95 protein-coding genes, 2 tRNA genes and 3 pseudogenes (1 of these 100 cut by a window edge) are annotated in these 104,243 nt (G+C 60.6%); 39 read left to right on the top strand and 61 right to left on the bottom strand.

The features are described 5' to 3' along the window. Window positions 1-64 precede the first annotated feature (64 nt). The 5 genes from S4A8_RS14490 to S4A8_RS14470 all read right to left on the bottom strand — a co-directional run bounded on the left by S4A8_RS14490 (window position 65) and on the right by S4A8_RS14470 (window position 5,667). A complete protein-coding gene (locus S4A8_RS14490) occupies window positions 65-1,435 on the bottom strand; it encodes a GntP family permease (protein ID WP_353220663.1) in 1,371 nt (456 codons plus the stop codon). 120 nt (window positions 1,436-1,555) lie between these two features. Then, window positions 1,556-3,523, bottom strand: a complete 1,968-nt coding sequence (locus tag S4A8_RS14485) for an EAL domain-containing protein (RefSeq protein ID WP_353220662.1) — start codon at window positions 3,521-3,523, stop codon at window positions 1,556-1,558. 148 nt (window positions 3,524-3,671) lie between these two features. Beyond that, window positions 3,672-4,232, bottom strand: coding sequence for a GNAT family N-acetyltransferase (locus tag S4A8_RS14480; protein WP_353220661.1), 561 nt, complete (start codon window positions 4,230-4,232; stop codon window positions 3,672-3,674). 113 nt (window positions 4,233-4,345) lie between these two features. After that, a complete protein-coding gene (locus S4A8_RS14475; protein WP_353220660.1) occupies window positions 4,346-5,104 on the bottom strand; it encodes an anti-sigma factor in 759 nt (252 codons plus the stop codon). Further along, complete coding sequence (locus tag S4A8_RS14470; RefSeq protein ID WP_353220659.1) at window positions 5,101-5,667, bottom strand: sigma-70 family RNA polymerase sigma factor; 567 nt, start codon at window positions 5,665-5,667, stop codon at window positions 5,101-5,103. Before S4A8_RS14470 ends, S4A8_RS14475 begins: the two co-directional genes overlap by 4 nt. A gap of 505 nt (window positions 5,668-6,172) precedes the next feature. Between S4A8_RS14470 and S4A8_RS14465 the strand changes: the two genes are divergently transcribed. Continuing rightward, the gene (locus S4A8_RS14465; protein ID WP_353220658.1) at window positions 6,173-6,373 is read left to right on the top strand and encodes a hypothetical protein; all 201 of its coding nucleotides are present in this window, start codon (window positions 6,173-6,175) and stop codon (window positions 6,371-6,373) included. Between the two features lie 44 nt (window positions 6,374-6,417). After that, a pseudogene (locus S4A8_RS14460) lies at window positions 6,418-7,508 on the top strand (IS3 family transposase). A 298-nt stretch (window positions 7,509-7,806) separates the two neighbouring features. On the opposite strand, the gene S4A8_RS14455 reads toward S4A8_RS14460, so the two are convergent. From S4A8_RS14455 to S4A8_RS14390, 14 genes are all read right to left on the bottom strand, one after another. Next, the gene (locus S4A8_RS14455) at window positions 7,807-8,289 is read right to left on the bottom strand and encodes a hypothetical protein (RefSeq protein ID WP_353220657.1); all 483 of its coding nucleotides are present in this window, start codon (window positions 8,287-8,289) and stop codon (window positions 7,807-7,809) included. Between the two features lie 106 nt (window positions 8,290-8,395). Continuing rightward, on the bottom strand, window positions 8,396-8,938 hold the full coding sequence (locus S4A8_RS14450; RefSeq protein ID WP_353220656.1) for an NYN domain-containing protein: 543 nt from the start codon (window positions 8,936-8,938) through the stop codon (window positions 8,396-8,398). A gap of 236 nt (window positions 8,939-9,174) precedes the next feature. Further along, a complete protein-coding gene (locus S4A8_RS14445; protein WP_353220655.1) occupies window positions 9,175-9,441 on the bottom strand; it encodes a hypothetical protein in 267 nt (88 codons plus the stop codon). A 433-nt stretch (window positions 9,442-9,874) separates the two neighbouring features. Next, window positions 9,875-10,381, bottom strand: coding sequence for a hypothetical protein (locus S4A8_RS14440; protein WP_353220654.1), 507 nt, complete (start codon window positions 10,379-10,381; stop codon window positions 9,875-9,877). Between the two features lie 111 nt (window positions 10,382-10,492). After that, complete coding sequence (locus S4A8_RS14435) at window positions 10,493-11,362, bottom strand: zinc ribbon domain-containing protein (protein WP_353220653.1); 870 nt, start codon at window positions 11,360-11,362, stop codon at window positions 10,493-10,495. Between the two features lie 92 nt (window positions 11,363-11,454). Then, window positions 11,455-11,748: a hypothetical protein gene (locus tag S4A8_RS14430; protein ID WP_353220652.1), complete on the bottom strand. Its 294-nt coding sequence runs from the start codon at window positions 11,746-11,748 to the stop codon at window positions 11,455-11,457. Between the two features lie 164 nt (window positions 11,749-11,912). After that, a complete protein-coding gene (locus S4A8_RS14425) occupies window positions 11,913-12,398 on the bottom strand; it encodes a hypothetical protein (RefSeq protein ID WP_353220651.1) in 486 nt (161 codons plus the stop codon). A 92-nt stretch (window positions 12,399-12,490) separates the two neighbouring features. Next, entirely contained in the window at window positions 12,491-12,796 is a 306-nt protein-coding gene (locus tag S4A8_RS14420) for a hypothetical protein (RefSeq protein WP_353220650.1), read from the bottom strand. A 144-nt stretch (window positions 12,797-12,940) separates the two neighbouring features. Beyond that, window positions 12,941-14,707, bottom strand: a complete 1,767-nt coding sequence (locus tag S4A8_RS14415) for a hypothetical protein (protein WP_353220649.1) — start codon at window positions 14,705-14,707, stop codon at window positions 12,941-12,943. 131 nt (window positions 14,708-14,838) lie between these two features. Then, window positions 14,839-15,747: a restriction endonuclease gene (locus S4A8_RS14410; RefSeq protein WP_353220648.1), complete on the bottom strand. Its 909-nt coding sequence runs from the start codon at window positions 15,745-15,747 to the stop codon at window positions 14,839-14,841. Between the two features lie 124 nt (window positions 15,748-15,871). Beyond that, on the bottom strand, window positions 15,872-16,456 hold the full coding sequence (locus S4A8_RS14405) for a hypothetical protein (protein WP_353220647.1): 585 nt from the start codon (window positions 16,454-16,456) through the stop codon (window positions 15,872-15,874). A 151-nt stretch (window positions 16,457-16,607) separates the two neighbouring features. Continuing rightward, window positions 16,608-17,345, bottom strand: coding sequence for a hypothetical protein (locus tag S4A8_RS14400; RefSeq protein ID WP_353220646.1), 738 nt, complete (start codon window positions 17,343-17,345; stop codon window positions 16,608-16,610). A 141-nt stretch (window positions 17,346-17,486) separates the two neighbouring features. Beyond that, a complete protein-coding gene (locus tag S4A8_RS14395; protein ID WP_353220645.1) occupies window positions 17,487-17,924 on the bottom strand; it encodes a hypothetical protein in 438 nt (145 codons plus the stop codon). Window positions 17,925-18,052: 128 nt separating this feature from the next. After that, the gene (locus tag S4A8_RS14390) at window positions 18,053-18,394 is read right to left on the bottom strand and encodes a hypothetical protein (RefSeq protein ID WP_353220644.1); all 342 of its coding nucleotides are present in this window, start codon (window positions 18,392-18,394) and stop codon (window positions 18,053-18,055) included. 147 nt (window positions 18,395-18,541) lie between these two features. Between S4A8_RS14390 and S4A8_RS14385 the strand changes: the two genes are divergently transcribed. After that, window positions 18,542-19,516 carry an integron integrase gene (locus S4A8_RS14385; RefSeq protein ID WP_353220643.1) on the top strand — a complete coding sequence of 325 codons (975 nt, stop codon included), beginning with the start codon at window positions 18,542-18,544 and terminating at the stop codon, window positions 19,514-19,516. Window positions 19,517-19,657: 141 nt separating this feature from the next. Here S4A8_RS14385 and S4A8_RS14380 read toward each other — a convergent pair whose 3' ends face one another. Continuing rightward, window positions 19,658-20,161, bottom strand: a complete 504-nt coding sequence (locus S4A8_RS14380) for a hypothetical protein (protein ID WP_353220642.1) — start codon at window positions 20,159-20,161, stop codon at window positions 19,658-19,660. A gap of 278 nt (window positions 20,162-20,439) precedes the next feature. After that, window positions 20,440-21,831, bottom strand: a complete 1,392-nt coding sequence (locus tag S4A8_RS14375) for a class II fumarate hydratase (RefSeq protein ID WP_353220641.1) — start codon at window positions 21,829-21,831, stop codon at window positions 20,440-20,442. A 268-nt stretch (window positions 21,832-22,099) separates the two neighbouring features. On the opposite strand from S4A8_RS14375, the gene purB reads away from it, so the two are divergent. Further along, window positions 22,100-23,482: an adenylosuccinate lyase gene (purB, locus tag S4A8_RS14370; protein WP_353220667.1), complete on the top strand. Its 1,383-nt coding sequence runs from the start codon at window positions 22,100-22,102 to the stop codon at window positions 23,480-23,482. A 6-nt stretch (window positions 23,483-23,488) separates the two neighbouring features. After that, a complete protein-coding gene (locus S4A8_RS14365) occupies window positions 23,489-24,115 on the top strand; it encodes a nitroreductase family protein (RefSeq protein ID WP_353220640.1) in 627 nt (208 codons plus the stop codon). A 59-nt stretch (window positions 24,116-24,174) separates the two neighbouring features. Here S4A8_RS14365 and S4A8_RS14360 read toward each other — a convergent pair whose 3' ends face one another. Together S4A8_RS14360 and S4A8_RS14355 are read right to left on the bottom strand one after the other, a co-directional pair. Next, on the bottom strand, window positions 24,175-24,618 hold the full coding sequence (locus S4A8_RS14360) for a hypothetical protein (RefSeq protein ID WP_353220639.1): 444 nt from the start codon (window positions 24,616-24,618) through the stop codon (window positions 24,175-24,177). Window positions 24,619-24,660: 42 nt separating this feature from the next. Continuing rightward, complete coding sequence (locus tag S4A8_RS14355; protein ID WP_353220638.1) at window positions 24,661-25,101, bottom strand: acyl-CoA thioesterase; 441 nt, start codon at window positions 25,099-25,101, stop codon at window positions 24,661-24,663. Between the two features lie 276 nt (window positions 25,102-25,377). Here S4A8_RS14355 and S4A8_RS14350 point away from each other — a divergent pair, with 276 nt between their 5' ends. The 3 genes from S4A8_RS14350 (at window position 25,378) to S4A8_RS14340 (ending at window position 28,994) form a co-directional block, all read left to right on the top strand. Then, complete coding sequence (locus tag S4A8_RS14350) at window positions 25,378-26,028, top strand: TetR/AcrR family transcriptional regulator (RefSeq protein ID WP_353220637.1); 651 nt, start codon at window positions 25,378-25,380, stop codon at window positions 26,026-26,028. A 13-nt stretch (window positions 26,029-26,041) separates the two neighbouring features. After that, on the top strand, window positions 26,042-28,507 hold the full coding sequence (locus S4A8_RS14345; protein ID WP_353220636.1) for an acyl-CoA dehydrogenase: 2,466 nt from the start codon (window positions 26,042-26,044) through the stop codon (window positions 28,505-28,507). Window positions 28,508-28,574: 67 nt separating this feature from the next. Beyond that, window positions 28,575-28,994: a DUF3293 domain-containing protein gene (locus tag S4A8_RS14340; RefSeq protein ID WP_353180938.1), complete on the top strand. Its 420-nt coding sequence runs from the start codon at window positions 28,575-28,577 to the stop codon at window positions 28,992-28,994. Window positions 28,995-29,152: 158 nt separating this feature from the next. Here the strand turns inward: S4A8_RS14340 and S4A8_RS14335 are convergent, their stop codons facing one another. The 5 genes from S4A8_RS14335 to S4A8_RS14315 form a co-directional block, all read right to left on the bottom strand. Then, complete coding sequence (locus tag S4A8_RS14335) at window positions 29,153-29,992, bottom strand: hypothetical protein (protein ID WP_353180328.1); 840 nt, start codon at window positions 29,990-29,992, stop codon at window positions 29,153-29,155. 233 nt (window positions 29,993-30,225) lie between these two features. Next, entirely contained in the window at window positions 30,226-31,362 is a 1,137-nt protein-coding gene (locus S4A8_RS14330) for a helix-turn-helix transcriptional regulator (protein WP_353220635.1), read from the bottom strand. 268 nt (window positions 31,363-31,630) lie between these two features. Beyond that, the gene (locus tag S4A8_RS14325; RefSeq protein WP_353180331.1) at window positions 31,631-31,906 is read right to left on the bottom strand and encodes an Rdx family protein; all 276 of its coding nucleotides are present in this window, start codon (window positions 31,904-31,906) and stop codon (window positions 31,631-31,633) included. A gap of 2 nt (window positions 31,907-31,908) precedes the next feature. After that, window positions 31,909-32,352 (bottom strand): acyl-CoA thioesterase, encoded by a 444-nt coding sequence (locus S4A8_RS14320; RefSeq protein WP_353220634.1) that lies wholly within the window; start codon window positions 32,350-32,352, stop codon window positions 31,909-31,911. A gap of 122 nt (window positions 32,353-32,474) precedes the next feature. After that, the gene (locus S4A8_RS14315; RefSeq protein WP_353180334.1) at window positions 32,475-32,915 is read right to left on the bottom strand and encodes a DUF3015 family protein; all 441 of its coding nucleotides are present in this window, start codon (window positions 32,913-32,915) and stop codon (window positions 32,475-32,477) included. A 209-nt stretch (window positions 32,916-33,124) separates the two neighbouring features. Between S4A8_RS14315 and sufB the strand changes: the two genes are divergently transcribed. From sufB to S4A8_RS14285, 6 genes are all read left to right on the top strand, one after another. Beyond that, the gene (sufB, locus tag S4A8_RS14310) at window positions 33,125-34,612 is read left to right on the top strand and encodes a Fe-S cluster assembly protein SufB (RefSeq protein ID WP_353180336.1); all 1,488 of its coding nucleotides are present in this window, start codon (window positions 33,125-33,127) and stop codon (window positions 34,610-34,612) included. A gap of 83 nt (window positions 34,613-34,695) precedes the next feature. Further along, window positions 34,696-35,457, top strand: a complete 762-nt coding sequence (sufC, locus tag S4A8_RS14305; protein WP_353180338.1) for a Fe-S cluster assembly ATPase SufC — start codon at window positions 34,696-34,698, stop codon at window positions 35,455-35,457. Next, entirely contained in the window at window positions 35,454-36,782 is a 1,329-nt protein-coding gene (gene sufD, locus S4A8_RS14300; RefSeq protein ID WP_353220633.1) for a Fe-S cluster assembly protein SufD, read from the top strand. Before sufC ends, sufD begins: the two co-directional genes overlap by 4 nt. A gap of 25 nt (window positions 36,783-36,807) precedes the next feature. Further along, window positions 36,808-38,058, top strand: coding sequence for a SufS family cysteine desulfurase (locus tag S4A8_RS14295; RefSeq protein WP_353220632.1), 1,251 nt, complete (start codon window positions 36,808-36,810; stop codon window positions 38,056-38,058). Between the two features lie 137 nt (window positions 38,059-38,195). Further along, window positions 38,196-38,516 carry a non-heme iron oxygenase ferredoxin subunit gene (locus S4A8_RS14290; RefSeq protein ID WP_353180344.1) on the top strand — a complete coding sequence of 107 codons (321 nt, stop codon included), beginning with the start codon at window positions 38,196-38,198 and terminating at the stop codon, window positions 38,514-38,516. A gap of 52 nt (window positions 38,517-38,568) precedes the next feature. Continuing rightward, window positions 38,569-38,865 carry a hypothetical protein gene (locus tag S4A8_RS14285; protein WP_353220631.1) on the top strand — a complete coding sequence of 99 codons (297 nt, stop codon included), beginning with the start codon at window positions 38,569-38,571 and terminating at the stop codon, window positions 38,863-38,865. Window positions 38,866-38,902: 37 nt separating this feature from the next. Here the strand turns inward: S4A8_RS14285 and recJ are convergent, their stop codons facing one another. The 8 genes from recJ to surE all read right to left on the bottom strand — a co-directional run bounded on the left by recJ (window position 38,903) and on the right by surE (window position 47,842). Further along, window positions 38,903-40,627: a single-stranded-DNA-specific exonuclease RecJ gene (gene recJ, locus S4A8_RS14280; RefSeq protein ID WP_353220630.1), complete on the bottom strand. Its 1,725-nt coding sequence runs from the start codon at window positions 40,625-40,627 to the stop codon at window positions 38,903-38,905. Between the two features lie 59 nt (window positions 40,628-40,686). Beyond that, window positions 40,687-42,075, bottom strand: a complete 1,389-nt coding sequence (gene thrC, locus S4A8_RS14275) for a threonine synthase (protein WP_353220629.1) — start codon at window positions 42,073-42,075, stop codon at window positions 40,687-40,689. Between the two features lie 16 nt (window positions 42,076-42,091). Further along, complete coding sequence (locus S4A8_RS14270; RefSeq protein WP_353220628.1) at window positions 42,092-43,405, bottom strand: homoserine dehydrogenase; 1,314 nt, start codon at window positions 43,403-43,405, stop codon at window positions 42,092-42,094. Between the two features lie 34 nt (window positions 43,406-43,439). Continuing rightward, window positions 43,440-44,651: an alanine transaminase gene (alaC, locus tag S4A8_RS14265; protein ID WP_353180353.1), complete on the bottom strand. Its 1,212-nt coding sequence runs from the start codon at window positions 44,649-44,651 to the stop codon at window positions 43,440-43,442. Window positions 44,652-44,856: 205 nt separating this feature from the next. Beyond that, window positions 44,857-45,768 carry a peptidoglycan DD-metalloendopeptidase family protein gene (locus S4A8_RS14260; protein WP_353180354.1) on the bottom strand — a complete coding sequence of 304 codons (912 nt, stop codon included), beginning with the start codon at window positions 45,766-45,768 and terminating at the stop codon, window positions 44,857-44,859. Then, on the bottom strand, window positions 45,765-46,340 hold the full coding sequence (locus S4A8_RS14255) for a YqaA family protein (RefSeq protein ID WP_353180355.1): 576 nt from the start codon (window positions 46,338-46,340) through the stop codon (window positions 45,765-45,767). Before S4A8_RS14255 ends, S4A8_RS14260 begins: the two co-directional genes overlap by 4 nt. A 63-nt stretch (window positions 46,341-46,403) precedes the next feature. Beyond that, window positions 46,404-47,090, bottom strand: a complete 687-nt coding sequence (locus S4A8_RS14250; protein WP_353220627.1) for a protein-L-isoaspartate(D-aspartate) O-methyltransferase — start codon at window positions 47,088-47,090, stop codon at window positions 46,404-46,406. A gap of 2 nt (window positions 47,091-47,092) precedes the next feature. After that, on the bottom strand, window positions 47,093-47,842 hold the full coding sequence (gene surE, locus S4A8_RS14245) for a 5'/3'-nucleotidase SurE (protein WP_353180359.1): 750 nt from the start codon (window positions 47,840-47,842) through the stop codon (window positions 47,093-47,095). 85 nt (window positions 47,843-47,927) lie between these two features. On the opposite strand from surE, the gene S4A8_RS14240 reads away from it, so the two are divergent. Then, window positions 47,928-48,524, top strand: coding sequence for a Smr/MutS family protein (locus S4A8_RS14240; protein ID WP_502950743.1), 597 nt, complete (start codon window positions 47,928-47,930; stop codon window positions 48,522-48,524). Window positions 48,525-48,603: 79 nt separating this feature from the next. Here the strand turns inward: S4A8_RS14240 and truD are convergent, their stop codons facing one another. From truD to rpsB, 22 genes are all read right to left on the bottom strand, one after another. After that, a complete protein-coding gene (gene truD / locus S4A8_RS14235; protein WP_353220626.1) occupies window positions 48,604-49,665 on the bottom strand; it encodes a tRNA pseudouridine(13) synthase TruD in 1,062 nt (353 codons plus the stop codon). Continuing rightward, window positions 49,662-50,090 (bottom strand): septum formation initiator family protein, encoded by a 429-nt coding sequence (locus S4A8_RS14230; protein WP_353220625.1) that lies wholly within the window; start codon window positions 50,088-50,090, stop codon window positions 49,662-49,664. The genes truD and S4A8_RS14230 overlap by 4 nt, the downstream gene beginning before the upstream one ends. Window positions 50,091-50,138: 48 nt before the next feature. After that, window positions 50,139-51,422, bottom strand: coding sequence for a phosphopyruvate hydratase (gene eno, locus S4A8_RS14225; protein WP_353220624.1), 1,284 nt, complete (start codon window positions 51,420-51,422; stop codon window positions 50,139-50,141). A gap of 23 nt (window positions 51,423-51,445) precedes the next feature. Further along, window positions 51,446-52,288, bottom strand: coding sequence for a 3-deoxy-8-phosphooctulonate synthase (gene kdsA, locus S4A8_RS14220; protein ID WP_353220665.1), 843 nt, complete (start codon window positions 52,286-52,288; stop codon window positions 51,446-51,448). 5 nt (window positions 52,289-52,293) lie between these two features. After that, entirely contained in the window at window positions 52,294-53,949 is a 1,656-nt protein-coding gene (gene pyrG, locus S4A8_RS14215; RefSeq protein WP_353220623.1) for a CTP synthase, read from the bottom strand. 81 nt (window positions 53,950-54,030) lie between these two features. Continuing rightward, entirely contained in the window at window positions 54,031-55,326 is a 1,296-nt protein-coding gene (tilS, locus tag S4A8_RS14210; protein WP_353220622.1) for a tRNA lysidine(34) synthetase TilS, read from the bottom strand. Further along, window positions 55,323-56,294: an acetyl-CoA carboxylase carboxyltransferase subunit alpha gene (locus tag S4A8_RS14205; RefSeq protein ID WP_353220621.1), complete on the bottom strand. Its 972-nt coding sequence runs from the start codon at window positions 56,292-56,294 to the stop codon at window positions 55,323-55,325. The genes tilS and S4A8_RS14205 overlap by 4 nt, the downstream gene beginning before the upstream one ends. A gap of 30 nt (window positions 56,295-56,324) precedes the next feature. Next, window positions 56,325-59,825 carry a DNA polymerase III subunit alpha gene (dnaE, locus tag S4A8_RS14200; protein WP_353220620.1) on the bottom strand — a complete coding sequence of 1,167 codons (3,501 nt, stop codon included), beginning with the start codon at window positions 59,823-59,825 and terminating at the stop codon, window positions 56,325-56,327. A 177-nt stretch (window positions 59,826-60,002) separates the two neighbouring features. Continuing rightward, window positions 60,003-60,617 (bottom strand): ribonuclease HII, encoded by a 615-nt coding sequence (gene rnhB, locus S4A8_RS14195; protein ID WP_353220619.1) that lies wholly within the window; start codon window positions 60,615-60,617, stop codon window positions 60,003-60,005. Continuing rightward, window positions 60,614-61,774 (bottom strand): lipid-A-disaccharide synthase, encoded by a 1,161-nt coding sequence (gene lpxB, locus S4A8_RS14190; protein ID WP_353220618.1) that lies wholly within the window; start codon window positions 61,772-61,774, stop codon window positions 60,614-60,616. Before lpxB ends, rnhB begins: the two co-directional genes overlap by 4 nt. 1 nt (window position 61,775) lies before the next feature. Then, complete coding sequence (lpxA, locus tag S4A8_RS14185) at window positions 61,776-62,549, bottom strand: acyl-ACP--UDP-N-acetylglucosamine O-acyltransferase (RefSeq protein ID WP_353180380.1); 774 nt, start codon at window positions 62,547-62,549, stop codon at window positions 61,776-61,778. Then, window positions 62,539-62,988: a 3-hydroxyacyl-ACP dehydratase FabZ gene (fabZ, locus tag S4A8_RS14180; protein WP_353220617.1), complete on the bottom strand. Its 450-nt coding sequence runs from the start codon at window positions 62,986-62,988 to the stop codon at window positions 62,539-62,541. The genes lpxA and fabZ overlap by 11 nt, the downstream gene beginning before the upstream one ends. Continuing rightward, a complete protein-coding gene (gene lpxD, locus S4A8_RS14175; protein WP_353220616.1) occupies window positions 62,985-64,034 on the bottom strand; it encodes a UDP-3-O-(3-hydroxymyristoyl)glucosamine N-acyltransferase in 1,050 nt (349 codons plus the stop codon). Before lpxD ends, fabZ begins: the two co-directional genes overlap by 4 nt. Window positions 64,035-64,036: 2 nt before the next feature. Further along, window positions 64,037-64,576 (bottom strand): OmpH/Skp family outer membrane protein, encoded by a 540-nt coding sequence (locus S4A8_RS14170; protein WP_353220615.1) that lies wholly within the window; start codon window positions 64,574-64,576, stop codon window positions 64,037-64,039. 34 nt (window positions 64,577-64,610) lie between these two features. Then, the gene (bamA, locus tag S4A8_RS14165; protein WP_353220614.1) at window positions 64,611-66,974 is read right to left on the bottom strand and encodes an outer membrane protein assembly factor BamA; all 2,364 of its coding nucleotides are present in this window, start codon (window positions 66,972-66,974) and stop codon (window positions 64,611-64,613) included. A gap of 16 nt (window positions 66,975-66,990) precedes the next feature. Continuing rightward, on the bottom strand, window positions 66,991-68,352 hold the full coding sequence (rseP, locus tag S4A8_RS14160) for an RIP metalloprotease RseP (protein WP_353220613.1): 1,362 nt from the start codon (window positions 68,350-68,352) through the stop codon (window positions 66,991-66,993). Between the two features lie 132 nt (window positions 68,353-68,484). Next, window positions 68,485-69,315, bottom strand: coding sequence for a phosphatidate cytidylyltransferase (locus S4A8_RS14155; RefSeq protein WP_353220612.1), 831 nt, complete (start codon window positions 69,313-69,315; stop codon window positions 68,485-68,487). 3 nt (window positions 69,316-69,318) lie between these two features. Next, on the bottom strand, window positions 69,319-70,041 hold the full coding sequence (uppS, locus tag S4A8_RS14150; RefSeq protein WP_353220611.1) for a polyprenyl diphosphate synthase: 723 nt from the start codon (window positions 70,039-70,041) through the stop codon (window positions 69,319-69,321). Between the two features lie 37 nt (window positions 70,042-70,078). Further along, the gene (gene frr, locus S4A8_RS14145) at window positions 70,079-70,636 is read right to left on the bottom strand and encodes a ribosome recycling factor (RefSeq protein ID WP_353220610.1); all 558 of its coding nucleotides are present in this window, start codon (window positions 70,634-70,636) and stop codon (window positions 70,079-70,081) included. Continuing rightward, complete coding sequence (gene pyrH, locus S4A8_RS14140; protein WP_353180394.1) at window positions 70,633-71,376, bottom strand: UMP kinase; 744 nt, start codon at window positions 71,374-71,376, stop codon at window positions 70,633-70,635. The genes frr and pyrH overlap by 4 nt, the downstream gene beginning before the upstream one ends. Before the next feature lie 127 nt (window positions 71,377-71,503). Then, window positions 71,504-72,385: a translation elongation factor Ts gene (tsf, locus tag S4A8_RS14135; RefSeq protein ID WP_353220609.1), complete on the bottom strand. Its 882-nt coding sequence runs from the start codon at window positions 72,383-72,385 to the stop codon at window positions 71,504-71,506. A gap of 68 nt (window positions 72,386-72,453) precedes the next feature. After that, complete coding sequence (rpsB, locus tag S4A8_RS14130; protein WP_353220608.1) at window positions 72,454-73,368, bottom strand: 30S ribosomal protein S2; 915 nt, start codon at window positions 73,366-73,368, stop codon at window positions 72,454-72,456. Window positions 73,369-73,628: 260 nt separating this feature from the next. Between rpsB and map the strand changes: the two genes are divergently transcribed. The 6 genes from map to dapE all read left to right on the top strand — a co-directional run bounded on the left by map (window position 73,629) and on the right by dapE (window position 80,758). Beyond that, window positions 73,629-74,393 (top strand): type I methionyl aminopeptidase, encoded by a 765-nt coding sequence (gene map, locus S4A8_RS14125; protein ID WP_353220607.1) that lies wholly within the window; start codon window positions 73,629-73,631, stop codon window positions 74,391-74,393. After that, window positions 74,394-77,066 carry a [protein-PII] uridylyltransferase gene (gene glnD / locus S4A8_RS14120; protein ID WP_353220606.1) on the top strand — a complete coding sequence of 891 codons (2,673 nt, stop codon included), beginning with the start codon at window positions 74,394-74,396 and terminating at the stop codon, window positions 77,064-77,066. After that, on the top strand, window positions 77,063-78,268 hold the full coding sequence (gene dapC / locus S4A8_RS14115) for a succinyldiaminopimelate transaminase (protein ID WP_353220605.1): 1,206 nt from the start codon (window positions 77,063-77,065) through the stop codon (window positions 78,266-78,268). Before glnD ends, dapC begins: the two co-directional genes overlap by 4 nt. Window positions 78,269-78,446: 178 nt before the next feature. Beyond that, entirely contained in the window at window positions 78,447-79,268 is an 822-nt protein-coding gene (gene dapD / locus S4A8_RS14110) for a 2,3,4,5-tetrahydropyridine-2,6-dicarboxylate N-succinyltransferase (RefSeq protein ID WP_353220604.1), read from the top strand. A gap of 6 nt (window positions 79,269-79,274) precedes the next feature. Beyond that, on the top strand, window positions 79,275-79,625 hold the full coding sequence (locus tag S4A8_RS14105) for an arsenate reductase family protein (protein WP_353220603.1): 351 nt from the start codon (window positions 79,275-79,277) through the stop codon (window positions 79,623-79,625). Continuing rightward, window positions 79,625-80,758: a succinyl-diaminopimelate desuccinylase gene (dapE, locus tag S4A8_RS14100; RefSeq protein ID WP_353220602.1), complete on the top strand. Its 1,134-nt coding sequence runs from the start codon at window positions 79,625-79,627 to the stop codon at window positions 80,756-80,758. Before S4A8_RS14105 ends, dapE begins: the two co-directional genes overlap by 1 nt. Window positions 80,759-81,130: 372 nt before the next feature. Here dapE and S4A8_RS14095 read toward each other — a convergent pair whose 3' ends face one another. The 3 genes from S4A8_RS14095 to S4A8_RS14085 form a co-directional block, all read right to left on the bottom strand. Beyond that, window positions 81,131-82,951: a patatin-like phospholipase family protein gene (locus S4A8_RS14095; protein ID WP_353220601.1), complete on the bottom strand. Its 1,821-nt coding sequence runs from the start codon at window positions 82,949-82,951 to the stop codon at window positions 81,131-81,133. Between the two features lie 79 nt (window positions 82,952-83,030). Further along, window positions 83,031-84,050, bottom strand: coding sequence for a class I fructose-bisphosphate aldolase (locus tag S4A8_RS14090; protein WP_353220600.1), 1,020 nt, complete (start codon window positions 84,048-84,050; stop codon window positions 83,031-83,033). Between the two features lie 120 nt (window positions 84,051-84,170). Then, window positions 84,171-84,260 (bottom strand) — tRNA-Ser (locus tag S4A8_RS14085). A gap of 209 nt (window positions 84,261-84,469) precedes the next feature. Here S4A8_RS14085 and S4A8_RS14080 point away from each other — a divergent pair. The 18 genes and pseudogenes from S4A8_RS14080 to S4A8_RS13995 all read left to right on the top strand — a co-directional run. Beyond that, window positions 84,470-86,236, top strand: coding sequence for an amidase family protein (locus tag S4A8_RS14080; protein ID WP_353220599.1), 1,767 nt, complete (start codon window positions 84,470-84,472; stop codon window positions 86,234-86,236). 146 nt (window positions 86,237-86,382) lie between these two features. Next, window positions 86,383-86,458: transfer RNA gene (locus S4A8_RS14075), tRNA-Thr, on the top strand. Window positions 86,459-87,202: 744 nt separating this feature from the next. Then, window positions 87,203-90,418 (top strand): helicase-related protein, encoded by a 3,216-nt coding sequence (locus S4A8_RS14070; RefSeq protein ID WP_353220598.1) that lies wholly within the window; start codon window positions 87,203-87,205, stop codon window positions 90,416-90,418. Beyond that, on the top strand, window positions 90,418-91,170 hold the full coding sequence (locus S4A8_RS14065) for a DUF4391 domain-containing protein (protein ID WP_353220597.1): 753 nt from the start codon (window positions 90,418-90,420) through the stop codon (window positions 91,168-91,170). Before S4A8_RS14070 ends, S4A8_RS14065 begins: the two co-directional genes overlap by 1 nt. Window positions 91,171-91,188: 18 nt before the next feature. Then, on the top strand, window positions 91,189-93,057 hold the full coding sequence (locus S4A8_RS14060; protein WP_353220596.1) for a site-specific DNA-methyltransferase: 1,869 nt from the start codon (window positions 91,189-91,191) through the stop codon (window positions 93,055-93,057). 15 nt (window positions 93,058-93,072) lie between these two features. Then, the gene (locus tag S4A8_RS14055) at window positions 93,073-94,164 is read left to right on the top strand and encodes a virulence RhuM family protein (RefSeq protein WP_353220595.1); all 1,092 of its coding nucleotides are present in this window, start codon (window positions 93,073-93,075) and stop codon (window positions 94,162-94,164) included. After that, window positions 94,161-97,172: a type III restriction-modification system endonuclease gene (locus S4A8_RS14050; protein WP_353220594.1), complete on the top strand. Its 3,012-nt coding sequence runs from the start codon at window positions 94,161-94,163 to the stop codon at window positions 97,170-97,172. Before S4A8_RS14055 ends, S4A8_RS14050 begins: the two co-directional genes overlap by 4 nt. A gap of 42 nt (window positions 97,173-97,214) precedes the next feature. Further along, window positions 97,215-97,616, top strand: a pseudogene (locus S4A8_RS14045) (DUF6361 family protein). Between the two features lie 181 nt (window positions 97,617-97,797). Continuing rightward, entirely contained in the window at window positions 97,798-98,106 is a 309-nt protein-coding gene (locus S4A8_RS14040) for a TA system antitoxin ParD family protein (protein ID WP_353220593.1), read from the top strand. A 357-nt stretch (window positions 98,107-98,463) separates the two neighbouring features. Next, window positions 98,464-99,593, top strand: a protein-coding gene (locus tag S4A8_RS14035; protein WP_502950742.1) for an IS3 family transposase whose coding sequence is annotated in 2 segments (ribosomal slippage) — window positions 98,464-98,725 and window positions 98,725-99,593 — 1,131 coding nt in all. Because the reading frame shifts where the segments join, the coding sequence is not laid out codon by codon here. 58 nt (window positions 99,594-99,651) lie between these two features. Continuing rightward, window positions 99,652-100,932 (top strand): annotated as a pseudogene (locus S4A8_RS14030) (heavy metal translocating P-type ATPase); the annotation flags it as partial. Between the two features lie 18 nt (window positions 100,933-100,950). Continuing rightward, the gene (locus S4A8_RS14025; RefSeq protein ID WP_123592639.1) at window positions 100,951-101,565 is read left to right on the top strand and encodes a class I SAM-dependent methyltransferase; all 615 of its coding nucleotides are present in this window, start codon (window positions 100,951-100,953) and stop codon (window positions 101,563-101,565) included. Window positions 101,566-101,642: 77 nt separating this feature from the next. Further along, window positions 101,643-101,990, top strand: coding sequence for a hypothetical protein (locus S4A8_RS14020; RefSeq protein ID WP_353220591.1), 348 nt, complete (start codon window positions 101,643-101,645; stop codon window positions 101,988-101,990). A gap of 156 nt (window positions 101,991-102,146) precedes the next feature. Next, on the top strand, window positions 102,147-102,587 hold the full coding sequence (locus tag S4A8_RS14015; RefSeq protein ID WP_353220590.1) for a DUF411 domain-containing protein: 441 nt from the start codon (window positions 102,147-102,149) through the stop codon (window positions 102,585-102,587). Window positions 102,588-102,618: 31 nt separating this feature from the next. After that, complete coding sequence (locus S4A8_RS14010) at window positions 102,619-102,951, top strand: hypothetical protein (protein ID WP_353180769.1); 333 nt, start codon at window positions 102,619-102,621, stop codon at window positions 102,949-102,951. Between the two features lie 3 nt (window positions 102,952-102,954). Next, window positions 102,955-103,245: a hypothetical protein gene (locus tag S4A8_RS14005; protein ID WP_353180770.1), complete on the top strand. Its 291-nt coding sequence runs from the start codon at window positions 102,955-102,957 to the stop codon at window positions 103,243-103,245. A gap of 69 nt (window positions 103,246-103,314) precedes the next feature. Beyond that, window positions 103,315-103,950, top strand: a complete 636-nt coding sequence (locus S4A8_RS14000) for a peroxiredoxin (RefSeq protein WP_353220589.1) — start codon at window positions 103,315-103,317, stop codon at window positions 103,948-103,950. A 147-nt stretch (window positions 103,951-104,097) separates the two neighbouring features. Beyond that, window positions 104,098-104,243, top strand: partial view of a class I SAM-dependent methyltransferase gene (locus S4A8_RS13995; protein WP_006911940.1) — the 5' portion only. It continues 490 nt past the right edge of the window; the window shows 146 of its 636 coding nt (coding positions 1-146); it begins with the start codon at window positions 104,098-104,100; its stop codon lies off the right edge, out of view.

Genomic DNA, 104,243 nt, shown 5'->3' with positions numbered 1-104,243 from the left:
GGATTCGACACCCATCAGCTTCAAGGTCAGTGGCCCGGATGAACAACCTACTGAAAGATCACAACTAGAGCAATACCAGCGACATAAGCCACACCACGAGAATACCCACGACACCCTGAATCAGCGTGGCTACCGTCTGTGCCCGATAGGCCAGCGCCACGGGCATGCGGCTGAACTGGGATACGACCCAGAAGAAGCTGTCGTTGGCGTGGGAGACGGTCATCGCACCCGCGCCGATGGCGAGCACACATAGCGCACGCCCCATTTCGCTATCCAGGCCGATATCGCCCAGCAAAGGAGCGACGAGAGCGGAGGTCGCAACGAGTGCCACCGTGGACGAGCCCTGGGCGGTCTTGAGCGCGGCGGCCACCACGAAGGGCATGAAGATGCCGATACCCAGCGTGGACAGCGTATCGCCGATGAAATCCGCCAGCGGCGTGGCCTTGAGCACCTGGCCGAAGGCACCGCCCGCGCCGGTGATCATGAGAATGGGCGCGGCCGCGGCAATACCGGCGCTCACGCGTTGCTCCAGCGCTTCGCGGCGCTTGACCTTGGGCAGCAACGGACAGGCCGCCACCAGACCCAACGTCAGTGCGACCAACGGATTGCCAAGCAACCTCAGTACGGCGGCGACAGCGCCCTCGCCCAGCGGCGCGGACGGAAAGGCGGCAACCGACCCCAGGCAAATCAGTACGATCGGCAACAGAATCGGCACGAAGGAGGCGAATACGCCCGGCAGTACGCCCTGTTTTTCCCGGAACGCGGCGAAAGCATCCTCGGCGTTGAGCGCGTCGGCCTCTTCGGTCAACAAGCCGGCATCGGCGTCGTCGCGCCCCAGATAGCGATTCGCCCAAAGCATGCCCGCGAGCGCGGTAATCAGCGCAACGATCGCACCCAGGACGATGACCAGCCCGAGGTTATTGCCAATGCCCAGATTACCGGCGGCCGCGATCGGCCCGGGCGTAGGCGGCACAAACGTATGCGTGGCATACAGCCCGGTGGCCAGTGCCACGCTCATGGCGGTGACCGACACGTTCATACGGGCGGCGACCGCGTTCTTTAGCGAATTCAGAATCACGTACCCGGAATCGCAGAATACCGGAATCGACACCAGATAGCCGATCAGCGACATCGTGAGCGTGGGAAAGCGTTGGCCCAGCGCGCGGATGATCGTTTCGGCCATGGTCAGCGCGGCGCCGCTTTTCTCCAGAATTACGCCGATGATGGTGCCAAACACGATCACCAGGCCAATACTGCCGAGAATGCCGCCAAAGCCCTTGCCGATGGCATCGACGACATCCAGCGCCGGCACGCCGTAGGCCAGCCCGCCGAAAAAGGCGGTGACCAGCAATACCAGAAACGGGTGCAGCTTGAGCCCCGAGGTCGCGACAACGATGAACGCAATCAGGGCAACGAGAATCAGGGCATAGAGCATGGGGCAAACACAGCGCGGACACGGTCGACGAGCGCGTAGTTTGGACTATATGCAGACTACAGGGAATGTTTCAGCGCATGGGCGCCGCGATCGGCCTATCACGGCGCAGGCCGCATGGCGTTACTCATCCGGCTGCTGGGCGCCATCGCCGGGATCGTCGGCTTTGGCCGAGTTCGCCCGATGCCGATCAACGCGTTCGCACAACTCGGATTCGGGCCCCGGCCGGCCGAGCAGGTAGCCCTGAACGTATTCGCAGCCCATGGCGCGAATGGTGTCCCATTGCTTTTGAGTTTCGACCCCTTCGGCCACCACGGCCAGATCCTGGCCATGGGCAAGCGCGACGATACCGCGCGCCAATTCGTATGCCGGGCCTTCGTGATCGACTTGCTGGACGACCCGCTTGTCGAGTTTGACGAGCGCCACCGGCAGCCGCGTGAGGTAGGCAATCGATGAATAACCGCTGCCGAAATCGTCGATGGCAACGCGTGCGCCGGTTTCGGTCAGCCGCCGTAGCGCGCGTGCCATGCGTTCGAAGTCGCGTATGACGCTGCGCTCGGTCAGCTCGAACACCAGATAGCGGCCATCGACCCCGTATTGCGCAAGTGTCGCGTCCACCAGATCATGGAAATCGCGCTGAAACACTTCCGCGCCGGGCACGTTGATCGTGACGTAGGGCACAAACCGCGAATCCGCCTGCCAGGTGGATAGATACCGGCAGGCCGTTTCCAGCGCGTGGGCGACCAGCGCGCGACGCGGCCCTTTTTCGGCATCGATCACCGGGACGAACTCCGTCGGCGATACCTCGCCGAGCTCCGGGTCCTGCCAGCGGGCGAGCAATTCCACGCCCATCAATGACTGGTCCGCAGTCGCAAATATCGGCTGGGCGTGAAACGTCACCGCGCCCGAGCGCACGGCCGGTTCGAAACGGGTGCGTATCGCGGACTCGCGCCGAAAACGCTTGGCGATCGACGCATTGAACAAGGCCGTATCGCCGGCCCAGCTCTGATTCTCGTGCGCCAGCTGGGCACGGCCGATCAGCGCTACGCCGGAGTCGCCATGATCGGGGTGTACACACAACCCGCAGCTCGCCTCGAATGCAAAGCGTACGTCCTCGTGTTCGATCTCGCGCTCGGCGTGGGCACGCAGCTGTTCGCAATGACGGCGGGCGGCCTGCACCGACCCATTGAACTCGAAGGCGCCAACGAAGCCCCGCTCGGTCAGGCGGGCGATATAAATCAGGGTGTCGCCGTGACCGCGCAGATCGTCCATCCAGCGATTGATCATCGCCTGAATACGCCCCGGGCCATAGGCGAGCGACATGTCGTAGAGGTTATCGACACTCAGATAGAAGATACCCAGCTTGCGCCCTGCCTCGCGGGCCTGTTCGACCAGCAGTTCGATTTTTTCATAGGCGATGATATGGGTGGGCGATGGCAAGGCGGCATCACGATCCAGCAGCTCGGCCATACCGGCACGCGTGGATGCCAGGGCCTCGTTGAGACTGAACTCCTCTTCCACCAAAAGCGCGATCTCGTTGAGCGTTTGTCGTGCGTTGTCATCAAAGCCGCGCGGCTTGAAATCCAGCACGGCCACACAGCCAACGACCTCGCCGGCCTGCGTACGCAACGCACGCGCGGCGAAAAAACGCATATTGCGGGTGGAATCGTCCTTGACGTCTTTGCGGGCAACGTCGATGTCTTTGATGACGAACACATCACGCTGCCCGGCGGCCTCGCGACACAAGCGAATTTGTTCGGTGGCCGTGCCAAGTTGAAAGCCAAAGCGGGATTTGAACGAATACTGGCCATCATCGAACAACGCGATCAGCGCTTCGGGGGCGTCGAATATGCGGCCGAGCAGTCGGGTAAAACGATCGTATCGCTCGGCATGCGAATCTGCCCACAATTCCGAGCGCAGTAATTCGCCGACGCGTGCGTCGAGCGATTTCAGCTCGGGTGGATCCGACGTCCCGTCGCGATCGGCCCCGTCACTGGCGCGCTGCGTTTGTGCCCTACGGCGTTGCTGTGCGGTCTTGGCCGCTCCGCCTTGCGCAACGTCGCCCGCGCGCGTGTCGTTATCGTTTGTCACCCCTGCCCCGGTTGATCTGACCTGCAGCCAAACGGCCGCTGACCGTTTCGGCAATGCGTGGCCGTTGTGACCAGTTATGAGCCAGTTCGCTACGCCAACGCAACCCGGCGCGCCTGTGGCTACGGTTATATACGTCGACTTTATGCAGTCACGGGTCTGTTATCGGCATGTCCGTGTAATTGCCTAGTGCCGACCGTTGCTCGGTCCACTCGACTCGATCGAGCCGATACAGCCGCACCGGCCGGCCGTGAAACGTCATCATCTCGAAGCGCGCAAAGCCGACCTTTTCGGCCACCCGTAGCGAGGCATAATGTGACGGTTCGATAATCGCCACGATCGAGGCCACGTCTTGAACGCCAAACGCATGCGCGAGAACCGCGGTCGCCGCTTCGGCGGCCAGCCCCTTGTTCCAGTAACGCGTGGCCAGCCGGTAGCCCAGGCTCATCTGTTCGATCGCGCCGACCGCTTCCGGCGCGACGCCGCAAAAACCGATCAGCGATGCGTCGCGCTTGTCGATGAGCGCCCAAGGTCCTAAGCCGTGGGTCGCGTAACAATCACGACACCATGCAATGAAATCCCGCGTGGCGGCTTCGTCGCAGACACCGCGTAGCGAATACGACATCACGGCTGGGTCACTCAGAATCGCGGTCAATGCGGGCACGTCATCCAGCGTTAACGCCCGCATGGTCAATCGCTGCGTTTCAAGCATGGTTTGAAGCATCTACTTCACGTGCTCGCACCGCGCTAAGGGATGGTGCCACGATGTAACGTACGGCTACTCGCGCTCTTTTGCGAAGGGTCGTTAACCTTGTCGTCGGGCGTTTAGCCCGTGCGCCGGAGTATGGGCGCACTCCACAAGACCTTGCCGGCGGGCGCGGCGTGTGCCTGCTGCGTAGCGCCGGCATCTTCCATGGATACCATCAGCTTCGCCGGCGGTGTCATGCGCTGGACGGTCGCTTTACCGAGCTCCATGGTGTAGCCACCCTTTTTGTGCGGCCATTCGCCCAGCGGTATGGGATCCCCCGTCTCCGGCTTGAGCCAGGCACGCAGTATCTTGCCTTGGGGCACCTGATAGTCACCCAGGGCGACCACCTGCATTTCGTCGTCATTCGCCCAGGCGGTCACCAGCCAGCCGGTACCGGTCGGGTCGTCATAGACAATACTCGTATAGGCATGCGGCGGATTGGGTTCGCCGATGCCATGGTGATACGACGGCTGGGACAGCAGCATGCCACCCAACACCAGCGCCACCACCGACGCGGCAATCGCGACGGCCCGCCAGAACCGTGAATCATTGGCCGCCGGGGCGTTGGCAGAAGTCGCCGCGGGGGCGGCTTTACCGGACTCGTTGAGCGACAGCGCCTTCGACACGCGCGCCCATACCGAGGCCGGCGGCTGTACGGGGGCAAGGCCTAGCCCGAGACTTGCGAGTCGATGCTCCCAATAGACGAGCTCGCGATGTGCTCGCGCATCGTTTTCAAGACGCTGTTCGAAGGCTTCGCGCTGATCGGGCTCCGCCGTGCCCAGCACGTATTCACCCGCAGCAATCACCAGCTCGTCATCACGCTCTTGGGATGTCATGACGCACGCTCCCCAAGGCATTCACGCAAGCGCATCAAGCCGCGACGAATCCAGCTCTTGACCGTCCCCAACGGCGCGTCCAGGCGCTGCGAGAGTTCCTGGTGCGTCAGGCCTTCATAGTAGGCAAGCAGCACACTGTCGCGCTGCTGCGGCTGCAGCGTCTTCAGACAGGCCTGAATAGCATCAAGCGACTGCTGGTTCTCGTTCTCTTCCAGCGGTGAGAGCGCCTGCTCATCCTCGAGCAGTGTAGCCATCATGTCCGGTTCCTCCGGCATCGCCACTTCAGGGCGCTTGCGTCTGAGTACGTCCAGTGCGCGGTAGCGGGCAATCGACAACAGCCACGTCAGAGGCGCCCCCCGTTCCGGAGTGTAGGTGTCGGCCTTCTGCCAGACCCTGACATAGGCGTCCTGCAAGGCATCCTGCGCCCGCTCCGGATTACGCAGGATACGCAGCAACAACGCATAGAGTTGCGCCGACGTTGCGGCATAAAGCTGCTGAAAGGCGCGCTCGTCACCTTGGGCCGTGTCCGCCAACCACGCAGCCAGCTGCTCTCGATCAGCCACGATCTAGACGCCCGCCCCGGCGATTACACAGGGCGGCACGTTTGGTAAACGGCGTGGCGTTGGCAAGGTTGTTCTGTCGCGCAAACGCGGGTGTCGCATAGCCATTATGCGCGAATACGTCATCCATGATCCGGATAGTGTGGCGCCAAAGCGCTGGCGACACAATCGTTTTGCGCTCGCCATACGCGGTAGCGCGGTTTGCATGGCCCGCGCGCGAGCGCGATCAACCCTGTGCCGCGATCGTGCGCGTCCGCCCGATTGACGGCATTCAAAACCCGCGCGGCCGGCCCACCGCTGCAGCAAACCTATTCGCTGCGGCGAGCCCAACAGCATGCGCGCGTCCAGCCGTACGCCTGGCATGGCGCGACAATGCCAAGGCGTGGCTCCGACGGCGCTAGAGCTACGCTCATTTCTGGTGTATGAGCGATTGAAGGAGGCGGCACCCACCTGCTGAAATTAGTAAGACCAATCCCTGATTTCAGACGACAGAAGAGGTGCCACCACCATGCGAGACGATACGACGATTGCATTTACTGATCCAGCCTTTGCGGACGCGCTGTCCGATCTGGTTCGCGATGGCGCACAACGCATCATCAAACAGGCCGTTCAGGCCGAGCTCAATGCGTTTCTGCAGACGCATGCCGACCGAGACGCCGACGGGCGGCGGGCTGTGGTGCGCAACCGACCATCCCCCGCTATTGAGTAGCAGCCCGATCTGGAGTCCAATCACCCAAAGCCTGGAGATTGGACATGAAGAAGCGCTATACCGAAGAGCATATCATCGGTTTTTTGAAGGAGGCCGAGGCCGGTACGCCCGTTAAAGAGCTGTGCCGCCGGCACGGCTTTTCCGAGGCGAGCTATTACACCTGGCGGAATAAGTTCGGCGGCATGGACGTCTCGGATGCCAAGCGTCTGAAAGCGCTTGAGGCCGAGAACAGTCGCTTGAAGCGGCTGTTAGCCGAGTCGATGCTCGAAAACGAAGTCACGCGCGAGGCCTTGCGAAAAAAATGGTAACCGCAGCAGCCAAGCGCGACCTGGTGCGGTTTATGGGTCAGCGCGGCTTGGGCGAACGGCGTTCGCTGGCCGTGGTGGCGATGAGTGCTAGCGCATTCCGGTATCAGCCGGCACCCGATCGCAACGCGTGTTTACGCGTCGAAATTCTGCGCCTGGCACAGCGTTATCGACGCTATGGCGCGCCGATGATCTATCTCAAGCTTCGCCAGGCCGGCTGGTCCGTGAACCACAAGCGCGTCGAACGACTCTATGCCGAGCAAGGCCTGCAGGTTCGACGAAGACGACGAAAGAAGGTGCCGATCTCCGACCGGCAGCCATTGATACGTCCCGCTCGAGCGAACGAAGTCTGGTCGATGGATTTTGTGTTCGATCGGGTCGCCGATGGCCGTGCCATCAAGTGTTTGGGCATCGTCGACGACGCCACGCACGAGTGCGTGGCACTCGTGCCCGGTCGATCGATGAGCGGCACGCAAGTCGCCCGTGTACTCGATGAGTTGGCACTGACCCGCGGCCTGCCGACGGTCATACGATCAGACAATGGGCCCGAGTTCATTGGCAAGGCCATGCTGAACTGGGCTCACCACAATGGTGTTCAGCTCAAGCAGATCGAGCCCGGCAAACCGAACCAGAACGCCTATATCGAGTCCTTCAACGGCCGCTTCCGAGATGAATGCCTGAACGAGCACTGGTTTGTAAGCCTCGCCCATGCCACCACGATCATCCGAGGCTGGCATCGCGAATACAACGAAGAACGACCGAAGAAAGAACTCAGCGGGCTGACGCCCGCTGACTACACTGCGCAAATGGCCGCAGAGGCGGCCATTTAAACCTTGGGACTCTGTATCGAAACGCTACTAAAACCGGGGTATGGTCGGTAGCTGTCGCTATACTCATCGGCCGGTATCCGTCCATCACACTGCGGGTCAGTTCCATCCGCGCAAGGAAGATCTATTGTTCTTACTTAAAAATCCTTATTTTACTAATTCCGGACTTTAAATTGCTCAGTAGGCTCTCAATCCACATTCGCATAACGCCTAAGCTCAGTTGCCGACCGAAGCGCGGCAGCGCTTTGGGCGGTCAACTGCAGCTCATTGTTAGCTTTCGATCCTGCGCTAAAACTTCGATTCACTGCTTTAATACCGCTACTAACCCGGTAAGCACACCAATCCCGCCAGAGAGTGCAGTCAGCCAAGGAATCCAGTGCGCGCGAGCTTCGGCCCTCGCCATTTGTTCTTTACGAATTGATTCCCTAACAACCTCTATGCCGAGCCTCGTCAAATACCAGCCCCCAGTGTTCTTCCCTTCATAGAAATATCCGGTATCTGAGCCATCTTGATCGTATCGACTCGGGACTGGAACGCGGCATCGCCGGGCTTTGGTTAATAGTCGTTTCGTGAGATAAGAATCTTCTTCTTCGTCATGCATCCTTAATTCGAAATGTTGATCAGCCCGAAGCCTATCAGCCAGCTTATAATCTGATGATCGCTGGGCCTCCTCAATATCTTTCGAAAAGGATCGCTCAAGGAGTGAGCGCTGCCACGATAACTTAGTGCGCTTTGGTAACGGTAGTTTTGAAATAACTTTGAGATTTAGCATCGTTTTACGCATTAGAGCTAACGCCGAAGCTCAGTTGCCGCCGGAGCAGCCGAAGGCTGCGCAGGGAACCCAATGCGCGGCAGCGTTTTGGGCGGTCAACTGCAGCGCCTTGTTAGCATCAATAAGCGAGATGATTCAGAATCGGATTTAATTCCACAAATTTGGAACAAGCGTCTTTAAGATCAGAAGAAGCGTGATTCCAAAATACAACTTCCACTCGATAGCCGTCGCCAACTAATTGCTCTACGCACGGTATGAAGTCTCCATCGCCAGCTACAAGCGTGATGGTGTCTTCTTTTTTATCTGCCATGGTATAGGCGTCTTTTGTCATTGCCGCGACAATGCCGGTATCGATTCGTTTCTCTTTGTTTGCAACATTCCTGTCTTCAACGATTACTTCAAACCCGGCCTTTCTTGCTATTTGCCATAACGTATCGTTCGGAGGCGGTCTACTTCCGAACAAGACACAACGCTTAATAACATTGTCGTTTTCACCAGCGATGAAATGGTGAAGTCGGCCGAAATCAATCTTATAACTGTTATCTAATATCTTATTTTCCATGGCTTCATAAATATTCATCGCCATACCGGATTCGACCGCACTTACTCTTTTACCTTCGATGAAGATATTAGAGTTATCTACGTATACAAACTCAGACATTTTTCCTCCTCACGTTTTACTGCTAACGCCAAAGCTCAGTTGACGGCCGAAGCGCGCCAGCGCTTTGGGCGGTCAACTGCAGCGACTTGTTGGGCCCTACAGTTGCCATGGTTTCAAAGCCTGGAAAAGCGCGCCGCTCGGCCGAACAGAACTATATGCTCCGTTTTCAATCCAGGAGTACGACTCCAGCCAAGCCGTCTTTTCGCGCACCAAGCTTACGAGCTGATCATGTTCGATCAAATACCAATACTCGTCGGCGGGAAAAGCAAGATACAAATTCTTGCCGACATATTTCTTAGCGATAAATAGACGCGACTTAAGCTGTACTTTAAGAGTATTGGTACCGTCTTTGTGGTAGGCGAGAAAGTCAGCGCCTTGCCAGTCATCAGCGAGCTTGATGCAGTTGAATCCGTAATCCGCCAGCTCTCCAGCAATTTTTGGAAGTTGAATACTTCTTTCTGCTTCGCGTTCAACTCTGAATATTGAATCTTTTCGAGCTTCATTGTTTTAGGCCCAACGCCTTAGCTCAGCCGCCGCCGGAGCGGCCGAAGGCCGCGGAGGGAACCCGAAACGCGCCAGCGTTTTGGGCGGTCGGCTGCAGCGCCTCGTTGTACGTGAACTGCCTCACTTGACGCTCCTCGAAAGCCGGCCCGCGGACCGCCAAAGCCGACGTGCCAAAAGAAAGAAATCTCCGAACTCGAACTTACCGCGGATAGCTGCCGACGGGAAGACGCCGAGCCTAGCGAAGCCGAGAAAGTGCCCAGGATTCGATGACTATTGAGCGAAGGGGCCGAAGCCAAGCTACTTCGCCGAATCACCTACCGAACACCGAAGCCCAACCCGCATACAAATCCAACCGCCGTACAACGCCGAAGCTCAGTTGCCGTCCGAAGCGCGGCAGCGCTTTGGGCGGTCAACTGCAGCGACCAGTTAGCTCTATTTCTCCCATATCGGTTTCCGCTCAGCTTGAGTGAGTAGGTTATGCAACCCAATCATAGCTACATGGATATCGGCTGAAGCCGACCTAAGCTCGGCGATGCTGACCTGTTTGACTTCGGGCTTCAGTTTTCCTCTAGCGCTAAGCGCCGAGGTGGCCACAGTGCCGGTCTCCGGATCCATGCTTAAAGCTTGATGCATAAAGCGATTTCTCTTCTTCTGCACCTGTTTTATCTTATTCACAACCTGGCGATAGCCAGCTAGGTGCGGAAACTCGTCGTGAAGCTCGTGTAGCAACGTTTCCAATATATCAATTCGTTGCTTGAAATTAGCATGTGCGGTGACAATCGCGGATCGCCAATCAAGCATCTCGTCGTAGCCCGTCAGCTTGCTAATAGCGACGTTGACACTAGACTCTAGCGATCCGAATAAAACCGATATTCGCCCGACCTCTTTTAGGTAATCGGGAGGCAAAGGCCAATCTTGAGGAAACTGGTAGTTTTTCATTTGGAGCTAACGCCTAAGCTCAGTTGCCGCCGGAGCAGCCGTAGGCTGCGGAGGGAACACAAAGCGCGCCAGCGCTTTGGGCGGTCAACTGCAGCGCCACGTTAGGCTCGGCTATTGGATATAGTAATAATCAACTTGAATAATTGGATCCTCCTTCTCCTGCCCTAAGACCGTCTCATATTTTTGTGTCCCGTTGTATCGACCAAAGACCTTTACAACATCGTCTGTTATGATTTTTGATCTTTTCGAAAACGTTAAAAGTACCGGCTGGCCCATGTAGCCCAAAAACTCGACCCGTTCGGTTTGAATCATGGCCATGTCGTCCCCGATAATCTGATTAACAGAACCGACGAATTTAAGCTTCTGGCCTTCGTCATATTCGTTAAGCGTCGCTTTGCGATAATCGAGCTGAAGCGCATCGTTCTCGTAAGATGCTTCGGTTGGCTTCGGTGCGGTTATGCTAGCAACGCTTCGGGCTTTGTAATCCTCGTATGAAACGGCAAAAAACCCAAAAACGAAAATGAAACCTACTATCAGTGCCAGAGCTGTGAATATTGGTTTAGCCCAAGGACGGTGGTTATAGTTCGAACCATATTTTTCTTTAACGAACTTAGCCTGTTTTCGCCCCGCCGCAAAATACCAAATAATGAGATATAGAAAGCCGAGTCCTGCAGCGCCGGAAGGAATAAATATTCCAAATATGACAATCAGTATGCTTGCCCAGAACCATATATTTGATGAGCGAGCACGGCTGTTCTCGCCAAGCTCTCGCCAGTTTTTTGTAACTAGATAAGACCCGAAAATGGGACTGAAGAGCAAACTCCAATTAGCTGCGGCATTTGGATTCCACAAAAATGGCTTGGATGATTCAGCCGACTGCGGCTTGTCTGATGAACCACCTTCCGTTTGAAGTGGTTTCCCACACGCTGAACAAAATTTCCCCGCATCGTTATTTTCTTTTCCACATTCAGAACAGAACATCAACTTCTCCCTTTTGGTTTTCGGCCTAACGCCCAAGCTCAGTTGCCGGCCGAAGCGCGGCAGCGCTTTGGGCGGTCAACTGCAGCGATTTGTTAGGTAGACTCATCGCGGATTAATTGTTTTTTGTAGCGATAATCGATTAATAGCCAAACCAAAATACTCCAGAGCAAGCCTGCAACCGGAAGCATTACTATATAAGCAAAGAGCAACAGTAAACCGAGCTTAGTAGACCATATACAGTTGATTATTGCTGCTACAAGAACGAATAGGAAAAACCGTTTGCCAAAACGTAATGCCCAACCGCGTATTCCATACTCTATCGCGAATTTCCAGAAGCCTTGCTCTCGTATTTCAGGCCACCTTCCAAATCCGTCAGCATATTGCAATCTTTTCTCTCCCAGAGCTCGATCAGATTAGCCTTTATCGGCGCAAACAGAACTCGTTACCTAACGCCGAAGCTCAGTTGCCGCCGGAGCAGGCGTAGCCTGTGGAGGGAACCCGAAGCGCGGCAGCGCTTTGGGCGGTCCACTGCAGCGCCATGTTAGGGAACTTACTTCTCAAACCCATCAGCCGCCCGTAGGCCCCAGGAAAAGTCGCCTGTTTTATCGCCGGGAAAAACACCAACGCTGAAACTCGCCGTTTGAAGCGGTGGAATCTTTACATCAACTTCGTAATCTCGCGGAGTTTCCTTTCCATCCTCTTTATCTGAAAGTCGTATCGTAACGGAGGTGACAACGATATTTTCGTTGCCATTGTACAAGGTCCCAGTAAAGCTGTTTCCGTAAGTCGACATGCCGCCCTTACCCGATAGAAAACCAAGCTCTATAGGATTTAGCGCTCGCTCTTTGTAACGGTATTCAGTCCCTTCAGGGAATTTTTTTCGACACGAGGAGCGTATTTCAGAAGCGCCTAGATCGCTTTGCACGTTCTTCATGTTTTTTAATATACATTCACTATAGTTCTTTGGCTGCGAGAAACTGTCGCAACCCGAAACCATTAGTAATAACATCAACAAAACTAAAGAGCCTGATTTCATTTTATTCCCCAGTTCCCCAATTCCCCTAACGCCCGAGCTCAGTTGCCGACCGAAGCGCGCCAGCGCTTTGGGCGGTCAACTGCGGCGATTCGTTATGTATCGGCTAGCGCTTTTTCTAGGGTGCTTATTTGATCATCCAGTTCACTATGCCTTGCATTCATGCGCTCAATATCCGCCGAAGTATCGTACTCAGAAGTATGATCTTCAATTTGGTTCTGCTCATTGACGAGCTTACCCAAAATATCTTCTATTTCTTCTCGATGATTTTCGACTACGCGATCTTTAATTGCTCTATCTAGCTCTTTGTACCCTTTTACGCCGCCCTCTTCGTCAATTTCGGCTTCAGCTTCGCCCTGCCATCTTTGCAAGAGCTCAAGAGGATTTTCTTCAACAGCCATAGCGTTTCCTCGTATCTATAATGCAAATAGTTCAGACATAACGCCTGAGCTCAGGTGCGTTTGATGCGACGCCTGCTTTTGCGACAGCAAAAGCGGGTGGCGGGTCAAACGTCACCTGCAGCGGTTTGTTATGCGGCATTCTGCTCAACTTCCGGCGCTGTCTGGCTCTGCGAACATTAACCTTCCGATCAGCCAAACTGACCTGCCAAAATTATGAATCAGCTGTTCGCCCTGCCTTAAGTACGACAATTCGGTATCGATCCGAGCGAGCTCCAGCGCTTCTCCAATTTTTGAACTTGTGGGATGAGCATCACCAAGGCGCATATCATAAGCACCAACGATCGGGCCGAAGACCTCCCGAGCCTTTTCTAGGCCAATTCTTTGGGAAAGGACGTCCTGCAGAAGCTTGTTTGAACCCAACTTTTCCTTTTCCGCGTGCGTGGAAATTTTTCGTAACTCTCGAGCGTTGAGCCTATCTGAAAAAACGCGAACGATTTCTTTAGCCAACCTCAACAAGGAAGTCTGGTCGGTACTTGCGAACCTCGAAATCTGCTGCATTGAAGCGTGGTCGTCTATATCGTGATTAAATAAAGCTACGCCCAGTGTTTGCTGGAATCCGGCCTCTAGCATGCGCATTACCCCAAACAGTTTTTCTTCAGCCGCATGGGTTGATGCAGGCTGAACCTTCACCTGCGACGCTAAGAGTTCGCTGGAAACTTTTCCTTCAGGGACAACATTATGAGCCGCCCAGATGTGCTGCTCCCAAGCGGCGAGCCGAGCAACATCGTAGGCATAAACCGTAATTAGATCAGAAGTATTGATGCCAAAGTGTATCGAGTATCCTGACGTTGAATCTATGCCGCCAGTTTCTGCGGTATACCATTTATACGAAAAGCCACGGTGACTCAGCAGGTCGCCGACAACACTCGAGCGAAACCATAGCCAGCGACCAATATCTTCGTTATTGAGGTCAACAGATGCCAACCTTGCACCGTCAGTTTCGACGATAAATTGTGGAAGCGCATCGTCGGTATCCCCACGAACCCGAGTGCTTCTATTTTGATGCTCGATCCATTCGTCTCGCCAGAACTCGCCTTCTACGCGAATGCCATCGTACCCGGAGCGATCTCCCTTCGAGCTTTCAAAATCCGTATTCTCGTTAGTTTCCGGCCCCATCACCGGAGCATCTTCGTCTTCATCGACATCTGTCCTCCAAGCACGAAAGGATGCCCAACTCCCTCCAAAGATGTCATTCAGACTATTAATGCGCAGTTCGAACCTGCCGTCATCTCTTTGCTCTTGATGAGGCTCAAGGTCTGAGTAATCAGTCCCCTCAATAGAAGCGACATGCTCGACTCTTTGCCTGTAGGAGGAAATGCGAAGCAAAAGGCCCCGTGCCGCCAGATAGTCCATCAAGAATTCACGTTTGATTTCTATGAGGCTGTGACATCCATCTTCTCCAAGCACCTCGCGGGCCACGACTACAAAGTTCTCCTCGGGCCTAACCCAATTTTCGCCCTCTTTGATAAGGCGAAGCGCGACGACAAGATCGGGATTCAAAATCCATTTCTTCCCACCTACTACAGGTTGGGGATGCTCGAAAACGAGCTCTACTCCGATTGGTTCCTTGTCGTTGTACTGGTATTGGTCAATCGATGCGTAATAACCATCGTCATACGCATACGGTTGGACGCTGTGCCCAATGCCAATGTCACTCCAACCCAATTGATCTGCTCGTTCACGATGCTCCGGCGGGAACGCAACTGATCCGCATGCAAAGCAATCGCAGATATAGCCGGGCTGAGTCGTTGGGCCATTTTCATCATTACAAAATGCTCGCAATGGGACCCAGGTGGCCTTCGAAAAGGTTCGACGAGTTTCTTTTGCAAGCAGTATCCAATCTTTGCTCATTACCACGGCTCTATTTCGCGGTTGGGCCTGCAACACCGTTTCAATGCCGCATAACGCCTAAGCTCAGTTGCCGGCCGAAGCGCGGCAGCGCTTTGGGCGGTCAACTGCAGCGATTTGTTGTACGACATTCGCTATTCTTCGAAATAGTCGGAATCAACGCGGTTAATTTCATACGTGGCGATTTTCGATACACCCACACCGAAATCCACCATGAGGTCGGCTAATTCTGTCCCGCCGATGAGAATAACTCGGCTGTCGATCATTCCTGCGTATTCGTGAGCTTCTTTGCTAAAGCTAGACGTCGTAAGAAATACGCCCTTTTTTGCCCGGCGTCCTTGTAACGCGCCCGCGAATTTCTGAACCTCGGGTCGACCAACGACGCCTTCCCAGCGCTTTGCCTGAATATAGATTGCGTCGAGGCCAAGGCGGTCCTCTTTTATAACGCCGTCGATGCCGCCGTCGCCACTTTTACCGAGTGTTTCGCCGGCTGACTTGCGGGAACCACCATAGCCCATACCTACCAATAACTCGACGACCAGACGTTCAAAAAACGCGGGCGAGGCCTCCATTACTTTGGCGAGTATTTCGCTTTCCAATTCCTCTCGGATTTTCTGATATCCATGCTCGATATATTCGGATGGCGTTAGCGATTCAAGAACTGTCGGCGGCTTTTGATTTTCTTCTTCGTTATTCTTATTAGGTTTTCGGAAGCTTTGATACTCCTCGAATTTCTTTAGGTACGTTAAATTTATTTTCTGGTTTTTCTCGGCCAGCGCATCAAGCCCGCGTTGAACAATACGATACTGACCGCGGCCGGGAGACTCGATTAAACCGGCGCCCTTCAAATGCGCTTTCGCCCACGCGACCCGGTTAGTAAATACAGGCTGCTGACCGCTGGGCAGTAGCTCCGCTTGTTCTTCGTCGGACAGGGCGAAACGCTCGATAAGCGCCCCCATCGTTTCCCGGTTATTTTTTACTTCGCCGTCTGCGAGGTGCTCCAGTAGCGGGCGCATTATGGTTTGAAAATCAGGAATCGCCACCGAGTTTTAAACTCCTTTTGTCGTACAACGCCAAAGCTCAGTTGCTGGCCGAAGCGCGGCAGCGCTTTGGACGGTCAACTGCAGCGACTTGTTGTGCATCTCCCCGCCCAGCGCCATATTCAAGCTATTTACGCGTGCCAACAGGCGTCGGAAACCAACTAAGCAGCACCATCAATTTCCGGAGGACGACATCGGTTGTTCGGTCGTACGACGAATTCCGCGCTGTTAAGCAAAAACCATAAACAGCTTGAACCTGTTCACATGCTTCTTCCGCCCGGTCAAATAGATGTTGCCAAACTCTGCTATTAGAATCTTTACCTTCTACCCAGCGATCAAGAATGAAACGCGAATAAGAGATAACTAGATATGCGGTATCTCTGGCATCGAGTACTGCCTCAAGCTCCGTTTGAGCGACGTCTTCAACGGCAGAGGTCCTGCGCCAATTTATAGTCCCTGGATAAAAACCGAAGTCTAAAGCTAAATTTCCTGCGTGCACTAGCTGGCTGGGGTCGTAATCGGCTGCTGCATCTCGCGCTTGCTCTACAATTAATTTAAGCTCTCCAAACTCATGCAGAAGGCTTATTTTCCAAGCATGAGCTTTTCTGTTTTCGCTCGCCTCTTCGCGGCAACTTTGCAACCAGAGCAAAATTATAGGCAAACCGATGGAAAAAACGGCTTGCGTCCATGCGGCCCACCCGTTAGCAGTCAATGTCACTCCGATTTTGAAGAGTACTTTTTAAATCTACACCAGCAGGCGTTTTTGGCAATCGAGATACTGTATGCATAACGCCTAAGCTCAGTTGCCGGCCGAAGCGCGCCAGCGCTTTGGGCGGTCAACTGCAGCAATTCGTTATATTTGTTTACGTAATGTCGACTTCGCAAACATAGATCGGTACCGTCTTGTCTGCGAACCCGTATTTTCCAACGACATAATCGTCCTTTATCCTTATCGAAGCCCGAACGCTAAGGTTCGCATGAGATGCGATTAAGACTTCTTTTTCGTTTCCCATTTTTGCACCTCGTTGGCGAAAAACAAAAACGGGAGTAGACGATCGAACAACGCGCAGAACTAGTAAATTGATCTGACCAGCGTCATAAGCTTTTCCTCTCCACTCCGCATTTCGCAGGGCGACTTGTGGGCAAAAGCTCATTGAAAAAGGTTTGGCCAAACTGATGTCAGCTGAGTCAGCGCCTGGCCAGACACCGCCGTGAAATAGTTGCTGTCCCTCGCTAAGGGTATGACCTATTCGAGAAATTTCATAATCAACATCACAGACCGAGTAGTTTGGGTAACGCTGTTGAAACCGCGACAAAGCCGGAGGTGTTCTCGAGGGCATCATAGCCCTCATGGATTTGTAGCTCTCACACCTTTGAAGTTGGCGATCGATAAATCCTTCGAGTGCGTTGTCTGCGCCGACGCTTGCTATGTAGCACGCGGCTTCGTAATGCGTGTTTATGCGTTCCTGCAATCTGTCTCGTACCCACCCGAGTATGTGTCCGCTCTCCCGCAACTGTTGTCGCATCTCCGATTCGGTTGCACCGCGCATTGACCAAGCTTCATAGGGCGATTTAAAAACATCGACGAGGGGAAGCCGCATAGAAATTTACTCGCTGAAAAACTCAGATTTTCAGATATAACGCCTAAGCTCAGTTGCCGCCGGAACAGCCGGAGGCTGTGGAGGGAACCCAAAGCGCGGCAGCGCTTTGGGCGGTCAACTGCAGCGCTTCGTTATACGGCTCTACGACCCATGCAGCGCACCCATGAATTTATCTACAACTGCCGATTCACAGCCGCTACCGCTCACGGTGATTACCTCTGCACCTGTTTGGTTGTTGATGAACGAAACATCATAATTAATACGAGGACTTAGATTAAAGCAAATATCATATTGATTAGCTGATACTGCCAATCGGTATTTCGTATTAAACGTGTCGTAATTTGAAAGCCTTGTACTTTCACCGAACTTTCCCTCTGTAATTGAAGGCCCTCTATCGACAACCAATCGCCATCCCTCGTTAGAAAGCGCCTGCTTTAACGCCCCGTTTAGACCTCTTCCTCCAGGTTGCACTGTCACTGTCTTGTTGGTTTGGTCGACCGAGCCGTAACGCTGAACGTCGTATGCAGCGCATCCGGCAAGCATCACCGCAGCTATCAAAATTGCCAGTTTTTTGCACATAAAATCCCCTCTCGTACCAATCGTATAACGCCCAAGCTCAGTTGCCGCCGGAGCGGCCGAAGGCCGCGGAGGGAACCCAAAGCGCGCCAGCGCTTTGGGCGGTCAACTGCAGCGATCTGTTGGGTGGCTTAGCTGCGGAAGTTTTCGACTTCAACAAGCTCCACCCACCACTGATACCGCCCGTCTTCTGACCAACTGCCGTAGAGCATGTCGCCTCTGGTACCGCGATATAGAGTTGCGCGCGCGGTGCCACTGCTCTCTACCCCGTTGTCAAGACAGAACCAATTGCCGATGTATTCTTGGACGGATTTTTCCTTAAGCGCGACCGAATACACATAACCTTGCGTAGTTAGATCGAGAACGAGCTCGCCGTTCGGTCGGAGTATTGCTCTTGTTACGTCGCCTTCCTCCGCGTCGCCAAAAGCACACCAAGAAACTGCACCTTCGTATTTCTTCGAGCTACTGCCCATAACATTCCCTTCTCACCCAACGCCAATTCGACGACATCTGTAGGTATATCATACCGTTTATCGTCTACCTAATTCCGACTAGAACTCGCGCCATTTCGGTGTTGACGCGCTACCATGAGCGTTAGGTAGACACGAACAGGTGGCCAAATGCCGACACCCGCACCACAACAGCCGAAGCTCCTTGAACAGGTTCGCCAGCGTTTGCGTGTGGGTCATTACAGTCTCAGAACGGAGCAAACCTATCTCCCCTGGATAAAACGCTACATCCTTTTCCACGGCAAGCGCCACCCGCGCGAGATGGGCAAGGCAGAAATAGAAGCATTTCTTACGCATCTGGCGGTGGAGCGACACGTATCTGCGGCAACCCAGAATCAGGCGCTTAACGCGATTCTGTTCCTTTATCGCTCGGTGCTCGAAATTGATATGCCGTGGATGACCGATGTCGTTCGCGCGAAGCACAATCGTCGTATTCCGGTGGTGCTGAGCGTGCAGGAGGTCAAACGGGTACTCGCGCACTTGTCGGGCATCAACGAACTGATGGCGTCCCTGCTCTATGGCTCTGGCCTGCGTTTGATGGAAGCGGTACGGCTTCGCGTCAAAGACGTAGATTTCGACTATCGGCAGATCGTGGTTCGCGACGGTAAAGGTGCGAAGGATCGGGTTACGCCACTGCCGGAGCGTACAGTGGCGCCCCTCAAGGCGCAGATAGAACATGTCAAAACGCTGCACGAGCAGGACCTCGAGGCCGGATATGGTGAGGTCTATCTACCAAACGCCCTGGCCACGAAATATCCGAACGCGGCACGCGAACTCGCTTGGCAGTATGTTTTCGCGTCCGAACAGTTATCGCGCGACCCGCGCGCCGATACGACACGACGACACCACATCAATGAGAAGGGCCTGCAAAGAGCTGTAAAGGATGCCGTGCGCGCAGCCCAGGTCCATAAGAAGGCCAGCTGCCATACCTTTCGTCATTCATTTGCCACCCACCTTCTGGAGCGTGGCACCGATATCCGTACGGTGCAGGCATTACTGGGCCACAAGGATGTACGTACGACGATGATTTACACCCACGTATTGAAACGTGGCGGACACGGCGTCGTTAGCCCGTTGGACGCGTAAGGGCGATACGCGACGTTAACCGAAGGCTTGGTGCTGCGCGCCTATTGGCACAAGCGTGTGATTCGCCGTACGGCGTTGAACATATCAAGCCTGTTCCCAGGCTGACCGACACACTCGTGCGAGCCGGTGGCGCAGCGTATCTCAGCTTGAGCCGCCATGGCGCGCCACGACGTCCATGCGATCGAGCACCGCATGGGCCTGGCGTACGTGGCCGACCCGCCAGCAGTCGCTGGTGCGTGCCTGGGCGTCTGTCATGGGCCCGGCGACGTCGTGGCGGGCCGCACGGGCCTTGAGCGCACTGACGCGCTCGGGGGTGGCCGGGCAGCAGTCGAGGTACTGCACCAGGCGTTTGCTGACCAGGTTCACGATCGCCAGCAGCGCCAGCACGATGCCGGGCATGAGGGTCCAGACGTCAACGGCGGCGCTGGTATCACTCAGCCCGGCCATCACGCAGATCACGCTATAGCCGAAGCCGGCCATGAACACGCCGAGCGACGGCAGCCGCCGCAGGGCGACCAGCAGCACCAGCGCGCCGCGGGGTTCGTGGTTTTCCAGAACGAAGGGGGCCTGGTCGGGCCAGTCTTCCATGTTCCCGCTGGTGAGTGGCGGCGACAGGTCGCCCACGAGCATACGTTCGTTATACATGTTCTATTCCTCTCGCCCGCGCGGCGCCGTGGCCGCTGCGGTTTGGGTGTTCGTTTGAAGCCGGCATGGGAGCGGGCCGCGGTTACGCGGGGCTGGCCGGCTGTTGGCAAGCCGCGGGCCGCGGCTTTGCTGAAGCGAGTGCGCAGGGTGAAGCCCGAATCGCTGTGATTCCATCCGTACAAGGCGGGATATTTGCGCGCAATTCGAGCAAACGGAAAATGTCGCACGCATAAAAAAGGCCCGCCGAAGCGGGCCTTCCAATACGAGCGTGAACCGCCCTATTTCTTGATGCCGCCCTTGGTCAGGTCCGCCGGGTCGAGCAGGCGATCGATCTCTTCTTCGCTGAGATCGGTCTGCTCGAGGGTGAGTTCCTTGATGGGCTTGCCTTCCTTGTATGCCTGCTTGGCGATGGCCGCGCCCTTGTCGTAGCCGATCACCGAGTTGAGTGCGGTCACGAGGATCGGGTTCTTCGACAGCGCATCGTCCAGATTGTCCTGGTTGACGGTGAAGCTGGCAATGGCCTTGTCGGCCATGACCTGGCTGGTGTTGGCCAGCAGTTCGATGCTCTGCAGCAGGTTGTAGGCAATCACCGGCAGCATGACGTTGAGCTGGAAGTTGCCGGACTGGCCGGCGACGGTAATCGTGCTGTCGTTGCCGATGACTTGGGCGGAGACCATGGCGGCGGCTTCCGGAATCACCGGGTTGACCTTGCCGGGCATGATGCTGGAACCGGGCTGCAGCGCTTCCAGCTGGATTTCGCCCAGACCGGCGAGCGGGCCGGAGTTCATCCAGCGCAGATCGTTGGCGATCTTCATCATGGACACGGCAATGGTCTTGAGCTGGCCGGAGAGCTCCACCGCCGCGTCCTGCGACGACAGGCTTTCGAAATAGTTGCTGCTGGTTTCAAAGCGGCAGCCGCTGGCCTTGCCGATGGCCTTGGCGAAACGCTCGCCAAATTCGGGATGGGCGTTGATGCCGGTGCCCACGGCCGTGCCGCCCTGGGCCAGCCGGCGCATGCGCGGCAGCGCGGCTTCCACGCGGTCGATACCGGAATCGATCTGCGCGGCCCAACCGCCCAGCTCCTGGTCAAAGCGAACCGGCATGGCATCCATGAGATGGGTGCGCCCGGTCTTGACCACTTCCGACAGCTCTTCGCCCTTCTTGCGCAGGGTATCGCGCATGTGAGTCAGCGCGGGCAGCAGCTTGCGTTCGCATTCGATGACGGCTGCGACGTGAATGGAGGTCGGGATCACGTCGTTGGAGGACTGCCCCATGTTGACGTGGTCGTTCGGATGCACGGTCTGGCCGGCGGCTTCGGTGGCCAGATGGGCGACGACCTCGTTGGTGTTCATGTTGGTGGACGTGCCCGAACCGGTCTGAAAGATATCCACCGGGAAATGATCGTCGTACTGGCCTTCGGCCACGGCCGTGGCGCTGTCGATGATGGCCTGGGCGATATCGCCGTCCAGCAGTTCGAGGTCGCGATTGACCTCGGCCGCACTGGCCTTGATCAGGCCGAGGGCGTTGATCATGGCGCGCGGTGCACGCAGATCCGAGATCGGAAAATTGTCGACCGCACGCTGCGACTGGGCGCCCCAGAGCGCATCGGTGGGCACCTTGAGCTCGCCCATGCTGTCTTTTTCGATCCGGTAATCGTTATCTGCGGCCATCGAATGCTCCTTCATTTTCAAGGCTTGGCGGCCGGGCAGCGCCCGCGCCGGGATGAAATCACGTATGCGCAGACAACGCCACGCACGACGCATGAATTCGGTAGAATCCGCGATTCTATCACCGACTATTGCAACCTCCGATTGCGTTCGGCCTGTCTGGCGAAGCGCGGCGGTCGCCGCGGCGTTTACGCGCTGACGGCCCGCCCAGCCGCGCCAAACGCAGCCGGAGCGATCGACGGTTACACAACGGGAACACCTGCTCATGGCCATGCAACTGACCGCGCTGTCCGCTATTTCGCCGATCGACGGCCGTTATGCGGATAAAACCTGGGATCTGCGCTCGATCTGTAGCGAATATGGCTTGATCCGCTACCGCCTGATCGTCGAGATCCGTTGGCTACAGGCATTGGCTGCCGAACCCGAAGTCGGCGATATCGCGCCCTTTTCGGCCGAGGCGACCGAATTTCTGGACAGTTTGATCCACGAGTTCGATATCAACGAAGGCCAGCAGGTCAAGTCCATCGAGGACACGACCAATCACGACGTCAAGGCGGTCGAGTACTACCTGCGCAACAAGATCAAGAACTTCGAGGAAATCGCGCACGTCAACGAGTTCATCCATTTCGGTTGCACGTCGGAAGACATCAACAATCTCGCCTATGCGCAGATGCTGCGCGACGCGCGCGACGACAATCTGCTGCCCGCCATCGACCGGGTGATCGAGTCCATCGCCGCACTCGCCGAAGCCCATGCCGATACGCCCATGCTGTCGCGCACGCACGGCCAATCCGCCTCGCCCACGACGCTGGGCAAGGAAATGGCGGTGTTCGTACAGCGTTTGACCCGCCAGCGCGCCCTGCTCGCCGAAGTCACCATCTTCGGCAAGATGAACGGCGCGGTGGGCAACTACAACGCTCATCTCGCGGCGTACCCGAATGCCGACTGGCCGGGCATTGCCACGCGCTTCATCCGCGGCATGAATCTGGAAGTCAGCCCCGCGACCACGCAGATCGAGCCGCACGACTTCATCGCCGAGTTCTTCCATGCGCTCATGCGCGTGAACACGGTGCTGCTGGATTTCGCCAAGGATATCTGGGGCTATATTTCGCTGGGCTATTTCAAGCAGGCCACGGTCGAGGGCGAAGTCGGCTCGTCGACCATGCCGCACAAGGTCAACCCCATCGATTTCGAGAACGCCGAGGGCAATCTGGGCCTGGCGAACGCGATCATGGATCATCTGGCGGCCAAACTGCCCATCTCCCGCTGGCAGCGCGACCTGACCGATTCCACCGTGCTGCGCAATCTCGGCGTGGGCCTGGCGCACGGCGGCGTCGCCTATGCGTCGCTGCTCAAGGGCATCAACAAGCTCGAAGCTAACCCGGCGCGCCTGGATGCCGACCTGGAAGACAACTGGATCGTGCTCGCCGAAGCCGTGCAGACGGTTATGCGTATTCGTGGCATCAGCGGCGCCTACGAGCAGCTCAAGGCGCTCACCCGCGGCAAGGTGATCGATGCCAACGCCATGCGCGAGTTCATCGAATCGCTGGATATTCCGGCCGACGACAAGGCCCGCTTGAAGGCCATGCGCCCGCAGGATTATGTCGGCAACGCGCCCGCGCAGGCGCGCGCCATTCGCGGCACGCAAGGCTAAAACCGTATGGATGTATTCGAAGCCATTTCCACGCGCCGTTCGGTGCGCCATTTCGACCCGGACCATCGCATGGCCGAGGACGAAGTGCGCGAGCTCATGGAGCACGTACTGCTCTCGCCCACGGCCTTCAATATCCAGAACTGGCGGTTTGTGGCGGTCGAAAACGACGAGCTGCGCTGCGAAATACGCAAGGCAGCCTGGGATCAGGCCCAGGTGACGGAATGCTCGCTGCTGCTCGTGCTTTGTCTGGACCTGAAAAGCTGGGCCAAGTCACCGGAACGCTACTGGCGCAACGCGCCGACCGCGGTCGCTGAAAGCATGGTGCGCGAGATCAAGCATTTCTATCGCGACGACGAAGGCCTGCAACGCGATGAGGGCATGCGCTCCTGTGGCATGGCAGCCCAGACCGCCATGCTCGTTGCCCGTGCCATGGGCTACGACTCCTGCCCGATGGACGGCTTCGACTTCAAGCGTGTGGGCCATCTGATCAACCTGCCGCCGGACCATCGCATCTGCATGATGATCTGTATCGGCAAGACGTTGCAGGGCGCGCACCCGCGCAGCGGCCAGCTCGCCCTCGATGAGGTGCTCATGCGCGATCGCTTCCCCGACGGCGAGTACGACGCCGGCTAACGCCCGCGGCACGCGCAAAGTCGGATCGCAGCGGAAACTATGTCGCTGTGCCTGCGATTTTATAGCGCATATGCTTCGCCAATGACTTTTTCATAGTTATCAGCACTGAATTCAAACGGACCAAGCCCCGCAATAGGGTCGGGTTCTTCATAACCATTTTCGTACGCAAAATCGCTCCAGACGTAAGTACCGCCGGATTTTGTGATCTTGCAGCCGTACGCCCCGCAACCAATATCGGCGCATTCAGGACAAACATAGATCAGGCTTCTGCCTGATTCTGTTTCAGGGCGTTCTTTCAGCAAGAGCTGTTTCAAACTGTGCTCGTTTAGGTTGGTCCAACCGCGAGCAAAGCAACCCAGGAAATCTTTGTGGTCGCCAGCCGCACGAATGATGGCTTTCAGCAGCGAGTTGCCATCAATCGTGAAATCACAGGAATAGCTTTCCCGAACTTTACATCCACCGCTTTCATTTCCTGGCCGGTAGAGAACTCTGAAATCTAGCATCGCACACCTATCGCGCTATCATCGGCCGGCGCGCGCCGCGCCCTATTCCTCCGGCGGCACCGCTTCGTATTCGCGAATCCGCTCGCGAATGGTTTCGGGCACGCGCATGCTCGTCTGCGCACCGAAATCGAACCACACCACCACGGTGTTGTAGACCGCGATCACGTCGTCGGTTTCGGCAAAGAACAGGCACTGCTCCAGCTCGAAGCTGCTGCGACCGATGCGCTTTACGCGCGTGCCGATTTCCACATCCGCCGGAAAACGCAGCTGCTGGCGAAAGCTGCAGCGCAGATCGGCCAGGATCGGCCCATCGCTGGTTTGTGTGTCGCCGCCGTCGGAAATCATGTGGATATAGTCGATCCGCCCGTCTTCCGAGTAGCGGTAGAACACGGTGTTGTTCACATGGCCGAGGCTGTCCATTTCGCCCCATTTCACGCTGATAGGCACGTAGTGAACATAATCGGAACGGGTCGGTTGACGCATGCAGGCTCCCGAAAGACTTGGTATCGGCTCGACCGGCGCGCAGGCGCCGACGAGGGGCAGATCACGTGGCCACGCGCCGCCCCGTGGGCGCACGACTGCGCTTGACCGCGTGCTGGGGCGCTATCGTCGCCCACCAGGGCCACTGGCGACAACTATTGCTTGTGCACGGCCATTCAATGCTTAGCGCAGGCGTGCATCTGTTTTCCATACGCTGGCGTATTGACACGCCGCGGCATATCCGCAACATTATACGAAAGGCTTATGATGCAGCGCCGCATGACCAAATCGCAGAAAGTGATGCTAAGCGCCCAGGACTGGGCCGAAGCCGCGCTCGACGCCATCGGGCGGCGCGGCGTGGAAGGCGTGGCGGTCGAACCGATCGCGCGTGAACTCGGCGTAACCAAGGGCAGTTTCTACTGGCACTTCCCCAACCGGGAAGCCCTGCTGGTGGCCGCCCTGCAACGCTGGGAGGCGCGTGAAACCGATGAGGTGCTCGACCGCGTACAACAGGAAACCGACCCGCGTGCCCGGGTGAAGCGCTTGATCACCGAAGTGAACACGTCCAAGAAGGCCAGCCGCATCTATAGCGCGCTATCGAGCGCCACCAAACCGGCGTTCGTGCGCGATTACGTCGAGCGGGTATCCAAGCGCCGGCTGGATTTCATCATCGACAGCTATGCCGCGTTGGGGCTGTCGGCCGACAACGCGCGCCGCTGGGCGCTGATGACGTTTTCGGTGTTTCTCGGCTCGCTGCAAATCCGCCGCGATCTGCCCGAGGAATGGCCCAACGCCGATACGCCGGAATTTGCCGAGTACGTGCGCTTTTTGATGGTAAGCCTGATGCCGTCGGAACTCGACGCCGCCAACAATACGCCGGCACCCGAGGTGCCGGAATGGCCCGCCCGCAGCGGCGGCCAGGGATTTTAAACGGGAGGTTGTTATGACAGCTGTAATATCGATATTGGTCGCGATCGCGGCCGTCTGGACGTTGGCCTATGTAGGCGCGTCGCTGGCGGTCTGGAGTGCAGCGGTCGTGGTTTACTTCGTGGCACTGGCCGCGGTCGGCGCCATTGGCTGGCCGGGCGTAATTGCCGCTGCGGTGATCTTCGTACCGATTCTGGCCATCTTCAATACCAAGAGCCTGCGCAAGAAGCTCGTCACCGCACCGGTGTTCAAAGGCTTCAAGGCCGTACTGCCGCCGATGTCGGACACCGAGCGCGAAGCGCTGGAAGCCGGCAGCACCTGGTGGGAAGCCGAGATGTTTCGCGGCAAGCCGGACTGGAAATACCTGCTTGACTTCAAGCGTACCCAGCTGACCGCCGAGGAACAGTCGTTTCTGGACAACGAAACCGAAACGCTGTGCGCGATGCTCGACGAATGGGAAATCATGTCCGAGCTCAAGGACATCCCGGAAGAAGGCTGGAAGTACATTCGCGAGAACAAGTTCTTCGCCATGCTCATTCCCAAGGAGCACGGCGGCCTTGGTTTTTCTGCCGTGGCCCAGTCCACGATCGTGGCCAAGATCGCCTCGAGCTCGCTGACCACGGCCGTGACCGTGATGGTGCCGAACTCGCTCGGCCCGGGCGAACTGCTCGTGCATTACGGCACCAAGGAACAGCAGCAGAAATGGCTGCCCGGCCTGGCCGACGGTAGCGAAATCCCCTGCTTCGGCCTGACCGGCCCGGAAGTCGGCTCGGACGCCGGCGCGCTGCCGGATACCGGCATCGTTTGCCGCGGCGAATACAACGGCGAAGAAGTGCTGGGCATGAAGCTCACCTTCTCCAAGCGCTGGATCACCCTCGCCCCGGTGGCTACGGTCATCGGTCTGGCCTTCAAGCTGTATGACCCGGACGGTCTGCTCGGCGACGAGAACAAGACCGAATACGGCATCACCTGTGCCCTGATCTCGGCCGACGAGCCGGGCGTGGAAATCGGCCGTCGTCATGCCCCGGGCGCGTTCATGAACGGCCCGATCTACGGCAAGGACGTGTTCGTGCCGCTCGACGCCATCATCGGCGGCAAGGAAAAAGCCGGCGGTGGCTGGCGCATGCTGGTGGAATGCCTGTCGGCCGGTCGTGGCATCTCGCTGCCGGCCCTGTCCTCGGCTGCGGCCAAGTCGGCCTATCGCATGACCGGCGCCTTCGGTCGTATCCGTCGCCAGTTCAAGGTGTCGGTCGGCAAGTTCGAAGGCGTACAGGAAGCCACCGCGCGTATCGGCGGGCTCAACTACAAGATGGAAGCCTCGCGTATCTTCACGGCGTCCGGTGTCGATCAGTGCACGCCGAGTGTGGTCACGGCCATGGCCAAGTACCACATGACCGAGTGGATGCGCCAGATCGTCAACGACTCGATGGACGTCCACGGCGGTCGCGGTATCCAGCAGGGCCCGCGCAACTATCTGTTCGGCTCCTATCAGTCGGTGCCGATCGCGATCACGGTCGAGGGTGCGAACATTCTCACCCGTAGTCTGATGATCTTCGGCCAGGGCGCCATCCGCTGCCATCCGTTCGTCTTCCCGGAAATGGAAGCGGCCCGCAAGGACGATCTGGACGAGTTCGACCACCTGCTGTGGTCGCATGTCGGCCATTCGGTCAACCGTGCTGCACGTACGCTGACCTTCGGCCTGTCCGGTTCGATCACCGCCAAGGCACCGGTCGACGGCGTGGCTGCGCCCTACTATCGCAAGCTCGAGCGTTTCTCCTCGGCGCTGGCGATCTGTTCGGACATCACCATGGGCATGCTCGGCGGCGAGCTGAAGAAGAAGGAACTGCTCTCCGCGCGTCTGGGTGATGTGCTCTCCGAGCTGTACTTCGGTTCGGCCACGCTCAAGTTCTTCTACGACGAAGGCAAGAACGAGCCGGAAGACATCGCCCATCTGCAATACGTGATGGAAGATTGCCTGCACAAGATCGAAGAGGCCTTCGATGGCTTCTTCCGCAACTTCCCGAACGCATTCGTGGGTGGCGCGATGCGCGTACTGGTGTTCCCGACCGGCCGCCGTCATAAGGGCCCGAGCGACAAGCTCATCAATGCCCTGGGTGACTGCATTCTGGAACCGTCGGAATTCCGCGATCGCATGACCGCCAACATCTATATCGGCAAGGATTCGCACAGCGCCACCGGCCGTATGGAAAACGCGTTCAACAAGCTCGTGGAAGTCGAGGACGTCTACAACAAGTTCGCCAAGGCCGTCGCCAAGGGCGAGGCCGAAGGCTTCACTGTGGACGCGCAGCTCAAGTCGGCTGTGAGCAACGGCGTACTCACCGACGCCGAGGCACGGCAGGTCAAGGAATACGACGACCTGCGCTACGACGCCATCCTCACCGACGCGTTCAGCAAGGAATACTTGCGGGATCCCGTCAATCACAAGCACGAGGACCAGCGTCTGCAGTCGCGCGTGGCCTAGCCCACGACTGGTAAGCGCACCGCTTTTCGCGGTACAAGGCCCGGGTGTTCTCACCCGGGCCTTTTTTATGTCCGACGACCTGCGCGCTGCCTTCGAGGCCACCGACTATCGCGTCTTCCTCGACGGCGACAGCCACGTGCTTCGAATCGGCGCGCCCTGCCCCGAACCCATTGCCCGCTGGCTAACCCACCGAGCCTTCACGGACTGCGCCTGGCTGGTTACTGCCTATAACCCGGATGCCGAGCAGATCGACGAAGCGAGCAACCGTGCCCGCGATGCGCTGCTACGAGACTGGGCCGACCGCCGCGCCAGCGCCTGGCTGGAAACGGTCAATCAGGACCCAAGCGGCGAGTGGCCTGACGAACCGGGTGTGCTCGTGGCGGGCATCGAGGAAGGCGAGGTGCAGTCACTCGCAAGAAGGCTGGACCAAGCCGCCATAGTCTTGATCTGCGATCGCAAAAGCGCCCGGTTGGTCTGGTCCTATTAGAGCTGGCGCAATTTTGAAAGCCCGCGCTATAGCCACCTCAGCAGGTCGACGCGCCCACGCGCGCCGAGATTTCGTGAACGCGGGCATAGGCATACTAGAGCCTCCGTCCGCAGTAAGTACATTAAAAGGCCGCTAGGCGGCTAACGCGGATAAACGAATTACTCGATAGACGCCTGATAAGTGAGCGTTCGTGTCGCGATGCAGGTCGTGAATGTACGGCACACCTCTTTCGCCCCCTCTTCCTTCGTATCTGACGACGCCAACACGTCAGGGCATTTCGACAGATCTTTCCCGGCCAGTTCTTTGGACGTACGGCATATTTGCGCGAAATCCGGCGTTGCGCTTGGGGGTGTTGGTGTCGGTTTATGGCGTACGATCTCCACGAAAAGCGCTGCATATTTTTCATCATCCCAAGTAGGATTGTTATAGAACGCTTCGTTTAGGCGGTACATCAGATGCCGTTTGACGTCACTTTCGTTGCTTAGGTTGATTTGTTTCGCAACGGCTTCTGCTGCGGCAGTTGCTTTGACGATATCCGATTTATCGGCGTCTTTACCTAGATCAAAGGTAAGGTCTGCGGTAACCGCCACGTCAGGCGGGGGTTCGGCGAGAATTCGTATATTCCCCCAAATTGCGGCGAGTTGAGCGAAGTCGTTCGATAGCTTTTCAACTCTCTTTCGCTCGGTTTCGCACTTGGTTGCAAAACCCTTTGTCAGGCCACTTTCACAAGTCTCCAGTTTGCTCGTTGCTTGCTTAAATTCGCTCCATATTAAAGCTGCATCCTCCCTGACACTTTGAGGCATAGCCGGTGATAGTCGCAGGCTGAGCGTAGACGCCCTCAAGTCGGCGGGATAAGACATACTGAATAGCTTGCCGGGTTCCATTTCGTGATCTGAGAACTTAACCATGCGCTGGGGGAATTGGTACCTCGTGCAGCCGACTAAAATCAGTCCGATCAGTAAAGCCGAAAGACATCGAATCGTTGCAGATGTAGACATGCCTGCTCCCGGTTTCATTATATGTATATGTATTGATTTTTTTTTTGCGAACGAGACTCGACTAGATCCTCAGATAATGGCCCAGGCCACGATCACCACGCAGGTCGGTCGCTCTGCAGAGCGACTTCGCAACTCAGGCAGTTGTTTTGATCGTGCAAAGTATCGGTTATCTTGACGACCCCAATTTTGTAGTTGACAAGCCCCGACAGTCGGCCCGCCGAGCCCGCTAAGGCTCACACCGTGTTATGTACCAACGCCAGTAACTCGGCCTGACTGTTCGTCCCCGTTTTGTTCAGTACGCTATTGAACTGAGTACGCACGGTAGCCAGGCGCTTTTGCGTGTGCTCGGCGATGCGCTGGGGGTTGGCCCCGCGGGCGAACAAGGCCAACACCTCGGTTTCCGCCGGGGTCAATTCGAAGGCACCGGCGACCGTGTCGATATTCGATTCGAGATCCGGTTGCTGATCCGAGACTGCAACCAAGAGGCATGGCCGGATCGGGTGCCCGGGCATGAGCCGATTGAACCGGTCCGGCGCGAGCGGCATTACGGTTAGAAACTGCGGGCGTTCTTCGGCGTCTCGATAGTAGGCGAAGCTGTCTTTTCCGCCGATCATCCCGTTACCACGGCTCCAGCCGTGTAGTCGTTTCTGCAGCCAGCGATCGACCTCCCGGTCACGCGCGGCCAGACGCCCGGCCTGCCGACGCATTTCGCCGCGGCGTTCCAGGCGTTCCGCCTTGGCATTGGCATATTGTGGCTTGCCCTCGGTATCGACCAGCCAACAGGCGGTACGCATGGCACCGAGTAGTTCGTCGTGCATCAGTGTGGTCGCGCGGGCGAACCCGATCTCGCCCTGGATATGGAGTGCACGAAGCAGATGCGGCCGGATGAGTTCCATCAGCTTGATATCGTTCGGCGAGAAATGACCTTCGCGCTCGCTCGAATAGATGAGAAGTCCGCCGAAGGCGTCGCTAATGGGTGTATCGGGCAGTTGCCGGGCGACCATGGCGAACATGTCGAAAGTTTCCATCGACAGGTTCGGTGCAATATCGTTTGCGAAGACGGTTTGACGGCGCTCCGTTTCCGGAAGTATTTGATGGCCGATCAGATAGCCGCCTCGAAAGTCCGGATCGACCTTCGGGGCCCAGGGGTCGTGCTCGATCGTCGACGGATCGGCGAGCGCTGGCGTGATGTCGTAGCCGGTATAGCCAACAATATTCGCCTGCTGGCTACGATAATCGAGCATTTCGAGGCAGCCCTGGCGCCGGCCCGTCAGCGCGGCGATATCGCCGATGACGTCGGACCATAGGTCGGGATCGAGCGCCGCGTCATAGATGCGGCCGATAACGCGACCGAGCTCTGAGTTCTGCATGACACCGTCCCCCGATGGTATCTAGCAATAGTGCAACGAGATCTTTCTCGAATTTCCCCTGAACGTCGCCGTTGGCGGAATACGCTTACGACGGGCTTTTTATAGCCATCGCTGCCGCATATCGCAAATACGGCGCGTAACTAAGCGCGCGCGGTCGAACGGCATGAGTAATTCATTTATCTATTCAGTACGATACAGCTTTGACTATGTGCTGCATGTAACACGCAGATTTAGAACGCGTCCGCGACGTCGCGCATGGGCGGCGTCCCTACCGGTCGCTATGCCCCAATCCGCGCTCGGGATCGATGCGGTCGCGAACCATCTGCTTGACGGGCTTGGTTTCGGGAAAGCCGCCGTCGCGTTTGCGTGAGTGCAGCAGTTCGCCGTCGAGATGGATCTCGAACACCCCGGAAGCCGCCGGCACGATCGCAACTTCGCCGAGGGCGTCGCCGAAGGTGGTGAGCAGTTCCTGGGCCATCCAAGCCGCCCGGGCCTGCCAGCGACAGCCGGGGCAGAAATGGATTTCGACACGTGGCGCGGGCATGACTAGGCGTCGGCGGCCGGTCGGTAGGCGTCGACGAATAGCTGGGGCATGCGGCGTGCGCGGCCGTTGGAGAGTTTGACCGTGACATAGTGCGTGCGGGCACGAAATATCGTGCGACCGTCAGCAACCCGGCGCACCTGAAAGGCACGCCACATGGCCAGTCGCCCGTCGTTTCCGGCAATCCAGGTGGCCACGTCGAGTTCGTCGCCGAGGTGGGCCGGCATCAGGTAGTCGAGCTCGTGACGATGGACCACACAGGCCGCATCGAGGTCGACATAGGTTTGCCAGCCGATACCCAGCGCTTCGGTATGCTGCCAGGCGGCCTGCTCCATGAACGTAAGATAGACCGCGTTGTTCATGTGCTGCAGACGATCGATATGCGTTTCGCCGACAACGAAGCGGGCAATAAACGGTGTTTCGATATCCCAGTCGTCAGTGCGCGCCATCGCGCAACCTCGCGCCAGTGGTATGAATCGGCGGCTAGCCTAGCGTGGCCGCACCGTGCGCGCCAGAGCGGCACAAAAAAGGCCGGCATGTCCTATGCCGGCCCGGATTACTACGAACGGGTTCAGCCCGCAGCGGCAAGCGCCATGTCCGGCGGCGTGCCCACGACGTCGTAGAGACGGCTCAGCCACTGATCAGCGTCGGCGTCGGTGGCGAACAGCGTCTGATAGTTGGCCTGAACCTGCTGTTCGAAGGCCTGGGCATCGTCGGCCTGCATCATGTAGGCCAGCGTTTCCAGGTTTTCGCCCTGGCCGCGTGCGGCTTCACGCTTGATCATGGCCATCTGCGAACCGACGAATTCGCGGCGGGCGGCATGCGTGCGCGCATCCACGTCATTGGCCGTGTCCGTAGTGACGTTGCTGGTAGCCTGAACGGCGTTGGTGGTCGCATCCGCGATACGGGCGGTACCGTCGACGATGGTGTCGGACGTGATGGTGATCTGCGAGCAGCCGGCGACGGCCGTGCCCACCAGGGCCAATGCCCCCAGACGAATCATAGGCCGCATATGGAACTCCCTTGATTATCAGTATGTAAGTGCTGCCATTAAATCGGTAATCCGCCGAGTTGGCAATATGCTTTGGCGCTGGCAATGCCTTGAACGTTTTCAATAGACCCCCACTATCAATGACATCGGTACGGATGCCGCCGGGGCATGCCCGATTCACGTTATACTTGCGTATATAAACGCGTAATTTTTCGAACGATCCAAACGCTATGGCCGCACATCAGGAAGACGTCGAAACACTTGTCGCCGAGCGCGAGTACGAGGCCGGCTTCGTCACCGATCTGGAATCCGATACCGTCGCTCCGGGGCTCAACGAGGATGTCATTCGTTTCATTTCGGCAAAGAAGGACGAGCCGGAATGGATGCTCGAATGGCGCCTGGAAGCGTTCCGCCAGTGGAAACAGATGCGCACGCCCACCTGGCCGCATCTGCACTATCCGGAAATCGACTACCAGAAGATCTCCTACTACTCCGCGCCCAAGAGCGCCAAGGACAAGCCCAAGAGCCTGGACGAGGTCGACCCCAAACTGCTCGAAACCTACGAGAAGCTCGGCATCCCCCTGCACGAGCAGGAAATGCTGGCCGGCGTCGAAGGCGCGCAGTACCCGACCAAGAAGAGCAACGTCGCGGTCGATGCCGTATTCGACAGCGTGTCGGTGGCGACCACGTTCAAGGACAAGCTTGCCGAGGCCGGCGTGATCTTCTGCTCGATCTCGGAGGCCATCCGCGAGTATCCGGAGCTGGTTAAAAAGCATCTGGGTACGGTGGTGCCGCGCGGCGACAACTTCTTCGCCGGCCTGAATGCCGCCGTGTTCACGGACGGTTCCTTCGTCTACATCCCGGAAGGCGTGCGCTGCCCGATGGAGTTGTCGACCTATTTCCGCATTAACGCGGAAAACACGGGCCAGTTCGAGCGCACGCTCATCATTGCGGAAAAAGGCAGCCACGTAAGCTATCTGGAAGGCTGCACCGCGCCGCAGCGTGACGAAAACCAGCTGCACGCGGCCGTGGTCGAATTGGTGGCCCAGGAAGACGCCGAGATCAAGTACTCGACGGTTCAGAACTGGTACCCCGGCGACGAAAACGGCAAGGGCGGCATCTACAACTTCGTGACCAAGCGTGGCGACTGCCGCGGCGATCGCTCCAAGATTTCCTGGACACAGGTCGAAACCGGCTCGGCGATCACCTGGAAGTACCCGAGCTGCGTGCTCACAGGCGATAATTCGGTCGGCGAGTTCTACTCTGTGGCGGTCACCCGCGGCATGCAGCAGGCCGATACCGGCACCAAGATGATCCACGTGGGCAAGAACACCAAGTCCACCATCATTGCCAAGGGTATTTCGGCCGCACGCGGCGAGCAGTCCTATCGTGGCCTGGTCAAGATCCTGCCCAGCGCGGATAACGCCCGCAACTTCACCCAGTGCGACAGTCTGCTGATCGGCGACAAATGCGGGGCCCACACATTCCCGTATGTCGAAACCAAGAACTCCACCGCCAAGCTTGAACACGAGGCCACCACCTCCAAGATTGGTGAGGATCAGATGTTCTATTGCCAGCAGCGTGGCCTGTCGGAAGAAGATGCGGTCAACCTGATCGTCAACGGTTTCTGCAAGGACGTGTTCAAGGAGCTGCCGATGGAGTTTGCCGTCGAAGCCCAGAAACTGCTCAACGTCACGCTCGAGAACGCCGTCGGCTAGTCGTTCGCGACAGCCCGGCCAATGACTATCGGGCCCGTGCCGCGTGCGCGGGCCTTCCACGTTTCATTCGTTAAAAACACTCTATGCTTTCCATCAAGAACCTACAGGCCGAGGTCGAGGGCAAGCCGATCCTGCGCGGCATCGACCTCGAGATCCCCGCCGGCGAAGTGCATGCGATCATGGGCCCGAACGGCTCCGGCAAGTCCACCCTGGCGAGCATTCTTGCCGGGCGCGAGGACTACGACATCACCGGCGGCAGTGTCACCTACAAGGGCAAGGATCTGCTCGAACTCGACGCCGACGAACGCGCCTGCGAAGGCGTCTTCCTGGGCTTTCAGTACCCGGTGGAGATCCCAGGCGTATCGAATCTCTATCTGCTGCGTGCGGCACTGAACGCGCGCCGCAAGTATCGCGGCGAGCCCGAGATCGAAGCCATGGAGTTCATGCAGCTGGTCAACGAAAAGATCGCGCATGTGGGCATGAGCATGGACATGGCCAAGCGCGGCGTGAACGAGGATTTCTCCGGCGGCGAGAAAAAGCGCAACGAAATCTTCCAGATGCTTATGCTCGAGCCGAGCCTGTCGATCCTCGACGAAACCGACTCGGGCCTGGATATCGACGCCTTGAAGATCGTCGCAGACGGCATCAACCGCCTGCGCTCGCCCGAGCATTCGACGGTACTCGTGACTCATTACAAACGCCTGCTCGAGCACGTGGTACCCGATCGCGTTCACGTACTGGCCAATGGCCGTATCGTGCGCTCGGGCGGCCCGGAACTGGCCGACACGCTCGAAGAGCAAGGCTACGCAAACCTGGAAACCGATCGCGAGACAGCTTCGTCATGAGCAATATCGCGCCGCTTATCGACCACTATCTGGCCGAGTACGCCCGCCTCGAGCGTGACCTGCCGGGCAGCGACGCGAACCAGCGGGCGCGTAAGGACGCGCTCAAGGCGTTCGCCGATGCCGGCTTCCCCGATACACGCCAGGAACACTGGAAGTACACCAGCCTGCGTCCGCTGGAAAAACGTCGCTTCGAGGCCAGTTCCGAGGCCGGCGAGGTATCGCGGGACGCCCTCGCCGCGTTCCTGCCGGCCGATCTCGATGCCTATCGCATCGTGATCGTGGACGGTCATTTCAACGCTCGCCTGTCGGCGCTCGACGGCCTGCCCGAGGGCGTGCAGGTGCAGTCGTTCGCGCAATACCTCAACGACAACGACGATGCCCGCGTGCGATCGGCCGCCATCGACACCCAGCCGGGCAGCCTGTCCGACATGAATGCAGCGTTCGCGACCGACGGCGCCTATGTGCATGTCAGCGCCAATGCCGCCGCGGACAAGCCCATTCATGTGATCACGCTCTCCAGCGGTGGTCACGAAGACCGCATGTCGCAGGTACGCCATCGCTATGTAATGGCGCGTGGCAGCCAGGCGACGGTGATCGAACACTACGTAGGCCTGGGCGATAAGCCCTACTTCACCAACGTGGTCACCGAAGCCGAAATGGGCGAGAACGCGCAGCTCACACGCTGTCGCGTACAGCAGGAATCGACACGCGGTTATCATACGGCAAGCTTTTTCGCGCACCAGACGCGCGACAGCCGCGTGTTCAACCATGGCTTCGACCTGGGTGGCCGTCTGGCGCGCACGGATACCAACGCGCGGTTGGTCGACCCGAATGCCGAAGTGCATTTCTACGGCGTCTACGTACCGACCGGCCGTCAGCATATGGATAACCACACCTGTGTGGATCATGACACCGAGCACAGCGTGTCGCGCGAGATGTACAAGGGTGTGCTGGCCGATTACGGCCGCGGTGTCTTCAACGGCAAAATCCTGATCCGCAAGGACGCGCAGAAAACTGACTCGGACCTGAGCAGCGATGCGCTGCTGTTGTCCGACAAGGCCGAGGTGGATGCCAAGCCCGAGCTGGAGATCTATGCCGACGACGTCGTGGCCGCGCACGGTTCCACCGTGGGCCAGCTCGACGAAGACGCGGTCTTCTATCTCAAAAGCCGTGGCGTGGCCGATGACGGCGCCCGTGCGATTCTGACCTACAGCTTTGCCAATGCCCTGGTGCAGAAGGTCGGTATCGCCCCGCTCGAGCGCTTTGTCGAAGCCGCGCTACTGTCCAAGCTGCCCGGCGGCCAGGGTTACGCCGACCTCGCCTGATACAACGGGTCATCCCGGAGGACGCATGGCTATAGCAGACGCTGTTCAACCCACCGCATTCGATGCCGCCCGCTTTCGTGCCGACTTTCCGATTCTGTCGGAGTCGCTCGACAGCGGCATGCGGTTGTCGTATCTCGACAACGCAGCCACCACGCAAAAGCCGCTGAAGGTCATCAAGGCCAGCGACGACTACTATCGCCACGCGAATGCGAACGTGCACCGGGCGATTCACGCCCTGTCGCAACGCGCCACCCGTCAGTACGAAGGCGCGCGCGACCGGCTGATGCGCTTTATCAACGCCGCCAGCCGTGCCGAGGTGGTCTACACCCGCGGCACCACCGACGGCATTAATCTGGTGGCTCAGTGTTATGCCCGCCCACGTTTGACCGCCGGCGACGAAATCCTGCTCACCGAGCTCGAGCACCATTCGAATATCGTGCCCTGGCAGATGGTGGCCGAAGAAACCGGCGCGAAGATCGTGGTCGTACCGGTCGAGGACGACGGCAGCGTCACGCTGGAAGCCTTCAAGCAAAAGCTTTCCGAACGCACGGCCATCGCTGCCTTTGCGCATATATCCAACGCCCTGGGCACGGTATTACCGGTCGCCGACATGGTTGCAGCCGCGCATGCGGTGGATGCCGTGACGGTTATCGACGGCGCCCAGGCCGTGGCGCATATGCCAGTCGATGTGCAGGCCATTGGCACCGATTTCTATGCCTTTTCCGGACACAAGCTGTTCGGGCCGACCGGTATCGGCGTGCTCTACGGCCGCGAAGCCCTGCTCGACGCCATGCCGCCTTATCAGGGCGGCGGCGACATGATCGAAACCGTGTCTTTCGAAGGCACGACCTGGAACGAGCTGCCGTATAAGTTCGAGGCCGGCACGCCCAATATCGCGGGCGCGGCGGCCTTCGGCGCGGCGATCGAATACCTCGAAGGGTTCGACCTGAACGATATCGCGGCCTACGAACACGGCCTGCTCGAACGCGCGACCGCTGGCATGCAAGCCATCGACGGGCTGCGCATCATCGGCACGGCCCCGGGCAAGGCGGCCACGATTTCGTTCGTGATGGACGGCGTACACGCCCACGACATCGGCACCCTGCTCGACGAATCGGGCGTGGCGATCCGTACCGGCCACCACTGCGCCATGCCGTTGATGACACGCTTTGGCGTACCGGCAACCGCACGGGCGTCGTTCGCGGCCTACAACGACAAAGACGACGTCAACGCGCTGATCAAGGGCCTGGAAAGCGTACAGCGCATCTTCGGCTAAACCGTAGACGTCCACACGCCTGAGCCGCCGCATTCTGGCTAAAGGTGGCTACAGACGCCCCGGTGCGTTGGCGCGCTTACCGACTCACATGAAACAATATCTGCCGTTTTCCTTCGCAACCGAATCGAGAGCAAGCAATGACGGACTGGGTTGATGTCGCCAAGGACGGCGAACTCAAGGAAGGCCAATGCCGGGTCGTCGATGTCGACGACGTGATGGTCGCCGTGTTCTACCGTGAAGGCGCCTATTACGCCATCGAGGACATGTGCACCCATGATGGCGGCGAGCTGGCCAGCGGCGAGGTCGAAGGCTATCAGATTATCTGTCCGCGCCACGGTGCGCGTTTCTGTATCAAGAACGGCAAGGCCCTGACCCCGCCCGCCTACGAAGACGTTCACGCCTTTCCGGTGCGCGTCGAAGACGGCATGGTTCAGGTCTGTGACGATCGGTTCGACTGACCACGATCGCTAGCCGCCAAGCGAGCCGCCAGCGGGCTCGGCGAGAACCGATATGGGCGTACTCGTACTGATTTTTCTCGGCTGGCTGGCCAGCCAGTATGGACGGCCGTTACTGTTCGCCGGTCTATGGGCGCTGTTTGCGCTATTCAGCAATCTGGCCATCGAGCAGACGGGCTTGATCGTTGCGTTGATTCAGGGCGTGCTCGCCTTCGCGCTCGCGGGCCTGTATTTCTGGCTGCTCGATCGTTTTTCCGATCAGCTTCTCATCTGGCTCGCCATTCTGATCGGCTTTCCCGCGCTCGCATTCGTGGTGCAGCTGCAATTGCTCGCCAGCCCCACGGCCGGTTGATCTTTCCAGGCGTATTCGTGCGCCGCGTCTGACGCAGTCACGTGCGGCGGACGGTGCTGACGATCAAATTGGCGCGCATGCGTTGGCGAAATACGTTTACGGCCAGGCGATAGACCAGCCGGTATACCGCCCCGGTTTCCAGTAGATCGGCATGATTGAAGACCATCGCTTCGATGGTGGTAGCCGCCTGTGGATGGCGCACTTCAAGCTTCAGATGGCGTTCGCCCACGATGCGTTGCGACACGATTTCGAACACCCCGTGAAACAGCGGCTCTTCGAAGCCATTGCCCCAGGGCCCGCTGGCTTCGAGCAGGCAGGCCGTATCCAGGTCGAGTTCGTGGGCAGCCAGCGAGCCATCGGTGACGATATCCGGGCTGAGCATGGCAGGCGTCAGACGCTCGGCGACGGCCGATTCCAGCACCTGTTCGAAGCTTTCGAGCGCGTCCGCGGATAGCACCAGCCCCGCCGCCTGCGCATGGCCGCCGAACTGGGTGATCAGGCCTGGGTGGCGCGTATCCACCGCGGCCAGTGCGTCGCGAATATGCAGGCCAGCGATCGAACGCGCCGAGCCTTTGAGCAAGCCATGGGCGCCAGGGGCGAAGGCGACGACGGGCCGACCGTGGCGCTCGCGCAGGCGCGAGGCAATCAAGCCCACAATGCCTTCATGCCAATCGTGGCTATGCACCACCAGCGCCGAACGCTCGGCGGGCGTGCGCTCGAGCCTGGCCAATGCATTGTCGGCCTCGCTCTGCATGCGGCGCTGCACGCTCTGGCGCTGGCGATTGATCGCCGCGAGTTCGCTGGCCTTTTGTTGAGCCGTGGCTGGATCGCGGGCCCGCAGACAGGCCACACCGATCGACATATCATCGAGCCGTCCGGCCGCATTCAGCCGTGGACCAACGGCGAAGCCGATATCAGCCGCGTTCAGGCGGGCCGCATCGCGTCCGGCTACCTCGATCAGGGCTGCGATACCGGGCCGCGCCAGGCCACGCCGTATCCGTCGCAAGCCCTGGCTGACCAGCAACCGGTTGAGATGATCCAGGCGCACCACATCGGCCACTGTGCCCACGGCCACCAGATCCAGATAATCGCTCAGGCGCGGCAGCGCACGATCGGCGTCTTTGGCGGCCAGACGCGCACGCACTGCGGCCATCAGATAGAAGGCGACGCCCACCCCGGCCAGCGCCTTGCCCACAAATTCGCAGCCCGGCTGGTTGGGGTTCACGATCGCTTCGGCAGCGGGCAGCGTATCGCCCGGCAGATGGTGATCGCATACGAGCACGCGCCAGCCGGCGTGCTGCGCGGCGGCCACGCCCGTCATGCTGGCAATGCCGTTATCGACAGTGACGATCAGATCGCCGGCCTCGCCCGCGCCCACGGCCTCGACCACCGCTGGCGACAGGCCATAACCGTGACGCGCGCGATGGGGCAGAAAATAGGACACACGCGCCGCACCCATGGCGTCAAGCACATCGCACACCAGGGCGGTGCTGGTCGCCCCATCGGCATCGAAATCACCGACGACCAGAATCCGGTGCCCGCCCTGCATGGCGTGCTCGATCAGATCGCAGGCACTGTCGATGCCGCGCAGGCCGGAAAAATGCGGCAGGCCGCGCAGGCCATAATCGAGTTCGTCGGCCGTTGTGACACCGCGCCCGGCATACAGGCGTTGTAGTAGCGGCGACTGGATACCGCTTAGCCCAGGCACGATCTCTGCGCGGCGCTCGACGATGCGTGCCGGCACGGGTTCGTCGCGGCTCATGGCCCGGTCAGGCATAGCAGTTCAAACACGGCCGGGCGACGCCGATGGGCGTCGTCGCCCTAGTGACGATGTTCGGCGACGTATGCCTGTACCGCTTTAAGTTCGGCGACCAGGACATCGTAGCGTTCTTCACGGCGCATCAGATCGTGCATGTTCTCGGGCAAGGGCGCACCTTCGAAGCCCGCCTTGACCACGGCTTCCTCGAACTTGGCGGGGTGCGCGGTAGCCAGGGTGATCATGGGCGTCGTGGCATCGCTGCGCACACGCTGGGCCGCCCGGTAGCCGGTCGCGGTATGCGGATCAAGCAGCTCGCCCGTGTGTTCGAAGGCTTCGCGAATGACTTCCAGAATCGTGTCGTCGTCCACGCTATGACTGGCAAACAGCTTGCGCAGCTCGGCCAGCGGCGCGTCGTCGAGCGCTGTGGGCGAATCGGCAAAGCGGGCCATCAGATCGGCCACGGCCTGACCATCGCGACCATAGGCTTCGAACAGCAAACGTTCGAAGTTCGACGACACCACGATATCCATGGACGGTGCGAGCGTGGGCTTGAGCTCGGTCTTGGAAAAATCGTTGGCCGCAATCGTACGGTGCAGAATGTCATTCGCGTTGGTTGCGATCACGAACTGCTTGACCGGCAGGCCCATGCGTTTGGCCATATACCCGGCAAACAGATTGCCGAAATTGGCCGACGGCACACAGAAGCTCACCTCGCGATGCGGCGCGCCCAGGGCCACGGCCGAAACCACGTAATAGACGATCTGGGCCATGATGCGCGCCCAGTTGATCGAGTTCACCGCGATCAGACGCGTACCCTGCAAAAATCCCTGGTCGGCAAAACTCGCCTTGACCATGGCCTGGGCGTCGTCGAAATTACCTTCGATCGCGATGTTGTGGACATTGTCGGCCAGCACGGTGGTCATCTGCCGGCGTTGTACCGCGGATACGCGCTCATGCGGATGCAGGATGAATATGTCCAGGTTGTCGCAGTGCCGACAGCCCTCGATTGCGGCCGAGCCGGTATCGCCCGACGTGGCGCCCATGATCACGCCTTTTTCATTGCGCTTGGCCAGGAAATGATCGAGCAGGCGCCCGAGCAGTTGTAGCGCGACATCCTTGAACGCCAGTGTCGGGCCATGAAACAGCTCGAGCAGATGGTGGTTGTGCGACAGTTGCTTGAGTGGCACCACCGCGTCGTGCTTGAAGGTGGCATAGGTTTCGTCGATCAGGCGACGGAAGGTATCGTCGTCGATCTCGCCGCCCACGAACGGCTTCATCACCCGAAAGGCGATCTCGGTATACGGCAGCCCGGCCATGGCCGCGATCTCGTCGTGCGAGAACTCGGGGATATGCTCAGGCACATACAGGCCGCCGTCACTGGCCATGCCGGTGAGCACGACCTCCTCGAAACTCAACGCCGGCGCGTCGCCGCGGGTGCTGATATATCGCATGGTTCGCCTCGCCCCGTTAGTCTTCGAACTGGGCCACGCGCATATGCACGATACCCTCGCGCGCATACGGCAGCGAGCGGATATGATCGAGCACTTTCATCAGCTGGCCTTCGCGGGCCGCCTTGGTCACGATCATCACGCGGGCGTCGTCTTCCTCGGTGGGCGGATCCTTCTGCAGGATGGCCTCGATACCGATCTGCTGGTCGGCCAGCGCACGGGTGATCTCGGCCATCACGCCGATCTGGTCGGCAACCTGCACCCGGAAATAATGGCCGCAGACGAAATCCTCGTGCCCCACGATCGGCTCGTCGGTAATTTCATCCGGCTGGAAGGCCAGATGCGGTACCCGCCCTTTCGGGTCGATGCTCATGATACGCACGGTATCGATCAGGTCCGCGACCACGGACGAGGCCGTCGGGCCCGCACCGGCGCCCGCGCCGTAGTACACGGTCGGGCCCACGGCATCGCCATGGACCATGATGGCGTTCTTCTCGCCTTCGACGTTGGCCAGCAGCGCTTTTTGCGATACCAGCGTGGGGTGCACACGCAATTCCACGCCGTTATCGCCGCGCCGGGCGATGCCGAGATGCTTGATGCGATAGCCCAGTTCCGCGCAGTACTCGATATCGACGCTGTCGATATCGCGAATGCCCTGGGTGAAGATCTTGTCGAACGACAACGGAATGCCGAAGGCGATCGCGCCGATGATGGCCAGTTTGTGGGCCGCATCGATGCCTTCCACGTCGAAGGTCGGGTCGGCTTCGGCAAAGCCCAGGCGCTGGGCATCGGCCAATGCATCCTCGAAGCTCTGATCCTCGAAGACCATCTGGCTGAGAATGAAATTGCCGGTGCCGTTGATGATGCCGGCGACCCATTCGATATGGTTGGCCGCCAGGCTTTCACGCATGGCCTTGATGATCGGAATACCGCCGGCCACGGCGGCCTCGAAGGAAACCACCACACCGGCCTCGTCGGCCGCGGCGAAAATCTCGTTACCGTGCAATGCAATCAGATGCTTGTTGGCGGTGACCACATGCTTGCCGTTGGCAATGGCGGCCATGACCAGATCGTAGGCCTCGGTATCGCCGCCGATCAGCTCCAGCACCACGTCGATATTCGGATCGGTGACCACGGCCTGGCAATCGGTGCCGATTTCGATATCGGCGGTGGCACATTCGCGCGCCTTGTCGGGGTTGCGCACGGCTGCGCGCACCACGCGAATCTCGCGCCCGGCACGACGGGTAATCTCCACGCCGTTGCGTTCGAGCAGATTGACCGCGCCCGCACCCACGGTGCCGAGCCCGAGTAGTCCTACGTTGACCGGTTGCACTCTCGTCTCCTGGTTGTATTCGCGCAGCGCGCGGCTACAGGCTGTCGATCAGCCCGTCGCGCTTGAACATGCGTTTGATGTTGCGCAGCGCCTGGCGCGTGCGTTGTTCGTTCTCGATCAGGCCGAAACGCACATGCGTATCGCCGTACTCGCCAAAGCCCACGCCGGGCGACACGGCCACTTCGGCGTCGGCCAGCAGTTTCTTGGTGAATTCCAGCGACCCCATTTCCAGATACGGCTCGGGGATCGGCGCCCACACGAACATCGTGGCCTTGGGCCGATCGACCCGCCAGCCGATATCGTTGAGGCCGTCGCAGAGCACGTCGCGGCGCTTCTGGTACATGTCCCGAATCTCGGTCACGCAATCCTGCGGGCCGTTGAGCGCGGCGATCGCGGCCACCTGCACGGGCGTGAACATGCCGTAGTCGAGATAGGATTTCATGCGTGCCAGGGCCGCGATCAGTGTCGGGTTGCCACACATGAAGCCCACACGCCAGCCAGGCATGTTGTAGCTCTTGGACAGCGTATAGCACTCCACCGCCACATCCTTGGCGCCCGGCACCTGCAGAATCGACGGCGCTTCGTAGCCGTCGAAACACAGATCCGCATAGGCCAGATCCTGCACGATCCACAGATCGTACTCGCGTGCCATGGCCACGCAGCGCTCGAAAAATTCCAGCTCCACGCACTGGGTGGTCGGGTTGGCCGGGAAATTGAGCAGCATCATCTTCGGGCGCGGCCAGGATTCCTTGATCGCGCGTTCCAGCTCGGCGAAGAAGTCCGAGTCGGGCATCATGCGCACATGGCGCACATCCGCACCGGCGATCACCGCGCCGTAGGGATGGATCGGATACGCCGGGTTGGGCACCAGCACCTGATCGCCGTGCTCGAGAATGGCGAGCATGAGATGCGCCAGGCCCTCTTTCGAGCCCATGGTGACGATCGCTTCGGTCGCCGGGTCCAGATCCACATCGAACTTGCGCTTGTACCAGTCGCAGATGGCCAGGCGCAGGCGCGGCACGCCCTTGGATACCGAATAGCGATGCGTATCCGGGCGCTGGGCGGCGTCCACGAGCTTGTTGACGATATGGTCGGGCGTGGGCTGGTCGGGGTTGCCCATGCCGAAATCGATGATGTCCTCGCCCCGCGCTCGCGCCGCCTGCTTGAGTTCGCCGATGATGCCGAATACATACGGCGGCAAGCGTTTGATACGCGCGAATTCAGATTTGGGCGACGGATTTGACATGGTCGATCGGGTTCATGAGCCACGGCGGGCTCGGTGGGACATACAAACAAGACAAGACGCGGCAGTTTGCCAGAATCGCCCGCAAGCGACTACCGGCGTGCCGGACCGCGTAAAGCCGGCTTGTGGCCGACCTTACCCGGGCCGACCAACCGAGGCGGACCTTGGCGGTCCAGGCACCGGAGACACGGGCCAAGCGCGTACGGGATCAATCGGCGTTGGGCAGTACGCTGGCCGGGTCGATGGGCCGACCGTCGCGCCGAATCTCGAAATGCAGCATCGGCTGGTTCTGCGGGCCCAGACCCATATCGGCGATATGCGTGCCGGCGGCCACGTCCTGGCCCTGCGAGACGCGAGTATTGCGGGTGAAGCCGTAGGCCGAGAGATATTTTTCGTCGTGCTTGATGATGATCAACTTGCCGTAGCCCTTGAGCCCGGTGCCGTTATAGACCACGCGGCCACTCGACGCCGCATAGACCGGCGAGCCCTCGCGCCCGCCGATATCGATGCCCTGGCGCGTGCGCTGGGCTGCATAGCTGCGAATGATCGAACCGCTGGCCGGCCATTGCCAGCCGTCCGCGCTTGGCCCGCCGGTGCGCGTTGGCTGGGTCGGCGCCTGGCGGCTGGCCTGGGTTATCTGCGCATCGGTGGCCGCATCCGCGTCGTCCGAGGCCGTGGGGGCCGTGGTCGGCGCGGCCGGGCGACTCGCGGTATTCGGGCGCGCCGGCGGCGCGTGCTCGATGGTGCGCTTGAGTTCGGGTGTGGATGCCTGAATGGCGGCTTCCTGGGCGGCACGCGAATCCTGCGGCGCACGCGCAACCCGGGGCTGGCGTGGTGCCGGCGGCGCCGCCACGGGCCGGTCGCGTTGCGTCGTATTGCGGCGCGGATAATCCAGCGGCGGGTACGGATCCAGCGATATGCGCTGACCCACTTCAATGATGTAGGGCGCGCGAATGTTGTTCCAGCGAGCCAGATCGCGCCAGTCCATGCCGTAGGTCGCCGCGATCTTCGACAGCGTATCGCCACGGCGCACGGTATAGGTATCCGGACGCATCGCGCCGCGGATCGAGCAACCGGCAAGCGCGACTACCACGAGCAGCACCAGCGCCAGGCGCTTCATCGCAGCTGCAGTACGGCGATGACGACAACGATGACGGCGACGATAGCCCATCCGATCCAATCGATATATTTGAGCAGGCGTTGCTCGAAAACCGGTCCCAGAAAGCGTACCAGCCCCGCCACCAGAAAAAAGCGAACGCCGCGGCCCACGATGGAACCCGCCACGAACGGCAAAAACGGCATGGCTACGGCGCCCGCGGCGATCGTGAACACCTTGTACGGAATCGGCGATACGCCCGCCAGCAATACCGCCCAGAAGCCATAGGTCTCAAACCAGTCCCGGGCGGTGGCATAGGCCGAATAATAGCCCAGCTCCTTGAGCCACGGCAGCAGCGCTTCCAGAAACAGCGCGCCGATCCAATAGCCGAGCATGCCGCCCACCACCGACGCGACCGTGGTGATCGCGGCGAACTGCCAGGCCCGGCTCGGGCGCGCCAGTGTCATCGGCGCCAGCATGACATCCGGCGGAATCGGGAAGAACGAGGACTCCGCAAACGCCAGCAATGCCAGTAACGACGGCGCGCGGCGGTGGCCGGATGCCCGGACCATCCAGTCGTAGAGACGCCGGAACATCAGTTGCCGTGCCCTGCCCGTGTCGTAACCCGGGCTATGCCGTGCGTACGCCTTTCTGCGTGTTCAATGACTGGGTTCATCGCTACGCTGCTCGATCAGGGGAACGAAACTCACCGCGTCGAGCACGACCTGCTCGAAATAGCCGCCGTCGCGGCGTACCACGATCAGCCGTTGATCGCCGCTGGGGCCCACCGGCACGATCATGCGCCCGCCATCGGCGAGCTGTTCGTAGAGCGAGGTAGGCAGCGTTTCCGCGCCCGCGGTCACCAGAATGGCCTCGAACGGGCCATAATCGGGCAGACCCAGCACCCCGTCGCGCGCCAGGCGCGAGCGGATATTGCGATAGCCCAGTTCGGCAAACCGGCGGCGGGCGCGCTCGTAGAGCGGCTCGATACGTTCGACGGTATAGATCGACGGCACGATCTCGGCTAGCACCGCGGCCTGATAACCACTGCCGGTGCCGATTTCGAGCACATTGTCCGGCACGCCGTCGGCGATCAGCAGAGCGGTCATCTGGGCGACGATATAAGGCTGGGAAATAGTCTGGCCGTAGCCAATCGGCAGCGCGGTATCGTCGTAGGCACGGCTGGTCATGGCTTCGTCGACGAACTGATGCCGCGGCACCTTTTCCATGACCTCGAGCACGGTTTCGTTGTCGATACCCAGCCCGCGCAGCCGTTCGACCAGGCGCGCCCGGCTGCGTGCCGAGGCCATGCCGAAGCCACGCACATGCGGATGTTTGTCCTGCATGTTCAAAGCCGGCGTACCCAGTCGCCAAGCGCACCGACCGCATCGTGCTGGGTGAGATCGATCTGGATCGGCGTGATCGACACCTGCCCCTGGGCGATGGCATGAAAGTCGGTACCGGGGCCGGCATCGGCCTCGCCGCCGGCACGTCCGATCCAGAAGATCGGCCGCCCGCGCGGATCGCTGTCTTCGACCAGCTGTTCTGCCCGATGGCGGTTGCCCAGCCGCGTGGCGACAAAACCGCCGAGCTCTTCGTAGGACAGATCCGGCACGTTGACATTGAGAATGGTGTCACGCGGCAGCGGATGCGCGATGAGCAGTTTCACGACCGCAACCGCAACCCGAGCCGCGGTATCAAAATGGCGCGGGTTCTCGCCCACCAGCGAAATCGCCACCGCGGGCAGGCCCAGCGAGCGACCTTCGGTGGCGGCGGCCACGGTACCCGAATACAGCACGTCGTCGCCGAGATTGGCGCCGTGGTTGATACCGGAGACGACCATATCCGCCTCCTGTTCGAACAGACCGGTGGTGGCCAGATGCACACAGTCGGTGGGCGTGCCGTCGACCGAATACAGCCCTTCGGCGACCTGGTTGACGCGTAGCGGGCGTTCCAGGGTGAGCGAGTTGCTCGCGCCGCTGCGGTTACGATCGGGGGCGACCGTGACCAGCTCGTCACATATCCTGACCAGCGCGCCACGCAGCGCGGTCAGGCCGGGCGCGTGACAGCCGTCATCGTTACTCAGCAGTAATCGCATGCAAGGGTTCGATAGATAGCGAGAATATCGGCGCGTGCAAGCACGCCGCAGGCTCGCTAGCATAGCTAAATCGACGCTTTTCTGCTTGAGTGAATCGCCCGGCATGGCCCACCGTCGCAATCGACCCGACCCCACACGCGCCGATCGCGATACCCCGGTCAGCGACGACGACAGCGCGCTGTTTCGCGAGGCCGTGGGCCCGGTCGCCGAAATCGCCAAAGGCCAACGCCGACGGCCGTGGCGTGATATGCCCTCCGCGCGGCCTGCCATGCGTGAGGCCGACGAACAGGCAGTGATCGGCGAACTGCTGGATTTCTCGCCCGGCGACGATATAGAAACCGGTGACGACCTGTTCCACCGCCGCGAAGGCGTCCAACTGTCGGTGATGCGCAAGCTACGCCGTGGCCAGTATCGCTGTCAGGCCGAAATCGACCTGCACGGCATGATCGTGGACGTGGCACGGCATTGTCTGGCGGTGTTCCTGCGCGAAGCACTCGATCGCGGCTATCGCTGCGTGCGCGTGGTCCACGGCAAGGGCCTGCGCTCGGGCCACCGCGGGCCGGTCCTCAAGGTCAAGGTCGCGCACTGGCTGCGTCAGCGCGACGAGGTGCTCGCCTATTGCTCGGCGCGCGAAAACGACGGTGGTACCGGCGCGGTATACGTGCTACTTCGACGGGGCTGACGGCTTAGCAGCCCGGGTCTGGCCTTGCGTTGACGCCGCTGCCGACAGACAGCTTCCGGCCCTGGGCCAAACCGCGCGGTCAGCCCGCCTCGTCGGTATCCACGATTTCGCGCAGCACGCTGGTCGCGAACGCACCGGGCGGCAACCAGAACGACAGCACCAATGTGGCATCGTCCTCGAACTGCCACTCCAGTGACGGCACTGCGAGGCGCAGCGCGCGGCGGCCGGCATCCACGTCGCAGCGCTCGAGCCCGGCCACCAGATCGCCGTATTCAGCCAGCACCGCCTGTTCGAGTGCCTGCGCACGGCCGCTGATCACGTCTTGGCCGCCACGGCCGGCCATCGGCCCGCTGGGGTGAATATCGAAACGCGCCAGCCGCTGTTCCAGTTCGTCGGTGCGCTGATCGGTGTCGGCCAGCGAAAAGACGCTATGGCTGCCGTCGAGCATCACGGCTTCGCCGTCGACCAAGCTATTCCAGCTGCCATCGCGTACGCGGGCATCGACAACCGCATTGAACAACAGCGAACGCGCCGCCGATAGCGCGAAGCCGCGCCGGTTGCGCGACAGCCGCTTGCCGGCGAACAGTGCCCGCGACAGGCCGAGATTGCGACCGCCGTGACCGAAGCGCTGCGCCCCGAAATAATTGGGCACGCCCATCGCGCGCACGCGCTCCAGATCGGCTTCAAGTGTTTGCCGATCTGCCACCAGTGCGCGCAGGCGTAGAACGAACCGATTGCCGCGATGCGCCCCGCGCTTGAGCTTGCGTTCGTGGCGGCGCATTTCGAGCACTTCGATACCGTCGATTCCGCCGAGATCCGGCAGTTCACGCGCAATAGGCCAGGCGATCGACAACCACTGGCGGGTGACCGCGTGACGATCTTTCATACCCGCGAAGCCGATCTGGCGCGGATGCACGCCGGTCGCACGCGAAAGCGCCTGAACCGCATCCTGTGTGTTCAGCCCGGTTTTTTCGATCCGGCACCACAGATGTTCGCCGCTGCCGGACAAGGCGATATCGCAATCTTCATCGACAAAGAAATCGGCCGGCTGCTGGCGCAGCACGGCGCGCGCCGCGGGCGCTGGGCCACGCGCATAGGCCAATGCGGCCATATCGACCGCATCGCCGTCGACAAGCGTCATTGGTCGTGCGCTGCGTCGTCGTCGGCCTTGGGCTTGGACGGTGTCGATCCGGGCGGCGCGATGGTCAGAAAGAACTCCTCGTCGCGCTTGATCATGCCCATATCCGAACGCGCGCGCCCTTCCGTGGCACTCTCGCCGGATTTGAGGTCGTCGACCTCGGCCTGCAACGCATCGTTGCGGGCCTCGTTGCGCTCGTTGGCGGCGCGCAGGTCCTGCTTCATCTCGCTCAGACGATGCACTTCCGCCCAGCCACCATCAGCAATCCAGAGCCGATACTGCAACGCGGCAAGCACGACCAGAAGCACGATGATGACGGCGCGATACATGCGGCGATTGTAGCGCGGCGGCCTAGGCTGTCTAGCGCCGGACAGATCCGCGCTCAGCCGCGACAGCCGGTGGCCGATCTCGGCACGCGTCGTACTCATATCGCGACGTCGCTCAGGCATGGCCGGGTTGGGCGCGCCAAAACCCGATCAAAAGCCGACGTTGAACGCGCCGCGACCCGGGTAGACCGCCCGTGTACCCAGCTCGGCTTCGATCATGAGCAGGCGGTTGTACTTGGCGATGCGATCCGAGCGCGACAGCGAGCCGGTCTTGATCTGGGTCGCCGAGGTGGCCACGGCCAGATCCGCGATCGTGGAATCCTCGGTTTCGCCGGAGCGATGCGAGACCACCGCCGTGTATTCGGCGCGCGTGGCCACGTCGATGGCACGCAGGGTTTCGGTAAGCGTGCCGATCTGGTTGGGCTTGATCAGAATCGAGTTGGCGATGCCTTCCTCGATGCCTTTCTGGAGGATGCGCGTGTTGGTCACGAACAGGTCGTCGCCCACCAGCTGCACGCGATCGCCCAGGCGCTCGGTGAGCAGCGCCCAGCCATCCCAGTCGTCTTCGGCCATGCCGTCTTCGATGGTGATGATCGGGTACTGGTCGACCAGCCCGGTGAGATAATCCACGAAGCCGGCTGCGTCGTAGTCGACGTTTTCGGACGACAGCTTGTAGCGCCCGTTTTCGCAGAACTCGGTGCTGGCGGCATCGAGGCCGAGCCAGACATCGCCACCGGGCTTGTAGCCCGCGCGTTCGATGGCCTCGACCAGGGTATCCAGCGCAGCGGCGTTCGACGGCAGATTCGGCGCGAAGCCGCCCTCGTCGCCCACCGCCGTGGCCAGCCCGCGTTCGCCCAGCAGTTTCTTGAGATGCTGGAAGATCTCAGCACCACAGCGCATGGCTTCCGAAAAACTCGGCGCGCCCGCGGGCACGATCATGAACTCCTGCATGTCGACGTTGTTGTCGGCATGGGCGCCGCCGTTGATGACGTTCATCATCGGCACCGGCAGGTTCACGGCATCGTCGTGGCCGAGAAAATCATACAAGCCCTGCTTGTTATCGTTGGCCGCGGCGTGGGCCACCGCCAGCGACACACCCAGCAGCGCATTCGCGCCCAGCCGGCCCTTGTTGTCGGTACCGTCGAGTTCGATGAGCGTCTTGTCGAGACCGGCCTGGTCGTCGGCTTCGAAGCCCTTGAGCTTCTTGGCGATTTCGCCGTTGATATTGGCCACGGCCCGGGTCACGCCCTTGCCGAGAAAACGATCGGCATCGCCATCACGCAATTCCACGGCTTCGAGGCTGCCGGTGGACGCACCCGAGGGCACCATGGCCGTGCCAACGGCACCGGTTTCCAGCGTTACGCGGGCCGCCACCGTGGGGTTGCCGCGCGAATCGATGACCTGGTATCCACGAATTTGCTTGATCTTCGACATAGGAATACTGCTTTCGCGTTTATTTAAGGTTGGACGAGCGTCGATTCGATCGTGCCGCGGCGTTTGACCACGCCATCGAGCTCGACCAGCGTTTCCAGCAGCTCGCGCATATGCGCAAGCGGCCATGAGTTGGGCCCATCGCACAGGGCGTTGTCGGGGTCCGGATGGGTTTCCATGAACAAACCGGAAATACCGGCGGCCACGGCCGCACGCGACAATACCGGAATCTGCTCGCGCGCGCCGCCCGAGCGTGTGCCCTGCCCGCCCGGCAGCTGTACCGAATGGGTGGCATCGAACACCACCGGGCAATCGGTGTCGCGCATGATTGCCAGACTGCGCATATCCGCCACGAGATTGTTGTAGCCAAAGGCATAGCCGCGCTCGCAGACCATGATCTGCTCGCCGCCCGCGGCCCGGGCCTTGGCGACGACGCCGTTCATCTCGGCCGGGGACAGGAACTGGCCTTTCTTGATGTTCACCGGCGTGCCGCTGGCCGCGACCGCCTGGATGAAATCGGTCTGGCGGCATAAAAACGCCGGCGTCTGCAACAGATCCACCACCTCGGCGACCGGCGCGATCTGATCTTCGACATGCACATCGGTGGTCACGGGCACGCCGATGTCGCGCTTGACCGCAGCCAGCATATCCAGCCCGGCTTCGATGCCGGGGCCACGATAACTATCGCCGGAACTGCGGTTGGCCTTGTCGAACGAGCCCTTGAAGATATAGCCGATGCCCAGCTCGCGACAGAGCTCGGCCAGATGCCCGGCCACGTCCATGATCATGCCGGGCGATTCCAGGCTGTCCGGCCCGGCGATGAGAAACAACGGCCGGTCGATGCCGACCTCGAAATCGCACAGTCGCATGGCCATCAGCCGGTCGCGCCCGCCGTACAGTGGGCGCGCGCCGCGGCAATGAAGCCGATGAACAGCGGATGCCCGGAACGCGGCGTGGAGGTGAATTCCGGATGGAACTGGCAGCCCAGAAACCAGGGATGATCCGGCAGCTCGACAATCTCGACCAGGTTGTCTTCTGCCGAGATGCCGGAAAACACCAGGCCCTTGTCGGCCAGCACGTCGCGATAGTGGTTGTTGAATTCGTAACGATGGCGATGGCGTTCGAACACCTCGGTGGCGTTGTAACAACGCGCAGCCAGCGTATCGGGCACCAGATCGCAGCGCTGCTCGCCCAGGCGCATGGTCCCACCCAGATCCACGTCGGCGTGGCGTTTTTGCACCTCGCCGGCCAGATCGTGCCATTCCGTGACCAGGGCGATCACCGGATGCGCAGGATTGGCCACGAACTCCGTGCTGTGGGCGCCTTCCAGGCCCGCGATATCGCGCGCGAATTCGATACAGGCGACCTGCATGCCCAGACAAATGCCGAAATACGGGATCTTGTGGGTGCGGGCATAGCGCGCCGCGGTGATCTTGCCTTCGATACCGCGTTCGCCGAAGCCGCCGGGCACGAGAATCGCATCCATGCCGGCCAGGCACTCGCCGCCATCGCGCTCGACCGTCTCGGAATCCAGATAATGAATATCGACCCGGGTGCCGGTATGCAGCCCGGCATGCGAGAGTGCTTCGTTGACCGATTTGTAGGCATCGGCCAGATCCACATACTTGCCCACCATGGCCACCTTGACGGTGACATCCTGGGTACGCCGGGCTTCCACGAGCTCTGCCCAGTTGGACAGATCCGCGCTGGGCGCAGAAATATTGAAATGCTCGAGCACCAGCGCATCCAGCGACTGGGCCTGCAACAGCCCCGGCATCTTGTAGATGTCGTCGACGTCGATACAGGCAATCACCGCGCGCTCGGACACGTTGGTGAACAGCGCGATCTTGCGGCGCTCGTTCTCCGGCAACGGCCGATCCACGCGACACAGCAGAATATCCGGCTGGATACCGATCGAGCGCAGTTCCTTGGCCGAATGCTGGGTGGGTTTGGTCTTCATCTCGCCGCTGGAAGCGATATAAGGCACCAGCGTCAGATGCATGAACAGCACCCGGTGATGGCCGAGCTCGACCGCGAACTGACGGATCGCCTCGAGAAACGGCAGCGATTCGATATCGCCCACCGTGCCACCGATCTCCACCAGGCAGATGTCCGCGCCCTCGCCGCCTTCGAGAATGCAGCGCTTGATCTCGTCGGTGATATGCGGGATGACCTGCACCGTGCCACCCAGGTAGTCGCCGCGGCGCTCCTTGTTGATGACGTTGTTGTAGATCTGACCGGTGGTGAAATTCGACAGCCGGGACGTGCGCGTTTTCAGAAAGCGCTCGTAATGGCCCAGATCGAGGTCGGTTTCCGCGCCGTCGCGGGTCACATAGACCTCGCCGTGCTGAAACGGGCTCATGGTGCCCGCATCCACGTTCAGATACGGGTCGAGCTTGATCACCGAGACGCGTTGGCCCCGTGCTTCAAGCAGTGCGCCGAGCGACGCTGCCGCGATGCCTTTGCCGAGCGAGGACACCACCCCGCCGGTCACGAAAATATAGCGGGTACCCGCCGCGTCGCCTGCCATGCGCGATCCAAGACTCATACCGGGGAATAACAGCGCGCATGCTAGCCGAAAGGTCGGTCACCGACAACGCGCAATCGCGCATCATGCCGGTCGATCGCGCCAGATGAAGCGACCGATATCGCAGTGCAACAGCTGTGCGACATGCGGATGCCGCCAGATATCGCCAATCGCAATCAACGTATCCGCGTGGTAGACCAGCGGCACACGCGCGCGCAGCCACGGCGCAAGGCGCGCTTCGCGCAGAATATCCTTCACCCGTCGATGCCCGCCCTGCGCATCGCTGACCCGCTCCCCGCCGCGGCGCAGCCGGACTTCCAGATCCAGATCGCGCGGCGGCGCCGGCGCCAGCGCAATCTCGCCACAGCCGGCAGGCAACGTCGCAGGCGCGCGCCCGTGCCAGACACAGGCGAATCGCTCGGGCACCGGCGCAAGTCGGGCCATGGCATATAGCCGCCCGTCGAACAGGCGCACCTCGGTATCGGCGAACGCAACACAGGGGCTGGCCGCCAGGCGCGACGCGCCAAGCGCCACGATCGCCGCGACATGGCGATGATCCGGGCGATCGTGTCCGCCCTGGTCGAGCCAGCGTCGCACGACCTGCTTCGCCCGGGGCCAGTCCAGCGTTGCCAGCGCGCTGGCGTCGAGCGTCGCATCGTTGCGCCACATCTGTGCGAGATCGATATCGGCCAGCGCGTCGATAGCGGCCGCCGCTTCGCCGGCATGGGCGGCACTGCGCGATAGCAGTCGATCGGCTTGCGGCCAGCGCTTTCTGAGTTCCGGCATGACCGTTTCGCGCAGAAAACTGCGGGCCACATTCGGATCGTGATTGCTGGGATCGTCGATCCAGTCGAGCTGGTGCGCGCGCGCATAGGCAACGATCGTATCGTGGTCGATATGCAGCCAGGGCCGCCAGTGGCAATGGGCGCCGAGGGCAGCCACCCGTGGCATGGCCGCCAGCCCTTGGGGCCCGGCGCCGCGCAGCGCCTGCAACACAAAAGTCTCGGCCTGATCGCGGGCATGATGGGCAGTGATCAGCGTCTCGCCGCGTGCCAGTTCGGCTTCGAGCGCGGCATAGCGCGCCTTGCGTGCCGCGTCTTCCAGGCCGCGCCCGCGGGTTTCGACGGCGACGTCGAGCCGCGTGAAAGCCACGCCCGAGGCCTCGGCCTGGCGTGCACAGGCGAGCGCCCAGGATTGCGCCTCGGGCTGCAGGTGATGACAGACATGAATCGCGCGTACAGGCCACGTCGGCGCGCTGTCGATAAGCGCATGCAACAAGGCCGTGGAGTCCAGACCGCCGCTGAATGCGACAGCCAGTCGCTTTGTACCGGTGGGGACCTGCGCAAACGCCGCAGGCAGGGCCGCGAAGGCGTCGTTCACCCCACGAGCTTGAAATCGCCGAAGGCCATCCAGCGGTTATAGCGCGCTTCCAGCAGTTCATCCACGCCCATGCGCTTGAGCCGGGTCATGTTTGCCAGCAGCCGTTCGCGCATCTGGCTCATCAGCTGCTTGGGGTCGCGATGCGCGCCGCCAAGCGGCTCTTCCAGCACTTCGTCGACCAGCTTGAGTCGGTGCAGGTCTTCCGAACCCACTTTCATCGCTTCAGCCGCTTCTTCGGCACGTTCGGCCGATTTCCACAGAATCGAGGCACAGCCTTCCGGCGAGATGACCGAATAGATGCTGTACTGGAGCATCATCAGATGATCGCCCACGCCCACGGCCAGCGCGCCGCCCGAGCCGCCCTCGCCCACGACCGTGCACAGAATCGGCACACGCAGGCGTGCCATTTCGAACAGATTGCGCGCGATCGCTTCGGACTGATTGCGTTCTTCCGCGCCAATGCCCGGATAGGCGCCAGGCGTATCGATGAAGGTCAGCACCGGCATGTTGAAACGCTCGGCGAGCTTCATCAGCCGCAGCGCCTTGCGATAGCCCTCGGGCCGCGGCATGCCGAAGTTGCGATGAATCTTTTCCTTGGTATCGCGGCCTTTCTGGTGGCCGATCACCATCACCGACTGCCCCCCCAGGCGTGCCGTACCGCCGATGATCGCGGCATCGTCGGCATAGGCGCGATCGCCATGCAGCTCGACGAAATCGGTGAACATGCCGTCGATATAGTCCTGGGTATAGGGTCGCAGCGGATGGCGCGCCATCTGCGCGACCTGCCAGGTCGACAGCTTGGAAAAGATCTGCTCGGTCAGGTTACGGCGCTTGCCCTCGAGCTTGGTGATCTCTTCACTGAGATTGACTTCGCTGCCGTCGGCGACGAAGCGCAGCTCCTCGATCTTTTCCTGCAACTCCGCAATCGGCTGTTCGAAATCGAGATAGTCGAGGTTTTTCTGCGCCATCGTGTATTGCTGCTGCGACCGCTGCGCGGCTTACTGGGTAAGAGACTGCCCGCGACGATAACGTACTTGCACGTGATCCGCACCCACGAGATGCTTGAGATCGGCCAGCAATTCGTCGCACAGGCGTACTCGAGTCTCGCCGAGGGTGAGCACGGCCCGGGCCTGATCGTTGCTGTAGCGCACGACGACATCGCAGCCGGCTTCCTCGGCACGGTGGCGATCCACACAGCCGACCAGCGCCTCGACATCGACCTTGGGCGTGGCCCGCAGCAACACCCGATGGGCAAATCGCGCCTGCGCAGTGTCGAAATCCATCACCGTTTCCGCATTCAGGCGAAAGCCGTCGGTAAAGTCGTCGAACTGCAACTTGCCTTCGACCACCACGAGCTTGTCCGCGGCGAGTAGATGGCCGTATTCGGCGGCCTTGTCCTCGAACAGCGGGCATTCGATACGCGCACTGCCATCGTCGAGCACCACGATGATGCGTCGGCCTTTTTTCATGCGCCGGACTTCCACCACCAGACCCGCGACCACCGCACTACGCTTGTTGCCACCGCGCCGACCGCGCCCGCCTTCTTCCGGACGTGGCATGGCCGCGACCTGTTCGGCGATCTTGCCATTGGTCATCAGCGCCAGTTCGTCTTCCCAGGCCTTGATGGGATGGCCGGTCAGATACAGGCCCAGCGTGTCGCGCTCGGCCTTGAGGCGTTCGTCCTCCGGCCATTCCGGGCGCTCTTCCAGCGGCGGGCCCATGTTGTCGGCAGCGTCTTCGGCGAGCCCGAACATGTCGTTCTGGCCGGCACTGGCGGCATTGCGATCCTGTTCGGCGGCAGCCAGCGCACGCGTGAGCCCCTGCATGAGACTGGCCCGGTTCGGGCCCAGCTGATCCAGCGCGCCAGCGTTGATCAGTGCTTCCAGCGCGCGTCGGTTGGCCTTGGAGGTATCGATACGCCGACAGAAATCGTAGAGATTGGCGTAGGCACCGTTTGCACGGCGTTCCTCCATCACGGTTTCGATCGCGCCGCGGCCCAGGCCCTTGATCGCGCCGAGGCCGTAGCGGATGGCGTTATCGTCGACCACGGAAAAGTTGTATTCCGAGGAATTCACGTCCGGCGGCAGCACATCGATATTCAACCGATGACATTCGTCGATCATGATCACGACCTTGTCGGTGTGATCCATATCCGCAGAAAGCACCGCCGACATGAAATCGGCCGGGTAATAAGCCTTGAGCCAGGCCGTCTGGTACGACACCAGCGCATAGGCGGCCGAATGCGACTTGTTGAAGCCGTAGCCGGCGAATTTCTCGACCAGATCGAAGATATAGGCCGCGGTATCCTCTTCGATGCCATTGGCCACCGCGCCCTTGACGAAGCCGTCGCGCTGTTTGGCCATTTCCTCGGGCTTTTTCTTGCCCATGGCACGACGCAGCAGATCGGCGTTGCCCAGGCTGTAGCCGGCCAGCACCTGGGCGATCTGCATCACCTGCTCCTGATACAGGATCACGCCATAGGTGGGCTCGAGCACCTCGGCCAGGCTGTCGTGCGGATACACCACGCGCGCCTTGCCGTGCTTGCGGTCGATGAAGTCCTCGACCATGCCGGATTCCAGCGGGCCCGGGCGGTAGAGCGCGACCAGCGCCACGATATCCTCGAGTTCATCGGGCTTGAGCTGCTTGACCAGCCGCCGCATGCCCGAGGATTCGAGCTGGAACACGGCCGTGGTGTCGCCGGCCTTGAGCAGCTCGTAGGGTTTCTTGTCGTCGAGCGGAATAGCGCGGATATCGATCGGGTCCTTGCCCGATTTCGCCAGGCGCGCATTGGCGACCTGTACCGCGCGGTCGATGATGGTGAGCGTACGCAGGCCCAGAAAGTCGAACTTCACCAGGCCGACGGCTTCGACATCGTCCTTGTCGAACTGGGTGACGCGATTGCCACCGCCGGCTTCGCAATAGAGTGGCGTGAAGTCGATGAGGTTCGACGGCGCGATGACCACGCCGCCCGCATGCTTGCCCGGGTTGCGCGACAGGCCTTCCAGGGCGAGTGCGAGATCGAGCAGATAGCCGATCTCTTCGTCCTCGCGTGATTGGCGCAGCTCTTCGGATTCCTCGAGCGCGCGCGTAAGCGTCATGTCCGGGGCGAACGGCACCTGCTTGGCGATACGGTCGACCATGCCGTAGGGATGGCCCAGCACACGGCCGACGTCGCGCACCACCGCCTTGGCGGCCATGGTGCCGTAGGTGATGATCTGGCTGACCTTTTCCTGACCGTAACGCTGGGCGACGTATTCGATCACGCGGTCGCGCCCGTCCATGCAGAAGTCGACATCGAAGTCGGGCATGGAGACACGTTCGGGGTTAAGAAACCGCTCGAACAGCAGGTCGTAAGCCAATGGATCCAGATCGGTAATGCCGAGCACATAGGCCACGAGCGAGCCGGCACCGGAACCACGCCCCGGGCCCACCGGCACGCCGTTTTCACGGGCCCAGCGGATGAAGTCGGCAACGATGAGAAAGTAGCCGGGAAAGCCCATCGTCTTGATCACGTCGAGTTCGTGATCCAGACGCGCGTCGTACTCGGGCTTGCGCCGTTCGCGCTCGTCTTCGTCCGGGTATAGCAGCTCGAGGCGTTCTGCCAGCCCGGATTCGGATTCCGCGCGCAAAAACGAGGCCGCGTCGTGGCCCTCCGGTACCGGGAATTCCGGCAGCACATTCTCGCCGAGCGTGAGCTCCAGATTGCAACGGCGCGCGATTTCCACGCTGTTTTCCAGCGCTTCCGGCAGATCCGCGAACAGCTCGGCCATCTGTTCGGGCGTTTTCAGATACTGCTCGGGCGTGTAGTTCTTCGGGCGCCGCGGGTCGGCCAGCGTATAGCCGCCATGAATGGCCACGCGGGCTTCATGGGCATCGAAATCGTCGGCATGGGGGAAGCGCACGTCGTTGGTGGCCACGATGGGAATATCGCAGCGCAGGGCCAGCCCCACCGTTTCCGACAGCCAGGCCGCCTCGCCGGTGCGCTCGCAGCGCGTGACTTCCAGATAGTAACGATCGCCGAATATCTGCTGCCATTGTTCGGCGCGCGCGGTCGCGATCTCGGGCTTGCCGGCCATGAGTGCAATGCCGGTGTCGCCCACCATGCCGCCCGACAGCGCGATCAGACCCTCGGCTTTTTCGGCCACCCATTCCCGCTCGCAGAGTACCTGACCGCGATGCTGGCCGTGCAGATAGGCCTGGGTGAGCAGATCACAGAGATTGCGGTAGCCGGTTCGATTCTGGGCCAGCAGGGTCAACCGCGAAGGCGTTTCCTGCGGGCCTTCGTCGATATGTAGATCCACGCCCACGATCGGCTTGATGCCGGCGCCCAGCGCGGCCTTGTAGAACTTGACCATGCCGAACAGATTGACGTTGTCGGTAATGGCCACCGCCGGCATGTTTGCCTCGCGCGTCTGCGCCAGCAGCGGCTTGATCCGCACGATGCCGTCGGACAACGAGTATTCGGTATGGACACGCAGATGGACGAATTCGGCAGGCATAGGCTCTTCGGGTCGGTCGGTTTCGTCGGCGCAGAGCGACGGCGGGCCACGGCAGACACGGCCGTGGTCGTGCGCTGTCATTCTAACGAGCAATCCGGGGCGATTGGCAGATCGGTCGCACGCAAGCGAACCGGCTTTCGCGTCAACGCCCGGCCTATGGGCGTTTGCCGGTTTTTCCTAATCGATGAAATCGATCTGGCGTGCCTGCAGTGCCCGCGTGATCGGCGCGAAACTGCGTCGATGAATGGGGGTCACCCCGAAAGCATCGATTGCGTCTCGGTGGGCCCGCGTACCATAGCCCTTGTGCTGGGCGAAACCATAGCCTGGATAGATCACATCCAGTTCGCACATCTGCCGGTCGCGGGCGACCTTGGCGATGATCGAGGCCGCACTGATCGCCGGCACGCTGCCGTCACCGCCCACCACGGTACGCAGGGGCAGATTCAGCGGCGGCGGCTGATTGCCGTCGACCCAGGCGGCGAACGGCGTCAATCGTAGCGCGCTCACCGCCCGCTGCATGGCCAGCAGGCTGGCCTGAAGAATATTCAGGCTGTCGATTTCGGCTGCCGACGCCTCGGCGATGGCATAGGCCAACGCGCGACTGCGGATACGTGCATCCATGCGTTCACGCTCGCGCTCGCCCAGCGCCTTGGAATCGGCAAGCCCTCGCAGCAAGGGTTTGGCCGGCAGGATAACCGCCGCAGCCACGACCGGCCCGGCCAGCGGCCCCCGCCCGACTTCATCGACCCCGGCCACGAACGGGCAGGCAAAACGACGTCCGCCGCGCCTCATGGACGCGCCTCGAGCAGCTCGGCAATCGCCGCGGCCGCGCGTTCGTCGGCATCCAGGGCGAGCTGCGCATGGATCGCGTCAAAGGCGTCGGTTTGTGCGGCGCGTGCCGTCGCTGAATTGAGCAGCCGGTCCACTTGCGGGCCGATGACATCGACCCGGGCATCCTGCTGCAGACATTCGGGCACCAGCGCACGGGCAGCCAGCAGATTGGGCATGCTCACGTGTTCGGTCTTGATCAGGTTGAACACCTTCGCGATGGCATAGTTCATGGGCGACAGCTTATAGGCCACGACCATCGCCGTTTTCGCCAGAAGTGCCTCCAGCGTCGCCGTACCCGAGGCCAGCAACAAGACATCGGCCGCACGCATGACCTCGCGGGAACGCCCGTCGATCAGTCGAATATCCAGATCCGCACCCGCGTTTTCCAGCTGTGCTTCAAAGAGTTCACGCACACCCCGCGAAGCCATGGGCGCCACAAAGGCGACCTCGGAGTGGCGCGCGCGTAACCAGCGCGCCGTGTCGATGAAGATCGGCCCCAGGCGGCTGACCTCGGAACGACGACTGCCCGGCAACAGCCCGACCAGCGGGCGCTGGCTATCCAGACCCAGTGCACGGCGCGCGCTCGCGCTATCCGGATGCAACGGCAGCTCGTTGGCCAGGGGATGACCGACGAAAGTCACCGGAATATCAAAACGGCGAAAAAACGCCTCTTCGAACGGAAAGATCGCGAGCAGCAGGTCCACCGCCTTGCGAATATTCTTCGTGCGGCCCTGGCGCCAGGCCCAGGCGGTCGGGCAGACATAGTGCACCGTGGTCATGCCACGCGCGCGCAGCTGCTTTTCCAGCGTGGTGTTGAAGGCCGGCGCGTCGATACCGATGAATACATCAGGCGCGGTGTCGATCACATGGGCGAACAGTCGGCGCCGCAGACGCAGCAGACGCGGTATCTGGCCGATCACCTCGCTGATACCGAACAGCGATAACGCCTCGATATCGGCCAGCGTTTCGCAACCTGCCTCGCGCATACGCGGGCCGGTCACGCCTTCGAAAACCGCCTGCGGATAGCGTTTTTTCAGTGCACGGATCAGCCCCGCGCCGAGTACGTCGCCGGACTGTTCCCCGGCGACGATGAAAAACCGCCGCTGCGTATTGGCCACCCTAGCGAATGATGCCGCGCTCGGCCTGTTCGAGCGATTCGAGCATCAGGCGCACCGCTTCGCTCGACTGGGCGGGCTCACGCAGCGCCTCGCGGGCCTGTTCCAGACGCAGCTTGGAGCGATAGATGGTGCGATAGGCCCGCTTGGCGGCAGTGACTTCTTCTTCGCTGTAGCCGCGACGGCGCATGCCGACCGAATTGACGCCATGCGGCACGGCCGGGGCGCCGGCACTGCGTACGAACGCCGGCACATCCTGCTGCACGCCGCTGCAATAGGCCAGAAATGCCATCGTGCCTACACGGCGGAACTGATAGACCAGCGCGAAACCGGCCAGAATACAGAAATCGCCGATCCGCACGTGCCCGGCCAGGCTCGCGCCGTTGGCCATGGTAATGCCGTTTCCCAGCACGCAATCGTGTGCGACATGGGTATAGGCCATCAGCAGATTGTCGTCGCCGATGATGGTTTCGCTCTGGTCGATGACCGTACCGCGGTGCACGCTACAGTATTCGCGAAACGTATTGCGATCGCCGATCGTCAGGCGCGTTGGCTCGCCCGCATAAACGCGATGCTGCGGTTCGGCACCGAGCGAGACGAACTGGAAAATCTGGTTCTCGCGCCCGATCGTCGTATGCCCGGAAATAACCACATGCGGGCCAATCCGCGTGCCGGCGCCGATCTTGACATGCGGGCCGATAACACTGAACGGCCCGATATCGACATCGTCGCCGATCTCGGCCTCGGGATGAACTTGTGCGCTGGGATCAATTGGCATCGGGCTTCCCCGGAACAGCCATCATCTGGGCACGGCAGGCCAGCTCGTCACCGACCCAGGCTTCGGCATCGAAGCGCCAGATCCGCTTCTTGGCCGAGCCGACCACCAGCTTGAGCAGCAGTTGATCGCCCGGCACGACGCGGCGCTTGAAACGCGCCTTGTCGATACCGGCGAAGTACACGATCGTGCCCTCTTCCGATTCCACTGTCCGCATGCCCAGAATCAGCCCGGCCTGGGCCAGTGCTTCGAGGATGAGCACGCCGGGCATCACCGGTTCGCTGGGAAAATGCCCGGGAAAGAACGGTTCGTTGATGGTGACGTTCTTGATCGCGGTGATGGACTTGCCCGGTTCGCAGGAGAGCACGCGATCCACCAGCAGAAACGGAAACCGATGCGGTAATTGCCGCATGATGGTCTTGATATCGTCTTGATCGCTCATTCGTTGTTCTCCGATGAAGGTCCGGCGCGCTCCACGCGTCGCAGGCGCCGCTCGAGCTTGTCGAGCTGTCGAAACAGGGCCAGACGCTTGCGCCAGCCCGTGGCCGGCATCGCGCGAAAAGTCGAGGAGTATACGCCGCCTCGGTCGATGTTCTTGGGGACCTGGCTGGCGGCGGTAATGATCACGCCGTCAGCAATATGCACATGATCGCCGATTCCCACACCGCCACCGATCATGCAGTTCGCGCCGATCGTGCAGGAGCCGGCAATACCGGTACAGCCGGCGATCACCGTATGTTCGCCGATACGACAGTTGTGGGCGATATGAACCTGGTTGTCGATCTTCGCCCCGCGCGCAATGATGGTGTCGTCGAGCGCGCCGCGATCGACGGTCGTGCCGGCCCCGATTTCGACATCGTCGCCGAGATGCACGCTTCCCATCTGCGGAATCGCCTCCCAGCCGTGACCGTTGTGCACCAGCCCGAAGCCGCGCCCGCCGATCACCGCATTGGCTTCGATCGACACGCGTTCGCCCATGCGCACGTCGTCGCCGATACTGCAATTACTGGCAATACGCGTATCGGCGCCGATATGCACACCCGCGCCAATGACCGTGTTCGCACCGATGACCGCGCCCGCCGCGATGACGCTATGTTCGCCCACGATCACGTTGGCAGCGATGCTGGCCTGCGTATCGATTTGCGCGGTTTCGGCCACCACTGCGCGCGCGTGGATGCCGGCAGGGGCTGACGGGCGCTCGAACAGCGCGGCCACACGCGCGAACGCCAGCCGGGGCTGTTTCGCAACCAGTACGGGGGTTTCGATTGTCTCGGCTACCGCTGCCGGGCAGATCACGGCAGCGGCCGCGCTGCGATTGATCGATTCGATCTGACCGGCATTTTCGGCAAAGGCGATACAGTCCGGCTTGCCCGGCTCGAGCGCACACACGCCACGGATAGCGGTCTGCGCCGCATTGCCCTGCACGACCAGATCGAAGCGTTCGGCCAGCGTCGCGAGTGTGACCGCGGCCGCCCTGCTCGCGGCCATACCTAGCTATCTCCGAGTTCGGCCAGGATCTCGTCGGTCACGTCGACCGCTTTGCTGCTGTAGATCACGCCATCGCCGAGGATCAGATCGTAGCCGTTGTCCTCGGCGTATTGATCGATGATCTTGAGGATATCGGCGCGCATCTGCTCGAACTCCTTTTGTTCGGCATCCGATACATCGTCGTTGTACTTGCTGCGCTCAAGCTGCAATTCGCGCTGGCGATCCCGAATATCACTTTGCAGCTTGTCGCGATCGGCTTCACTCATCACCGAACCGTCCTGGGCCAGGCGATCCATGTCCTGACGCAGCGCATTCGATTTGGCTTCCAGCTCGTTTTTTCGCTTGGCGAATTGTGTCGCCATGCTCGATTTGGCGCGCGCGGCCTGGGGCGATTCATTGACGACGCGGGCCACGTCGACCACGCCGATACGCAGCACCTCGTTGGCGGCGCCATCGGTGGGCTGTGCCGCCTGCAACGGCGCGGCGCTCGCGAGCGCGAACGCCACCGCGAGCGTGAATGCGAGCCTGCGTATCGATTGCATGTCCGCCATCTTTCCAACCTGTTCCAGTCGCGCCTTACAGCCCGACGCCGAAGGAGAACTGGAAGCGATCGACGTCGTCGTTGTCGGGATCATCCACATAGGCCGCGTAGCTCACGCGCAGCAGCCCGAAGAACGGCGTGAACCAGTAGAACGCGACACCCGCGGACTTGTGCAGATCGGAGGCTTCGAACGCACTGGCGTCTTCGTAGACGTTACCGATGTCGTAGAACGCAGTCAGGCGGGTCGACTTGTTATCCGACTCGAGGAAGGTCGGGATGACCAGCTCGCTCTGCAGAGTCGTCAGAAACTGGCCGCCATACGGATTGTCGAGCGAATCACGCGGACCCAGACCACCGTTGGAGTAACCACGCACCGAACGCGCGCCACCGGCAAAGAAGTTGTCGTAGGGCGGCACATCCTCGCCCTTGCCCCAGACATCGGTCTGGGCGACACGGCCGTCCATCGACAGCACCATCTTGTCGGACAAGCCGGGTACCCAGGCGCCGACACGGAAATAGCGCTCGTGTTCGAGGCTGGTGTCGTAATATTCCAGATCCGACCCCGGGCCCTTGATATTGAACTGGAACTCGGTATTGCTACCGCGGGTGGCAAAGAACGTCCGGTTACGCGTATCGCGCGACCAGCCGGTCTGGAGTTCATAGGTCGTGGCTTCCTTGCCGTTTTCGTCGATGAACTCGGCAAGCTGGTCGGAAAGCTGCTCCTCGCCGCGGCGATTGACCGCCGAGTTGATCTCGTTGCTTTCCACACCCAGACCCGCGCGTAGCTGCGAGTACTCGGTAATGGGCAGGCCGAAGGTCACCGCGCCGCCGATCGAGTTCAGGTCGAAGCCGGAACCGATACGAATGAGCTGATCGGTATTGCGATAGAACGCCGAGATCGTGCGCGACACGCCTTCATCGGTGAAATACGGATCGGTCCAGCTCGCGCCCACGCTCTTGGCGTAGTCGTTGGTTTCCGCGCGCAGGGTCAGGCGGTTGCCGGTCCCGCGGAAGTTGCTGTGCGAGACACTGCCGTTGATCAGAAAGCCCTGGGCATCGGAGAAGCCGACGCCGAACTGCAGAGTGCCGGCCGCACGTTCGGTCACGTCGTAGTCGACATCGACCAGGTCTTCGCTACCGGCGACCTTTTCGGTATTGACCTGCACGTCCTGAATATAGGGCAGCCGCGCCAGACGCGTACGCGAGCGTTCGACGCCGCGACGCGAGAACGGCGCGCCCTCGAACTGGCGCATTTCCCGACGCAGGGTTTCGTCGTTGGTCTTGTCGTTGCCGTTGAAGGTGATCTGGCGTACGTACGCGCGCTTGCCGGGATCGATGAAGAAGGTCAGATCGACGGTCTTGTCTTCGTCATCGATACGGGTCAGCGGATCGACATCGGCAAAGGCATAACCGAAATCGGCCAGTCCCGAGCTGATGCTGTTGGCCGAGGCATCGACCTGGCTACGCGAGAACGTCTCGCCCGGCTCGACGGTGACCAGCCGCTGCAGGCTGGTCTGGGGCACGATCATGTCGCCGGCGAATTTATAGTCGCTGATCTTGTACTGATCGCCTTCGTCGACGTTGATGGTCAGAAAGATGTTGCGGTTGTCCGGCGACAGCGACACCTGGATCGACGAAACATTGAAACGGATATAGCCGCGGTTCTGGTAGAACGAATTCAGCGACTCGAGATCGCCGAGCAGCTTTTCGCGCGAATAGCGATCGCGGCTGCGCCAGAAGGTCAGCGGATGGGTATAAGCCGGTGAACTCGGCTTGAGTTCGAACACATCCAGCAGTTCTTCGTCGCTGAAGTGCTCGTTGCCGATGATGTTGATGTCCTTGATCGAGGCGACTTCACCCTCGGTTACATCGATATCGATGGCGACGCGGTTGTTGTCGAGCTCGGTGACCTTCGTATCGATCGCCACGCTGTAATAACCGTTGGCGTAGTACTGACGCCGCAGCTCCTGTTCGAGCTGATCGACCAGCGAACGCTTGTAGAGCTCGCCCTGAGCCAAACCCTGCTCGGCCAGTGCTTCCTTGAGTTTGTCGCCGCCGATGTTCTTGTTGCCCTCGATGGTGAAGCGCGCGATTTCGGGCCGCTCGGTGACATCCACGATCAGCGTGTTGCCTTCACGTTGCAGGGCGACGTTTTCGAACAGCCCCGTATCGTAAAGCGCACGAATGGACTGCTGGGCCCGAGCTTCGCTCATGCGATCGCCCACCGACAGCGGCAGATAGGTGAGCACGGTACCCGGCTCGAGCCGCTGCACGCCGGTTACGCGCACGTCGTCGACACGGAAGTCGTAGCCGGAATCCGGCGATTGAGCCTGCGCCCAGGCGCTCGCAGCGAAAAGACACAGCAGCACGGCGAACGCGCGCGTCACACATACAGGCATATTTCAAGAACCTTACTTACCCGAGCAAGCGCAGGATATCGTTGTAGAAAGCCAGGGTCATCAGCATCAGCAGAGCGACCATGCCGACCTGCTGCCCTGCGACCTGTACCGCCTCTGAAAGAGGTCGGCCCCTTATCCATTCGATCGAATAATACAGAAGATGCCCCCCGTCTAACACCGGAATCGGCAGCAGGTTGAGCACCGCCAGACTGACGCTGACCAGCGCCAGAAAGCCCACGAACGCTTCCAGGCCAATACTCGCACTCTGGCCGGCATAATTGGCGATCTGGATCGGGCCGCTGACGTTGCGCCAGGAGACCTCGCCGGTGACCATACGCCCCATCAGGCGAACCGTCAGCGCCGAGACTTCCCAGGTTTTGGCGACCGCCGCCGGAATCGCCGCCAGCGGGCCGAGCTGGCGTGTAGTGCGCATGCTCTCCCAGGCCTGGCTGTCGACGCCGATCTGCGCGCCCAGGCGCCCCTCGGACTGGCCTGCATCATTGTCGACCGAATCCAGCGTCACCGGAATTTCGCGGCTCGCGCCATCGCGTTCCACCGTGAGCACGACACGTGCGCCCGGGCTGGACTTGATGCGTTCGACCAGCGCCTGAGGCGTATCTACCGTCTGACCGTCGACCGCCTTGATTTCGTCCCCCTGCTTCACACCCGCGCGACTGGCCGCACTATCAGGCAGAACCTCGGCGATCAGCGGCGTGGCCGGCGGCTGGTACGGCGCCAGTCCAAGGCGATCGAACAGTTTTTCCGGGTCGGCGGGCACATCGGACAAATCAAGGCGTACATCGCGCGTATCGCCATCGCTGCTGCGCACATCCAGATCGATCGCCTGGCCATCGAGCCCGCGCTCGATCAGGCCCAGGCGCAGATCCTCCCAGTTCTCGATCGGGCGATCGTCGATGGCCACGATCTCGTCTCCGGCGCGCAGACCTGCCTGGGCGGCAAGACTGGCATCGGGCGCGGCTGCAATCATCGGCTTGATACCGGCCACGCCAATCATGAACACCAGCCAGTAGGCAGCGATCGCGAACAGGAAATTCACCCCCGGCCCGGCAGCCACGATCGCGATCCGGCGGGCTGGGTGCTGGCGGTTGAAGGCATAGGGCTTGTCGGCCTCGGCCACTTCGCCCTCGCGCTCGTCGAGCATCTTCACGTAGCCGCCCAGGGGAATCGCCGACAGCCAGTACTCGATGCCGCTGCGCCGGCCGGTGAAGCCCCAGATACGATGGCCGAAGCCGATCGAATAGCGCAGCACTTTCACGCCCATCCGGCGGGCAACCCAGAAATGGCCGTATTCGTGCACGGCCACGAGCAGGCCGATCGCCACGATGAACGCTGGAACCGACATCAGCCAGTCAGACATGTAACTTACTTCTCCCGCGCGCCGGCAGTGTCACCGGCGAGGACGAAAAACCTGGATTAAGCGCATGTACCCAAGCCGGGTACTGCATAGTCTACCTGCGCACGCCCACGCTGCGACGAACGCAGCCCGGCGCTAGAGCGTACTCGGCAGCCAGTGCAGGCCGGCCACGAACCAGGGCGCGGCGGCCAGCACGCTATCGAGCCGATCGAGCACCCCGCCATGGCCTGGAAACAATGTCCCGCTATCCTTGATACCGGCATGGCGCTTGAACATGCTAATGGTCAGATCGCCCACGATCGAAATGATCGCGACCCAGGCACCCAACACCACGAACCCCACGAGCCGCTCACCGCCGTAGCCGAGCACCCAGGCGCCGGCGCCGGCAAACACCATGGCGGCAACGATACCGCCGATCGCGCCTTCCCGGGTCTTGCCCGGGCTGACCGCCGGGGCGAGCTTGTGCCGCCCCAGGGTACGCCCGGCAATATAGGCGCCCGTATCCGCCGCCCAGATCAGAAAGAAAAAGGCCAGCAACAGCAACGCACCCTGATCGCTCTGATGCAAGTAGGTCACGGCCGCAACCGCGGCGACGAGGGTGAGCAGACCGGTGGCCACGCCCACATCGATACGCCCCATCACCGCCGCCCAGCCATTCGGATAGCGCACGATCCAGCCGATGGCGATCAACCACCAGATACAGGCCGCGCCGATCAGCAGATTGTCGACCGCTACCAGCCACCACTGGCTACGAATGAGCGCGAACACGAAAATCAGCGCGGCCGTGGCCAGCACCATCGCCACATGGCCGGTGTCGCGCAGACGCAAAAGCCCTGCCCACTCCCAGGCGCCCAGCAACATGAGCACCGAAAAGACCAGCGTAATGGCGAACGTCGGCAGATAGAGCATGCCCAGCACCGCCAGCGGTACCACCACCAGCGCCGTCGCGATGCGTGTGGCCAGCATCCGCTAGAGCCCCGTTGCCGTGGCTTGCGGCAGTCGTCCGAACCGGCGCTGGCGCTGACCGAACCACTCGATCGCACAGGCCAGGCTATGGCCATCGAAATCCGGCCAGAGTTCGTCGGAGAAATACAATTCGCTGTAGGCCAGATCCCAGAGCAGAAAGTTGCTGATCCGACGTTCGCCGCCGGTACGGATGAACAGATCCGGCGCCGGAAAATCGGCCAACGCCATGCGCTCGCCGAGGCTGTGCTCGTCGATATCGTCGGGATCGAGGGCGTTGTCGCGACAATCGCGCGCCAGGCGGCGGGCCGCCTGCACCAGATCCCAACGGCCGCCGTAGTCGATGGCGATCACGAGGTTGAGCGCCTCGTTATCGCGCGTGCGCTGCTCGGCCTGGGCCATTTCCTGTTGCAGGGCTTCCGAGAAATGCGCCCGTTCGCCAATAAAGCTCAGGCGTACGCCCGAGCCGTGCATGGAATCGATTTCGCGCCGGATCGTGCGCCGAAACAGATCCAGCAATACCCGCACCTCGGTTTTGGGTCGCTGCCAGTTCTCGCTCGAAAATGCGAATAAAGTCAACGTCTTAACAGACTGCTCTCTAGCACTTTCAACGATCGAACGCACCGCCTGCGCGCCCGAGCGATGCCCGGCCGCGCGCGGCAGACCACGCCGGCTCGCCCAGCGGCCGTTGCCGTCCATGATAATTGCGACGTGGTCGGGCACAGTCATATTCGCACCTGGCGCTCGAACTCGATCGACGGTTCGTTCAAACCGTCATGATCTCCTTTTCCTTGTCCTCGAGCAGGCTGTCAATCCGGTCGATATGCTGATCGGTGAGTTTCTGGATTCGTGCTTCCCCGCCGTGCTGATCGTCGGCACTGATCTCCTTTTCGTTGACCAGTTCCTTGAGCGTGGAGTTGGCATCGCGACGGATATTGCGGATTGCCACGCGCCCGTCCTCGGCTTCCGCGCGAATGACCTTGACCAGATCCTTGCGGCGGTCTTCCGTCAACGGCGGCAGTACCACGCGAATGACCTGCCCGGCTGTCGACGGGTTGAGACCGAGATCGGCTTTCATGATCGCCTTCTCGACCGGCTGCACCATCGACTTTTCCCACGGCTGGATGGTGATCGTGCGCGCGTCTTCCAGGGCGACGTTGGCTGCCTGGTTGAGCGGCACCTCGGAGCCGTAGTAATCCACGGTCACATGATCGAGCAGGCTGGTGCTCGCACGTCCGGTGCGGATCTTGCTGAAATTCTCGCGCATGACATTGATGGTCTTGTCCATGCGCTGCTGTGCGTCGCTGTATATCTCGTCAATCATCCGTTGCTTCTCGTCGTGTCGTTGTCGACCAGCGTACCCACGTCGTCGCCGGCGACGATGCGGGCGAGATCGCCGGCCCGGTTGATATCGAACACCCGTAGCGGCATGCCGTTATCGCGGCACAGTACGATGGCGGTGGTATCCATCACGCTCAGGCGCTGATCTATGACTTCATCATAGGTCAGGTGCGTATAGCGTTTGGCGCTACTGTCGCGCATCGGGTCCGCGCTGTAGATGCCGTCGACCTTGGTGGCCTTGAGCATGAGATCGGCATTGATCTCGACCGCGCGCAGACTCGCCGCCGAGTCCGTGGTGAAAAACGGGTTGCCAGTGCCGGCCGCGAAGATCACCACGCGCCCCTTTTCCAGATGGCGAATGGCACGACGCCGGATATAGTCTTCACACACCTGGTTGATACGGATTGCCGACATCACGCGCGCGGTCATGCCCGCATGCTCGATGGCGTCCTGCAGGCCCAGTGCGTTGATCACCGTGGCCAGCATGCCCATCTGGTCACCGGTGACGCGATCCATGCCGCGACCGGCCAGACCGACGCCGCGGAAGATGTTGCCACCGCCCACCACGAGCGCGACCTGCACACCCGACTCGATCAGGCCCTTGATTTCAGCAGCCAGTCGCTCGACGACTTCGGCCGAAATACCGTAATCGGCCTGGCCCATGAGGGCCTCACCGCTGAGTTTCAGCAATATGCGTTTACAGGTCGATTTATTCTTGCTCATCGAATGGCGCAGCAGTACGACAACATGGAAGCGGCTCCTGGCCGGCAACGATAACTTAGCTCCCGATCATGCGATACGGGCGCGGTCAAAAAAAAGCCGGCTGCCTCGGCAGCCGGCCATTACGCCCTTAGGCGCTCTTTTCGGCTTGTGCCTTGACCTCTGCAGCGAAGTCTTCCTGTTTCCTCTCGATCCCTTCGCCGACTTCCAGACGGGCATAGTCGGTGATGGTCGCGTTCTGCTGCTTGCACAGCTTTTCGACCGTCATGTCGGGATCCTTGACGAACGGCTGCCCCATGAGCGTGATTTCGCCCAGGAACTTGCGCAGCCGGCCTTCGACCATTTTCTCGATGATCTCTTCCGGCTTGCCGCTGTCGCGCGCCTGCGCCATGAGCAATTCCTTCTCGGAATCGCGACGCTCCTGCGGCACGTCGTCAGCCGACAGATGCGCGGGCGCGCTGGCGGCGACGTGCATGGCCAGATCGCGGGCGAGTTCGGCTTCGCCGCCGACAACCGCCACCGCGCTGCCGATCCGCGCGCCGTGCATATAGACGTCGAGCTTGCCTTCGCCGGCTTCGATACGACGAAAACGACGAATGGTAATGTTTTCGCCAAGCTTGGCGACCAGCGCACGACGCTTGGCATCCAGGCTTTCGCCGTCCACTTCCAGTTCGGCCAGGGCGTCGACATCCGCGGGCGCGTTGTCGAGCGCAGCCTGGGCCGCCAGTTCGGCGAAATTCACGAAGTCGTCGTTCTTGCCGACGAAATCGGTTTCGCAGTTGGCTTCCAGCAGCACCGCGACGGTCTTGTCGTCGGACACCGCCGTGGCGATACGCCCTTCGGCCGCCACACGGCCTGCCTTCTTGTCGGCCTTGGCCAGGCCTTCGCGACGCATGTTGTCGGCTGCGGCATCGATATCGCCGTCCGTAGCCGTGAGTGCCTTCTTGCACTCCATCATGCCGGCGCCGGTGCGTTCCCGCAGCTCCTTAACCAGAGCAGCACTAATTGCCATGATTGTTTCTCCGCAAAGTTGGGGTGCGAGCGCGCCGTCGTGCCGATTGCACGCCGGCGCGCACGTAATTACTTGTCGGCCTGCTTGGGATCGGCCTGTTCGGGGTCTTCCGACGGCACGGAGGCCACATCGCCCAGCGACGCGGTCGCGGTGGGCTCGGCTTCACCCTGCGACTCCTGGATCACGGAGTTCTGGGTGGCTTCGCTGGCGGCCTGCGCCTCGGCGGGCTTGCCCGGTTCGTGGCTGTCGCCCTGTTCCTGGACTTCGACCATGGCGTCGTCCTGACCCGAGAAGTCACCCTTGCTGCCACGGCCGGCCAACACGGCGTCGGCGACCATTTCGGTGTAGATACGAATCGCGCGAATGGCGTCGTCATTACCCGGAATGACCACGTCGATGTTTTCCGGCGAGCAGTTGGTATCAACCACGGCGATCACCGGGATACCGAGCTTGCGCGCTTCGTCGACGGCGATCTTTTCGAAGCCGACGTCGATGATGAACAGCGCATCCGGCAGGCTGGTCATTTCCTTGATGCCGCCGATACTGCGCTCGAGCTTGTCGCGCTCACGATACAGATCGAGGGCTTCACGCTTGTTGAGCTTGCGAATCGAGCCGTCCTCGATCATCTGCTCGAGATCGTGCAGACGCTGAATCGAGTTCTTGACCGTCTTGAAGTTGGTGAGCATGCCACCGAGCCAACGATGGTTGACGAACGGCATGCCGCAACGCCGGGCCTGCTTGCCCACGGCTTCGCGCGCGGCGCGCTTGGTGCCCACGAACATGACGTTGCCGCCGTTGGCGGACAGGCGGCTGATATAGTTGTAGGCATCCTTGAAGAGCGGCAGGGTCTCTTCGAGGTTGATGATATGGATCTTGTTGCGATGGCCAAAGATATAGGGGGCCATCTTGGGGTTCCAGTAACGGGTACGGTGGCCGAAATGAACCCCCGCCTCGAGCAACTGGCGCATGCTGATCTGACTCATGGATTGTCTCCGGGTTGTGGCTTACGCGCATCCCATGAAACAACCGATCTGCATGAGCAGACAGGCACCCCGTTTCATGTGCCGACACGCGTGCGGATTTTCGATATCGAATACGGTCGTTATCGACCGTTCATACAAGCGTTCGGGGCCTTGCATTGCCGCGAACGCGAGCGGTTTATACCATAGCGGCCCTTCGCAGGCTAGCATCGGCCGTAAATCGGCCGCGATTCATCGACGATTTTAGCAAGGACCGATAACGCATGAGCGTGACCATCAAGACCCCCGAAGAACAGGACAAGATGCGCGAGGCCGGCCGTCTGGCCGCGCAGGTTCTGGATATGATCACGCCGCATGTGCAGCCTGGCGTGACGACCGACGAACTCAATACGCTCTGTCACGATTACATGGTCGACGAGCTGGGCACCACGCCCGCGCCGCTGAACTATCACGGCTTCCCGAAATCGATCTGCACATCGATCAATCACGTCGTCTGCCACGGCATCCCGGGCGAAAAGGCACTCAAGAAAGGGGACGCGGTCAATATCGATGTCACCCTGATCAAGGACGGCTATCACGGCGACAGCTCGCGTATGTATTTCGCCGGCGAGCCCTCGATCAAGGCACGACGGCTGTCGGATATCGCCGAAGCCGCGCTCTACAAGGGCATCGAGGTGGTGCGCCCGGGTGCGACGCTGGGTGATATCGGCGCGACCATCCAGGCTTTCGTGGAATCGCAACGCGCTTCGGTCGTGCGCGAGTACTGCGGCCACGGCATCGGCCTGGGTTTCCATGAGGAACCGCAGGTGCTGCACTACGGCAAGGCCGGTCAGGGCCTGCGTCTGGAAGCCGGCATGACGTTCACCATCGAGCCCATGGTCAACGCCGGCAAGCGGCACGTAAAAGTGCTGCCCGACGGCTGGACCGTGGTTACAAAGGATCATTCGCTGTCGGCCCAGTGGGAACACACCGTGCTGGTGACCGAAGACGGCGTGGAAATCCTCACCCCCAGCCAGCTGGGCGGCTAAATGGCTCAAACCGTCGAGACCCGCCGCCGCGCCCAGGCCGAACTCGGCGACTGGGACGATTTCATTGCCCGCGCGGGCAATACCGAAGGTGCGTCGATCGCGCAGGCGCGCGAATATCTCGATACCGGGCGCGAACGTATCGAGCGCGCATTTCGGGCCGGCGCCCATGTGGATGTGCTCGTGGGCGCGCGCAGCGAACTGGTCGATGCCGTGCTCACCAACGCCTGGCAGGCCCTGGCCGACTCATCCGACGCGTGCCTGGTCGCGGTCGGGGGCTACGGGCGCGGCGAACTGCTGCCGCATTCGGATATCGACCTGCTCATACTCTATCGCCAGGGCACGCTCGATACCGTCGGCCCGGCGCTCGAGCGGTTTCTGACCCATCTATGGGATATCGGCCTGGAGGTCGGCCATAGCGTGCGCTCCCCGGCCGAGTGTGCCGAACAGGCCGCAGGCGATATCACCATCATGACCAATCTGATGGAGTCGCGTGCGCTTGCAGGCGATGCAGCCCTGTTCGCCGCCATGCGCGCGGCGACCTCGGTCGAACACATCTGGCCCTCGGCCGAGTTCTTCAAGGCCAAGATCGAGGAACAGCAGGCGCGCCATGCCCGCTACGACGAAACCGCCTACAAGCTCGAACCCAATACCAAGGAATCGCCCGGCGGGCTGCGCGATATCCAGACCATCGCCTGGGTGGCCAAACGTCAGTTCGCCGCCCAGACGCTGGACGGGCTGGTCGACTACGGCTTCCTGAGCGACCGCGAGTTCACTGAGCTCAAACGGGGTCAGGCCTTTCTCTGGCGCGTGCGCTTTGCCCTGCACACCCTTACCGATCGGCCGGAAGACCGACTGCTGTTCGATCACCAGATCCAGATCGCCAAACTGCTGGGCTACGAGGACGAGGAAAACAACCTCGCCGTCGAACAGTTCATGCAGAAATATTACCGCAATATCAAAGCGCTAACCGCGCTTAACGATATTCTGCTGCAACTTTTCTCCGAAGCGATTCTTCATTTCGGCGACGACGAACGCGCACGCCCGATCAACGAACGGTTCCAGTCACGCCACGGTTTCATCGAAGTCACCGCCGACGATGTCTTCGTCAAGCACCCCAGCGCACTGCTCGAGATCTTCTATCTCATGCAGACACGTCCGCGCTTGACCGGCATTCGGGCGCATACCCTGCGCCTGATGCGTCGCGATCGCCACCTCATTGATAAAAACTTCCGCAATTCAATTCATTGCCGGCGACTTTTTACCGAGATACTACGCCAGCGCGGCGGGGTGACTCGGGCACTCAGGCGGATGAACCGTTACGGCATCCTGGGCCGCTACCTGCCGAACTTCGGCAAGATCATCGGGCGCATGCAGTACGACCTGTTTCATACGCTCACGGTCGATGAACACACCCTGTTCGTCATTCGCAATCTGCGCCGGCTGGTACTGCCCCGCTTCCAGCACGAACTGCCCTTTGCAAGCGAACTCATGCAGTCGCTCAACAAACCGCAGATCCTGTATATCGCCGGGCTCATGCACGATATCGCCAAGGGCCGCGGCGGCGACCATTCCGAGCTGGGCGCGGTCGACGCCCGCAAATTCTGCGTAGACCACGGTATTTCGTCGGACGATACCGAGCTGGTGTGCTGGCTCGTGCGCCAGCACCTGCTGATGTCGATGACCGCGCAACGACGCGATATCAACGATGTACAGGTGGTTAATGAGTTCGCACGAGAAGTTGGCAACCGGGAGCGACTGGATCGGCTATTTTTGCTGACGGTGTGCGATATCCGTGCCACGAACCCGAATCTGTGGAACTCCTGGAAGGAAAGCCTGCTCGTCGATCTGTATACCAGTACACGGCGCGCGCTCGAACGCGGTCTGGACGATCCACTCGACGAAGCCGAGGTGATCGCCGAAACCCGTAGTGCAGCCGCTGCCATGCTGACCCGATCGCGGGTAAATACACCGCGATTCAAGGAAGTATGGGCACGTTTTGAACCGGATTATTTCCTCCGGCACAGTCCCGAGGAAATTGCCCGGCAGACGCGGGCCATCGTCACTCATGACGGCGACGGCCCGCTGGTCACCGTTGCCGAGATCTCCGATCAGGGCAGCACCCTGTTCGTCTACAGCCGTGATCGCAACTATCTGTTCGGCGTGGCCACCGGCGTACTCGCCCAGTTGGGGTTATCGATTCTGGATGCGCGTATCAACACCACGCGTGACGACTACACGCTCGACACGTACGTAATCTGCGAAAGCGACGGCCAGCCGATCACCGACGCCTATCGCCGACGGGAAATCGAGGACACCCTGCGCGCAGCGATTGCCAATCCCGAGGTCGAGAGCATTGACGTCACCCGACGTGCCTCGCGGCGGGCGCGTTATTTCAATGTGCCTACCCAGATCTATTTCAGCGAAACACCCGAGCGTGCCTGTACCGTCATGGAAGTGGTCACCGCCGACCGGCCCGGCCTGTTGTCGCTGATCGGCGATACCTTCTACCGCTTCGGCATTCTCCTGGAGACTGCCAAGATCGCGACCATCGGCGAACGGGCCGAAGACGTGTTCTTCATTACCGACCGCGACCACGCGCCCCTACGGGATCGCGAAACCCGCTCGCGGCTACGCCAGACCCTGACCAACGAACTCGACAAGAACGGCCCATGAACCCACGTCTTGATGCGCTGCAGCCGTATCCATTCGAGCGCCTGTCGGCGCTGTTACGCGATACGCAGCCGAACACGGCCCAGCCACCCATTTCCCTGGCGATCGGCGAGCCTAAGCACCCACCGGCAGAAGTAGCCCGCGTCGCACTACTCGGCGCCCTCGACGGCATCGCCCACTATCCGCCAACCCAGGGCAGCGAAGCGTTGCGTGTGGCCATCGGCGACTGGTTGGCATGGCGCTTTAATGTGGCACGCCAAGCGATTGATGATAAACGTCATATCCTGCCCGCAGCGGGCACGCGCGAAGCGCTGTTTTCGTTCGCCCAAGCGGTAATCGACCCATCGCGGCCGGGCGCGGCGGTCGCCATGCCCAACCCGGGCTACCAGATCTATGAAGGCGCGGCGCTGCTGGCCGGGGCCGAGCCGTTGTATCTGCCCTGCCTGCCGGACACCGATTTCCTGGCCGATCTCGACGCGCTGAGCGCGGCCGACTGGGATCGTGTTCAGCTGCTCTATCTATGTTCGCCCGGGAATCCAACCGGCGCGGTGGCCGATCGCGCCTATCTCGAACGTGCGCTCGAACTGGCCGACCGGCACGATTTCATCATTGCCTCGGACGAGTGCTACAGCGAAATCTATGCCGACGAAGACGCGCCGCCGCCGGGCTTGCTGGATATCGCCCATGCCGGCGGTCGCGACGATTTCTCGCGCTGCGTGGTATTTCACAGCCTGTCGAAACGATCCAATCTGCCCGGCCTTCGCTCCGGCTTCGTCGCCGGCGACGGCCGCGTGCTGACCCAGTATCTGCGCTATCGCACCTACCACGGCGCGACCCTGGGTGCGCACGTACAGGCGGCCAGCATCGCGGCCTGGCGCGACGAAACCCATGTGCGGGCCAATCGCGATCGCTATCGCGAGAAATACGCGGCGGTCATGCCGCTGCTCGAACCGTTATGCGAGGTCAGCCGTCCGCCCGGTTCGTTCTATCTGTGGCCGGCCTTCGATACCAGCGACGAAACCTTGACCGTGGCCGCCCTGCGCGACGAAAACCTGCGCGTGGTACCGGGCCGTTATCTCGCGCGCGCTGCGGGCGGCGTCAACCCGGGCGAGAACCGCTTGCGCCTGTCTTTGGTGGCCTCCACGCCCGATTGTGTCGAAGCCGCCACTCGGCTGGCCCGTGTGTGTGCCGCCACTACGACATAAGGATCGCGAACAAAACGAGTGATCCGGTGCGCCGACGCGCGCCCGGATCGCGCAGGCGCATGGTTACACCGCTTCGACAGCCCGCGGGCTACGACCCGGTCGGTTGAATACGTTAAACTCTCGCGCCTTCAATACGAACCCAACCGCGCGTCCAGCGAGCGCGCTGCAAGGAGACGCCATGGCCGACACCCAGCAGATCATCGAACAGGCTTTCGAAAACCGCGCCGATATCTCGCCTGACAATGCCGATGCGAGCGTGCGCGACGCGGTACAGAGCGCGCTGGACCTGCTCGATTCCGGCGCAGCACGGGTAGCCGAACCCACTGCCGACGGCTGGGTTGTCAACGAATGGCTCAAGAAGGCGGTGCTGCTGTCGTTCCGGCTGCGCGACAACACGCCGATCGACGGTGCGCATACGCGCTACTTCGACAAGGTGCCTTCGAAGTATGCCCAGTACGACGCCGACGATTTTCAGAAACAGGGCGCACGTATCGTGCCGCCGGCCATGGTACGACGCGGCGCGCATATCGCGCCCAACGCCGTGATCATGCCCAGCTACGTCAACATCGGCGCCTATGTTGGCAGCGGCGCGATGATCGACACCTGGGCCACGGTCGGCTCCTGTGCGCAGGTCGGAGAGAACGTGCATCTATCCGGCGGTGCGGGCCTCGGCGGCGTGCTCGAGCCCTTGCAGGCCGCGCCCACGATCATCGAGGACAACTGCTTCATCGGCGCCCGCTCCGAGATTGTCGAAGGCGTACGCGTGGGCCGCGGCTCGGTGATTTCCATGGGCGTATTCATTGGCGCCTCGACGCCGATCTACGACCGCGAAGCCGACCAGATCATCCACGGTGAAGTACCGCCCGGTTCGGTCGTCGTCGCCGGCAGCCTGCCGCGCGATAACGGGCGCTACAGCATCAACGCCGCGATCATCGTCAAGAAAGTCGATGAAGGCACGCGTGCGAAAGTCGGTATCAACGAACTGCTGCGCAGCGCCTGATCGGCCATGATCCGGATCTACGGCATCGCCAGCTGTGATACCTGCCGCAAGGCCCGCCAGTGGTTGTCGAGCGCGGGCATCGAGCACGAATGGATCGATGTGCGCGCCGACGGCGTGGCCCGCGAGCGGCTCGAACAGTGGCGCCAGGCCCTGGGCGATGGCGCGCTGCTCAACAAACGCAGCAAGACCTGGCGTGACTTCGATACGCAACAGCGCGAAGCAGCCGAAGCTGACCCGGTGACCGTGCTGATCGAACATCCCACCCTGATCAAGCGCCCGATTCTGGAAACGCCGACCGACACACTGGCCGGCTTTTCCGCAGCACGTTACGAAGCCGCACTCGCGGGCGCCGACTGATGGCCGACGACGCGCTCGATCTCGCCCGTGCGCTGATCGCGCGCGCTTCGGTCACGCCCGACGACGCTGGCTGCCAAAAGCTCATCGGCGAACGTCTGGCCGCGGCGGGTTTTGCCGTCGAGCATCTGCGCTTCGGCGACGTCGATAATCTATGGGCAGTCGCCGGCGACAGTGGGCCCTTGCTGTGTTTCGCCGGCCATACCGATGTGGTGCCCCCTGGCCCGCTTGAGGACTGGTCGCACGATCCGTTCGCAGCCACCCTCGACGACGGCTGGCTGATCGGCCGCGGTGCGGCCGATATGAAATCCAGCGTCGCGGCGATGGTCTGTGCCGCGGAACGTTTTCGTGCACGCCATCCCGAGCATGGCGGGCGGCTGGCGTTCTTGCTGACCAGCGACGAGGAAGGCCCGGCTGTCGATGGCACCCGCGCGGTCATGGATTGGCTCGCCGAACGCGGTGTCGCGATCGATTATTGTCTGGTCGGCGAACCGTCGTCGACCGACACACTCGGCGATACGGTCAAGAACGGCCGCCGCGGCAGTCTCAATGGGCATGCGCGGGTACGGGGGCGCCAGGGCCATGTAGCCTATCCGCACAAGGCCGACAATGCCCTGCACCGCCTGTTAGCGCTGCTGGCGGATCTGGCTGCCCACCACTGGGACGATGGCGACGAGTTCTTTCCGCCAACGTCGTTTCAGGTATCGAATCTGGAAGCCGGCACTGGCGCGGAAAACGTCATTCCCGGTATCGCCGAGGCACGCTTCAACTGGCGCTTCAATCCCAAACAGGATGAAGCCAGCATCCGCCGTCACGTCGAACAGCGCTGCGTGGCCCACGGCATTCCGGCCGAAGCGATCGCATGGCGGCTGTCCGGCGCGCCGTTCATCACCCGCGAGGGCGCACTCATCGACGCCACGCGTGCCGCGATTCGCGAGCACGCCGGGCTGGATACCGTACTTTCTACCGCGGGTGGTACATCGGACGGCCGCTTCATCGCCCCCACCGGCGCCCAGGTTCTGGAACTCGGCCCGCTCAACGACACGATCCACCAGGCCAATGAACGCATCGTGGCCGAAGACGTCGCCCGTTTGAGCGATATCTACGAAGACATCGTCGCGCGACTTCTGAACTAGCTCGGGGCACTAAACCCCCGGCGCTGTTCAAAAGTCTGCCCCATCCGCGTGATCTGTCGTTCCTGCCCTCAAGCAGGCCGGCTGCCCGCTAATGAACGCGAAGACACGCACATAAGCAGATCAACCACGGTCTGGGCACGCTGTCGGCCGGCATCAGGTTTGCGAGGTGGCGGCGCTCGCAACTTTTAATCTGTGTGAATCTGCGTCGATCTGCGGATTGCTTTGAAAACGCGGACCGTGGCGTGAAACCGAGCGCGTCGGGCCGGTCGCCGCCAGGCGATGCGTTCATTCGCAGCCATGCGATCGGAGCGATCGCCGACAGCTGAGTGTCATGCACAATCAAAGAACTACCCGTCCCTATCGACGATCGCCCTAATCCACCCGATTGGCCACCACCCGCGCGCGAAACGCGTCGCGGCGCTTACCTAGCCATTCGTCGAGTTTCTGATCGGCATGGTGATAGGCACGGAACACGATCTCGTCGAGTTCGTCCCAATCGAACATGCTAATACCGCCGACCGGCATATGCAGCACGAGATCGGCACGGGCATCGATATCGCGGCTTTCGCGTTCGCTGGTGAGTGTGGCGGTATGGAACAGAATCTTGAACATGTTCAAATGGCGCGCGCTCGATCCCAGCGACAGCAACGATGCGGTTTCCGCGTCTTCCGCCATTTCCACGCGTAGATCGGTCGCCCGGCTGACATCGGAGACGATCACCTGCCCGCGCCCCATCGCCGCCATCACATCGAACGGGATGGCATTGAGCAGCCCGCCATCCACGAGCAGATCGCCGCGATGAACCAGCGGCGGCGCGATGCCGGGTACGGCCATGCTCGCGCCCACCCAGGTGGCCAGTTCGCCTTGGTCGTGCACCACCGGCACGCCCCGGGTGAGATTGGTGCTCAGACAGTAGAACGGCAGGTCCAGATCTTCGATATGACGCTCGCCGAACAGGGTCTTGAGCTGGCGGCGAAACTTCTCCGCGCTGATCAACGAAATCCGCGATAACGAATAGTCGTTGAGAAAACGCCCGGTGACGAACGTTTCTCGCATGCGCGCCAACATTTGCTGGGCATCCATGCCCATGGCCACCATCGCCGCGACCATCGCGCCCATGCTGGTGCCGCCCACGGCATCGATGGGGATGCCTTTTTCCTGCATCGCACGAATCAGACCGATATGCGCGAATCCGCGCGCCCCGCCGCCGCCCAGCACCAGACACACCGCGCGTCCGGAAATCATGCGCGCCAGTCGGCCCATTTCCGGCCCCGGCAGCGCCTTGGCGACCCGATGCTGGGCGATGGCACCCGCCATATCGCGCCAGGCACGCGCCGAATAACCGCCGCGCTCGGGTACCAGCACCACCATCTCCTGGGGCGCGCGCAGGGCCTGCTCGCGTATCCAGACCAGATTGCGCGATGCGAACGGCCGCTGGTCGCCGTGGGCGATCAGAATCACGCGGTCGGCCTGGCGCAGACAACGGCGTGTCCAGGCGTCCGGCTCGGTACTGGCTTCATAAACGATATAGCGATAGCGATCCTCGAGCTGTGTCAGCCAGGCCGACACGCTGCGGTTGCGTTCGCCAATGCCGAAATCCACGGTCGCGGCCCCCTCGCCGAGCGCCGCATCGACACGGGTGGCATCCAGGCGCAGGGTGGACGCGGCCTGGCCGAGCTCGCAGCTCAACGCACGGGAAAACGCGGCCACGTCGATCCCGGGATGAACCGGCACCACGGCATAGGTACGCGCACTACGTACGCTTTCGCGCTGTGGTGCGGGCTTGACCGCACGCAGGCGTTCGACGATCTGACGCGTCACCCGCAGCATGGCTTTCGGGTAGCGCTCGACCAGACTTTCGAACACCTCGCGGGACACACGAATCAGCGCGGTATCACGCAAGGCGAACGCATCGGAGGAATGCGGCTCCGCCGTGATCAGGGTGATCTCACCCACGGTTTCGCCGGCACTGCTTTCGCCCAGCAACAGGGGCGCACTGCCGGCTTCGGGCTGAACGACACGGATACGCCCGGATACCACCAGATAGAGCGCATCGCTGCTTTCGCCTACGCGAAACAAATACTGCCCGCCGCCGAGTTCGAGCCACTCCGCGCTGGCCGCCACCGAACGCAACGCTCGCCGGTCCAGTTCCCGGAACAGACTGCTCGCTTTGAGTGCAGAAACGATATCCATGAAGTGCGTATTGGTGCGCAGCGCATAAAAAAGCCCGGGGCCTGCCCGGGCTTTTCAACCAGCGCCTACATCGGCCGGATCAGGCAGCCTGTTCCATATCCGCGCTGTATTCACCGCGCGCGGCCGCGCCGTTGTTGCGGGCCCGCTTGAGGTAGGCCTGCTGGGCAGCGGGGATATTGTCGTCCTTGCCGCCCCAGGCCGCCAGCGCCGGCGCCTGCAGCGCACGCCCATAGGAGAAGCTCAGCTTCCACGGATGCGGGCCCTTGCGGTTCATCGCATCCAGATGGGCCGTGGCCAGTTCGTCGCTTTGGCCGCCGGACAGGAAGACGATACCCGGCACGGCCGCGGGCACGCGGCGCTTGAGGCAACGCAGCGTCGCTTCGGCGACCTGCTCCACCCCGGCTTGCTGCGGGCACTGTTTGCCGGCGATGACCATGTTGGGTTTGAGCAACATGCCCTCGAGCATGACGTTCTGGGCCTTGAGCTCGGCGAACACGGCATCGAGCACACGGTCGGTGACTTCTTCGCAGCGCTCGATGGAGTTGGCGCCGTCCATGAGCACTTCCGGCTCCACGATCGGCACGATGCCGGCTTCCTGGCACAGGGCGGCATAGCGCGCCAACGCGTGCGCATTAACATGCACGCAGTAGTCGCTCGGGCGGTGATCGGCGATATCGATCACGCCGCGCCATTTGGCGAAACGCGCCCCGGCCTTGGCATAGTCGGCGAGGCGTTCACGCAGACCGTCCAGACCTTCGGTGACTTTTTCTTCCGGGCTGCCGGCCAGCGGCTTGGCGCCCTTGTCGACCTTGATGCCCGGGATCACGCCCTGATCGGCCAGCAGCTTCGGAAACGGCGTACCGTCATCGGCCTTCTGGAACAGCGTTTCCTCGAACAGAATCACGCCGCTGATGTAGTCCTGCGCGCCTTCCGTGGTGAACAGCAGATTGCGATACGTCTGTCGCGTCTGTTCGGTCGACTCGACGCCGATGCTGTCGAGACGCTTTTTAATGGTGCCGGTCGATTCGTCGGCGGCGAGAATCCCCTTGCCATCGACAACGAGCGCATTCGCCGTATCGATAAGTGCTTGTTCGTGCATGCGCGAGTCCTTGTTTGGGCCAATTTTTCGGAATTTTACCGCAAATCGCGGCCGATGGAGAAACCGCTCACGCCGCCGGCCGCTCGCCCCGAAAACGCCCAGGGGCAGGCGCGGCGACAATGGCGGAGAGGGTGGGATTCGAACCCACGAGGGGCGTGAACCCCTGCCGGTTTTCAAGACCGGTGCATTCAACCGCTCTGCCACCTCTCCGGCGTGTTGCGCGCCGGGCATTGTCCGAGACACAGCCCGTCCAGCGCAAGCCTGCGTGTGCAAACTGCATTGACCATGCAATGGCATCGCTTTTGCTTGAGCGCATCCCGGGCGGGTTGGGGGGCGTGCCGGCGCACCATGCGGATGCATCGTCCCCTAACCGTACCTGCGCTCGATTACGAACGCATCCTTTCACCTTTGGGGACATCATGAAATCACGACTTACGATCAGCCTGCTGTTGCTGGCAGCGCTATTGGCTGGGTGTAACGATTCCGACGACAACGACGTCAACGCGGGCAACGACACCACGCCCGGCGAACCGGCGACCTTCAAGTTCGTCGAAGGCACGATCGCGCAGGCACATGCGGCGATGCGCGCCGGCACACTGACCTGCGAAGCGCTCGTTCAGGGTTATATAGACCGTATCAAAGCCTACGACGATACCGGCCCGACGCTGCACGCGGTCATCAACCTTAACCCGCGCGCGCTTGATCGCGCCCGCATGCTCGATCGTAATTATGCGGTCGACGGGCCCAGCGGGCCGTTGCATTGCGTACCGGTATTGCTCAAGGACAACTTCGACACCGCCGATGTCACGACCACGGCCGGCGGCACCGCCATGCAGTACAACCGCACACCGGACGATGCCTTCTCGGTGGCCGGAATTATCGATGCGGGCGGCATTATCCTGGGCAAAGCGAATCTGGATGAATTCGCCTTCGGCTTCCAGGGCAGCAGCTCGATGGAGGGCCAGGTCAAGAACGCCTACGATCAGAGCAAGGGCCCGGGCGGTTCCTCTTCGGGCACCGGCGCGGCCATTGCCGCGAGCTTTGCCATGGCCGGCACCGGCAGCGATACCGGTGGTTCCATTCGCGTGCCGTCGAGCGTGGAAGGCCTCGTCGGCATCCGGCCGAGCCTGCGTCTGGTCAGTCAGGACGGCATCGTGCCCCTGGCCGCATCGCAAGACACCGGCGGGCCGATGTGTCGCACGGTCGAAGACTGCGCCCTCATGCTCGATGCAATGGTCGGTTTCGACGACAGCGAACACGCCAACCAGCGCAAGGCCTTCGCTTACGACGCTGCGGCCATCGAAAGCGTGGACGAATACGAGGCCATCACCAATGTGCCGTCGACGTATACCGACTACCTCGATCCGAATGGCCTCAACGGCGCACGAATCGCCGCACTTGAGCCGCTTTTCGGCAACGGTAATGGCGAAAACGCACAGGTACAAGCCGAGCTCATGCAGGCCATCGAAGCGATGCGCGCCGCCGGCGCCACAGTGGATATCCTCACTGCGGACGATCTGGCCCAGCGCAATGTCGTACTCGGCGACCTGACCGGCTTCGATAGCAATTCGCGCTACGAGTTTCGCAACGACCTGACGGCCTACCTGATGAGCTGGCCTTCCAACCTCGACGGCCATCTGCGCAGTTTCGACGAAGTGGAAGCCAGTGGCGGCTATGAGGCCCGTAATACAGGGACGTTCGCCTTCTACGGGACCATCGGCCGTGCCGTCGAAAACGCTAGCGACACCAGCGACGAGGCGGTCGCCTACCGCGCGGCCTATCAGCGCAATCTCGAAGAACGCCCGGGCATCGTACGCAACGGCCTGATGCGTATCCTCGACAACCGCGACGGCGACGATATGAACGCGAATGCCCTGGGTGCGCCTTACGATGCCCTGCTCTATCCGTCAGTGCTCGGCCTCGCGCCCGCATTGGGCAGTTCGCCGAGCACCGGTAGCAACAATCGTCTGAGCCCATATTCGGGATTTCCGGCACTCACCATGCCGGCCGGCATGGTCGTACCCACGGGCAACGCCGCCGCGCCCGCGCTACCGGTGGGCATGGAACTGCTCGCCCGCGAGTTCGACGAGCCCACGCTCATCCGTATTGCCTACGGCTATCAGACTGAGGTTCGTCCCCGCAGTGCGCCGACGTTCACGCCCGAGTTGGCGGCGAACGACGACTAACGCCTGCTAACGCTGCAAAAGCACGGCCCGCCCTTGCGGCGGGCCGTACCCAACATCGCTTCGCCCTGCGCCCGCCACGCAAAGGAATCGGTAGCCAATGATTGTTTGCGGCGAAACCTTTCTCTATAATCCGCGCCTTGCCGAGAGCCGGGGTAGCTCAGTCGGTAGAGCAACTGATTCGTAATTAGTAGGTCGGAGGTTCGATTCCTCTCCCCGGCACCACTTGGCATTTATAATCAGGAATTTAGGGGTTAATTGCTGGCTTACCCAACATTTCACCCAACACCCGATTCAGGACCATACCTGGGCGGGTGACGGAGCGATCTGGTCCCGATAGCCGCCTAACTCTCCTCCTTGACCTGCCTAGCCGCGGCCATTGCCGCCCGACGCTGTAGCCTGATGCCGGGATTCAGACGAACCCGCTACAACCTTGTGCGGTAGTCCGAGTCTGCACGAGCAATCCGGAGATATTCTAGCGGGCAAACCGGCGGCGGCGCGCAGAATCGGTCGGATGCGGTCCCTGCGGCCGGGTTACCTAACCTAGCGCGCGCAGATTAACTCATGCACCGAAAAGATAGGTTAGGTTCCTAATATACCGCGCGTCATTGCTGCGCGAGTATCTCGCCAACAGGGTCGGCAAATAGCTCAGTATCGAGGATAGCGATGTCTGCCAATTGCTTTTGCTATCGGACATAGTCCGTTTCGTTTATCGCGAGCGGTACCGGAAAGACTACGATGGCGCATAAATCGCGAGCGAAACCGAAGGGCTTGGACCGGCCATTGAATGGGATGGCCCCTAGCTCGTGCGAACATTGCCCGAGGCTAAGGCTTGAGCGTTAAGCGAGGCCCTAGACCCGCATTCTTTTATCGGCCAGCGAAGAAGACGTGTAAAACCGACGTCGCAAAGTCGCTAGTCCAACGGATTCGTGAAGTGCTAGCGTTACGGCATCGTGATGGGGGCGTCGGATGCTAGTCGATAATCGTAAGCACGGAAATGTCGGGGACCTGATCTCCGACCACCTTAGTGCGGGTTCAAGCTTACTGATGCTTTCGTCGTCCCTTTCAGCGTTTGCGTTCGACGCACTACGCAACTCACTAATACAGATCGAATCAGCGCGCGTCCTTGTCCCTGCGCTTGACGAAGATAGTTCGATGGCCGATACGCTCAAGCTCGCCGGCGACGCCCATGAACGATCGCTGCGAAATCGATTGATCCTGCCTGCCGTGGCTCGCGAGTTCAGCGACTGGATTGAATCGAAGTCTTTAGTTCGATCAATGAAGCGGCCGGCTGGTCATAATCTCTTCGTTACCGAACGAGATGACCGTTCTCTATTTGCCCTGCATGGCAGCTCTTCCTTTGACGCTGTAGGTATCGGTCGTATTCCCGGCGAGGGTTACGACCTGAACAACGCGAGCGACAACGCGGATGAAGCAGCTGCGCTGGCAGAGAGTTTTCAAACGATGTGGGCTGACGCTGGTGCTTCTCGCGACGCGAAATCTGGCGTGCTGCAAGCACTCGAAAACCTTTACGCAGATAAGTCCCCCGAGCAAATCTACTACTTGATCCTGCACGCGTTATTCGAGGACTACCTCGGCGAGCTGGATGAAGAAAACATCATCAAGACCCGCACGGGCATTAAGGACACGGTCGTCTGGAACAAGCTATACCGCTTCCAGCGCGACGGGGTGCTGGGCGCGATCGACAAGATCGAGCGCTTCAACGGCTGCATCCTGGCGGACAGCGTGGGCTTGGGCAAAACATTCGAAGCGCTGGCGGTGATCAAGTATTACGAGCTGCGCAACGACCGCGTACTCGTGCTCGCACCCAAGAAGCTGCGCGAGAACTGGACGCTCTATACCGTCAACGACACGCGCAATCTGCTCGCCGATGACCGCTTCAACTTCGACGTGCTCAACCACACGGATCTGACGCGCGACGGCGGATACTCCGGCGAGATCAACCTCGAGACGGTCAACTGGGGCAATTACGACCTCATCGTCATCGACGAGTCGCACAACTTCCGCAACAACCCGCCCCGCAAGGATGGGCTCACGCGTTACGGCCGGCTCATGCGCGACATTATCCGCGCCGGCGTGAAAACCAAGGTGCTCATGTTGTCGGCCACACCGGTCAATAACCGCATGAACGATCTGAAAAACCAGATCGCCTTCATTACGGAAGGGCGCGACGATGCGCTATACAACGAAGGCGTGGCCAGCATCGACGCAACGCTGCGCGGTGCGCAAAAACGCTTCAACGCCTGGCTGCGCGAGGACGAAGAGACGCGCTCCTCTGCCGGTTTGCTGGACGCGCTCAACTTCGACTACTTCAGCCTGCTCGATCGCCTGACCATCGCGCGCTCGCGCAAGCACGTCGAAAAATACTACGACATGAGCGAGATCGGCAGCTTCCCGCGCCGTCTTTCGCCCCACAATCTCTACCCGGCCATCGACAGCGAAAACCAGTTCCCCGAGCTGCGGGAAATCAACCGCGATATCCGGCGCCTGAACTTGAGCGCCTACGCGCCGCTGAAATACGTGTTGGCCGAGAAATTGCCCGAGTACAGCCGTAAGTACGACATGACCATGGCCAGCGGCTCGGTTTTCAAGCAGATCGACCGCGAGGAAAGCCTGATCCATCTCATGCGCGTGAACCTGCTCAAGCGCATGGAGAGCTCGATCCATGCCTTCGCGCTGACCGTAAACAAGCTGTTGGAGGGCGTGCGCGAACTCAAAGAACGCCTCGACAACCACGACGCCTCCGATATCGAGGAATGGAGCATCGAGGACATCGCCGTCGAAGACAACGGGTTCGATCCTTATCTGGTCGGAAACAAGATCAAGGTGCTCATTCGCGACGTGGACCGAATCCGCTGGCGCCAGGAGCTGGAAGAAGACGAAGCGCTGCTGGTCAAACTCGTCCGCGAGGCACGAGACATCGGCCCCGCCCGCGACGCCAAACTCGCGGCCCTGCGCGCGTTGATTGCGGATAAAGCCAGCAACCCGATCAACGCCGGCAACCGTAAGGCGCTCGTTTTCACGGCCTTTGCCGACACGGCGGAATATCTCTACACCCAGATCGCGGATTGGGCACAGAAAGAACTCGGCCTGCACGTCGGCAAAGTCACCGGCCAGTCCAGCGGCAACCGCAGCACGGTCCCTGGCTTGCGGCGAGATATTCCGTCGATTCTTGCCGCCTTCTCGCCGATATCCAAGGAGCGCGGTGGCAATCCGAATGACGGCGCCATCGATATCCTCATTGCCACCGACTGTATTTCCGAAGGCCAGAACCTGCAAGACTGCGACCTGCTCGTGAACTACGACATCCACTGGAACCCGGTGCGCATCATTCAGCGTTTCGGCCGCATCGACCGGCTGGGCTCAACCAACGACGTCATCCAGCTCGTGAACTTCTGGCCCAATATGGAGCTGGACGAATATATCGACCTCGAGGCGCGCGTCGCCGGGCGCATGGTGCTGCTCGACATCTCGGCCACCGGCGAAGAGAACGTCATCGAAACCGCCGAAGGCGACGCGATGAACGACCTCGAATACCGCCGCCGACAGATGCACCAGCTACAGCACGACGTGCCGACCATCGAAGACCTCTCCGACGGCATCTCGATCACCGATCTCACGCTCAACGACTATCGCATGGACCTGGGCGAATACCTGAAAGAGCATGGCGATACGCTCGCCCAGATGCCGCTTGGCGCCTATGCGGTCACTGCCATCGACGACCTCATCGCCGACGAAGGCCTGGCACCCGGCGTGATCTTTTGCCTGCGCAACATGAATGCGCGCGTCCAGGGCGACCCGACCTATGCGCTCGCACCGCACTATCTCGTCTACGTGGGCGATGACGGCAGCGTGCGGCGCAACTTCACCCATGTGCGGCCCATACTCGACGCATTGAAGCGTCTGTCGCTCGGCCGTGGGCGGCCAGACCGCACAGCCGTCGCCCGCTTTAACGAGGCCACAAACCACGGCTGGGAGATGGCCCGCTATCGCGAGCAGCTGGCGCGAGCGGTTACCGCCGTTACGGGCAAGGCCGAAGAACAAGGCGTGGCCAGCCTGTTCCAGCCCGGCGGCACGGTGATCAGCCGCGACACGTTTCAGGGCGTCGACGATTTCGAAGTGGTGGCCTATCTCATCGTTCAAAACGAACCACAAGCCGCCTGATGGTCTTCAATTACGCCCCGCTCGGCCTGCCCGACGCCGCCTGGCTGGGCAAACGCGTCTACAAGAAGCTGTTTCTGGACAACGCCGACTTGTCGGCCGCCGATCGCCGCGCCCTCACCGAGGACGTCGATACCGTCACCTGGCAATACACGCTCAAACCCAGCACGATCAACGTCAACGCCTACCGCGACGACGAACGCGATTACGGCGAACTCGCCGTTGTACACGCCACGCTCAAGAGCGCGAAGCACGCCGCGCGATTGGCCGAACGGATCCACCGCGCCATTCCGTATCCGCTGCTGCTGGTGCTGACCTACAATGCCCAATGGGCGCTAAGCACCGCGCACAAACGCGCCAGCCGAGCCGAAGCCGGCGTGACGATAGCCGAAGACATCCGCACCACACGCTGGATCGACTCGGACACGCCCATCGAAGTCGAGCACGCGTTTGTCGCCAGCCTGGCGCTTGACGAACTGCCGCAGACCGACTTTTATGCGCTCTACTCGGCCTGGCACCAGCGCCTGATCGCGCTCGCCTGTGCCCGGCTGAGCGGCCGGTTTCATCTACCGATAGAACACGAAACACGCAGCGCGCAACGCGAGCGGCTGGCCGAATGCCACCAGCTCGAGAACGACATCGCGCGGCTGCGAGCCGAGCTCAAGAAAGAAACCCGCTTCAACCGACAGGTGGAGCTCAATACACGCATCAAGGGGCTGGAAGCGACGCTACGCGATACCGCCGCCGCCCTGTAACGCCCAACAAGACACCCCATGGACAAGCTGGACCCCAAAACCGACGGCACTTCGCAAGACATCGTCGCCGACAACATCGACAAGCTCCGCGAACTCTTCCCGGACGCCTTCACCGAAGGCTCGGACGCCGACGGCCCGCGCTGGAAGGTGGACTTCGGCGCGCTCAAGGCCTGTCTCGGCGAGTACGTGGAAGACGAGCGCGAGCGCTATAACTTTACCTGGAACGGCAAGGCCCGCGCCCGGCGCATCGCCCAGACGCCGTCGGCTGGCACGCTACGCCCCTGCCCGGAAGAATCCGTGAACTGGGATACCACACAGAACCTGTTCATCGAAGGCGACAACCTGGAGGTGCTCAAGCTCCTGCAGAAGTCGTATCACAAGCAGGTCAAGATGATTTATATCGACCCGCCCTATAACACCGGCGGCGAATTCATCTATCCGGATCGGTTTCAGGACAATCTGGATACCTACCTGCGTTATACGGGTCAGGTAGACGGCGAAGGCTTCAAGACATCCGCCAACGCAGAATCTGCCGGCCGGTATCACACCAACTGGCTGAACATGATGTATCCGCGTCTGCGGCTCGCGCGGAACCTCCTGAAGGACGACGGCGTGATCTTCGTCTCGATTGACGATCACGAAGTGCAGAACCTTCGGCAAATCATGGATGAGATTTTTGGACCAGAAAACTTTATTACAACAATAATGCGGAAACGAAAAAAGGAGATCTCTAGCGACTCGAAAAATGTAGCAATTCAAGGCGAGTACATAATAGCTTACGGAAAATCCGAGACAACAAAATTTCTATTTGAACCCCTATCGGAAAGCTATATTTCGAAATCGTATCGAGAACCTACGGAACAGTTCCCAGACGGGAAGTGGCGCCCGGTTCCTATTACGGTATCAAAAGGGTTAAGCGGGGGCGGATATCGGTATTTGATCACGACGCCTAGTGGGAAAACTCATGACCGACTGTGGGCATATCCCGAAAAGGGGTACAAAAAATTAGAAGCCAAAAAGCGTTTGTATTTCGGGTCCGACAACAGCGGCATTCCTCAAAGAGTCATATACGCTCATGAAAGCTCCGGTCAGCCCACAACCAACTACTGGGATAATAGCGCGACTAACAAAAAGGGGAAAAAAGAAATACTTTCTTTATTTGAAGAAAATATATACGAAACTCCAAAACCAACAAGTTTAATAACGCGTCTAGCATCACTTTCCTCCAAAAACAACGACATAATATTAGATTTCTTTGCCGGCTCATGCTCTACGGCGCATGCCATTATGAGTCTGAATCTAAGTGATAGTCTTCAACGACGTTTTTTTATGGTCCAGTTGCCGGAAGTATGTTCCGAAACTTCAGTAGCATATAAAACGGGTTTTAATACTATCGCCGACATCGGGAAAGAGCGTATTAGGCGGGCCGCCACTGACCTAAAAGAGAAGGCAACGTCACGCGATTTAGATCTAGGCTTTAAAGTTTACAAGCTAAGCAAGAGCAATATCGTGCCGTGGACGCCAAGCACGGGCGACCTCAAAACATCGCTGTTCGACAGCGTGGACAACATCCGCCACGACCGCAGCGAGGCCGATGTTCTAAGCGAGCTGTTGCTGAAATACGGTCTCGATCTGGCGGTTCCGATCGAGGAACGCGATATCGACGGCAAAAACGTACACATCATCGGCGCCGGCGCACTCGTCGTTTGTCTGGCCGACTCGGTCGATCTCGAACTGGTCAACGGCATCGCCGCACTCAAGGCCGAGCTGGCCCCGGAAGTCATGCGCGTGGTGTTCAAGGACAACGGCTTTGCTGACGACGTGGTCAAGACCAACGCCGTGCAGATTCTTCGCCAGGCCGGCGTGGAAGATGTGAAGAGCCTCTAGCCGTAAGGCGTAGCCATGCAGTCCAACGACGAAAAAGACGACGGTAACGCCGACGACGATATCCGTTCCGCCTCGGGCGAAGTGCTGTTCTACCAAACCGCGGACGGCAAGACGCGTATTGAATGCCGCTTCGAGGACGATACCGTCTGGCTCACGCAGGCGTTGATGGCGGATCTGTACCAGAAAGATGTCAGAACCGTTAACGAGCATCTAAAGAACATCTTCGCCGAAGACGAACTTGCCCCTGATGCAACTATCCGGAAATTCCGGATAGTTCGAACAGAGGGCGAGCGCCAGGTCGCGCGAAGCATCGATCATTACAACCTGGATGCCGTGCTCGCCGTCGGCTATCGCGTGCGCAGCCAGCGCGGCACGCAGTTCCGCCGCTGGGCCACCGAGCGACTGCGCGAGTATTTAATCAAGGGCTTCGTCATGGACGACGAGCGCCTGAAGAACCCGCCGGGCCCCGGCGTACCCGATTATTTCGACGAGCTGCTGGAACGCATCCGCGATATTCGCGCCAGCGAAAGACGGATGTATCTGCGGGTGAAGGAGATTTTTACGCTGGCCGCGGACTACGATACGAGCGATGCCGAAACCACGCGGTTCTTCCAGCATATCCAGAACAAGCTGCACTATGCGGCCACGGGCCACACGGCAGCCGAACTGATCTATCAGCGCGCCGACCATACCCAGGCGAATATGGGGTTAACGAATTGGGAGGGTGAGGCGGTGCGTGCGCGAGACGCGCCGGTCGCCAAGAACTACCTGAGCGCCGGCGAGATCGATGACCTGAACCGTATGGTCGTCATGTGGCTCGATTTTGCCGACAACCAGGCCCGCCGGCGCCAGCAGATATTCATGCAGAACTGGCAGGACAAGCTCGACCAGTTTCTGGCATTCAACGACTGGCCCGTGCTCGAGGGTTACGGCCGTATGCGCAAGCGCACGGCCGACGACAAGGCCAAGCGCGAGTACCGCCAATTCTATTCACGCCGTCGCGCGCTCAAGGAAGCCGAGGGCGAGGCGGACACGCTACGCGCGCTCGAAGACATCGCGCGCCAGGCGTCGCGGCGCGAAGACGATAACAAGGACGACCAAGGATGAAGTTTCAGTTCGACGCCGGGCTCGATTATCAGCGCGAGGCCATAGACGCCGTTGCCGATCTGTTCGAAGGCCAGGAGATCTGCAGCACGAATTTCACCGTCGCACCGCTGAAAGACGATCCGCAGATGGGTTTGAGCCTTGGCCAGTCCAGCGGCGATCTGGGCGTGGGAAACCGACTGCGCTTGCTGGACGAAGACCTGCTCGACAACCTACAAGCTATTCAGCTGCGCAACGGGTTGGCCCCGGCGAGCGAGCTGGCCTCGCGCGATTTCACAGTGGAAATGGAGACGGGCACCGGCAAGACCTATGTCTATCTGCGCACCTTGTTTGAGCTGAACCAGCGTTATGGCTTCACCAAGTTCATCATCGTGGTGCCTTCGGTGGCCATCAAAGAGGGCGTGTACAAATCGCTCCAGATGACCGAGCCGCACTTCAAGGGGCTGTACGACAACACGCCGTTCGATTACTTCGTCTACGACTCGCAAAAGCTCGGGCAGGTGCGCAACTTTGCCACCAGCGACACCATTCAGATCATGGTGATCAATATCGATGCGTTTCGTAAAAGCTTCGATGACCCGGACAAGGCCGACAAGGCCAATATCATCCACCGCCCGCATGATCGGATGACGGGCAACAAGCCCATCGAGTTCATTCAGGCCACACACCCGGTCGTGATCATCGACGAACCCCAGAGCGTGGCAAATACCGAGAAAAGCCGCGAGGCGATCGCACAGCTCAACCCGCTGTGCACGCTGCGCTATTCCGCCACCCATCTCGACAAACATCACATGGTGTACCGGCTCGATTCCATCGACGCCTACGAACGCAAGCTCGTCAAACAGATCGAGGTGACGGGCGTCGAGGTGCGCGACAGCCACAACAAGGCGTACATCAAGCTGCTCCAGACCGATAACCGCAAAGGCCCGATCCGCGCGCAGGTGGAAATCGATGCGCTGCAGAAAGGCCTAGTCAAGCGCAAGAAGAAATGGGTGCGTAGTGGTGAGGATCTGCTCGAAACCACCGGGGGCCGGACGGTCTACGACGGCTACATCATCGACGACATCTACTGCGAACCGGACAACGAATACATCAGCTTCACCAGCAAGCCGGAGGTCATCCGCCGCGGCGAAGTGATCGGCCAGGTGGATGAAGACGAATACAAGCGGCTGCAGATCCGCAAGACCATCGAAGAGCACCTGGACAAGGAGCTTCAGCTCACGCCGATGGGCATCAAGGTCTTGAGCCTGTTCTTCATCGATCGCGTGGCCAATTACCGCGACTACGACGCCGATGGCGAGCCACAGCCCGGCAAGTACGCGCGTATGTTCGAGGAAGAGTATATCCGCGCCGCGCGGTTGCCGAAGTATCAATCGCTTTTCGGCGAAGTGGATATCGAGACCGAGGCACACGCCGTTCATAACGGCTACTTCGCCGCCGACAAGAAGAAAGACGCGCGCGGCAACGTACGCCTGAAGGATTCGAAAGGCGAAGGCAAGACACAGGCCGACGAAAGCGCCTATCAGTTGATCATGCAGGACAAGGAGCGGCTGCTGAGTTTCGAGTCCCGTCTCAAGTTCATCTTCTCGCACTCCGCATTACGCGAAGGCTGGGACAACCCGAACGTATTCCAGATCTGCACGCTCAACGAGACTGCCTCGGTGATGAAAAAGCGCCAGGAGATCGGCCGCGGACTGCGCCTGGCGGTAAACCAGAGCGGCCAGCGTGTTCACGGTTTCGAGGTGAACCGCCTGACGGTGATGGCCAACGAATCCTACGAGGATTTCGCGCGCCAGCTACAGAAAGAGATCGAGCAGGACGAAGGCATCCGCTTCGGCGTGGTGGAGAAACATCTGTTCGCCAGCATTCCGATCACCGATGATAACGGTGAGACGGGGTATTTCGGCACCGAACTATCCGAGACGGTCTGGCAGCATCTGCTCGAACACGACTATATCGATGCCAAGGGCAAGGTGCAGGACGCACTCCGGGCAAATCTCAAGGCCAACACGGTCTCCCTGCCGGACGAAGCCGCCGAACACGCGGGCGCCATCAATGCCGTACTGCGCAAGGTGGCCGGTCGCTTGAACATCCAGAATCGAGACGACCGCCAGGAGGTCAAGCTCAACAAAGCCGTCTACCTGAGCCCGGAGTTCGAAGCGCTCTGGAACCGGATCAAATACAAGACCACTTACCGCGTGGACTTCGATGTGGAGAAACTCATCGAATGCTGTGCGACGGAAATGCGCGATCAGCTGCGGGTGGGCAAGGCCAAGTTCATCACGCGTACCGCGCGGCTGGACGTGAATCGCGGTGGCGTCGAAGCCACCGAAGTCAACGAAACACCGGCCACCTATGACCAACGCGACTTCGCCCTGCCCGACATCCTGAGCTTTCTACAGAACGAGACGAACCTCACTCGCCGCACGCTGGCCCGTATTCTCGTGGACAGCGGCCGGCTCGAGGATTTCAAGAACAACCCGCAAAAGTTCATCGAACAGACGCTGGAGGTCATTCGCCGCCAAATGCGGCTGTTCATAGTCGACGGCATTCAGTACCACCGCATCGGCGACGACAGCTTCTACGCGCAGGAACTGTTCGACTTCGACGGTGAAGACGTGGCACCGCTAGCCGGTTATCTATCGAGCAACATGCTTGAAGCCGAGAAGTCAGTCTACGACTATGTCATCTACGATTCGGATGTCGAAAAAGACTTCGCCCAGGCCTTCGAGCGCAACGACGATATCAAGCTGTACGCCAAGCTCCCGCCGTGGTTCCAGATCGACACGCCGCTCGGCTCATACAACCCGGATTGGGCCGTGCTCGTCGAAACGAACGGCGCCGAGAAACTCTATTTTGTCGTCGAAACCAAGGGCAGTCTTTTTAACGATGCTTTACGCCCAATCGAGAAAGCCAAAATCGATTGTGGCAAAGCCCACTTCGATGCGCTCAGCGAGGACGTTGAATTCCGTGTCGATAACGGATACGCGAGCTTCATGGACGCTTTCTAACGTTTAGACAAACCACTTAAAACCAAGATCCGGCGATCGTCTATGGCTTCCGCGTTGAGTTGGCTCGATTTCGACCATGCCGCACGAGAGCGTAGCCAAGCGCTTCTCGCTTTCTTCAACGAGCCGGGTACACGGGACGAGCTGGGGATCGGCAATATTCGGAACGCGCTAGCTGATCAGCTGTTCCCCGGAACGTCGACGATCTAGACACGGCTGCGATACATGCTGCTTGTACCTTGGGTTTACCAACGGTGCGAAACAGAACGCGTTCCGGCGGCTCGATTTGCCGATTGGGCACGACAAATCGAAATTGAACTCATCGGCATGCTCATCGCCAACGCGCGCCAACAGGATGGATCCGATCACAGCATCATCGGGTCCGAATCGCGGGTGAACCTGCGGCGTTTGCCGAGTTCAGCCTATTTTGCGATGCTCGGACGATGAGGTATCTGCCAGTTCGCCGGCTCCCAGCACGACTATCATCAGGCAATCGATCATATTTATACGGCCCGCCGCACGGTCGGCCGAAAAAATAAGGGCGAGCTGGACGGCCGTGACGCCAAGACATGTCATCCCAAGTTGCCGAAATCTGCTTCCAGGGGTATTACGGAGAAAAGGGTTGGAAATGAAAAGACAAACAACAAGAATCTCGAGCGACCTGGCGTCCCAAGCTCAACATAGTAGTCAGGGGTCCTCGATCTCGAGAAACGATCAACTCGAACGTTGGATCCGAACCGGTCGTGCGATCGAGCGGATACCTGACTTTGGCGCTCACCGAGTGGAATCTACTCTTCGGGGGCAATTGAACCCGTCCGAGCTTGACCGTTTCGAACGTGCAGTTTACGAGGCACAGTTCGAGGCTCTGCTAAACCGGGTAAGCGATGATCAAAAGTTGTACTACCAGCATCTTCGGGAGCATGCTGCGAAACTCTAGAGCGTTTCGAGGCGACGACTACTAAAGCCTGATCTTATCTTTCTGGCTTTTTAAGCCCCGCGCCGACCACAAACGTGCTCGTGGGCCGGGCCTGCCTCTGTCTTAAAGCATTGGTCATACCACTGCGTTAGGCATGATGTAATACGTCACATATATGATCGCGATCGCAATCTATGCACCATAACCAGCATTATGGCGCATAGAGGGTCGCGCGAACTGTACAGGGATAGACGACGGCCGCGTTGTTGCCGGATGGACAGACAACTAAAGTTGCTCAATGAACTGGATCCCAGAATTCGGACAGAGCACTAAGTGATGATCTGCTCCACAATGGCCGCACCCGGCCAAGGAGCAAGTATGCGACGCAAACGCCGTAATCACTCACCGGCCTTCAAGGCCAAGGTGGCGCTGGCCGCCGTACAAGGCGATCGAACGCTCGCCGAACTGGCCCAGCAGTTCGACGTGCATGCGAACCAGATTACACAGTGGAAACGCCAGCTGGTCGAAGGCGCGACCGAGACATTCGACAAGGGATCATCGGCCTCGGATAACCAAGCCCAGATCGACTCGCTGCATGCCAAGATCGGCGAGCTGTCGATGGAGAACGATTTTTTGGAGCGCGGGCTCGCGCGCTTCGACCCGAAGCGCGGCGGGCCATGATCGATCACGACCACGACCTGCCGATAACCCGCCAGTGCGCGGCGCTCGGTGTCGCTCGATCGACGGTCTACTATCGGCGTCAGCCGGTATCGGATACCGATCACAGGCTGATGCAGCGTATCGATGCGCTGCATCTTGAGCGCCCGTTTCTCGGCAGCCGACGCATCGCTGATGCACTGGCCGACAAAAAGGGCCTGACGGTCAATCGCAAGCGCATACAGCGCTTGATGCGAGTCATGGGTATCACCGCGCTGTATCCAAAACCGCGCCTGTCACGCCCGGCGCCTGGGCATCGGATTTATCCGTATCGCCTGCGGGGTCTGACGATCGATCGGCCCAACCAGGTCTGGGCCAGCGATATCACGTACTTGCCCATGGCGCGCGGTTTTTTATACCTCGTCGCCGTCATGGACTGGTACTCGCGCAAGGTACTGGCCTGGCAGGTGTCGAACACGCTCGATGACGCGTTCTGCGTGGATGCCCTGCAGCGTGCGATCGCACGCTATGGGCGACCCGAGATCCTCAACACGGATCAGGGCAGCCAGTTCACGGGTCGCGCGTTCACCGGCGTGCTCGAAGACCACGCGATCACGATCAGTATGGATGGCCGCGGGCGCTGGATGGATAACGTTTTCATCGAGCGGCTCTGGCGCAGCGTGAAGTATGAGGAGGTCTATTTGAAAGCCTATGACAGCGGGCGCGACGCCAAAGCGGACTTGGCCGATTACTTCGCGTTCTACAACGCCAAGCGCCATCATCAGGGCCTTGATCGGGCTACGCCCGATCAGGTCTACTTCGACACACAGCCGCTACCGCAGGCGGCTTAACCCGGCAGGTCATCACTTAGAAATCGCTGCGGACTGTCCAATGCATGGGGTCCAGCTCAAGGTGATATCCAGCGTCGAAGACGCCCGCGCGCTCAAGCCCGGCTTGCTGCATATCGTCGATCGGGTACTGCAGGTCTATACGCCAACGGTGCTCGCGATTTCCACGCTCGCTTTTCTGGGATGGGCCCTCGGGCCGCTCGCCTTCGGCGCCGATCCCGAGTTTCAGCGCGCGGTGTTCGCCGCGCTGACCGTACTGGTAATGGGCTACCCCTGCGCGGTCGGCATCTCCGCGCCGCTGTCGATCGTGCGCGGTGCCGGTGAGGCGGCCGATAAGGGTGTGCTGATGCGCACCGGCGAAGCCTTCCAGGCACTGCGCAAGATCGACGCTGTGGTTTTCGACAAGACCGGCACACTCACCGAAGGCCGGCCGGCGGTGCGTGATATTCATAACGTCGACGATCACGACGACGACACGCTGCTGGCGGTTGCCGCCGCCGTGGAAGCGGCCTCGGAGCATCCGCTGGGCCGCGCGGTGGTCGAAGCGGCACTGGAACGCGGACTGGATTTCCCCGAGATTGCCGACTTTCAGGCCGAGTCTGGCCGCGGCGTGATCGCGCAGATCGACGGCGAGACCGTGCGGGTCGGCAGTCCGGCGTTTCTGAGCGCCGCCGGCGTGGCATTGGACGCCTTGCAGGAACGCATCGATACCGCCGAACAACAGGGCCACACGGTGATTGTCGTGGCCCGCGGCGATCGCTTGCTTGGCGCGATCGCGCTCGGCGATGCTCTGCGCCCCGACACCGTCGATACCATCGCCCGCTTGCACGAGTTGGGCATCCGCACCGCCATGCTCACCGGCGACAACGAGCGCACCGCTCGGTATATCGCCGAGCGCGCGGGCATCGACGATGTGTATGCCGGTGTGCTCCCCGATCAGAAGGCCGAGCGCCTGCGTGCTATGCAGCGCGACGCGCGTCTCGTCATGGTCGGCGACGGCATCAACGACGCGCCAGCGCTGATGCAGGCTGATATCGGTATCGCTATGGGCTCTGGCACCGATATCGCCATCGACGCAGCCGATATCATCATCCTCAATGGTCAGCTCGGCGCGGTGATCACAGCGTGGGAGATCAGCCGTTGGGGTTATCGCAAGATGCTGCAGAATGTCGGCTTGGCTTTCCTATTCAACGGTATCGGCATCCCATTGGCCGCCACCGGCCTGATCTACCCCGTGTGGGCGATGGTGGCCATGGCCGCCAGCGTGACCGCGATCTTCGTCAACTCACTCTGGCAACGGCCGGCGATGTTCTTTGATGCGATGGCGAGCGTGAGCGAGTAGCAACGAGCGAGCTTAATGATGGGCTTCTACAACGACGTAGTGTTACCACGGCTTTGTCATATGGCCATGCGTAATCGCCACTTGGCGCCCTATCGACGGCGTGTGTTATCCGGCGCGCAGGGCGAAGTCCTGGAAATCGGCATCGGCTCCGGCCTCAACCTGCCGTTTTACGGGCCGCATGTCCGCGGCATTTACGGCTTGGAGCCGTCACCACAATTGGTTCGTATCGCGCGACGCGCGGCGGAGCACTCCGACCGGCCGGTTGCGCTGATCGAGGGCTCGGCAGAAGCCATTCCGTTTGATGACAAGAGCCTCGATACGATCGTGACGACCTGGACGCTGTGCAGCATCCCGCATGCGGATCGGGCGCTGGCGGAAATGCGCCGCGTGCTCAAACCAGGCGGCCAGCTTCTATTCGTCGAACATGGCTTAGGGCCGGAGGCAGCCGTGGCCCAATGGCAGCGCCGCCTGACGCCTTTCTGGTCGAAGATCAGCGGCGGCTGTCACCTGGATCGCCCGATCCAGGCATTGATCGCACAAGCCGGCTTTGACTGTACACATCTCGAAACCGGCTACATGAAAGGTCCAAAGCCCATGACCTATATGTATGAAGGCCGGGCCGTTCCGAAATAGACGCCGCATTATTCACCCGGTTGTCTGAAGAAATAACGACTCCGTACCCCACTCCGGGTGTTGTTTACGGCAGATTTGTGGCCTATATTGAAATTATGAAGTCCACCCTGCTCCACGCGCTGATCTCGATGCTGGTGTTCACCAGCGTGCTGGCCAGTCCAGCGGTCATGGCGTGGACAATGCCGGCCGAGAACACGGCAAGCGATTGCACGTTGTGTCAGGCCGACACCACGAAGTCGCAGCATTCCACCGCGGCGACTTCAACTTGCGCAGTGGCCATCTGCGGCATGATGGCTGATGTGGCGCATAATACGGCCGGGATCACGCCCCAGCCGCCTGCGGCACCCACGTTTCATATCGAAACGCATTTGGGCCGCCAACTCGAGGGGCCCGACCCTTTCCCCCCGCGAGCTATCCACGCTTGATCTGACTGACGCCTGAGCGCGTCACAAACTCCGGCTGAGCTTACACATGCCGCGCTCCTGCGGTCTGTGCTGGCTGTCATGCGACACCAACCATTACGTCGCATGGGCGCGCCAAACGGCTTTCCGGGCATCCCTAGATCACGTGGAGTTCTTTCCATGACCCAACTACGCAATGCGACCATGGCGCGGCTGACGCTCATGCTCGTTCTGTTTGTCTCGACCGGCGCGGCTATCGCGGCACCGGTACAGGCCCGCCTTTACCACAACCCCGGCTGCATGTGCTGTGAGCAGTACGCCGACTACCTCAATGGCAAGGGGTACGACGTCGACGTGCTCGACACCGACGATATGGCGGCTCTCAACGAAAAGCACGGCATCGAACCGGCGTTGTCGTCCTGTCATACCACCCTCATCGGCGACTACGTCGTCGTCGGTCACGTGCCTGAACCGGTCGTTGCCAAGCTGCTGCGCGAGGAACCCGATATCCGGGGTATCGCGCTACCCGGCATGCCGAGCGGCTCGCCGGGCATGCCCGGCAATAAAAGCGAACCGTTCGTCATCAAAACGCTGAATGGCGACGTTTACACGACGTATTGAGCCTTTATTCAGGCAATTACCGAGGGTATCAATGATGAAAAGCTGTAATTCCGAAGCATCGACTTCGTCGTCCGACTCGGCTCCTTCAGCCCGGCGCTGGCTCGAGCCGCGCAGCGTGCTTGTGGGCGGCGTTGCCGCCGCGGCGGTCGGGCTCGTATTCAACTGGAACTGGGTCGTGGCCATCGGGGCCGTCCCGCTGCTGTTCACTCTGCCCTGCATGATCATGATGGGTTGGATGATGTGGAGCATGCGGCCGAAGGCCACTGACGATACAACGGCCCGGCAGGAACCAAACACTCAAACCCGTTATTCACAGCAGACAGCGCAGTCGAGCGCACTTTCTGCCCAATCCAACGAGGACTAGAACATGCGTACAACAGTAAAAACGATCATCGCCGCTGCCCTGATCGCGGGTGGGCCCGCCGTATTCGCCGCAACGCAAGGCGACGACCCCAAGCCGGCATCCGAGGGCAACATGGGCCACATGATGCAAGGCCAGGAGGGCAAGGGCCACGGCATGGGCATGAGGGGCGATGGCAACATGCCCATGATGAAAATGATGGGTCAGATGAACGACATGATGGAAACCTGCAACAAGATGATGCAGAGCAAGATGGAGAATATGAACGGCCCGGACGGTTCGACCGACAAGGGTTAGACACAACCGCGCCGGCGGCCACCGGAATTGAGGCCGCCGGCATTTTCTTCATCGAACAGGAGTATAGAAATGAGCCTACGTCTAGGCGATACCGCCCCGAATTTCACGGCCGACACCACCGAAGGCCGCATCGATTTCCACGAATGGCTCGGCGACGGCTGGGGCATGTTGATGTCGCATCCGGCTGATTTCACACCGGTGTGCACCACGGAGTTGGGCGCAGTTGGCGGCCTCAAGGAAAGGTTCGCCCAGCGCAACGTGCAGGCCATCGTGGTTTCGGTGGATTCGGTGGATGATCACAAACGCTGGTCGGCTGATATCGAGGAAACCCAAGGCCAGTCCGTGAACTTCCCGATCATCGGCGATTCCGACCACAAGGTCGCGGAACTCTACGACATGATCCACCCGAACGCCGGCGACACGTCGACGGTGCGCAGCGTGTTCATCATCGATTCCAACAAGAAGATCCGGATGACGCTCACCTATCCGAAGAGTGCCGGGCGCAATTTCGACGAGATCCTGCGGGTGATCGATTCGTTGCAGCTGACCGACAACTACAAGGTCACCACCCCGGCCAACTGGCAGGACGGCGACGACGTGATCGTGTCGCCGGCGTTGTCCAATGAAGAAGCCGAGAAGCTGTTCCCGGCCGGCTGGAACGAACTCAAGCCCTACCTGCGCATGACCAAGCAGCCGAACAAGTAACGACTGAGAGTGTGCTGCCCCGGATACAGGCGCGTCGCGTTGCTGTATCCGGGGCGTTACCGGCGATCACGTCATGAGCCGTCCGCGCTGGGTATGGACCCGATCGATGCATGACGTCGGCCATCCAATCAAAGGCTTGTTTCCGACATGCAAACCCAAGCTCCGTACCAAGAGGTTGTCGCGGAATACGCTCGGATTGCGGGCCGCTATGATCGGAAGTGGTCGTTCTATATCGAGGCGACGATGCAGGAGACGATCGCGCGTTTGCCGCTGGGCGAGGAGGATCGATTACT

The organism is Salinisphaera sp. S4-8, assembly GCF_040361235.1.
In the GTDB taxonomy this organism is placed as follows: Bacteria; Pseudomonadota; Gammaproteobacteria; order Nevskiales; family Salinisphaeraceae; genus Salinisphaera.
Note: the sequence above shows the minus strand (reverse complement) of the source record. Positions and strands in the feature narration are given on the sequence as shown.

What these genes read in the sequence shown, in the direction of transcription:
- S4A8_RS14490 (WP_353220663.1), bottom strand. Translation starts at nt 1,435, where the DNA reads ATGCTCTATGCCCTGATTCTCGTTGCCCTGATTGCGTTCATCGTTGTC.
- S4A8_RS14480 (WP_353220661.1), bottom strand. Translation starts at nt 4,232, where the DNA reads ATGCTTGAAACGCAGCGATTGACCATGCGGGCGTTAACGCTGGATGAC.
- S4A8_RS14475 (WP_353220660.1), bottom strand. Translation starts at nt 5,104, where the DNA reads ATGACATCCCAAGAGCGTGATGACGAGCTGGTGATTGCTGCGGGTGAA.
- S4A8_RS14465 (WP_353220658.1), top strand. Translation starts at nt 6,173, where the DNA reads ATGCGAGACGATACGACGATTGCATTTACTGATCCAGCCTTTGCGGAC.
- S4A8_RS14455 (WP_353220657.1), bottom strand. Translation starts at nt 8,289, where the DNA reads ATGCGTAAAACGATGCTAAATCTCAAAGTTATTTCAAAACTACCGTTA.
- S4A8_RS14450 (WP_353220656.1), bottom strand. Translation starts at nt 8,938, where the DNA reads ATGTCTGAGTTTGTATACGTAGATAACTCTAATATCTTCATCGAAGGT.
- S4A8_RS14445 (WP_353220655.1), bottom strand. Translation starts at nt 9,441, where the DNA reads ATGAAGCTCGAAAAGATTCAATATTCAGAGTTGAACGCGAAGCAGAAA.
- S4A8_RS14440 (WP_353220654.1), bottom strand. Translation starts at nt 10,381, where the DNA reads ATGAAAAACTACCAGTTTCCTCAAGATTGGCCTTTGCCTCCCGATTAC.
- S4A8_RS14435 (WP_353220653.1), bottom strand. Translation starts at nt 11,362, where the DNA reads ATGTTCTGTTCTGAATGTGGAAAAGAAAATAACGATGCGGGGAAATTT.
- S4A8_RS14425 (WP_353220651.1), bottom strand. Translation starts at nt 12,398, where the DNA reads ATGAAATCAGGCTCTTTAGTTTTGTTGATGTTATTACTAATGGTTTCG.
- S4A8_RS14420 (WP_353220650.1), bottom strand. Translation starts at nt 12,796, where the DNA reads ATGGCTGTTGAAGAAAATCCTCTTGAGCTCTTGCAAAGATGGCAGGGC.
- S4A8_RS14415 (WP_353220649.1), bottom strand. Translation starts at nt 14,707, where the DNA reads ATGAGCAAAGATTGGATACTGCTTGCAAAAGAAACTCGTCGAACCTTT.
- S4A8_RS14400 (WP_353220646.1), bottom strand. Translation starts at nt 17,345, where the DNA reads ATGCGGCTTCCCCTCGTCGATGTTTTTAAATCGCCCTATGAAGCTTGG.
- S4A8_RS14395 (WP_353220645.1), bottom strand. Translation starts at nt 17,924, where the DNA reads ATGTGCAAAAAACTGGCAATTTTGATAGCTGCGGTGATGCTTGCCGGA.
- S4A8_RS14390 (WP_353220644.1), bottom strand. Translation starts at nt 18,394, where the DNA reads ATGGGCAGTAGCTCGAAGAAATACGAAGGTGCAGTTTCTTGGTGTGCT.
- S4A8_RS14385 (WP_353220643.1), top strand. Translation starts at nt 18,542, where the DNA reads ATGCCGACACCCGCACCACAACAGCCGAAGCTCCTTGAACAGGTTCGC.
- S4A8_RS14380 (WP_353220642.1), bottom strand. Translation starts at nt 20,161, where the DNA reads ATGTATAACGAACGTATGCTCGTGGGCGACCTGTCGCCGCCACTCACC.
- S4A8_RS14375 (WP_353220641.1), bottom strand. Translation starts at nt 21,831, where the DNA reads ATGGCCGCAGATAACGATTACCGGATCGAAAAAGACAGCATGGGCGAG.
- purB (WP_353220667.1), top strand. Translation starts at nt 22,100, where the DNA reads ATGCAACTGACCGCGCTGTCCGCTATTTCGCCGATCGACGGCCGTTAT.
- S4A8_RS14365 (WP_353220640.1), top strand. Translation starts at nt 23,489, where the DNA reads ATGGATGTATTCGAAGCCATTTCCACGCGCCGTTCGGTGCGCCATTTC.
- S4A8_RS14360 (WP_353220639.1), bottom strand. Translation starts at nt 24,618, where the DNA reads ATGCTAGATTTCAGAGTTCTCTACCGGCCAGGAAATGAAAGCGGTGGA.
- S4A8_RS14355 (WP_353220638.1), bottom strand. Translation starts at nt 25,101, where the DNA reads ATGCGTCAACCGACCCGTTCCGATTATGTTCACTACGTGCCTATCAGC.
- S4A8_RS14350 (WP_353220637.1), top strand. Translation starts at nt 25,378, where the DNA reads ATGACCAAATCGCAGAAAGTGATGCTAAGCGCCCAGGACTGGGCCGAA.
- S4A8_RS14345 (WP_353220636.1), top strand. Translation starts at nt 26,042, where the DNA reads ATGACAGCTGTAATATCGATATTGGTCGCGATCGCGGCCGTCTGGACG.
- S4A8_RS14340 (WP_353180938.1), top strand. Translation starts at nt 28,575, where the DNA reads ATGTCCGACGACCTGCGCGCTGCCTTCGAGGCCACCGACTATCGCGTC.
- S4A8_RS14335 (WP_353180328.1), bottom strand. Translation starts at nt 29,992, where the DNA reads ATGTCTACATCTGCAACGATTCGATGTCTTTCGGCTTTACTGATCGGA.
- S4A8_RS14330 (WP_353220635.1), bottom strand. Translation starts at nt 31,362, where the DNA reads ATGCAGAACTCAGAGCTCGGTCGCGTTATCGGCCGCATCTATGACGCG.
- S4A8_RS14325 (WP_353180331.1), bottom strand. Translation starts at nt 31,906, where the DNA reads ATGCCCGCGCCACGTGTCGAAATCCATTTCTGCCCCGGCTGTCGCTGG.
- S4A8_RS14320 (WP_353220634.1), bottom strand. Translation starts at nt 32,352, where the DNA reads ATGGCGCGCACTGACGACTGGGATATCGAAACACCGTTTATTGCCCGC.
- S4A8_RS14315 (WP_353180334.1), bottom strand. Translation starts at nt 32,915, where the DNA reads ATGCGGCCTATGATTCGTCTGGGGGCATTGGCCCTGGTGGGCACGGCC.
- sufB (WP_353180336.1), top strand. Translation starts at nt 33,125, where the DNA reads ATGGCCGCACATCAGGAAGACGTCGAAACACTTGTCGCCGAGCGCGAG.
- sufC (WP_353180338.1), top strand. Translation starts at nt 34,696, where the DNA reads ATGCTTTCCATCAAGAACCTACAGGCCGAGGTCGAGGGCAAGCCGATC.
- sufD (WP_353220633.1), top strand. Translation starts at nt 35,454, where the DNA reads ATGAGCAATATCGCGCCGCTTATCGACCACTATCTGGCCGAGTACGCC.
- S4A8_RS14295 (WP_353220632.1), top strand. Translation starts at nt 36,808, where the DNA reads ATGGCTATAGCAGACGCTGTTCAACCCACCGCATTCGATGCCGCCCGC.
- S4A8_RS14290 (WP_353180344.1), top strand. Translation starts at nt 38,196, where the DNA reads ATGACGGACTGGGTTGATGTCGCCAAGGACGGCGAACTCAAGGAAGGC.
- S4A8_RS14285 (WP_353220631.1), top strand. Translation starts at nt 38,569, where the DNA reads ATGGGCGTACTCGTACTGATTTTTCTCGGCTGGCTGGCCAGCCAGTAT.
- recJ (WP_353220630.1), bottom strand. Translation starts at nt 40,627, where the DNA reads ATGAGCCGCGACGAACCCGTGCCGGCACGCATCGTCGAGCGCCGCGCA.
- thrC (WP_353220629.1), bottom strand. Translation starts at nt 42,075, where the DNA reads ATGCGATATATCAGCACCCGCGGCGACGCGCCGGCGTTGAGTTTCGAG.
- alaC (WP_353180353.1), bottom strand. Translation starts at nt 44,651, where the DNA reads ATGTCAAATCCGTCGCCCAAATCTGAATTCGCGCGTATCAAACGCTTG.
- S4A8_RS14260 (WP_353180354.1), bottom strand. Translation starts at nt 45,768, where the DNA reads ATGAAGCGCCTGGCGCTGGTGCTGCTCGTGGTAGTCGCGCTTGCCGGT.
- S4A8_RS14255 (WP_353180355.1), bottom strand. Translation starts at nt 46,340, where the DNA reads ATGTTCCGGCGTCTCTACGACTGGATGGTCCGGGCATCCGGCCACCGC.
- S4A8_RS14250 (WP_353220627.1), bottom strand. Translation starts at nt 47,090, where the DNA reads ATGCAGGACAAACATCCGCATGTGCGTGGCTTCGGCATGGCCTCGGCA.
- surE (WP_353180359.1), bottom strand. Translation starts at nt 47,842, where the DNA reads ATGCGATTACTGCTGAGTAACGATGACGGCTGTCACGCGCCCGGCCTG.
- truD (WP_353220626.1), bottom strand. Translation starts at nt 49,665, where the DNA reads ATGACGCTTGTCGACGGCGATGCGGTCGATATGGCCGCATTGGCCTAT.
- S4A8_RS14230 (WP_353220625.1), bottom strand. Translation starts at nt 50,090, where the DNA reads ATGAGTACGACGCGTGCCGAGATCGGCCACCGGCTGTCGCGGCTGAGC.
- eno (WP_353220624.1), bottom strand. Translation starts at nt 51,422, where the DNA reads ATGTCGAAGATCAAGCAAATTCGTGGATACCAGGTCATCGATTCGCGC.
- kdsA (WP_353220665.1), bottom strand. Translation starts at nt 52,288, where the DNA reads ATGCGACTGTGCGATTTCGAGGTCGGCATCGACCGGCCGTTGTTTCTC.
- pyrG (WP_353220623.1), bottom strand. Translation starts at nt 53,949, where the DNA reads ATGGCAGGCGACGCGGCGGGTACCCGCTATATTTTCGTGACCGGCGGG.
- S4A8_RS14205 (WP_353220621.1), bottom strand. Translation starts at nt 56,294, where the DNA reads ATGGCGCAGAAAAACCTCGACTATCTCGATTTCGAACAGCCGATTGCG.
- dnaE (WP_353220620.1), bottom strand. Translation starts at nt 59,825, where the DNA reads ATGCCTGCCGAATTCGTCCATCTGCGTGTCCATACCGAATACTCGTTG.
- rnhB (WP_353220619.1), bottom strand. Translation starts at nt 60,617, where the DNA reads ATGAGGCGCGGCGGACGTCGTTTTGCCTGCCCGTTCGTGGCCGGGGTC.
- lpxA (WP_353180380.1), bottom strand. Translation starts at nt 62,549, where the DNA reads ATGCCAATTGATCCCAGCGCACAAGTTCATCCCGAGGCCGAGATCGGC.
- fabZ (WP_353220617.1), bottom strand. Translation starts at nt 62,988, where the DNA reads ATGAGCGATCAAGACGATATCAAGACCATCATGCGGCAATTACCGCAT.
- lpxD (WP_353220616.1), bottom strand. Translation starts at nt 64,034, where the DNA reads ATGGCCGCGAGCAGGGCGGCCGCGGTCACACTCGCGACGCTGGCCGAA.
- S4A8_RS14170 (WP_353220615.1), bottom strand. Translation starts at nt 64,576, where the DNA reads ATGCAATCGATACGCAGGCTCGCATTCACGCTCGCGGTGGCGTTCGCG.
- bamA (WP_353220614.1), bottom strand. Translation starts at nt 66,974, where the DNA reads ATGCCTGTATGTGTGACGCGCGCGTTCGCCGTGCTGCTGTGTCTTTTC.
- rseP (WP_353220613.1), bottom strand. Translation starts at nt 68,352, where the DNA reads ATGTCTGACTGGCTGATGTCGGTTCCAGCGTTCATCGTGGCGATCGGC.
- S4A8_RS14155 (WP_353220612.1), bottom strand. Translation starts at nt 69,315, where the DNA reads ATGCTGGCCACACGCATCGCGACGGCGCTGGTGGTGGTACCGCTGGCG.
- uppS (WP_353220611.1), bottom strand. Translation starts at nt 70,041, where the DNA reads ATGACTGTGCCCGACCACGTCGCAATTATCATGGACGGCAACGGCCGC.
- frr (WP_353220610.1), bottom strand. Translation starts at nt 70,636, where the DNA reads ATGATTGACGAGATATACAGCGACGCACAGCAGCGCATGGACAAGACC.
- pyrH (WP_353180394.1), bottom strand. Translation starts at nt 71,376, where the DNA reads ATGAGCAAGAATAAATCGACCTGTAAACGCATATTGCTGAAACTCAGC.
- tsf (WP_353220609.1), bottom strand. Translation starts at nt 72,385, where the DNA reads ATGGCAATTAGTGCTGCTCTGGTTAAGGAGCTGCGGGAACGCACCGGC.
- rpsB (WP_353220608.1), bottom strand. Translation starts at nt 73,368, where the DNA reads ATGAGTCAGATCAGCATGCGCCAGTTGCTCGAGGCGGGGGTTCATTTC.
- map (WP_353220607.1), top strand. Translation starts at nt 73,629, where the DNA reads ATGAGCGTGACCATCAAGACCCCCGAAGAACAGGACAAGATGCGCGAG.
- glnD (WP_353220606.1), top strand. Translation starts at nt 74,394, where the DNA reads ATGGCTCAAACCGTCGAGACCCGCCGCCGCGCCCAGGCCGAACTCGGC.
- dapC (WP_353220605.1), top strand. Translation starts at nt 77,063, where the DNA reads ATGAACCCACGTCTTGATGCGCTGCAGCCGTATCCATTCGAGCGCCTG.
- dapD (WP_353220604.1), top strand. Translation starts at nt 78,447, where the DNA reads ATGGCCGACACCCAGCAGATCATCGAACAGGCTTTCGAAAACCGCGCC.
- S4A8_RS14105 (WP_353220603.1), top strand. Translation starts at nt 79,275, where the DNA reads ATGATCCGGATCTACGGCATCGCCAGCTGTGATACCTGCCGCAAGGCC.
- dapE (WP_353220602.1), top strand. Translation starts at nt 79,625, where the DNA reads ATGGCCGACGACGCGCTCGATCTCGCCCGTGCGCTGATCGCGCGCGCT.
- S4A8_RS14095 (WP_353220601.1), bottom strand. Translation starts at nt 82,951, where the DNA reads ATGGATATCGTTTCTGCACTCAAAGCGAGCAGTCTGTTCCGGGAACTG.
- S4A8_RS14090 (WP_353220600.1), bottom strand. Translation starts at nt 84,050, where the DNA reads ATGCACGAACAAGCACTTATCGATACGGCGAATGCGCTCGTTGTCGAT.
- S4A8_RS14080 (WP_353220599.1), top strand. Translation starts at nt 84,470, where the DNA reads ATGAAATCACGACTTACGATCAGCCTGCTGTTGCTGGCAGCGCTATTG.
- S4A8_RS14070 (WP_353220598.1), top strand. Translation starts at nt 87,203, where the DNA reads ATGCTAGTCGATAATCGTAAGCACGGAAATGTCGGGGACCTGATCTCC.
- S4A8_RS14065 (WP_353220597.1), top strand. Translation starts at nt 90,418, where the DNA reads ATGGTCTTCAATTACGCCCCGCTCGGCCTGCCCGACGCCGCCTGGCTG.
- S4A8_RS14060 (WP_353220596.1), top strand. Translation starts at nt 91,189, where the DNA reads ATGGACAAGCTGGACCCCAAAACCGACGGCACTTCGCAAGACATCGTC.
- S4A8_RS14055 (WP_353220595.1), top strand. Translation starts at nt 93,073, where the DNA reads ATGCAGTCCAACGACGAAAAAGACGACGGTAACGCCGACGACGATATC.
- S4A8_RS14050 (WP_353220594.1), top strand. Translation starts at nt 94,161, where the DNA reads ATGAAGTTTCAGTTCGACGCCGGGCTCGATTATCAGCGCGAGGCCATA.
- S4A8_RS14040 (WP_353220593.1), top strand. Translation starts at nt 97,798, where the DNA reads ATGAAAAGACAAACAACAAGAATCTCGAGCGACCTGGCGTCCCAAGCT.
- S4A8_RS14025 (WP_123592639.1), top strand. Translation starts at nt 100,951, where the DNA reads ATGGGCTTCTACAACGACGTAGTGTTACCACGGCTTTGTCATATGGCC.
- S4A8_RS14015 (WP_353220590.1), top strand. Translation starts at nt 102,147, where the DNA reads ATGACCCAACTACGCAATGCGACCATGGCGCGGCTGACGCTCATGCTC.
- S4A8_RS14010 (WP_353180769.1), top strand. Translation starts at nt 102,619, where the DNA reads ATGATGAAAAGCTGTAATTCCGAAGCATCGACTTCGTCGTCCGACTCG.
- S4A8_RS14005 (WP_353180770.1), top strand. Translation starts at nt 102,955, where the DNA reads ATGCGTACAACAGTAAAAACGATCATCGCCGCTGCCCTGATCGCGGGT.
- S4A8_RS14000 (WP_353220589.1), top strand. Translation starts at nt 103,315, where the DNA reads ATGAGCCTACGTCTAGGCGATACCGCCCCGAATTTCACGGCCGACACC.